The 112,276-nt window shown below is 71.3% G+C and carries 105 protein-coding genes and 6 tRNA genes (2 of these 111 only partly in view); 77 read left to right on the forward strand and 34 right to left on the reverse strand.

The features are described 5' to 3' along the window. Positions 1-106, forward strand: the 3' portion of a protein-coding gene (locus tag ACZ4TR_RS04645; RefSeq protein ID WP_465286296.1) for a Scr1 family TA system antitoxin-like transcriptional regulator. It extends 71 nt beyond the left edge of the window; only the last 106 of its 177 coding nucleotides appear in the window; its start codon lies off the left edge, out of view; it ends in the stop codon at positions 104-106. Between the two features lie 13 nt (positions 107-119). After that, positions 120-302: a DUF397 domain-containing protein gene (locus ACZ4TR_RS04650; RefSeq protein WP_465285740.1), complete on the forward strand. Its 183-nt coding sequence runs from the start codon at positions 120-122 to the stop codon at positions 300-302. On the opposite strand, the gene ACZ4TR_RS04655 is transcribed toward ACZ4TR_RS04650, so the two are convergent. The 4 genes from ACZ4TR_RS04655 to ACZ4TR_RS04670 all read right to left on the reverse strand — a co-directional run bounded on the left by ACZ4TR_RS04655 (position 280) and on the right by ACZ4TR_RS04670 (position 6,487). Next, positions 280-807, reverse strand: a complete 528-nt coding sequence (locus ACZ4TR_RS04655; RefSeq protein WP_465285741.1) for a hypothetical protein — start codon at positions 805-807, stop codon at positions 280-282. The two genes, ACZ4TR_RS04650 and ACZ4TR_RS04655, sit on opposite strands and share 23 nt — an antisense overlap. Positions 808-892: 85 nt before the next feature. Further along, complete coding sequence (gene otsB, locus ACZ4TR_RS04660; RefSeq protein WP_465285742.1) at positions 893-3,424, reverse strand: trehalose-phosphatase; 2,532 nt, start codon at positions 3,422-3,424, stop codon at positions 893-895. A 38-nt stretch (positions 3,425-3,462) separates the two neighbouring features. Then, the gene (locus ACZ4TR_RS04665; protein WP_364517158.1) at positions 3,463-4,905 is read right to left on the reverse strand and encodes an alpha,alpha-trehalose-phosphate synthase (UDP-forming); all 1,443 of its coding nucleotides are present in this window, start codon (positions 4,903-4,905) and stop codon (positions 3,463-3,465) included. Between the two features lie 82 nt (positions 4,906-4,987). Further along, on the reverse strand, positions 4,988-6,487 hold the full coding sequence (locus ACZ4TR_RS04670; RefSeq protein ID WP_465285743.1) for a threonine/serine exporter family protein: 1,500 nt from the start codon (positions 6,485-6,487) through the stop codon (positions 4,988-4,990). Positions 6,488-6,657: 170 nt separating this feature from the next. Between ACZ4TR_RS04670 and ACZ4TR_RS04675 the strand changes: the two genes are divergently transcribed. Continuing rightward, positions 6,658-6,730 (forward strand) — tRNA-Thr (locus tag ACZ4TR_RS04675). A 386-nt stretch (positions 6,731-7,116) separates the two neighbouring features. Here ACZ4TR_RS04675 and ACZ4TR_RS04680 read toward each other — a convergent pair. Then, positions 7,117-7,449, reverse strand: coding sequence for a hypothetical protein (locus ACZ4TR_RS04680; RefSeq protein WP_465285744.1), 333 nt, complete (start codon positions 7,447-7,449; stop codon positions 7,117-7,119). 415 nt (positions 7,450-7,864) lie between these two features. Here ACZ4TR_RS04680 and ACZ4TR_RS04685 point away from each other — a divergent pair, with 415 nt between their 5' ends. After that, complete coding sequence (locus ACZ4TR_RS04685; protein ID WP_465285745.1) at positions 7,865-8,653, forward strand: hypothetical protein; 789 nt, start codon at positions 7,865-7,867, stop codon at positions 8,651-8,653. A 177-nt stretch (positions 8,654-8,830) separates the two neighbouring features. Next, positions 8,831-9,706, forward strand: a complete 876-nt coding sequence (locus ACZ4TR_RS04690) for a hypothetical protein (protein ID WP_465285746.1) — start codon at positions 8,831-8,833, stop codon at positions 9,704-9,706. 218 nt (positions 9,707-9,924) lie between these two features. Here the strand turns inward: ACZ4TR_RS04690 and ACZ4TR_RS04695 are convergent, their stop codons facing one another. Beyond that, positions 9,925-10,473 carry a pentapeptide repeat-containing protein gene (locus ACZ4TR_RS04695; RefSeq protein ID WP_465285747.1) on the reverse strand — a complete coding sequence of 183 codons (549 nt, stop codon included), beginning with the start codon at positions 10,471-10,473 and terminating at the stop codon, positions 9,925-9,927. A gap of 101 nt (positions 10,474-10,574) precedes the next feature. Here ACZ4TR_RS04695 and ACZ4TR_RS04700 point away from each other — a divergent pair, with 101 nt between their 5' ends. From ACZ4TR_RS04700 to ACZ4TR_RS04760, 13 genes are all read left to right on the forward strand, one after another. Then, positions 10,575-11,345, forward strand: coding sequence for a hypothetical protein (locus tag ACZ4TR_RS04700; RefSeq protein WP_465285748.1), 771 nt, complete (start codon positions 10,575-10,577; stop codon positions 11,343-11,345). Beyond that, positions 11,321-12,142, forward strand: coding sequence for a lysostaphin resistance A-like protein (locus ACZ4TR_RS04705; protein WP_465285749.1), 822 nt, complete (start codon positions 11,321-11,323; stop codon positions 12,140-12,142). Before ACZ4TR_RS04700 ends, ACZ4TR_RS04705 begins: the two co-directional genes overlap by 25 nt. Then, positions 12,139-13,311, forward strand: a complete 1,173-nt coding sequence (locus tag ACZ4TR_RS04710; protein WP_465285750.1) for a sensor histidine kinase — start codon at positions 12,139-12,141, stop codon at positions 13,309-13,311. The genes ACZ4TR_RS04705 and ACZ4TR_RS04710 overlap by 4 nt, the downstream gene beginning before the upstream one ends. Beyond that, complete coding sequence (locus ACZ4TR_RS04715; protein WP_364517142.1) at positions 13,308-13,952, forward strand: response regulator transcription factor; 645 nt, start codon at positions 13,308-13,310, stop codon at positions 13,950-13,952. The genes ACZ4TR_RS04710 and ACZ4TR_RS04715 overlap by 4 nt, the downstream gene beginning before the upstream one ends. A gap of 199 nt (positions 13,953-14,151) precedes the next feature. Continuing rightward, positions 14,152-14,224, forward strand: a tRNA-Gly gene (locus ACZ4TR_RS04720). A gap of 17 nt (positions 14,225-14,241) precedes the next feature. After that, positions 14,242-14,313, forward strand: a tRNA-Glu gene (locus ACZ4TR_RS04725). Positions 14,314-14,324: 11 nt separating this feature from the next. Then, a tRNA-Thr gene (locus ACZ4TR_RS04730) sits at positions 14,325-14,397 on the forward strand. Between the two features lie 3 nt (positions 14,398-14,400). Continuing rightward, a tRNA-Lys gene (locus ACZ4TR_RS04735) sits at positions 14,401-14,473 on the forward strand. Between the two features lie 5 nt (positions 14,474-14,478). After that, positions 14,479-14,551, forward strand: a tRNA-Asn gene (locus ACZ4TR_RS04740). Positions 14,552-14,722: 171 nt separating this feature from the next. Then, positions 14,723-15,589, forward strand: a complete 867-nt coding sequence (locus ACZ4TR_RS04745; protein ID WP_465285751.1) for an alpha/beta fold hydrolase — start codon at positions 14,723-14,725, stop codon at positions 15,587-15,589. A gap of 105 nt (positions 15,590-15,694) precedes the next feature. Then, positions 15,695-17,098: an MFS transporter gene (locus ACZ4TR_RS04750; RefSeq protein ID WP_465285752.1), complete on the forward strand. Its 1,404-nt coding sequence runs from the start codon at positions 15,695-15,697 to the stop codon at positions 17,096-17,098. Positions 17,099-17,113: 15 nt separating this feature from the next. Then, on the forward strand, positions 17,114-17,749 hold the full coding sequence (locus tag ACZ4TR_RS04755; protein WP_465285753.1) for a TetR/AcrR family transcriptional regulator: 636 nt from the start codon (positions 17,114-17,116) through the stop codon (positions 17,747-17,749). A gap of 122 nt (positions 17,750-17,871) precedes the next feature. Beyond that, positions 17,872-18,891, forward strand: coding sequence for an SEFIR domain-containing protein (locus ACZ4TR_RS04760; protein WP_465285754.1), 1,020 nt, complete (start codon positions 17,872-17,874; stop codon positions 18,889-18,891). A gap of 17 nt (positions 18,892-18,908) precedes the next feature. Here ACZ4TR_RS04760 and ACZ4TR_RS04765 read toward each other — a convergent pair whose 3' ends face one another. Continuing rightward, complete coding sequence (locus ACZ4TR_RS04765) at positions 18,909-19,070, reverse strand: hypothetical protein (RefSeq protein WP_465285755.1); 162 nt, start codon at positions 19,068-19,070, stop codon at positions 18,909-18,911. A gap of 288 nt (positions 19,071-19,358) precedes the next feature. Here ACZ4TR_RS04765 and ACZ4TR_RS04770 point away from each other — a divergent pair, with 288 nt between their 5' ends. After that, positions 19,359-19,613 (forward strand): hypothetical protein, encoded by a 255-nt coding sequence (locus ACZ4TR_RS04770; RefSeq protein WP_465285756.1) that lies wholly within the window; start codon positions 19,359-19,361, stop codon positions 19,611-19,613. A gap of 7 nt (positions 19,614-19,620) precedes the next feature. Here ACZ4TR_RS04770 and ACZ4TR_RS04775 read toward each other — a convergent pair whose 3' ends face one another. Continuing rightward, positions 19,621-21,819 (reverse strand): helix-turn-helix domain-containing protein, encoded by a 2,199-nt coding sequence (locus tag ACZ4TR_RS04775; RefSeq protein WP_465285757.1) that lies wholly within the window; start codon positions 21,817-21,819, stop codon positions 19,621-19,623. Between the two features lie 369 nt (positions 21,820-22,188). Between ACZ4TR_RS04775 and ACZ4TR_RS04780 the strand changes: the two genes are divergently transcribed. The 12 genes from ACZ4TR_RS04780 to ACZ4TR_RS04835 all read left to right on the forward strand — a co-directional run bounded on the left by ACZ4TR_RS04780 (position 22,189) and on the right by ACZ4TR_RS04835 (position 36,139). Continuing rightward, a complete protein-coding gene (locus tag ACZ4TR_RS04780; protein ID WP_465285758.1) occupies positions 22,189-23,172 on the forward strand; it encodes a hypothetical protein in 984 nt (327 codons plus the stop codon). Between the two features lie 364 nt (positions 23,173-23,536). Next, a complete protein-coding gene (locus ACZ4TR_RS04785; protein WP_364517124.1) occupies positions 23,537-24,115 on the forward strand; it encodes a TerD family protein in 579 nt (192 codons plus the stop codon). A gap of 37 nt (positions 24,116-24,152) precedes the next feature. Continuing rightward, positions 24,153-25,196 carry a DUF475 domain-containing protein gene (locus tag ACZ4TR_RS04790; protein WP_465285759.1) on the forward strand — a complete coding sequence of 348 codons (1,044 nt, stop codon included), beginning with the start codon at positions 24,153-24,155 and terminating at the stop codon, positions 25,194-25,196. Positions 25,197-25,208: 12 nt separating this feature from the next. After that, the gene (locus ACZ4TR_RS04795; protein WP_364517120.1) at positions 25,209-25,784 is read left to right on the forward strand and encodes a TerD family protein; all 576 of its coding nucleotides are present in this window, start codon (positions 25,209-25,211) and stop codon (positions 25,782-25,784) included. A gap of 41 nt (positions 25,785-25,825) precedes the next feature. Continuing rightward, a complete protein-coding gene (locus ACZ4TR_RS04800) occupies positions 25,826-27,037 on the forward strand; it encodes a toxic anion resistance protein (protein WP_465285760.1) in 1,212 nt (403 codons plus the stop codon). A 4-nt stretch (positions 27,038-27,041) separates the two neighbouring features. Continuing rightward, positions 27,042-27,476, forward strand: a complete 435-nt coding sequence (locus tag ACZ4TR_RS04805; protein ID WP_465285761.1) for a hypothetical protein — start codon at positions 27,042-27,044, stop codon at positions 27,474-27,476. After that, complete coding sequence (locus tag ACZ4TR_RS04810) at positions 27,476-28,027, forward strand: TerD family protein (protein ID WP_465285762.1); 552 nt, start codon at positions 27,476-27,478, stop codon at positions 28,025-28,027. Before ACZ4TR_RS04805 ends, ACZ4TR_RS04810 begins: the two co-directional genes overlap by 1 nt. Before the next feature lie 272 nt (positions 28,028-28,299). Further along, positions 28,300-28,869, forward strand: coding sequence for a hypothetical protein (locus ACZ4TR_RS04815; RefSeq protein WP_465285763.1), 570 nt, complete (start codon positions 28,300-28,302; stop codon positions 28,867-28,869). Next, positions 28,866-31,538, forward strand: a complete 2,673-nt coding sequence (locus ACZ4TR_RS04820) for a tetratricopeptide repeat protein (RefSeq protein WP_465285764.1) — start codon at positions 28,866-28,868, stop codon at positions 31,536-31,538. Before ACZ4TR_RS04815 ends, ACZ4TR_RS04820 begins: the two co-directional genes overlap by 4 nt. A gap of 20 nt (positions 31,539-31,558) precedes the next feature. Then, positions 31,559-33,349 carry a protein kinase domain-containing protein gene (locus ACZ4TR_RS04825; RefSeq protein ID WP_465285765.1) on the forward strand — a complete coding sequence of 597 codons (1,791 nt, stop codon included), beginning with the start codon at positions 31,559-31,561 and terminating at the stop codon, positions 33,347-33,349. Positions 33,350-33,354: 5 nt separating this feature from the next. Further along, positions 33,355-35,235, forward strand: a complete 1,881-nt coding sequence (locus tag ACZ4TR_RS04830; protein WP_465285766.1) for an ATP-binding cassette domain-containing protein — start codon at positions 33,355-33,357, stop codon at positions 35,233-35,235. A gap of 49 nt (positions 35,236-35,284) precedes the next feature. Then, a complete protein-coding gene (locus ACZ4TR_RS04835) occupies positions 35,285-36,139 on the forward strand; it encodes an ion transporter (RefSeq protein WP_465285767.1) in 855 nt (284 codons plus the stop codon). Here ACZ4TR_RS04835 and ACZ4TR_RS04840 read toward each other — a convergent pair. Then, positions 36,128-36,829, reverse strand: a complete 702-nt coding sequence (locus ACZ4TR_RS04840) for a TioE family transcriptional regulator (protein ID WP_465285768.1) — start codon at positions 36,827-36,829, stop codon at positions 36,128-36,130. The two genes, ACZ4TR_RS04835 and ACZ4TR_RS04840, sit on opposite strands and share 12 nt — an antisense overlap. A 17-nt stretch (positions 36,830-36,846) precedes the next feature. Here ACZ4TR_RS04840 and ACZ4TR_RS04845 point away from each other — a divergent pair, with 17 nt between their 5' ends. Then, positions 36,847-37,812: an erythromycin esterase family protein gene (locus ACZ4TR_RS04845; protein ID WP_465285769.1), complete on the forward strand. Its 966-nt coding sequence runs from the start codon at positions 36,847-36,849 to the stop codon at positions 37,810-37,812. Positions 37,813-37,870: 58 nt separating this feature from the next. On the opposite strand, the gene ACZ4TR_RS04850 is transcribed toward ACZ4TR_RS04845, so the two are convergent. Next, positions 37,871-40,195 (reverse strand): chitobiase/beta-hexosaminidase C-terminal domain-containing protein, encoded by a 2,325-nt coding sequence (locus ACZ4TR_RS04850; RefSeq protein ID WP_465285770.1) that lies wholly within the window; start codon positions 40,193-40,195, stop codon positions 37,871-37,873. Positions 40,196-40,508: 313 nt separating this feature from the next. Between ACZ4TR_RS04850 and ACZ4TR_RS04855 the strand changes: the two genes are divergently transcribed. Both ACZ4TR_RS04855 and ACZ4TR_RS04860 read left to right on the forward strand, forming a co-directional pair. Next, on the forward strand, positions 40,509-41,132 hold the full coding sequence (locus ACZ4TR_RS04855; RefSeq protein WP_465285771.1) for a hypothetical protein: 624 nt from the start codon (positions 40,509-40,511) through the stop codon (positions 41,130-41,132). A gap of 223 nt (positions 41,133-41,355) precedes the next feature. Beyond that, positions 41,356-42,237 carry a sigma-70 family RNA polymerase sigma factor gene (locus tag ACZ4TR_RS04860; protein ID WP_465285772.1) on the forward strand — a complete coding sequence of 294 codons (882 nt, stop codon included), beginning with the start codon at positions 41,356-41,358 and terminating at the stop codon, positions 42,235-42,237. Between the two features lie 86 nt (positions 42,238-42,323). On the opposite strand, the gene ACZ4TR_RS04865 is transcribed toward ACZ4TR_RS04860, so the two are convergent. Continuing rightward, positions 42,324-45,458, reverse strand: coding sequence for an RHS repeat domain-containing protein (locus ACZ4TR_RS04865; protein ID WP_465285773.1), 3,135 nt, complete (start codon positions 45,456-45,458; stop codon positions 42,324-42,326). Positions 45,459-45,640: 182 nt separating this feature from the next. Here ACZ4TR_RS04865 and ACZ4TR_RS04870 point away from each other — a divergent pair, with 182 nt between their 5' ends. The 7 genes from ACZ4TR_RS04870 to ACZ4TR_RS04900 all read left to right on the forward strand — a co-directional run bounded on the left by ACZ4TR_RS04870 (position 45,641) and on the right by ACZ4TR_RS04900 (position 53,308). Next, on the forward strand, positions 45,641-47,272 hold the full coding sequence (locus ACZ4TR_RS04870) for a S8 family serine peptidase (protein ID WP_465285774.1): 1,632 nt from the start codon (positions 45,641-45,643) through the stop codon (positions 47,270-47,272). Beyond that, complete coding sequence (locus ACZ4TR_RS04875; RefSeq protein WP_364517088.1) at positions 47,269-47,844, forward strand: RNA polymerase sigma factor; 576 nt, start codon at positions 47,269-47,271, stop codon at positions 47,842-47,844. The genes ACZ4TR_RS04870 and ACZ4TR_RS04875 overlap by 4 nt, the downstream gene beginning before the upstream one ends. After that, complete coding sequence (locus ACZ4TR_RS04880) at positions 47,841-48,326, forward strand: hypothetical protein (RefSeq protein WP_465285775.1); 486 nt, start codon at positions 47,841-47,843, stop codon at positions 48,324-48,326. The genes ACZ4TR_RS04875 and ACZ4TR_RS04880 overlap by 4 nt, the downstream gene beginning before the upstream one ends. Positions 48,327-48,466: 140 nt before the next feature. Further along, positions 48,467-51,013, forward strand: coding sequence for a CHAT domain-containing protein (locus ACZ4TR_RS04885; protein ID WP_465285776.1), 2,547 nt, complete (start codon positions 48,467-48,469; stop codon positions 51,011-51,013). A gap of 131 nt (positions 51,014-51,144) precedes the next feature. Further along, complete coding sequence (locus ACZ4TR_RS04890) at positions 51,145-51,636, forward strand: DUF4232 domain-containing protein (protein WP_465285777.1); 492 nt, start codon at positions 51,145-51,147, stop codon at positions 51,634-51,636. Between the two features lie 26 nt (positions 51,637-51,662). Then, entirely contained in the window at positions 51,663-52,250 is a 588-nt protein-coding gene (locus tag ACZ4TR_RS04895) for a DUF4232 domain-containing protein (protein ID WP_465285778.1), read from the forward strand. A 221-nt stretch (positions 52,251-52,471) separates the two neighbouring features. Beyond that, the gene (locus ACZ4TR_RS04900) at positions 52,472-53,308 is read left to right on the forward strand and encodes a maleylpyruvate isomerase N-terminal domain-containing protein (RefSeq protein WP_465285779.1); all 837 of its coding nucleotides are present in this window, start codon (positions 52,472-52,474) and stop codon (positions 53,306-53,308) included. Positions 53,309-53,717: 409 nt separating this feature from the next. Here ACZ4TR_RS04900 and ACZ4TR_RS04905 read toward each other — a convergent pair whose 3' ends face one another. Then, on the reverse strand, positions 53,718-54,701 hold the full coding sequence (locus tag ACZ4TR_RS04905; protein WP_465285780.1) for a small ribosomal subunit Rsm22 family protein: 984 nt from the start codon (positions 54,699-54,701) through the stop codon (positions 53,718-53,720). Between the two features lie 21 nt (positions 54,702-54,722). Then, positions 54,723-54,992 carry a hypothetical protein gene (locus tag ACZ4TR_RS04910; protein ID WP_465285781.1) on the reverse strand — a complete coding sequence of 90 codons (270 nt, stop codon included), beginning with the start codon at positions 54,990-54,992 and terminating at the stop codon, positions 54,723-54,725. A gap of 176 nt (positions 54,993-55,168) precedes the next feature. Between ACZ4TR_RS04910 and ACZ4TR_RS04915 the strand changes: the two genes are divergently transcribed. From ACZ4TR_RS04915 to ACZ4TR_RS04925, 3 genes are read left to right on the forward strand one after another with little or no spacing between them, the layout of a single operon-like run. Continuing rightward, entirely contained in the window at positions 55,169-55,594 is a 426-nt protein-coding gene (locus ACZ4TR_RS04915; protein ID WP_364517072.1) for a YciI family protein, read from the forward strand. Beyond that, a complete protein-coding gene (locus ACZ4TR_RS04920; RefSeq protein ID WP_465285782.1) occupies positions 55,594-55,941 on the forward strand; it encodes a YciI family protein in 348 nt (115 codons plus the stop codon). The genes ACZ4TR_RS04915 and ACZ4TR_RS04920 overlap by 1 nt, the downstream gene beginning before the upstream one ends. Positions 55,942-55,980: 39 nt before the next feature. Continuing rightward, on the forward strand, positions 55,981-57,246 hold the full coding sequence (locus ACZ4TR_RS04925; RefSeq protein WP_465285783.1) for an RNA polymerase sigma factor: 1,266 nt from the start codon (positions 55,981-55,983) through the stop codon (positions 57,244-57,246). Here the strand turns inward: ACZ4TR_RS04925 and ACZ4TR_RS04930 are convergent, their stop codons facing one another. From ACZ4TR_RS04930 to ACZ4TR_RS04940, 3 genes are read right to left on the reverse strand one after another with little or no spacing between them, the layout of a single operon-like run. Next, entirely contained in the window at positions 57,247-57,801 is a 555-nt protein-coding gene (locus ACZ4TR_RS04930; protein ID WP_465285784.1) for an HD domain-containing protein, read from the reverse strand. It abuts the gene before it with no gap. A gap of 10 nt (positions 57,802-57,811) precedes the next feature. Beyond that, positions 57,812-59,497 carry an L-lactate permease gene (locus tag ACZ4TR_RS04935; RefSeq protein WP_465285785.1) on the reverse strand — a complete coding sequence of 562 codons (1,686 nt, stop codon included), beginning with the start codon at positions 59,495-59,497 and terminating at the stop codon, positions 57,812-57,814. Next, positions 59,494-60,276 (reverse strand): IclR family transcriptional regulator, encoded by a 783-nt coding sequence (locus tag ACZ4TR_RS04940; protein WP_286001464.1) that lies wholly within the window; start codon positions 60,274-60,276, stop codon positions 59,494-59,496. The genes ACZ4TR_RS04935 and ACZ4TR_RS04940 overlap by 4 nt, the downstream gene beginning before the upstream one ends. 461 nt (positions 60,277-60,737) lie before the next feature. Between ACZ4TR_RS04940 and ACZ4TR_RS04945 the strand changes: the two genes are divergently transcribed. From ACZ4TR_RS04945 to ACZ4TR_RS04970, 6 genes are all read left to right on the forward strand, one after another. Next, entirely contained in the window at positions 60,738-61,934 is a 1,197-nt protein-coding gene (locus ACZ4TR_RS04945) for a MurT ligase domain-containing protein (protein WP_465286297.1), read from the forward strand. Beyond that, positions 61,927-62,634: a type 1 glutamine amidotransferase gene (locus ACZ4TR_RS04950; protein WP_465285786.1), complete on the forward strand. Its 708-nt coding sequence runs from the start codon at positions 61,927-61,929 to the stop codon at positions 62,632-62,634. The genes ACZ4TR_RS04945 and ACZ4TR_RS04950 overlap by 8 nt, the downstream gene beginning before the upstream one ends. Before the next feature lie 20 nt (positions 62,635-62,654). Then, complete coding sequence (locus ACZ4TR_RS04955) at positions 62,655-64,043, forward strand: sensor histidine kinase (RefSeq protein WP_465285787.1); 1,389 nt, start codon at positions 62,655-62,657, stop codon at positions 64,041-64,043. Next, positions 64,043-64,723, forward strand: a complete 681-nt coding sequence (locus tag ACZ4TR_RS04960) for a response regulator transcription factor (protein WP_465285788.1) — start codon at positions 64,043-64,045, stop codon at positions 64,721-64,723. Before ACZ4TR_RS04955 ends, ACZ4TR_RS04960 begins: the two co-directional genes overlap by 1 nt. 358 nt (positions 64,724-65,081) lie before the next feature. Further along, on the forward strand, positions 65,082-65,642 hold the full coding sequence (locus ACZ4TR_RS04965; protein WP_465285789.1) for a GvpL/GvpF family gas vesicle protein: 561 nt from the start codon (positions 65,082-65,084) through the stop codon (positions 65,640-65,642). 74 nt (positions 65,643-65,716) lie between these two features. Continuing rightward, a complete protein-coding gene (locus ACZ4TR_RS04970) occupies positions 65,717-66,250 on the forward strand; it encodes an NHL repeat-containing protein (RefSeq protein WP_465285790.1) in 534 nt (177 codons plus the stop codon). Here the strand turns inward: ACZ4TR_RS04970 and ACZ4TR_RS04975 are convergent. The 3 genes from ACZ4TR_RS04975 to ACZ4TR_RS04985 are packed head-to-tail and all read right to left on the reverse strand — an operon-like array spanning position 66,247 to position 67,805. Beyond that, positions 66,247-66,648 (reverse strand): CoA-binding protein, encoded by a 402-nt coding sequence (locus tag ACZ4TR_RS04975; protein WP_284746852.1) that lies wholly within the window; start codon positions 66,646-66,648, stop codon positions 66,247-66,249. The genes ACZ4TR_RS04970 and ACZ4TR_RS04975 overlap by 4 nt on opposite strands. 23 nt (positions 66,649-66,671) lie before the next feature. Next, positions 66,672-67,244, reverse strand: coding sequence for a hypothetical protein (locus ACZ4TR_RS04980; protein WP_364517049.1), 573 nt, complete (start codon positions 67,242-67,244; stop codon positions 66,672-66,674). A 57-nt stretch (positions 67,245-67,301) separates the two neighbouring features. After that, complete coding sequence (locus ACZ4TR_RS04985; RefSeq protein ID WP_465285791.1) at positions 67,302-67,805, reverse strand: VOC family protein; 504 nt, start codon at positions 67,803-67,805, stop codon at positions 67,302-67,304. Between the two features lie 139 nt (positions 67,806-67,944). Here ACZ4TR_RS04985 and ACZ4TR_RS04990 point away from each other — a divergent pair, with 139 nt between their 5' ends. Continuing rightward, entirely contained in the window at positions 67,945-68,745 is an 801-nt protein-coding gene (locus ACZ4TR_RS04990) for a 2-keto-4-pentenoate hydratase (RefSeq protein WP_465285792.1), read from the forward strand. After that, positions 68,742-69,503 (forward strand): 2-keto-4-pentenoate hydratase, encoded by a 762-nt coding sequence (locus tag ACZ4TR_RS04995; RefSeq protein WP_465285793.1) that lies wholly within the window; start codon positions 68,742-68,744, stop codon positions 69,501-69,503. The genes ACZ4TR_RS04990 and ACZ4TR_RS04995 overlap by 4 nt, the downstream gene beginning before the upstream one ends. Before the next feature lie 77 nt (positions 69,504-69,580). Here ACZ4TR_RS04995 and ACZ4TR_RS05000 read toward each other — a convergent pair whose 3' ends face one another. From ACZ4TR_RS05000 to ACZ4TR_RS05010, 3 genes are all read right to left on the reverse strand, one after another. Further along, on the reverse strand, positions 69,581-70,465 hold the full coding sequence (locus ACZ4TR_RS05000; RefSeq protein WP_465285794.1) for an alpha/beta fold hydrolase: 885 nt from the start codon (positions 70,463-70,465) through the stop codon (positions 69,581-69,583). A 64-nt stretch (positions 70,466-70,529) separates the two neighbouring features. Then, entirely contained in the window at positions 70,530-72,449 is a 1,920-nt protein-coding gene (locus ACZ4TR_RS05005) for an ABC transporter ATP-binding protein (protein ID WP_465286298.1), read from the reverse strand. A gap of 142 nt (positions 72,450-72,591) precedes the next feature. Next, a complete protein-coding gene (locus ACZ4TR_RS05010; protein ID WP_465285795.1) occupies positions 72,592-73,059 on the reverse strand; it encodes a DUF1579 family protein in 468 nt (155 codons plus the stop codon). Between the two features lie 49 nt (positions 73,060-73,108). Here ACZ4TR_RS05010 and ACZ4TR_RS05015 point away from each other — a divergent pair, with 49 nt between their 5' ends. Then, positions 73,109-73,555, forward strand: coding sequence for a MarR family winged helix-turn-helix transcriptional regulator (locus ACZ4TR_RS05015; RefSeq protein ID WP_465285796.1), 447 nt, complete (start codon positions 73,109-73,111; stop codon positions 73,553-73,555). Between the two features lie 9 nt (positions 73,556-73,564). On the opposite strand, the gene ACZ4TR_RS05020 is transcribed toward ACZ4TR_RS05015, so the two are convergent. Then, positions 73,565-74,020, reverse strand: coding sequence for a winged helix-turn-helix transcriptional regulator (locus tag ACZ4TR_RS05020; RefSeq protein WP_364517035.1), 456 nt, complete (start codon positions 74,018-74,020; stop codon positions 73,565-73,567). A gap of 90 nt (positions 74,021-74,110) precedes the next feature. Between ACZ4TR_RS05020 and ACZ4TR_RS05025 the strand changes: the two genes are divergently transcribed. Then, positions 74,111-74,698 carry a dihydrofolate reductase family protein gene (locus ACZ4TR_RS05025; RefSeq protein ID WP_465285797.1) on the forward strand — a complete coding sequence of 196 codons (588 nt, stop codon included), beginning with the start codon at positions 74,111-74,113 and terminating at the stop codon, positions 74,696-74,698. Between the two features lie 47 nt (positions 74,699-74,745). Then, a complete protein-coding gene (locus ACZ4TR_RS05030) occupies positions 74,746-75,129 on the forward strand; it encodes a TIGR03618 family F420-dependent PPOX class oxidoreductase (RefSeq protein ID WP_465285798.1) in 384 nt (127 codons plus the stop codon). Positions 75,130-75,131: 2 nt separating this feature from the next. Here the strand turns inward: ACZ4TR_RS05030 and ACZ4TR_RS05035 are convergent, their stop codons facing one another. Next, the gene (locus ACZ4TR_RS05035) at positions 75,132-75,713 is read right to left on the reverse strand and encodes a TetR/AcrR family transcriptional regulator (protein WP_465285799.1); all 582 of its coding nucleotides are present in this window, start codon (positions 75,711-75,713) and stop codon (positions 75,132-75,134) included. A gap of 73 nt (positions 75,714-75,786) precedes the next feature. On the opposite strand from ACZ4TR_RS05035, the gene ACZ4TR_RS05040 reads away from it, so the two are divergent. From ACZ4TR_RS05040 to ACZ4TR_RS05070, 7 genes are all read left to right on the forward strand, one after another. Further along, positions 75,787-78,213: a beta-glucosidase H gene (locus ACZ4TR_RS05040; protein WP_465285800.1), complete on the forward strand. Its 2,427-nt coding sequence runs from the start codon at positions 75,787-75,789 to the stop codon at positions 78,211-78,213. Between the two features lie 154 nt (positions 78,214-78,367). Further along, positions 78,368-79,270, forward strand: coding sequence for a GNAT family N-acetyltransferase (locus tag ACZ4TR_RS05045; protein ID WP_465285801.1), 903 nt, complete (start codon positions 78,368-78,370; stop codon positions 79,268-79,270). A 102-nt stretch (positions 79,271-79,372) separates the two neighbouring features. Next, positions 79,373-79,810: a hypothetical protein gene (locus tag ACZ4TR_RS05050; RefSeq protein ID WP_465285802.1), complete on the forward strand. Its 438-nt coding sequence runs from the start codon at positions 79,373-79,375 to the stop codon at positions 79,808-79,810. Between the two features lie 32 nt (positions 79,811-79,842). Continuing rightward, on the forward strand, positions 79,843-81,462 hold the full coding sequence (gene boxC / locus ACZ4TR_RS05055) for a 2,3-epoxybenzoyl-CoA dihydrolase (protein WP_465285803.1): 1,620 nt from the start codon (positions 79,843-79,845) through the stop codon (positions 81,460-81,462). A 5-nt stretch (positions 81,463-81,467) separates the two neighbouring features. Continuing rightward, a complete protein-coding gene (gene boxB, locus ACZ4TR_RS05060) occupies positions 81,468-82,889 on the forward strand; it encodes a benzoyl-CoA 2,3-epoxidase subunit BoxB (protein ID WP_465285804.1) in 1,422 nt (473 codons plus the stop codon). Between the two features lie 8 nt (positions 82,890-82,897). Further along, positions 82,898-84,442: a benzoate-CoA ligase family protein gene (locus tag ACZ4TR_RS05065; protein ID WP_465285805.1), complete on the forward strand. Its 1,545-nt coding sequence runs from the start codon at positions 82,898-82,900 to the stop codon at positions 84,440-84,442. Continuing rightward, positions 84,439-85,293 carry an amidohydrolase family protein gene (locus ACZ4TR_RS05070; RefSeq protein WP_465285806.1) on the forward strand — a complete coding sequence of 285 codons (855 nt, stop codon included), beginning with the start codon at positions 84,439-84,441 and terminating at the stop codon, positions 85,291-85,293. The genes ACZ4TR_RS05065 and ACZ4TR_RS05070 overlap by 4 nt, the downstream gene beginning before the upstream one ends. A 3-nt stretch (positions 85,294-85,296) precedes the next feature. Here the strand turns inward: ACZ4TR_RS05070 and ACZ4TR_RS05075 are convergent, their stop codons facing one another. Next, positions 85,297-85,743 (reverse strand): MarR family winged helix-turn-helix transcriptional regulator, encoded by a 447-nt coding sequence (locus ACZ4TR_RS05075; RefSeq protein WP_364517011.1) that lies wholly within the window; start codon positions 85,741-85,743, stop codon positions 85,297-85,299. Between the two features lie 83 nt (positions 85,744-85,826). Between ACZ4TR_RS05075 and ACZ4TR_RS05080 the strand changes: the two genes are divergently transcribed. From ACZ4TR_RS05080 to ACZ4TR_RS05095, 4 genes are read left to right on the forward strand one after another with little or no spacing between them, the layout of a single operon-like run. Then, complete coding sequence (locus tag ACZ4TR_RS05080) at positions 85,827-86,792, forward strand: ring-cleaving dioxygenase (RefSeq protein WP_465285807.1); 966 nt, start codon at positions 85,827-85,829, stop codon at positions 86,790-86,792. Continuing rightward, positions 86,789-87,391, forward strand: a complete 603-nt coding sequence (locus ACZ4TR_RS05085) for an alpha/beta hydrolase (protein WP_465285808.1) — start codon at positions 86,789-86,791, stop codon at positions 87,389-87,391. Before ACZ4TR_RS05080 ends, ACZ4TR_RS05085 begins: the two co-directional genes overlap by 4 nt. Positions 87,392-87,433: 42 nt before the next feature. Further along, positions 87,434-88,573, forward strand: coding sequence for a dipeptidase (locus ACZ4TR_RS05090; protein ID WP_465285809.1), 1,140 nt, complete (start codon positions 87,434-87,436; stop codon positions 88,571-88,573). A 46-nt stretch (positions 88,574-88,619) separates the two neighbouring features. Beyond that, a complete protein-coding gene (locus ACZ4TR_RS05095) occupies positions 88,620-89,057 on the forward strand; it encodes a LapA family protein (protein WP_465285810.1) in 438 nt (145 codons plus the stop codon). A 159-nt stretch (positions 89,058-89,216) separates the two neighbouring features. Here ACZ4TR_RS05095 and ACZ4TR_RS05100 read toward each other — a convergent pair whose 3' ends face one another. After that, the gene (locus ACZ4TR_RS05100) at positions 89,217-90,038 is read right to left on the reverse strand and encodes a maleylpyruvate isomerase family mycothiol-dependent enzyme (protein ID WP_465285811.1); all 822 of its coding nucleotides are present in this window, start codon (positions 90,036-90,038) and stop codon (positions 89,217-89,219) included. An 82-nt stretch (positions 90,039-90,120) separates the two neighbouring features. Between ACZ4TR_RS05100 and ACZ4TR_RS05105 the strand changes: the two genes are divergently transcribed. From ACZ4TR_RS05105 to ACZ4TR_RS05140, 8 genes are all read left to right on the forward strand, one after another. Further along, entirely contained in the window at positions 90,121-90,927 is an 807-nt protein-coding gene (locus ACZ4TR_RS05105; protein WP_465285812.1) for an Abi-alpha family protein, read from the forward strand. A 5-nt stretch (positions 90,928-90,932) separates the two neighbouring features. After that, positions 90,933-92,168, forward strand: coding sequence for a DUF445 domain-containing protein (locus tag ACZ4TR_RS05110; protein ID WP_465285813.1), 1,236 nt, complete (start codon positions 90,933-90,935; stop codon positions 92,166-92,168). A 109-nt stretch (positions 92,169-92,277) separates the two neighbouring features. Continuing rightward, the gene (locus tag ACZ4TR_RS05115) at positions 92,278-95,232 is read left to right on the forward strand and encodes a patatin-like protein (protein WP_465285814.1); all 2,955 of its coding nucleotides are present in this window, start codon (positions 92,278-92,280) and stop codon (positions 95,230-95,232) included. Between the two features lie 297 nt (positions 95,233-95,529). Continuing rightward, positions 95,530-96,042, forward strand: coding sequence for a diaminobutyrate acetyltransferase (ectA, locus tag ACZ4TR_RS05120; protein ID WP_465285815.1), 513 nt, complete (start codon positions 95,530-95,532; stop codon positions 96,040-96,042). Positions 96,043-96,057: 15 nt separating this feature from the next. Continuing rightward, positions 96,058-97,311: a diaminobutyrate--2-oxoglutarate transaminase gene (gene ectB / locus ACZ4TR_RS05125; RefSeq protein ID WP_364516992.1), complete on the forward strand. Its 1,254-nt coding sequence runs from the start codon at positions 96,058-96,060 to the stop codon at positions 97,309-97,311. An 11-nt stretch (positions 97,312-97,322) separates the two neighbouring features. Then, positions 97,323-97,712, forward strand: a complete 390-nt coding sequence (locus ACZ4TR_RS05130) for an ectoine synthase (protein WP_465285816.1) — start codon at positions 97,323-97,325, stop codon at positions 97,710-97,712. Between the two features lie 31 nt (positions 97,713-97,743). Beyond that, positions 97,744-98,646 (forward strand): ectoine hydroxylase, encoded by a 903-nt coding sequence (gene thpD, locus ACZ4TR_RS05135; protein WP_465285817.1) that lies wholly within the window; start codon positions 97,744-97,746, stop codon positions 98,644-98,646. Positions 98,647-99,113: 467 nt separating this feature from the next. Then, a complete protein-coding gene (locus tag ACZ4TR_RS05140) occupies positions 99,114-101,861 on the forward strand; it encodes an AfsR/SARP family transcriptional regulator (RefSeq protein ID WP_465285818.1) in 2,748 nt (915 codons plus the stop codon). A gap of 305 nt (positions 101,862-102,166) precedes the next feature. Here the strand turns inward: ACZ4TR_RS05140 and ACZ4TR_RS05145 are convergent, their stop codons facing one another. From ACZ4TR_RS05145 to ACZ4TR_RS05170, 6 genes are all read right to left on the reverse strand, one after another. After that, on the reverse strand, positions 102,167-102,835 hold the full coding sequence (locus ACZ4TR_RS05145; protein WP_465285820.1) for a DUF4190 domain-containing protein: 669 nt from the start codon (positions 102,833-102,835) through the stop codon (positions 102,167-102,169). A gap of 306 nt (positions 102,836-103,141) precedes the next feature. Next, a complete protein-coding gene (locus tag ACZ4TR_RS05150; RefSeq protein WP_364516982.1) occupies positions 103,142-104,026 on the reverse strand; it encodes a hypothetical protein in 885 nt (294 codons plus the stop codon). Beyond that, the gene (locus ACZ4TR_RS05155; protein WP_465285821.1) at positions 104,023-104,499 is read right to left on the reverse strand and encodes a DUF6932 family protein; all 477 of its coding nucleotides are present in this window, start codon (positions 104,497-104,499) and stop codon (positions 104,023-104,025) included. Before ACZ4TR_RS05155 ends, ACZ4TR_RS05150 begins: the two co-directional genes overlap by 4 nt. A gap of 56 nt (positions 104,500-104,555) precedes the next feature. Continuing rightward, the gene (locus ACZ4TR_RS05160) at positions 104,556-104,954 is read right to left on the reverse strand and encodes a hypothetical protein (protein WP_465286299.1); all 399 of its coding nucleotides are present in this window, start codon (positions 104,952-104,954) and stop codon (positions 104,556-104,558) included. A gap of 15 nt (positions 104,955-104,969) precedes the next feature. Next, positions 104,970-105,710: an OmpA family protein gene (locus ACZ4TR_RS05165; protein ID WP_465285822.1), complete on the reverse strand. Its 741-nt coding sequence runs from the start codon at positions 105,708-105,710 to the stop codon at positions 104,970-104,972. 468 nt (positions 105,711-106,178) lie between these two features. After that, entirely contained in the window at positions 106,179-106,997 is an 819-nt protein-coding gene (locus tag ACZ4TR_RS05170) for an SGNH/GDSL hydrolase family protein (RefSeq protein WP_465285823.1), read from the reverse strand. Between the two features lie 252 nt (positions 106,998-107,249). On the opposite strand from ACZ4TR_RS05170, the gene ACZ4TR_RS05175 reads away from it, so the two are divergent. Beyond that, complete coding sequence (locus tag ACZ4TR_RS05175) at positions 107,250-107,912, forward strand: DUF3159 domain-containing protein (protein ID WP_364516974.1); 663 nt, start codon at positions 107,250-107,252, stop codon at positions 107,910-107,912. A gap of 109 nt (positions 107,913-108,021) precedes the next feature. On the opposite strand, the gene ACZ4TR_RS05180 is transcribed toward ACZ4TR_RS05175, so the two are convergent. Then, positions 108,022-108,978, reverse strand: coding sequence for an N-acetylglucosamine kinase (locus tag ACZ4TR_RS05180; RefSeq protein WP_465285824.1), 957 nt, complete (start codon positions 108,976-108,978; stop codon positions 108,022-108,024). Continuing rightward, positions 108,975-110,021, reverse strand: coding sequence for an SIS domain-containing protein (locus ACZ4TR_RS05185; RefSeq protein WP_364516970.1), 1,047 nt, complete (start codon positions 110,019-110,021; stop codon positions 108,975-108,977). The genes ACZ4TR_RS05180 and ACZ4TR_RS05185 overlap by 4 nt, the downstream gene beginning before the upstream one ends. Positions 110,022-110,169: 148 nt before the next feature. Here ACZ4TR_RS05185 and ACZ4TR_RS05190 point away from each other — a divergent pair, with 148 nt between their 5' ends. Continuing rightward, on the forward strand, positions 110,170-110,925 hold the full coding sequence (locus ACZ4TR_RS05190) for a GntR family transcriptional regulator (RefSeq protein ID WP_364516968.1): 756 nt from the start codon (positions 110,170-110,172) through the stop codon (positions 110,923-110,925). A 42-nt stretch (positions 110,926-110,967) separates the two neighbouring features. Further along, on the forward strand, positions 110,968-112,276 hold the 5' portion of the coding sequence (locus ACZ4TR_RS05195; RefSeq protein WP_465285825.1) for an MFS transporter. Its footprint extends 248 nt past the window's final position; 1,309 of the gene's 1,557 nt are visible here — the first part of the coding sequence; its start codon is at positions 110,968-110,970; its stop codon lies beyond the right edge, outside the window.

Below are 112,276 nucleotides of genomic sequence, written 5' to 3' on the forward strand. Positions count from 1 at the left end.
CGTTGAGAAGGAGGCAGAAGTCTCCGCTGCTAGGCTGGCCTTCAAGGATTTCGCCGATCGGGCCCTGGATGCGGAGGATTCGATCGCGCTGATCGAACGGCTCTGAGCGGAGGCTGCGAATGTCCACTGTAGACACACGGTGGTTCAAGAGCAGCTACAGCGGTGATGGTCAGGGCAGCGACTGCGTCGAGGTGTCCGTGAACGCGCAGGTGGCCGTTCGGGACTCCAAAGCGCCCGAGGGCGAACTCCACCTGAGCGCCGCCGCCTGGTCGGCTTTCCTCACCAAATCGGGTGATTGCTGAACTTCCGGAGCGTCTGCATCGACGGCCGCACGTAGAATATCCCCGCCAGGAACCCCACGGTGGCGAAGGCGAACGTCGAGAACGTCGTGAGCAGGTCCGGCGCTTGGACGTGCGGGCTGTCGCGCCACACCCGGAACACGATCGGGACCGCGAACGACCCGAGGATCAGCACGAGCGTCAGCACGTACGTGAACACGAGCGCGTTGCGGGCGGACGCGGCGATCGCGACCACCAGGTAGTCGCCGCGCAGGCAGCGGCGGGACGAGAGCACCAGCACCGCGATCGCCAGCACGCCCAGCGGCGGCAGGACCGTCGCGGCCTTGCCGACCAGCGCGTCCGGGAAGGCGTGGCCGTGGACCACGCCCTGCAGGAACGTCGTCAGCCCGAACAGCAGCACCATCCCGGCGATCATCGAGCAGCCGACGACCACCGAGCCCCAGCGCACCCGCTCCGCGAACCGGGGTGGCAGCGGCACGAACTCGACCTGTCCGAACGTTCCCTGCATCCACCACCTCCGAACGCCGTCAAGGCCACCTTACGGGCGTCTGACGCCTGCAAGGTGGCCTTGACGGCAGTTCGGACCGAAAGGGCTAGCCGGCCGCCAGCAAGTTGGCGCACCGGATCAGCCCGATGTGCGAATAAGCCTGCGGATGATTGCCGAGGGACCGCTCGGCGATGGGGTCGTACTGCTCGGGCAGCAGGCCCGTCGGGCCGGCGGCCGCGACGATCTGGTCGAACAGCTCCTGGGCCTCGGTGCGCCGCCCGGTGAGCAGGTACGCCTCGATCAGCCACGCCGCGCAGATGTGGAAGCCGCCCTCGCCGCCCGGGAGGCCGTCGTCGCGGCGGTAACGGTACACAGTGGACCCACTGCGCAGCTCCGCCTCGATCGCGGTCACCGTCTGCTGGAAGCGCTCGTCCGCCGGGTCGATCAGGCCGGTGAGCCCGACGAACAGCGAGGCCGCGTCGAGGTCCGTGCCGTCATAGGCCGTGGTGAAGGCCTGGACCTCGTCGTTCCAGCCGTGGGTGAGGACGTCGTCCTTGATCGCGTCACGCAGCGACGGCCACTGGCCCGGCACGTCGCGGCCGTACTGCTCGCCGAGCTTGATCGCGCGGTCGATGGTCACCCAGCACATGACGCGGGAGTAGACCCGGTGGCGCGGCACGTGCCGCTCCTCCCAGATCCCGTGGTCCGGCTCGTTCCAGCGCCGCGTGACGGCTTCCGCCATCGCGCGGACCATCTGCCAGTCCTCGTCACGCAGGTCACCGCGCGCGCCGGCGAGCGTGCCGACCAGCTCGACGACCGGGCCGAAGACGTCCAGCTGCACCTGGTGGTTCGCCAGGTTGCCGACGCGAACCGGGCGAGAACCGGCATAACCGGGCAGTGACTCGATCACGGCTTCGGCGCCGATGACACCCCCGGACAGGGTGTACAGCGGGTGGAGCCGCTCGGGGCCGGCCAGCGTCGCGAGCACGCCGTGCAGCCACTTGAGGTAGCCCTCGGCCTCCTCGAGCGAGCCCAGGTGCGCGAGCTCCCGCACGGTCATCGCGGCGTCGCGGATCCAGCAGTAGCGGTAGTCCCAGTTGCGGACGCCGCCGATCTCCTCCGGCAGCGACGACGTCGCCGCGGCCAGCACGCCGCCGGTGTCGGTGTTGACCAGGCCGCGCAGGGTCAGCGCCGAGCGCAGCACGAGGTCGGTCTGCACCTTCGGCAGCTGCAGCTTCGACGTCCACTCGCTCCAGTAGCGGCCCGCGCGGTCGCGGCGTTCCACTTCGGACAGTTCGTGGTCGCCGAGGTCGGTGGTGCCGCAGCGCAGCTCCAGCACGACCGGCTGGGTCGGCGTCGGCTGGACCAGCGCCGTCGCGGTGTCGTGGAGGCCGTCGGAGGTGAGGGTCCACTCGACGCCCGGCGAGTAGAGCACGAACGGCTCCGACGTGCCGAGCACCCGCAGGCCGCCCTCGACGATCTCCAGCTTCACCGGCACGCCGCCGAACTCGGGACGCGGCGCGAACTTGACGCTCGCCGCCGCCTCGCCCGAGATCACGCGGACCAGGTCCGTCCGGTGCTGCGGGCTCTCCGGCTCGAGGTAGTCGGTGACGAGCAGGCGCGACCAGCGCGTCTCGACCGTCATCGTGTTCGGCAGGTAGCGCTGGCCGAGCGGGAGGCCGTTGCGGTGGGGCTTGATGGAGAAGTGACCGGCCCCCTCGCCGCCGAGCAGGTCGGCGAACACCGCGGGCGCGTCCGGGCCCGGGTGGCAGAGCCAGGTCAGCTTGGCGTCCGGCGTCAGCAGCGCGACCGACCGCTCGTTGGCCAGCATTGACAGCCGCTCGATCGGCGGGGCCGACTCGCCGTAGAGCCAGTTGCGCCGCTCCTCCAGCAGGAAGCCGAGGACCAGCGCGACGTCGACGGTGTCGGGCACGCGGAAGCCGGCGAGCGTCTCGCCGTCACCGACCTTGATGCCCAGGTCGGGGCCGGAAAGGCGGGCGAAGGCCTTCTCGTCGGTGACGTCGTCGCCGAGGAAGATCGCCGCGGTGGCGCCGACCTGGTGGCGCAGGATGTCGAGCGCGCGGCCCTTGTCCGTCTGGACGACCGCGAGCTCGACCACCTCCTTGCCGTCGGTGGTCGACACGCCCTCCCAAGTGGACGGTCCGGAGTGGACGGCCGCCAGCACGCGGCGCCCGGCCTCGTGCTCGGCCCGGCGCACGTGCACCGCGATGCTCGCCGGCTTGACCTCCAGGGACACGCCCGGGACGTCCAGCACGAGCTCTTCGAGCTCGGACTCCAGCCGCCGGTGCAGCTCCCGCGCCTTCTCGTCGAGGGCGTGGATGAAGCCGATGTCGAACTCCGAGCCGTGGCTGCCCACGAGGTTCACCTCGGAGGGCAGCCGCGAGAGCGTCGCGAGGTCACGCAGGGCGCGGCCGGAGATGACCGCGGTGGTGGTCTCGTGCAGACCGGCGAGCGATCTGAGGGCCCCGACGGACTCCGGCAGCGGGCGTGCCTCGTCCGGGTTGAGCGTGATGGGTGCCAGCGTGCCGTCGTAATCGCAGGCAACCAGCAGACGCGGAGTACGGGCGATCTGGACGATCGCGCGCCGTAGCTCGGCGGGCAGGGCCTCGGCAGTCAACACTCCTCCTCAGGAGCTCGTGCATGGTCGGGACTATGTCAGTCGACCGCTTCGGCACCCAATGCTTGGAGGAACGAGCGCGCCCATCGATCGACGTCATGAGTGAGGACCTGGCGACGCATGGCGCGCATCCGGCGACGGCCCTCAGCCGGGTCGAGCGTAATGGCAGCTACCAAAGCGTCCTTCACCCCGTCCAGGTCGTGAGGGTTCACGAGGAATGCGCTAGAGAGCTCGGCGGCGGCGCCGGCGAACTCCGACAGCACCAGCGCGCCCCCGAGGTCGTGCCGGGCGGCGACGTACTCCTTGCAGACGAGGTTCATGCCGTCACGCAGGGGCGTCACGACCATGACGTCCGCGGCGGAGAAGAAGCCGGCCAGCTCGGTGCGATCGACCGATTGGTGCAGGTAGTGGACGACCGGGTGGCCGACGCGGGAGAACTCGCCGTTGATCCGCCCGACCATCTGCTCGATCTCGCCGCGCATCCGCTGGTAGTGCTCGACGCGTTCGCGGCTGGGGGTGGCGAGCTGGACGAACGTGACGTCGTCCGGCTGCAGCCTGCCCTCGTGCAGCAGCTCGTGCAGCGCCTGCAGGCGCAGGTCGATGCCCTTGGTGTAGTCGAGGCGGTCGACGCCGAGCAGGACCGTCTTGGGGTTGCCGAGGTCGCGCCGCAGCTGCGCGGCCCGCTCCTGGACGCCCTTCGTGCGGGCCAGGGTGTCGAGCCCGGCGGCGTCGATGGAAATGGGGAAGGCGCCGACCCGGACGGTCCGGTCGCCGACCTGCATGGTGCCGGGCCGCGACCGGACGCCGACCGCGCCGCGCGTCGACTCGAGGCCGATCAGCTGACGGCACAGCCAGAGGAAGTTCTGCGCCCCGCCGGGGCGGTGGAAGCCGACGAGGTCGGCGCCGGTGAGGCCGCGGATGATCGCGGCGCGCCACGGCATCTGCATGAACAGCTCGACCGGCGGGAAGGGGATGTGCAGGAAGAAGCCGATGCGCAGGTCGGGTCTGAGCTCGCGCAGCATCGCCGGCACCAGCTGCAGCTGGTAGTCCTGGATCCAGACGGTCGCGCCCGGGGCGGCGACCTCGGCGCTGGCCTGCGCAAAGCGGCGGTTGACCTTGACGTAGCTGTTCCACCACACGCGGTCGAACACCGGGCGCTCGACGACGTCGTGGTAGAGCGGCCAGAGCGTCGCGTTGGAGAAGCCCTCGTAGTAGTCGCGGACCTCGTCGGCGCTCAGGGAGACGGGGTGCAGCACGAGGCCGTCGTCGTCGAACTCGTCCACGTCGACGTCGGGGATGCCCGGCCAGCCGACCCAGGCGCCCTTCCGCGAGCGCAGGAACGGCTCGAGGGCGGACACCAGGCCGCCCGGGCTGGCCGTCCAGCGGCGTTCGCCGTCGTTGCTGCGTTCGAGGTCGACCGGTAGCCGGTTCGCCACCACGACGAAGTCGGCCTGGTTCCCGTTCTCCTTCTTGTCACTCACGTCTGCTGCTCCTCGCGTCCTGGGTCGCGGCCCCAGAGTGAAACCCTATCGCGTGAGCGATGAACAGCCGGTGACCGCCGGGTTACTCCAAGCTTCGCTCGGTCGGTTCGAGCGGACCAGCCATGCGTGGTCCGGCGAACCGCCGCTCGAGCCTGCCCAGACCGGTCCGTACCGGCTGGGCGAGCCATTCGCCGAGTACCACGCCCGCTGCCAGCGCAAGCCCGATCGCGACGGCCGTCATGAGCGTCGAGATGTCACCACTGGGCTCGACCCCGATCTGATACAGACCACGGTAGGTCGAAAGGCCCGGAAGCAGCGGAGTGATCCCGGACACGGCGACCACCAGTGGAGTAACGCCGAGTCGCCGAGCGAGCACGCCGCCGCAGAAACCGACGAGTGTCGCGGCGATCGCGGACGAGCTGACGCCGTCGAGCTGGGCCAGCATCAGGCTGCCGTAGACGGCGGCGCCGATGGCCCCGGCGGCCGCGGCGACCAGCATGGCCCGCATCTTGGAGTAGCTGGCGAGCGCGAAGCAGGCGGCGGCGCCGGCGCCGCCGAGCACGACGAGCGGCAGCTGCTGCGGCGTCGACCCGCTGACCTCGGGCAACGGCGTCCGCGGCAGGCCGAGCATGACGGCGATCCGCAGGGCCAGCACGACCCCGGCGATCAGGCCGGCCGACATCAGCGCGGTTTCCATGGTGCGGCCGGCGGCGGTGACGTTGTAGCCGGTGATCGCGTCCTGCACGGCGGAGACGGTGGAGAGCCCGGACAGCAGCACGGTGACCGCCGCGGCGACCACGAGCGTCGGCTTGTCGGTGGTCAGGAGGTTGCTGCTCACGATGGCCATCGCCGACAGCGTCGCGACGAGCCCGCCGATGACCTGCTGGAAGAAGAACGGCAGGCCGTACCGGTTGACGAGCCGCCCGATCCGGTCGATGACCCCGCTGATGACGAACGCGACGAGCGCGATGTCGAAGCCGCCCCCGAGCAGGATGGTGATGAAGGCGGCGACCCCGCCCCAGGACAGCGTCGCGACCCAGCGCGGGTAGGGGTGCGGCGCCTGCGTGATCCGTTCGAGCTCGGTCTGCGCCTGCTCGGCCCCCATGTGGCCGCGGACGATCTTCCGGATGAGCTTCTCGGTCTCGGTCAGCCGGGTGTAGTCGAGGCTCCGGCTCCGCACGACGCGCAGCGCGGTGACGGGCGAGAGGTCGCTGCCCCGGTGACAGGTGACCGTGATCGAGGTGAAGATGACGTCGACCTCGCAGTGCGGCAGCCCGAGCGCCCCGGCGATGGCGATGATGGTGGCGGTGACGTCGGAGGCGCCGGCCCCGCTCGACATCTGGACCTCACCGATCCGCAGGGAGAGGTCGAGGACGAAGTTGACGGTGGCCTCGTCGGGCAGCTGAGGCCCCATGGCCTCATCGGCGTCGACGGCGGGGAACTCACCGGTGGGAGCCTCGAGCACCTGCCACGGGCGGCGCTTGAGGAGGTTCGGTCGGTGGATCCGCGGTTTCTGCTGAGGAGGTTCGAGCAGGGGCCATCTGGTCGTGGTGCCCCCGTTGGTGCGCTCGTTGATCTTCAAGATCCACCTCCTCGCTCTTCTCTCTCCTCACGGCACATCGACCGGGGTGTGCCCACCGTTGCAGTGGCGTGCACCACGTTGCTCCATAGTGGCCTGGAGCTGGGGATCGTGCCTATCGAGAGGATCTTGGCGAGGGCCCGATACACTGGGGTCGGCGCCTCGGGCGCCAGGCCGCTATAGCTCAGCTGGTAGAGCATCTGTCTTGTAAACAGAAGGTCAGGGGTTCGAGCCCCCTTGGCGGCTCAGCTTCGACCGGGGAGTCTCCGTGTCGGGAGACTCCCCGGTCGTCTTCTGTCTCGGTTGCAGTCTCGTTCGGCGGTTTACGCCGGTGCCTGCTGAGAGCGGCGCTAACGTGCGCCTCGCGGCAGTGGAAAAGACGGGGGCCAGATCCAGCAGAACGCTCGGATCAACAAGCTTTCCGACCGGCTCTTCGATGACTACGTAGGTCGCTTACGCGCACTGCCATCGTGATCGCCAGTTCAGCAACCGGGGGTCCGGAAGTGGTTCCGAAGGTCTGTCCACCCGAAGGTCAAGGGTTCGAGCCCCCTCGGCGGCTCAAGTGAAGGGCACTGCGGAGTGTGCGGGGACGGGGCCCTGGGCGCCCGCCCCCGCACGAGGGTGCTGCCGAGTCAGTTGCCCTGGCTGGTGCCGCCGTCGGTGATCGCGCTCGCGGCGCAGTTGTACGGGCTCTCGCCGTCGGCTTCGTGCTCGCCCGGCGACAGGATCGGCACGCCGATGCCGTTGAGCGCGTCGCGGACCGGGACCTGGACACCGAGGACGTTGACGTCGTTGCCGCAGATGCCCGGGGCCACGTCGACGTTGTGCAGGACGTCGGTGTTGTTCAGGTTGACCAGGCCGGCCTGACCGGAGTCGTCGACCGGGGTGTCGGCGGAGGCGATCCCGCCGGTGAGGAACGCGCCGGCGGCGAGGGCGGCGGTGATCAGGCCGATCTTCTTGATCATGGGGATCTCCTCGGGTGAGAGCGAAACGGGATCGACGACGTCGGATGACTGTGGGAAAGCGTCGTCGGTGGGGAGGGTGCACGCCGCGGCCGCGATTCACGCACGGATCCCCCGATCGTGTTGCGGGAAATCGTCGAAATCTTATCGCGTTGTAGCTGCATCGGGTGAATCGACGCCGTCGCACTCGTTCTGTTCCCGTTTGCCCGCGCGGACGAGTTTCCGCTGGTCGGCGGTATGGACATGGGGCTCGAATGGGCTCCTTCCGGCTCTCGGAGTGGGGTAAAGCGGAAGTGGTGAATGGCGGCGGTTATGGTGGAACGGCCGAATCGGCGTGATTGATCGCCGAGGGCAGAAGAGCCGGTGAACGGACGGGATCGAGATCGTGACGAGTGCGGCGAAGCGGGGAGGCGACCGGGTGAATGCCCGTCGGATCCTCGCGCGTGCGCTGGTCGTGATCGGCGGCGCTGCCGCGGTCTCGGCGATCGCCTGGCTGAGCGCCACGGCGTCGGCCAGCACCGTCACCCAGGACGTGGACGGGCCGATCGGTTCCGTCGTGACCACCGTCGGCGATCCGCGGCCGCCCGTGCTTGCGCAGGTGGCCGGTGCCGTCCCCGTCGCACGGCACGCTGACGGCGCGGCGACGTCCGCTCTCGCCCAGGTGCGTGACTTGTCCGAAGCGGCCGCGCAGACCGAGGCGCTCGGCGCGGGCGCGTCCCACGCGGTGGCTTCGGTTCCCGCTGCCGTCCTCGCGGTCGGACGCGTCGCCGTGGCGGCGACCGACCTGACCGATTTCGTGGCGCAGGCCGACAAGCCGAGTGACCACAACGAAAACTCGCCCGCCGGTTCGGCCTCCGCAGGACCGGGCGACAGCACGCCCGCGCCGGCGGACAGTGGCCCGCGGGAACGATCGGCCGGTTTCTCCCCGGCGGCGATGCCGGTTCACGCGGCCACCGCACGGATCGCCGGTCAGCCGCACGCCGACTCCCGGTCCGAGCACGGCGCGGGCGGGCTCCCCGGACGATCGTGGCTGCCGTCCTGCGTGGTCCCGGCCAATGCCGGTTTCACCGCCGGCCACGACCACGGTTGCGGTGACGCGGTGCAGGCCCCGGCCGCGGACCACCCGCAGCCGGCGAAGTCCCGGAACGGCGTGCTGCGCCGAGCGGTGACGTCGACGGAAATCCAGCCCGGTACCACGCCGGACTGACGCGCCTTCGGGCCCGCAAAACCCGCGCCGGCGGTTCGCCGGCCCACATCGGGTGTTCGTCCCGGCGTCATTTCCTATGCATTCCCTCCGGGGAAGCCTCGATTACCGGCGCTTCTTTGATTGCGCCCAGTCAACCATTTGTCACTTTCCCTTGTATCGATCGAAGGAGTATTTGTCATGCGCATCCAGACGAAGCGGACCCTGCAGGTGGCGTTGGCCAGTGGCGGCCTGCTGATGGTGGGCGGCGGCAGCGCCTTCGCGGCGGAGACCGTCGCCCCCGAATCGTCCGTCTCGCCGCTGGACCAGGTCGTCACCAGCCCCGGGCTCCACGACGCCGTCGACACGGTGAACGGGTCCACCGACGGCCTTCAGCCGCTGCGGGAGGTGACCGGCGTGGACCCGCGGCACCCGGTCCAGGCCCTCAAGGCGGTGCTGCCGGTCACCCCGCAGGCCAACCCCGCGGCGGTGCTGCACGCGGTGCCGGTGCACCTGCTCCAGCGCGACCCGGCGCCGAGCGCCGAGGTCAGCGGCGAGCAGCCGGAACAGGACCTCAACGCGCCGCTGGGCAGTGAGCTGGCGGCCACCGACCTGCCGATGCTGCCGGTCGCCGTGCCGCTGACGGTCGTGGCGCCGGACCTGACCGCGCTCACGCCGGTCGACGGCCGGCTGCCGGTGCGGGGCACCGTCTCCACCCAGCCGCTCGACCCCGAGGCGGGCACCCGGGTCACGGGCCTGCAAGCCGCGGCCCCGGCCGAGTCGGTTCAGCCGGCGGCGCCGGTCCAGTCGCCCGCGATGCCGGTCGACGAGCAGCGCGCGGACACGCCCGCGGCGGGGCTTCCGCTGGTGGGCGGGCTGCTGTCGAGCGCCAATCTCCCGGCGCTGAACGGGGTCCCCGACGTGACCCGGCTGACCTCGCTCTCCGGCCTGACCCAGCTGGCCGGGAGCACGCCGCTGACCCGCGGCGGGCGCTACAACACCGCCGCGGTCACCGCACCGGTGACCCAGCACGGTCCGGCGACCCTCGAGTCGGTGACCAGGCTCTTGGGTAAGTAGTCACGCTGATTCACCTTCAGGGCCGGACGCACTTGGGCGTCCGGCCCTGATTCGTTTCCAGGCTGGTGACGACCGATCCCCGCGCCAGGCGGCCAAAGCGTCGTCGGGCTGGCCGGGGATGAACAACCCCGTACGGGTCCGCGGTCGGCGTCGCGTGACCACCGCCTTGCGGGCCCGCGGCGGAAGAGGCGAACCGCGGACTCAGGACGCCTTTTCGGTCAGCCAGCCGGCGCTTCCTCCTCGTTCACCGGCCGCAGCCGTTGCCAGCCACCGCCCGAGTCCGGCCACGGCTCGTCCGCCGTGTCGAGCGGTGCCCAGCCCGGTGGCCAGTGCGAGCGGCTCGCCGGGCGGACCCACGCGCGTCTGAACATCTTGAGACGTCGCCCGGCCGGTCCGGTGAACGTCGCGTCGTGGAAGCGGGCGTTGCCCGTGAACACGGCGCCGTCGAAGCGGACGTCCTGCTCGAACTGCGTCTGGGTGAACCAGACGTCGCCCCGGAAGGCGGCCTCGCCGAACCAGGCAGTGCCGCGGAACCGGGTTCCGGTGAAGCGGGCGTCCCCACGGAAGGTCGTGCCCCGGAACCGGACCCAGCCCTGGAATTCCGCGGCCCGGAACCGGGCGCCCTTGACGAAGGACGCGTCGCTGAACCTCGCGCTGCCGGTGAACTTCGTGCCGTCGAAGCCGGCTCGATCGAGGACGCCGTGCCGCCCAGGTTGGCGTCGCCCTCGAACTTCGCGTCGGTGAACAATGCCGACCGGACCCGGCAACGTACGAACTCGAACTCGAAGAGAGTCGCGCCCCGCAGGTCCAGTTCGGTGTCCGGCCAGAAAGCACCGGCGTCGGATCGCGAATCCGAGCCGGGGCGCAAGTGCCGGGCGAGGATGCGCTGCGCGGCGATGCGCACGTGCCTTTCCTGCGCCCCACCGGGCTCGGCGCCCGCTTCGAACGGCATCCGCAGGTAGGCGCACAGCACATCGACCACGGTGTGCCGCTGCGACAGCGTGTTCTGGGCGAGCCGTTCGAGGGCGTACAGGCCACCCAACCGGACCGGTGCCTTGTCCGAACCGGGCTGTTCGACCGCTTTCGCGTACAGCTCGGTGATCCGCCGTTCCGCGGCGTCGGCCTCGGTCACGGCGGAAATGCGCTGCTGGTGAGCGAGGGTGTCGGCGGCGACGGCCTCCGTGTGACGCTGGACGTGCTCCTTGTGCGCGAGATCGCGCCGTTTCTCGACCAGGTCCTGCTCGGCGGTCTGCTGCCGGCGCGCGGCGAGCAGCAGGCCGACCGCGCCACCCGCGCCGAGCACGATCGTGCCGACGGTCCGGATCGCCTCGAGGCCGAGGCCGTACACGGCGAGCAGCGGCCACCCGATCCCGGCGGCGACCACCACCAGACCGGCCGCGCACCAGGCGATCACCCGGTTGGACAGCACCTTGCCCGGCTTCACTTCGGGTCGATCGTCGCCCATGCCCCCATCTTCGCCGAATTCCGATGCCGCTGTCCCCCTCGCGAGCTACACCCGACTGTCCACTCCACGGTGACGTTTCCGGCGCGCCGAATTCCTAACGTTCTCCCTGACCGCAGCACCCCGCCGCGGGTTCTCACCAAGGAGTCGTCGTGCGACTGTTCTTGCAGCTCGTGACCGTGGCCGCCGTGGCCGTGGCGGGCAGCCTGGCCGCCAGTGCCGTGCAGTGGAACACCCCGCTCACCCTGGTCATCGGGCTCGCCACGGCGGTTCTCGCCGTGGTCGCGTACCGGTGGATCGTGCGCAAGACCGAGGACCGCGTGCCCGAGGAGATCGTCAAGAACAACGCGGCTCTCGGCCGGGGGCTGCTCCTCGGCGGCGGGTTGTTCGTCTTGGTCATCGCAAACATCGCCTTGGTCGGCGGCTACGAGGTGCTCGGCTGGGGCTCCCTCGCCGGCGCCATCGCGCTCTTCGGGTTCAGCGCGGCCGCCGCCGTCACCGAAGAACTCGTCTTCCGCGGCATTCTCTTCCGGATCATCGAAGGCCGCATCGGTACCTGGGCGGCGCTGACGTTGACCGGACTGGTCTTCGGCATCTCGCACCTCTTCAACGCCCACGCCACCGTCTGGGGCGCCTTCGCCATCGCCGTCGAAGCCGGGGGCATGCTCGCCGCCGCCTACGCCGCCACCCGAAACCTCTGGGTGCCGATCGGGCTGCACTTCGCGTGGAACTTCGCCGAGGGCGGGCTCTTCGGCACCCAGGTCTCCGGCACCGACGCGCCCCAGGGACTGCTGCACGGCGTCATGTCCGGCCCGGCCGCGATCAGCGGTGGTGAGTTCGGGCCCGAGGCGAGCCTCTACTCGCTGCTGGCCGGTGTCATCGTGACGGTCGTGTTCATGCGGCTGGCCCGCCGCCGCGGCCACATCGTGCCTCGCCGGGGACGCGCCGCCGCGGCCGTTACTGTCCTCCCGTGATCGACCTCTGGCGGCGGCTCGACGTCACGGTCCGCGACCTCGCGTTCGGGCTGGTGCTCGCCGGCCTGGCGCTGACCCCGGCGCTGGGCGGCTACGGGACCCAGGTCGGCGGCCTGCCGTCGCGGCCGATGGACGCCTGGGCCCTGCTGGTGGTCGCCGTCGAGTGCCTGCCGCTGGCCCTGCGGCGGCGGTGGCCGGCGGGGTGCCTCGCGCTCGTGTCGCTCGGCTTTGCCGTCGACCAGCTCGAGGGCTACCACACGGTGGCCGCCTGCGCGTTGCCGATCGCGCTGCTGAGCGCGGCCGCCCACCTCGAACGCTTCCGGTGGACGACCGTGGCCGTGGCGTCCGCGGCATACGTCCCGCTGGCGATCGCGCTCGCCCGGCAGGGGGCGCCCGAGGGCGTGACCGGCTTCGTCACGTTCTACCTGGCGCTGGCTCTTGCCTGGGGCATCGGCGCCTGGCTGCGGCAGTCCCGGGCCGCGGAGGCGAAGCACCGCCAGTTCGTCGCCGAAACCACCCGCACCACCGAACGGACGCGCATCGCCCGCGAACTCCACGACGTCGTCACCCACCACGTGACGGCGATGGTCGTGCAGACCGAGGCGGCGCGCTACCTGACCGCCGCGCCGGACAGGCTCGACCGGACGCTGACGGCGATCACCGACACCGGCCGGCTGGCCATCGCCGACCTGCGGCAGCTGCTCGACCTGCTCAACCCCGACCACGGCGCCTCGCTGCGGACGCCGTCCGCCGGTTCGCTGCGGGACCTGGTGGAGCAGACGCGGCGGGCCGGCCAGCCGGTCGAGTTCACCGAGGACGGCGAGCCGGCGGGCGCCGGTGGTGCCGAAGCCGCTGTCTACCGCGTCGTGCAGGAAGCGCTGACGAACGCGCTCAAGTACGCGCACGGCCACCACACCGAGGTCCGGGTGCGGCGCGGAGAGGGGGACATCTTCGTGGAGGTGGCCACCGACGGCCCGAAACTGTCGGTGCCCTCGGGTAGCGTGGAAAACGGGGGCGCCCCCGCGCGCGCGTCCGTCGGGGGAAGCGGGCGAGGGCTGGCCGGGCTCCACGCCCGGGTCGACGCGCTCGGCGGCGAATTCACCTCGGGCGGTCGAGCGGGCGGCGGTTTCGTCGTCCGGGCCCGGATTCCTTCGGAAAGGTCGTCGTGATCAAGGTTCTCGTCTGCGACGATCAAGCGCTGATCCGCACCGGATTCGCGACGATCATCGACGCCCAGCCCGACCTCGAGGTGGTCGCCGAGTGCGCCGACGGGCGCGCCGCCGTCGACCTCGCCGGGGAGCTGCGGCCCGACGTCGTCGTGATGGACGTCCGGATGCCGGTGCTGGACGGCATCGAGGCGACGCGCCTGCTCGCCGGCGCGGGGGTCGAGCGGCCGGCCAAGGTGCTCGTGGTGACGACGTTCAACCTCGACGAGTACGTGTACGAGGCGCTGCGCGCGGGGGCCAGCGGGTTCCTGCTCAAGGACGCGCCGCCGGCGCAGCTGCTGCACGGGATCCGGACCGTCGCGACCGGCGCCGCGCTGCTGGACCCGGAGGTGACGCGCCGGCTGGTCGGCAAGTACGCGGCGCGGATCCGCCCGGCCGCGGCCGGCGAAGTCGCTTTGGCACCAAGGGAACTCGAGGTGCTGCGGCTGATCGCGGACGGGCTGTCCAACAGCGAGATCGCCGCGGCGCTCGTGATCAGCCAGGAGACCGTGAAGACGTACGTGTCGCGCATCCTGACGAAGCTGGATCTGCGCGACCGCGTGCAGGCGGTGGTCTACGCGTATCGCACCGGGCTGGTGCGTTAACGCGTTGACGCTCCCGGCGGAGTGGGCGATCATGTTTTCCATGCGAGAAAACAATCTTCGAAGGCTCCTCGTCATGGCGTAGGACATCGTCGTGTCATGGAGCCGCCCGTCGAGGAATCGATCCGGGCGGCTTTTTTGTGGGTGCCTTCTTCCTGCGCTCGTCTTCGCCGTACCGATGCGGTGGACGCGAGTGCGCTTTGCGGCCGTGGTGAACTCGGCGGACACGCCGGTCTTCCAAACCGGAGCAGTGGGTTCGATGCCCACCGGCCGCTCTCGCAGCACCCCCCTCGGCGCGTTGGTCCAGCGGTACGGATCCCCGGCTCTCATCCGGGAGACCCGGGTTCGACTCCCGGACGCGCTACGCACAATTTCGCCGCACAAGCTCATCCGGCTGAGCACCCGTCTCGTAACCGGGAGGTGCTGGGTTCGATTCCCAGGTGTGGCTCGAGGATCGCTGGCTCAACGGTCAGAGCAGCCGGCTCTTACTCGGCGGGTTCGGGGTTCGAATCCCCGGCGATCCACTCATTCCCCCGAAGCGCAACAGGCTGCGCGCCCGACTGTTGATCGGGAGGTACCAGGTTCGAGTCCTGGCGGGGGAGCGATGTCCGCCACCCCACGCGCGCGGTTCGGCAACCAGCGGGGTCTCATACGCCCCGCCCCCGTGGATCGACACCACGGCGCGCGACCACCTGCTCCACTGTGGAGAACGCCGGAATTGTCGGTACCCCCGGCTACGCTTCCCCCGAGTCCCGAACCCGGGGGAGGAACCCATGACCACCACCCACGTACTGGAAACACCCGAAGCCGACGTCGTCTACGACGTGCACGGGCCCGCGCCCGCCGATAGCCCGAGGCCGCCGCTGCTCATGGTCGGGCAGCCCATGGAGGCCGGCGGGTTCAGCACCCTCGCCTCGTACTTCCCCGAGCGGACCGTCGTCACCTACGACCCGCGCGGGCTCGGGCGCAGCGTCCGCAAAGACGGCCGGGAAGACCACGTGCCCACCACCCAGGCCGAGGACCTCCACGGCGTCATCCAGGCCCTCGGCGCCGGTCCGGTCGAGGTGTTCGGGAGCAGCGGGGGCGCCGTCGCCGCGCTCGCGCTCGTCACCGCCCACCCCGAGGACGTCAGCACCCTCGTCGCCCACGAACCGCCGCTCGTCGGCGTGCTGCCCGATGCCGCCGCGGCCGAGCGGGCCGGGAAGGCCTTCCGGGACGTCTACCAGGCCCGGGGCTTCGGCGCCGGCATGGCGGCCTTCATCGCGATGACCTCGTGGAAGGGCGAATTCACCGACGACTACTTCGCGCAGCCCGCGCCGGACCCGGCCCAGTTCGGCATGCCGGCCGAGGACGACGGCCGCCGCGACGACCCGCTCATGAGCGACCGCTCCCTGGCCGTCACGGCGTACCGGCTGGACGTCGATGCGCTGAAGGCGGCGCCGACGCGGATCGTGATCGCGGTCGGCGAAGAGTCCGTCGACGTCATGACCGGACGCGCCGCGCTCGCCACCGCCGAGCTTCTCGGCCAGGAGGCGACGGTGTTCCCCAGCCACCACGGCGGCTTCCTCGGCGGCGAGTTCGGCTACGCCGGCCAGCCCGAAGCCTTCGCGCGCAAGCTCCGGGAGGTCCTCGAAGCCTGAAGCTTTCACCTCGCTGACCAACCCAATCAAACAACTGGTTGACAGAGCATGTCGACTGGCTGATGATTGCTGCGCCGGAGTCGCCGGCGGAGCAAGGGGGACGTCGTGGAGAAGCACGCACTCAGGTGGTGGGCGCTGGCGGTCGTGGTGCTGGCCGTCCTGGTGGACATGATCGACAACCAGATCGTGGCGGTCGCGCTGCCGACCATCCGGCGCGAACTCGGCACCGGAGACGCCGCGCTGCAGTGGATTTCGGCCGGGTACGCGCTGGGGTTCGCGCTGACGCTGATCACCGGCGGCCGCCTGGGCGACCGGCACGGCGCGAAGAAGCTCTTCGTGGCCGGGATGCTCGTGTTCACCGCCGCGTCGCTCGTCGCGGGTCTCGCCGGGCACGTCGGCGTGCTGATCGCCGCGCGCGGGGTGCAGGGTGTCGGCTCCGGGCTGATGGTGCCGCAGGTGCTTTCGTTCATCCACGCGGAGTTCGACGAGCGGGAGCGGCCGAAGGCGATGGCCTGGTACGCGGGCGCGTTCCCGGTCGGCGGGCTCGCCGGCCCGCTGCTCGGCGGCGCGCTGACCCAGGCCGATCTGTTCGGCACCGGCTGGCGCGCGATCTTCCTGGTGAACGTGCCGCTCGGCCTGCTCGCGCTGGCCGGGGCGGCGGTCACCATGCCGGGCCGGCCCGGATTCCTCCGGCACCGCCTGGACCTCGGCGGCCTCGCGCTGCTGACCGCCGCGCTGTTCGCGGTGTTCTTCCCGCTGGTGCAGGGGCGCGAGCTGGGCTGGCCGGCGTGGTCGATCGGGCTGCTGGTGGCCGCCGTCCCGCTGCTCGGTGCCTTCGCGCTGCACCAGCGGATCCAGGCCCGCCGCGGCGGCGAACCGCTGGTCCCGCCGGACCTGGTGAAGCGCCTCGCCGGGAGCCAGGCGGTGCTGTTCTGCGTCAACACCGGGATCGGCGTCTTCTTCGTCCTGACCCTGCACCTGCAGCTGGGCCTCGGGTTCTCGCCGTGGGAGGCGGCGTTGACGTTCGCGCCGTCGACGCTCGGCATCGTCGGGGGCAACGTCCTGGCGATGCGGCTCGCCCCGGCGCTCGGGCGGGCGTTCGCCGCGGGGGCCGTCACGGTGCTGCTGGCGAGCCTGGGCGCCGTCGCGATCCTGGTGGTGCAGCAGGGTGCGGCGTTGAGCGGATGGGCGTTGCTGGCGCCGGTGATCGGCGTCGGGCTCGGCATGGGCGCCGTGCTGAACGCGCTGTTCGGCACGGCGATGGCGGAGGTCCGGCCGGAGCAGGCCGGCGCGGCGTCCGGCGTCGTGAACACCACCGTCCAGCTGGGTACGGTGACCGGGATCGCGCTGTTCGGCACGGTGTTCTTCACCCGGCTCGACGGCGGGTACGAGTCCGCGACGGCCGGCGCGCTCGCGGTCAGCGCGGGTGTGCTGGTGCTGGCGCTCGCGCTGACGGCGGCGCTGCCCGCTCGTCACCCTTCCGTTCCGCAGAGTCAAGCGGTTGGTTGACGTATAGTCGCGGGCGTGACCGCCTCGAAGCCTCGCCGTTCGCCGAAACCCCAGGAGCGGCAACGGGATCCGGAGCGCACCCGCCGCCTGATCCTGGAGGCGGCGGGCGCGGAGTTCGCGGCGAAGGGCTACGCGGGCGCGCGGATCGCGTCGATCGCGGGCCGCGCGGGCGTGAACCAGCAGCTGATTTCCTACTACTTCGACGGCAAAGAGGGCCTGTACCGGGCGTTGTCGGAGCAGTGGACCGAGCGGCAGCGCGAGCTCGTCGCACCGGACATGCCCCTGTCGGAGCAGGTGCGGCAGCACGCGCTGGAAGGTGTGACGGGCCGCGACGGGATGCGGCTGGTGGCGTGGTCGGGCCTCGAGTACGAGAGCGCGGAGACGGATCCCGACAACGAGGCGAGGACCCGGCGCCTGGCCGGGACGGTGGAGCAGATCGAGGCCATGAAGGCCGGCGGCCGCCTGCCCGAGTGGGTCGACCCGGCCTGCCTGACGATCCTGCTGATGGCGGCGGCGATGGCACCGGTGACCCTCCCGCACATCACCGAGGGGCTGACGCGGTCCGCCCCGGATTCCCCGGACTTCGTGCGGCGGTACGCGGACCAGCTGGCCAGGCTGGTCGAGCACCTGGGAGCGGAACGGCCGGCCTGAGCCCGTCCGGCGGAAATCGGGACAATCGGCGGACAAAAAGCGGACAGTGCACCGCGGCGGCCTTCTCGGCTCACGGCCTGAGGTTCAATCGGCTGGACCACCCGTGGCCCGAGGGAAACGTCATGACGATGGAGCAGCAGGAAAGAACCACGCCGGACGCGGGAACGCCGCCCCGGGTTTTCATCACCTATTCCCACGACGACAAACGGCACTTCGATCTCGTCCGCGAATTCGCGACGTTCCTGCGAACAGGGGTGGGAATCGACGTCCGGCTCGACCAATGGGCTGATGACGGTCGCCGGGATTGGTCGCTGTGGGCGATCGAGCAGCTCGCCGAAGCGGACTTCGTGCTGGTGATCGCTTCGCCGGACTACAAGCGGCGGGCGGAGGGCACCGAGGTGCCGCATCTGGGGCGTGGTGCGCAGTTCGAGGCCGCGATGATCCGGGACAACCTCACGCAGGATCTGCCTCGGGCGACGCGGCGGATCCTGCCTGTCGTGTTGCCGGGTCGGCGGGTCGAGGAGATTCCGTCGTTCCTCAACGCGCATTCGACGACCCGGTACGAGATCAAGGAGTTCACCCCGGCCGGTGTCGCGGAACTGCTCGTCGCGTTCACCGGAGTGGCTCGCTTCACGCTGCCCGAGATCGGCACCTTCGTGGGCGTGCCGCCCGAAAGCCGTACGGCGAAGCCGATTCTGCTGACCTCCGCCCTGAGCCCGGCGAGCCGCGGTTCGGATATCCGCATGACCGGCGCGGAGATCGACGGGATGCATCGGGGCGACAGCATCGTGTACCGGCCTTCCCTGTTCGCGAACGAACCGCGCGCGGTCGTCGAGTACAACCTCGGCCGCCGCTACACGGGTTTCGAGGCCGTCGCCGGCGTGCTCGACGACGCGGCCGATGCCGACCAGGTCGGCTACTTCCAGGTCTTCCTCGACGGTGTTCCCCAGGACCAGGTCGAGGTCCGGCTGGGCCGGCCGGCCTGGCTGCGGTACGACGTCGTCAACGTGCTGCGCCTCAGGCTCGTCGCGTACCGGCCGGGTACCACCGCGAGCCCGCTGCTGGCGGGGGTGCTGGCCGCCGGCGGCCAGTCGAACAAGCTCCCCGCGCTGGCGTGGGGGAACCCGGTGCTCTTCGAGTAGCGGGTCCCACGACCGGGTCAGTGTTCGACGGGCTCGCTGGTGGTGGCGGCCGCCGGGCCCTGGCCGGGGGTGCTCGTCGGCGCGGTGGGGCCGGCCAGGACCACGCCGGCCACCAGCGCCAGCGTGACGAGGAACAGTGCGGTGCGGACCAGAGCGGAAAAAGAACAGACGACCATCATGGCAGGCTCCTCGTAATTTCCCGGATTTGCCGGGGGATTCCGACGGTTCCGTGGAATGCGGACTGCATCAATGGTGCGCGCCGGGACGGTGTTGCCACCAGGCGTTTCCGTTGCCGGAAAGGGTGTGCCCGGGAAACAGGATCCGGCGGTGAGAACCCCACCGGCCGGGGGTCCGGTGCCTGCCGGACGCGTCAGAATCCCGACAATGCGCGGTCCGTCGCAACGCGTTTCGCCCGCGCGGCGACTGGTGGGCAGGAATGCCGAAACCATCGTGCGGAGGAGAAGACCATGAGTTCGGAAACGCAGCCGGCCGCGGGCCCGGCGGCCCGAGTCCACCCCTACAGCGAGGGCCGCCGAGCCGGCTACGGTCTCTTGTGGACGGCCTGGACCATCGTCCTGACGATCGGCGGGTTCACCCTGCTCGGGCACGGCTCGGTCCTCAGCGGGCTCCTCGGCCTGGCCCTGGCCGCCCTGGCCCTCCGTTACGCCTGGCGGATCTGGACCTGGCAGGCGAAACGGCTCATCTTCTTCATCGTCTTCTGAGCCTTTATCAGTCCGTGCTCGCGAGGCGGTTCCGGTACGCGGCCTCGCCGAGCACGGTCGGATCGAGCGTGACCCGGTACGCGGCGGCCTCCGCCCACCAGCGCGCCGCCGCCTGACGGTCGCCGCGGGCGGCCGCCGTGTTGCCCAGGCCCGTCAACGCCCGGGCGCGTTCGTACTCGCTCCCCGCGTCGTCCGCCAGTTCGGCCGCGCCGCGATAACCGCGCTCCGCGTCGTCCCACTGCCCGGCGCGGAAGCGCACCCACGCTTCGCCGTTGGCCGACATCGCCCGGTCGACCGGCAGCTGGGCGAGCTCGAGCGCCTCGCGTGCGCTGGCGAGCGCTTCCGGAAACCGTTCCAGCACAGCCGAAGCGAGCGCGATACCGCGCAGCGCGATGACCACGTTCCGGGTCCGCCCAGTCCGGCGGTAGACGTCCAGCACCGTCGTCAGGTCCGTCAACGTCGCTTCGGCTTCGCCGCGGTACAGGCGCGCCCACGCCAGGCTGGACAGCGCGTCGATCGCGCCGCGGTCGTCGCGGGCCTGCGCGAAGCACTGCTGCGCCTGCTGGTGGAACCGGATGGCCTCGTCGACGCGACCCGACTCGATGTGGGCCATGCCCAGGTTGTTGAGGATCATCCCGGTCGCGCTCGGGTCGCCGATCGCCCGCGCCGCCTCGAGCGCGCGCTCGTGCGTCCGGATCCACGGCTCGAACAGCTTCTCCCGGAAGAAGAACGCGCGGAGCACGAAAGCCAGCTGCCAGCAACGGTCGTGGAACCCGTGCCGGAACGCCGAATCGACGATCTCGACCAGCATCGGCCACTGCGCGGTCAGCCAGGCGAGCGCGCCGACCGCGTCCGCGAACGGAACCGTGGACGACGTGGCCAGTCCCGTGTCCGGGCGGAACCGGTACGGCTCCGCGAGTTCGTCGGCCGCGAGCGTCGTCATCAGCGCGTGGTCGACCAGCCGGCGCACGGCGACTTCACGGTCGTCCGGCTCGACGTCGGGAAGCGCGTGCGTCGAGGCGAACATCCGCATCAGGTCGTGGAGGTCGACGTAACCCCGATCGTCGCGGACGACCAGGTGGGCGTCGTGCAGCCGGTCCACCAGCCGATCCGCTTCGCCGGGGCCGAGGCCCGCGAGCGCTTCGACGGCGGCCGCCTCGGCGGCGGTCGCGGGGTGGAGGGCGAGCAGGCCGAGCAGCCGCCGCTGGTCGCCGGGCAGGGAGTCGTAGGAGACGGTGAACGCGGTGGCGACACTGCGCTCGCCGTCGTCGAGGGTGCCGAGGCGGGTCCTCTCGTCGGCCAGCCGGTCGCGCAGCCTCGTCGCCGTCCAGCCGCCGGCGACGAGCCGGGCGGCCACGATGCGGATCGCGAGCGGAAGCCGGCCGCAGTGCCGGACGAGCTCGGTCGCCACGCCGTCGTCGCCCGGTCCGTGCTCGCCCGCGACGGACCGCAGGAGCCGCACGGCGTCCTCGAGCGGGAGCACGTCGACCGGGAAGTGCCAGGCGTCGTCGAGCGCGGGGAGCCTGCCCCGGCTGGTCACCAGGATCCGGGACGACGTCTCACCCGGGACGATCGCGCGGATCTGTTCGGCGGAACGCACGTTGTCGAGCACGAGGATCATCCGCCGGCCGCGCAGCTGGTCGCGGACCAGGTTGGCCCGGCCGTCCTCGTCGGCGGGCAGCTGGTCGGCCGAGACGTCCAGCAGCCGCAGCAGCCGGCCGAGGGCCTCACCGGGGGAGAGCTCGGCCGCGCCCGGCGTGTGCCCGCGGAGGTCGAAGAAGAGGCTGCCGTCCGGGAAGGCGCGCTCGACGCGGCGGGCCGCGGCGACGGCCAGCGCCGTCTTGCCGGCCCCCGCCATCCCGTGCACCACGCCGACCCGGCTGTCGTCCGGGTCCAGCAGCAACGCGGAAAGCGCGTCGAGCTCGGTTTCCCGTCCGACGAAGTACCGGCCGCCGTCCGGCAGGCCGACGATGCCGCCGGCGTTGCGGCGCGCGGGCATTCCCGGTTCCGCGGCGAGGGCGAGCAGTTCTCCCTTGGCGTCGAGTGCTCGGTCGCAGGCCTTGGCCAGGTCCCGGTTCACGCGGGCCTTGCCGTTCTCCACCTTGCTGAGATAGCCCTTGGTGAAATGCACGGCGGCCGCGAGTCCGGTCAGTGACATACCGACCGACGTCCGTCGACGTTTCAATTCCGCTCCAAAGTCCTGCATCGGTCAATCATCCTGTATTCGGCGATGGGAGGGAAGGACGGCCGGCGGCCCGGGCCCGCCGGCCTGTTCCTGGTCAGCCCAGCAGGGAGACCAGCTGGCCCAGCACGATGATGAGGTGCGTGTGCATCGATTTCACCTTTCCGGATCGAATTCCTGGTTTCACCGAATGATTTCGGTGATCCCAGCTTCGCCCGGTGAATTCGCCTGGAACAGGCGTTTCGCGTTGCCACTCGGGAGGAAACGGTGCTGACCGGTTCGACCTGCGCTGTTTCCCGCTTCCGGAAACAGGCCGGAAACGGGTGACGGCTCCGCGGCGCGCGGAGGACCATGAGTACACTTCCCCGCAGCGACCAACACGGAGGTGGCGGCTTGGCTCAGGAGGCGGCCGACGCGAAGATCAACGCTCTCTCAACGGAGCTGAAACTGCTTCGCAAAGGCCTGGGCGTCCAAGCGAAGAACCTGCCCGGTGTCGTCGGCGAAGAACTGCGCGCGGTGTGCGGGATCCACGAGGACGACAACCCGGGGACGGTCCGCGCGAGAGTGGTCGCCACGCTTCTGTCCTTGATCGAAAAGCTGCCCGAGCCGCAGCGGGAAACGGCACGGATCGTGCTGGGTTTCGGCACCGGCGCGAACGAGCGGTACACCGCGCGCCTCGAGCTGCTGGGCAGCGGAGCCGACCGCAACATCCGCACTATGCAGCGCCGCGCCGACGACGTCGTCTACCTCATCGCCGAGGCGGCCTACGGGGCGCCGGCGGCCTACGGGAGCTCGTCGGCGATCAGCAAGGGTCCGTGGCACACGTCCGCGCTGGCGGTCCGGCTGACCCTGACCGGTGCCGCCGCCGAAGTCTTCGAAACCCGGCGGATCGTCAGCCACGTCGCCGGGCTCGCGGAAATCGAGCACGGGGTCTCCCTCGCGCGCCCGGCCAGTCCGGCCGGCGAGCCCGAGCTCGCCGGCCTCGGCATCGACGTCCTCTCGGGCGGGGAGGTGCATTCCGTGCGCATGGTCTCTTCCACGCGGGTGGCGTTCCGCCTGCGGCCGCCGCGGGTGCTGGATGCCGGTGACCAGCACGAATTCTTCTTCCGCGTGCGGCTGGAAGAGATGCCGGCGCCGTTCTACTGCTGCACGCCGGAATTCCCGTGCGAGAGTTTCGACCTCAATGTCCGGTTCGATCGGCGTGAGCCGCCGCACCGGATCTGGCGCATCGACGGCGACCTCTCCAAGGACGCGGGAGACCCGGTGCCGGCGCGCAAGCCGCTTTTCCTCGACAACGCGGGCGAGGTGCACACCCGTTTCCAGGACCTCCAGCCCGCGAGGTCCTACGGAGTGGGCTGGCAGCCGGCCGCCCCCTGACCGGCCGTGCCCGGTGCGCGTCATGCTCCTCCTCGGCGTGAGCGTCTTCTTCCAGAATGCCCTATCCGGCGGGGTAAAGCCGCGTCGTAAACACGACAGAAGCGCGACACTTCCCCCGTGGCTGCCCCGGCGCCGGTGCACGCGCTGATTCGGAATCGGTGACGATCCGGTCAAGCACTCCGCTGCCGGTAACGTGCCGAGCGGATCCGGCGACTGGTCGTGGTATCCACTGCCGATCGGTGGCACCCGGAAAAGCGAAAACGCCATCCGGGGTGTAACGGAAACCATTCTTTTGCCGACCCCCGGCGGACACCGCGAATTTCCGCGGTGCCGCGGGTGAATTCTCGGCGACCGAGGAGGAAAAATGGGCGTGAGCCTGAGCAAGGGTGGCAATGTTTCGCTGACGAAGGAGGCGCCCGGCCTGAGCGCGGTCACCGTCGGCCTCGGCTGGGACGAGCGGACCACGAGCGGCGAGGAGTTCGACCTCGACGCCAGTGCGATCGCACTCGGTGCGGACGGGAACGCCTTGTCCGACAAGCACTTCGTCTTCTTCAACAACCTGGCCACGCCGGACGGCGCGGTGCGGCACACGGGCGACAACCTCACCGGCGGCGGGGACGGCGACGACGAGCAGATCACCGTCGACCTCGCGAACCTGCCGGCCGAGATCGACAAGATCGTGTTCCCCGTTTCCATCTACGAAGCCGAAGCCCGCGGCCAGGCCTTCGGCCAGGTGCGCAACGCGTTCATCCGCGTCGTGAACCAGGCGGACGGCGCCGAGCTGACCCGGTACGACCTTTCCGAAGACGCGTCCACGGAGACCGCGATGGTCTTCGGCGAGCTCTACCGCAACGGCGGCGACTGGAAGTTCCGGGCCGTCGGCCAGGGCTACACCGCGGGCCTGGCCGGAATCGCCAAGGACTACGGGATCAACGCCGCCTGACCGGCCGCGGCCGGTGACGCACGGACAGAGGAGGGAAATGGTGCTGAAGACATTCGGCGGATCGTTCGCGATCACGGTGGCCGGCCTGCTGCTGGCGTTCTGGTACGGCGGAACGCTCGGCCTCGCCGTCGTCGGCGTGCTCGCGGTGCTGGAGATCTCCCTGTCCTTCGACAACGCCGTCGTGAACGCCGGTGTGCTCGCGCGGATGAACCGGAAGTGGCAGCGGCTGTTCCTGACGGCCGGCATCCTGGTGGCGGTCGTCGGGATGCGGCTGCTGTTCCCGGTAGTGGTGGTCTGCCTGACCGCGAAGCTGTCGCCGGCCGAGGCCTACCACCTCGCGATGGCGGGCGGCGACCTCCACACCCCGGGCACGTACGCCTTCGTCCTGCACGAAGCGCACCCGGCCATCGCGGCCTTCGGCGGCGTGTTCCTGCTGATGCTCTTCCTCAACTACATCTTCGAGGAACGCGAGCTCACCTGGCTGTCGTGGCTGGAGCGCCCGCTCGCCCGGATCGGCCGCCTGAAGCAGATCTCGGTGATCGTCGCGGCCGGCGCGCTCCTGCTGACCGCGGACTTCCTGGCCCCGGCGGGAAAACCGGTGAGCGTCCTCGTCTCCGGTGCGCTCGGCCTCATCACCTACCTGCTCGTGAGCGGGCTGAGCGACCTGTTCGAACCGGCCGAGCCCGACGGGCACAGCGGACGTCCGATGGCCGTCGCCGGCAAAGCGGCCTTCGTCCTGTTCCTCTACCTCGAGGTGATGGACGCGAGCTTCAGCTTCGACGGCGTCGTCGGGGCGTTCGCCATCACGTCCGATCCGGTCCTCATCGCGATCGGGCTGGGCATCGGCGCCGCCTACATCCGCTCCCTGACGGTGTTCCTCGTCCGCAACGGGACGCTCAACGAATACGCCTACCTCGAACACGGCGCGCAGTGGGCGATCGGCGCGCTCGCCGTGCTCCTGCTCTGCACCATCCGCTACGCGGTGCCCGAGATCGTCACCGGGCTGATCGGTGTCGGGTTCATCGGCATGGCGCTGCTGTCGTCGGTGGTCCGCAACCGGCGGCTGGCCCTCACCCCCTGAAAGGACACGGAAATGACTGTGACACTGAGCAAGGGCGAGCGCGTCTCGCTGACCAAGGCCGACGGCCACACGCTCACGCGGGTCCGGATGGGCCTCGGCTGGGACGCGATGCCCAAGCGCGGCCTGTTCGGCAGCCGGGCGCAGACCATCGACCTCGACGCGTCCGCGCTGCTCTTCGACGCCGGCGACCGGCTCGTCGACCAGGTCTGGTTCAAGCAGCTGGCCAGCATCGAAGGCTCGGTGCGGCACACCGGCGACAACCTCACCGGCGAAGGCGAGGGCGACGACGAGTCGATCCGCGTCGACCTCGGCCGGGTCCCCGTCCAGATCACCACGATCGTCTTCACCGTCAACTCCTTCACCGGCCAGGACTTCTCGCAGATCGAAAATGCGTACTGCCGGCTCGTCGACGAGACGAACGAGAGCGAGACCGCCCGCTACGACCTCTCGGGATCCGGCCGGCACACCGCCCAGATCATGGCGAAGCTGACCCGCGAACCCGGCGGCTGGGCGATGACCGCCATCGGCGCGGCCGCCACCGGCCGGACGTTCCGCGACCTGCTGCCCGCCGTGTCGCGGCACCTCTGACCGCGAGCGGCGACCCAGACCCCAGACCAGGAGGTGTTCCGATGTCGGATCTCGAGCTCGGCGGGCCGCCGTCGGCCGCGGCGCAGTCCGGGAACGGGCTGTTCCTCGCGCCGCCGGCCCCGGTCCGGGTCGTCGAACAGCAGGAGGCGGCCGGCGCCGTGCCGATGGACCCCGCGAAACGCGCGGAGCTGCAGCGGAAGGCCCGCGCGTTCGTCGAGGAGCTGGCCGGGCTGGACTTCCATTCGCCGGTCTACGCCCAGAAGATCCAGGGCATCACGGCGATGGGCGACCGGGAGATGCGGGCGGCGGCGGGAATGTCGAACCGGATGCTCGACCGGCCCGCCGCCAAGCTGCCCGGCCGGGGCGCCCCCCGCGACGACGCGCAGACCCGCGTGTCCGCGACGCTGATCGACCTGCGCTCGACGATCACCGAGCTCGACCCCAACCGGGCCGATCTCAAGGGCGTCCGCAGGCTGCTGAAGTTCCTGCCCGGCGGCGACCGCGTCGACCGGTACTTCGCCAAGTACCAGACCGCGCAGTCGCACATCGACGCGATCATCCGGTCGCTCGACTCCGGGCAGGACGAGCTCCGCAAGGACAACGCGAGCATCGACACGGAGAAGGCCAACCTCTGGGCCACGATGGGCAAACTCACCGAGTACAACGAGCTCGCCGGCGCGCTCGACGCCGAGATCGAGCGGAAGGTCGCGGACCTCCAGGCCCTCGGCCGGACCGAGGAGGCGGACACGCTCAAGTCCGACGCGCTGTTCGGCGTCCGGCAGCGGCGGCAGGACATCCTGACCCAGATGGCGGTCGCCGTGCAGGGGTATCTGGCCCTCGACCTGGTGCGGCGCAACAACATCGAGCTCATCAAGGGCGTCGACCGGGCGCAGACGACCACCATCTCGGCGTTGCGCACCGCGGTCATCGTCTCCCAGGCGCTGGCCCGCCAGAAGCTCGTCCTGCAGCAGGTCACGGCGTTGAACGCGACGACGTCGGACCTGATCGAGGCGACGTCCCGCCAGCTCCAGCAGCAGGGCGCCGAGATCAACCAGCAGGCGGCGTCGTCGACGATCGAGATCGGGAAGCTGCAGGCCGCGTTCGACAACGTCTTCGCGACCATGGACGCGCTGGACACGTTCCGCGCCCAGGCGACGGACTCGATGGCGGACACGGTGGCGGCGTTGCAGGGCCAGCTCGACCGCGCCCAGCCCTACCTCGAGCGCACCCGGCGGCACGAAGGCACGAGGTGAGCCGATGGCCTGGCTGCGCAGGGAAACCGGGCTCGTCCCGGTGCCCGCCGAGGCGCCTCCGGACGACACGCCGGAGGCGCTGCGGGCCGGGCTCGCGTCGCTGATCCGCTCCGTCAACGCGCGTTCGGGCCGGCTGCCGCCCGCCGCCGTGGTCACCGCACGGGAGATCACCGACGTGCTGGCCGAGCTGGTCGGCGAAAGCGCGACGCCGGACATCCACACGCGGGTGACGGTGGCCGGGATCGTGACCGATCACCTGCCGACGACCCTGGAGGCGTTCCTCCGGGCCGGCGGCACCGCGAGCGGATCCCTGCTCGAATCGCTGCTGGACGAGGTGATCTCGCTCCAGGACGCCGAGCGCGGCCGGGCCGCGGACGCCCTGCGCACCCAGGAAGCGTTCCTCCGCACGAAGTTCTCGAACTCCGACCTGGACCTGTGATGGCTGCTCTCAGACGCGGCTCGAACGTCGAGCTGACCCGCGAAATCCCGGACCTGCCCGGCGTCGTCCTCGGCGTCCGGTGGGAAGCGGGCCCGGAACCGGCGCTGGCCGACAGCCTGGTCCTGGCCGCGATCCTCTGCGACGGCGCCCGCCGGGCCCGCTCGGCGGAGCACTTCGTCTTCTTCAACCAGCTGACCGAGCCGAGCCGGTCGGTGGCACTGACCGGGGACGACGCCGAGCAGGTCGAAGTCGTGTTCGGCGCGGTGCCCGACGAGGTTTCACGGATCGTCGCGGTGCTGTACGTCAACGAAGGCAACGGACTGCGCCGGGGACTCGGGCGGCTCCGGACGCTGACCGTGCGCGGGCTCGACCCGCGGGACGACCGGGAGCTGGTCCGGTCGGACAACCTCGCGCCCGCGCTCGACGGCGAAACGGCGTTGGCGCTGGGTGAGGTCTACCGGCACAACGGCGGCTGGAAGTTCAAGGTGCTCGGCGAGGGCTACCGGGCGGGGATCGCGGCGCTGGCCGAGGACTACGGGGTGCTGCGATGACCCTCGACTTCACGACCCCCGGCCACGCGGGACCCCGAGCCGATCTGCCGTTCCTCCGACGGCGAAGGCCAGCAGGCAGCGCCTCGCTGGATCTCGCCGGCGGCGAACCGCCCGCACTTTCACGTGAAAGTGCGGGGCTCGAGGGTGGTGCGCCGGCCGCACTTTCACGTGAAAGTGCGGGGCTTGGTGGCGCGTCGCTGGACCTTGGTGGTGGGGCGCCGGAGCGCGTTCCGGTTGCCGCGCGAGCGGTGTTGGCGGATACCCGGCCCGCGTTGCCGGCTCGGCGGGCCGGGCGGGCCGGGCGGCCGGTGGTGCGGCTCGGGGCCGGACGCCGGCTTCAGCTCGGGCCGAAGACGCCGGCCGTCACGCTGGACCGTCTGCAGAGCGCCATCGGCCTGCTGACCGTCGAGGCCGCGAGCGGTTCACCCGAACTCGGCTGCGCCTACGACCTGGCCGACGGCCGGTCCGCCTACCTCGGCTCCGGGACGACCGCGTCCCGCACGCCGTTGCTGGCGGTGCGCCGGCGTGCGGTGTCGGCCGATCTGCGGCAGGTCCGGCAGCTCGTACGGCTGGCCGTGCTCGCGGTGTTCCCGCCGGCCCGGACGCCACCCGGGCTGCTCGTCGTGTCCACTTGGGACGGCGGCAGGCTCGAGCTTCCGCTCGGGAGGCCCGCCGGTGGCCGGGTGACGGTGCCGCTCTCGATCCACAACGTCGGCGGAGAGCTGGTTCTCCGCGCGGAAGCGCCGGAAGCGTTTTCGACGCCGCACGCCGCCGTCGACGCGTTCGGTTTCCACCGGATCAGCTGGCTGGACGACTTCACGTGCGCGGGAGGTGTGGCGTGACCGGGCCCTACGACATCTTCCTCAGTTTCACCTGGGCGGACAGCGTCGAGGTGAACGCGCTCCAGGACGCCCTCGAAGCCGCCGGGCTGCGGGTCTTCCGGGACAAGGAAATCCGGCGGTTCGAGGGCATCACGGAACGGCTCGACGACGCGCTCGCCGCGTCGAAGGTGCTCCTCGCCTACTATTCGCGCCGGTTCCCGACGCGGTACGCCTGCCAATGGGAGCTGACGTCCGCCTTCCTCGCGGCCCAACGCCACGGCGACCCCCGGCGGCGGGTGCTCGTCGTCAATCCCGAGACCGACGGCAACCACATCGCCCCGATCGAACTGGAAGACGCCGCTTACGCCGGCCGGCCGAAGGACGACCGGGAACGCGCGGCCACCGTCCAGCGGATCGCCGAAATGGTGCGCGCCGCGGACACCCCGCTGGGCTCGGTGCGCAGCACGGCACCGGTGCTGCCCCGCCTGCTGCGGCCCCGGCGGTTCGTCGGGCGGTACCGCCGGCTCTGGGCGATCCACAGCGCCCTGCACGCCCGCGAGCTGCCGGCCACGACCCCGCGGACGTCGGCGGCGCTCGCCGTCGTGCGGGGATTCGCCGGGCTCGGGAAGACCAGCCTGGCCGAGCAGTACGCGTTCCTCTTCCGAGACGCCTTCTCCGGCGGGGTGCGGTGGCTGGGCCTGTTCGGCCAGGACGATCCCGTCGGCGCGCTCGCCCGGTTCCACGAGCACCTCCGCGCGATCGCGGCCGACCTCGGTGCCGACGTCGGCGACCTGCCGCCGGACCAGGTCCGGGCCGTCGTCGCCCGGCGCATCGAGGCCGCCCGGGAACCGCAGCTGTGGATCATCGACGACGTCCCGTCGGAGCTGCCGGCCGAGGTGCTCGACCAGCTCGTCATGCCGACGTCGTACGTCCGGACGGTGCTCACCACGCGGTCCGGAAACCCGGACTGGCCCGCTCCCGTCGTCGAGCTGACCGGCTTCTCCGAGGACGAAGGTTCCGCGCTGTACACGGAAATCGTCGGCTCCGACGATCCCGAAGAGCTCGCGGCCGTGCGGCGGCTCGTCGAACGGTGCGGCGGCCACCCGATCGTCCTGACGAGCGCGGTGACGGCGTTGCGTGACCGCCGGGGCGCGGTCGACGCGGCCGGTTTCGCCGAGGTCCTGGACGAGGTGACGGGCACCGGCGTGCTGGCGGACGCGGTGGCTGCCTGCCAGCCGACCGCACAACGGATCCTGCGCATCGCCGGGGCGATCTCCCGGGCACCCGTGCCGGCCGAGCTGGTGCGGCGCGTGCTGCCGGGCGAACCGGTCGAGAAGGCGGTGGCCGAGCTGGCCCGGCGCGCGCTGCTGATCCACCTCGGGACCGAATGGGACATCCACGCCCTGGTCCGCGACGCCGCCGGGCTCGACGACGACCTCACGCGCAGAACCGCGTCGGCCGTGCTCGAGCCGGACGGGGACCCCGGGCGCCTGCACCGGCACGCCGCGGCGCTCGCCGCGCACGACTGCGTGCCCGCCGACCAGCGGGCCCGGCTGCTGCGGATCGGGCTGGACTGGTTCCGCGGCCAGGGTGACGTCGTGGCCGCGCGGGAAGCGGCGAAGCGGATCCTGGCCGCGGACGCCGGCCCGGCCGACCGCGTCGCCGCGGCCGAGGCGCTGCTCGACGCCGGCGACTTCGCCGACGCGGTCGAGGTCTGCCGCCCGCTCGTGAATGACGCGTTCCGCGCCCGGCTCACCTGCGCCCGCGCGCTCGACCAGCTGGGCCGGTACGCGGAAGCGGACCCGATCTGGCCGGAGTCGGTGCCGGACGGCGAAGAGGCCGAGGCGCGGGTGTTCCTGGCGGTCGCGAAGCGAATGCGGGGCCGGTTCCGGGAAGCGCTCGCGTTCCTCGACGTCGACGACCCGGACCCCCGGGCCCGACTCGAGCTGGCTCGGCTGCGGATCATCTTCGGCGAGCTCAAGCTGGCGCGGAAGACCGCCGAAGCGATCATCCGCGAGCACGATGCGGCGGACCACGAGCGGCACCCGCTGCGGCTGGAGGCGATCGGCGTCCACGCCGAAGCCGAGATGTCGCTGGAACTCACCGAACTCAAGGTGCGCGACGAAAACTGGGACGCGCTGGAAGCACACCTGCGCTCCGCCCGCGACGAGCTGACCGGGCTGCTCGGGCCCGAAAGCCCGCTGGCCGTGGCCGCCGGGGTCCGGTGCGCGCGCACGTCCGTCACGCGCGGCCGCCCGAAACGAGCGTTGCGGGAGTTCGCGGAGCTGGAACCGCGCGTGGGCAAGGTCTTCGGCGCACACCACCCGCTGCACCACTGGCTCAGCTACTCCACTGCGCAGGCGCACGCCCAGCTCAAGCAGTACGACAAGGTCGCCGGGATCCTGCGGCCGTTGCTCGACCGGCAGCGGAACTCGATCGGCCCGCACCACCCGGACACCATGCGGACCCAGCTCGACCTCGGCATCGCGCTCATGCTCACCGGCGACAAGGCCGCCGCCGTACCGCTCGTCGCCGAGGCCGAGCGGCGGATCGGGGACGCCCTCGGCTGGCGGGCCGAACTCCGCAACCGCGCCTGGGTCACCGGGCTCCTGATGAACCTGCCGGTGCTCGTCTGGCAGCTCTTTCCCCACCTCGACAACCTCTTCGGGAAGAAAAGTCCCGAAGACTGAACGCTCTGGAGGTCTTCGACATGGAAAAGGCGCTGGGCAGCCGATATCGGCTGGGTGACCAGCTGGGCACGGGTGCGATGGGGCGGGTCTTCGCCGGCTCCGACGAACAAGGGAAGGCCTACGCCTTCAAGGTGCTGCGCGACGAGCTCGTCGAGGACCCCGAGCTGGTGGCGCGGTTCCTGCAGGAACGGTCCATCCTGGTCGGGCTGCGGCACCCGAACCTCGTCGGCGTGCACGACCTGGTCGTCGAGGGCGAGACCGTGGCGATCGTGATGGACCTGGTCGGCGGCGGTGACCTCCGGGCGCGGCTGACCGCGGAGAAGTCGTTGCTGCCGGCCGAAGTCGCGCGCATCGGAGCCGGGGTGGCGGCGGCGCTGGCGGCCGTGCACCGGGCCGGCGTCGTGCACCGCGACGTCAAGCCGGAGAACGTCCTGATGGACGGGACCGTGCCGCGCCTGACGGACTTCGGCATCTCCCGGCTCGCGACCGCCACCGACCTGGGCCGCCGGTCGCTGCTCGTCGGGACTCCGCAGTACCTCGCGCCGGAACTGGGCAAGGGCCTCGAGGCGACCCCCGCGTCGGACCTGTACTCACTCGGCATCCTGCTCTACGAACTCTGCTGCGGGGTGACGCCGTTCGCCGGGCAGTCGACGTTCGCCGTGATCCGGCTGCACGAGAGCGCGCTGCCGGGCCGGCCCGCCGGGGTGCCCGACCAGCTGTGGGACGTGCTCGCCTGGCTGCTGGCCAAGCGGCCGTCGGACCGGCCCGAATCGGCTCAGCAGGTCTCGACCGTCCTGGACGGGCTGGTGCTGGAGCTGATGAAGGAACCGCTCGTCCTCCCGCTCACCACGCCGCCGCCCCCGGTGGCCCTCAACGAAACCGGCCTGGGCACCGAGACCGTCTACGGCACTCCGCCGCCGCCGCCGCCGCGCCGTCCCGTCGCGACCACCTCGCCGAGCATGAGCACAGGAGTGACCGTGTCCCCTCCGAAACGCCGTCGCCGAGGCCGGGTCGTGCTGACCCTGTTCGTCGTGCTGGCCCTGCTGGCCGGTGGCTGGTTCGTGTTCCGGCCGTCGTCGAACGCCGGTCCGGCACCGACGATCGCGGCGCCGACGACCTCCCCGGCGGCCAGTGTCGCGCCCGCCGTCGACTCACCTTCGGTGACCACGACGGCGAAGCCGAGCGTGATGCCTCAGGTCGTGGGCAAGAAGCTCGCGGACGCGCAGGACGCGCTGCCGGGTATCCAACCGACCATTGTGGACAAGATCGACGCGACGGCCGGTGACGGCACGGTGATCGAGCAGGACCCGGCGGCCGGTGCGGCGATCGGCGACGCGGTGAAGCTGACGGTCGCGCGCCAGGCCCAGCTGGTCTACCTCGACTCGGTCCAGCCAGCCAGCGGACGCTGGGAGGCCAATCAGAACGCCAACATCGCAGGCAAGAACTACCTGCACTCGCTCGGGGACTCCGTGGAGGCCAGGACGAGCACCCAAGGAGTCGAGTACAACATCGCCAAGGGGTTCCGCCGGTTCACCGCCACGGCCGGGATCGACGACAACGCGGGCGACTCTTCGCTGAAGATGCAGCTGGAGATCTTCGCCGACGGCCGGGAGATCTTCAACAAGCCGGTGGCCTTCGGAACACCGACGCCGATCGACCTGGACGTCAGTGGTGTCCTGCGGCTGCGGTTCCAGTACGAAGGCGTGTCGGGCGACAGGGAATGCTGCAGCAATAACTACCTCGTGCTCGGTACCGCGGAGCTGCTGGGCCTGCCCGGCGAGGTGCCGACGTCCCCGACCACGACCGGCTGACCGGCGTGTGGATCGGCAACCGGGTGCGGATCACGATCGGCCGGGCCTCCGACAACGACATCGTGCTGAGCGATTTGCAGGTCTCCCGCCGGCACGCCCGGCTGGAACGCGTCGGCGGGGCGTGGCGGCTGACGGACCTGGGCAGCCGCAACCCGACGCTGGTCAACGGCGTTCCGGTCGCCGGGCGGTCGCCGATCGCCGATGGGGACCGGATCACCGTCGGGGCCACCGATCTGCGGGTCGACGGCGACAACCTCGTCGCCACCGGCGGGGAACGCACCCGGCTCGTGGCCGACGACGCCGGGTTCGCGGTCGGGGGCCGGTCGCTGGTGTCGGGCGTCTCGCTCGACCTGCGGCCGGGGCAGCTGGTCGCCGTCGTCGGGCCGTCGGGCGCGGGGAAGTCGACGCTGCTCAGGGTGCTCTCGGGCGAGGTCGCGCCGACCAGCGGGCGCATCACCTACGACGGCTACGACATGCACCGGCAGCGGGCGGCGGTGGCGGGGCGCGTCGGGGTCGTGCCGCAGGACGACGTCGTCCACACACGGCTGACCGCCCGCAGTGCCCTGTCCTACGCGGCGAAGCTGCGGTTGCCCGACGACACGGGCGCGGTGGCCCGCCGGCGCCGGGTGGCCGAGACGCTCGCCGAAGTCGAACTCACCGAGCACGCGCGCACGCCCATCCACCGGCTGTCCGGCGGGCAGCGCAAGCGCGTGTCGATCGCGCTCGAACTGCTGACCGCGCCGTCGCTGCTGATGCTGGACGAGCCGACCTCCGGCCTGGACCCGGCGCTCGACAAGCAGATCATGGGGCGGCTGCGCGAGCTGGCCGACGCCGGCCGGACGGTCGTGGTGGTGACGCACAACGTCACGCACCTCGACGAGTGCGACCTCGTGCTGCTGCTCGCACCCGGTGGGGTCCCGGTGTTCAGCGGGCGGCCCGCGGAGCTGCGGGCGCGGTTCGGCACCGCCGACTGGGCCGACATCTTCCACCGCGTGGTCGCCGGGACCGCGCCGCCGCACCAGCCGGCGCCGGTGGGGCCCGCGCCGCCGCCCGAGGCGACCGCCGAGCCGCCGGCCGTGCACGCCGGGCTGGGCCACCAGGTCGGCACGCTCGCCGCGCGGCACCTGCGGCTGATCCTCGCCGATCCCGGATATGCCCTGTTCCTGCTGCTCGTCCCGGTCGTCCTGGCTGTGCTCGCCTTGGCGGTGCCCGGGCACGAAGGGCTGCGGCGGTCGGTGCCCGAGCATCCGGCGGAAGCCGCGCAGATGCTCGTGCTGGTCTTCGTCGGCGCGGCGTTCATGGGAGCGGCGGCCTCGGCGCGGGAAGCGATCGCCGAGCGGGCGATCTTCCTGCGGGAACGGGCCGTCGGCCTGCGGCCCGGCGCGTACGCGCTCGCGAAGACGCTGGTCTTCACGCTGGTCGCGGCCGTGCAGTCCGCGGTGCTCGTGGGTGTCGTCACGACGGTCAAGCCGGGGCCGGCCGACGCCGTCGTGCTGTCGCGGCCGGTCGCCGAGCTCGCGGTCGCCGTCTGGCTGACCGCGCTGGCGTCCTGCCTGCTCAGCCTGCTCGGTTCGGCGCTGGTGCGCTCGCTCGAACAGACGACGCCCGTGCTGGTCGTGACGGTCATGGCCCAGCTCGTGCTGTGCGGCGGGATGATCCCGGTCGCCGGGCGGCCGGTGCTGGCCCAGCTGTCCTGGTTCGCGCCCGCGCGGTGGGGCTACGCCGCCGGAGCCTCCACAGTGGATCTCCCGCAGACCGGGCCGGCCGATCGCCTGTGGACCCACGACTGGCCGTGGTGGCTGGGCTCGACCGGCGCGTTGCTGCTTTCGGCGGCCGCCTGCACGGCGCTGTTCGCGGTCCGGGCGCGGCGGGTGCGCCGGGGCTGAGCCGGGGCGGCGAACCGGCTGTTCAGCACCCTGCGTGCCATCATCGGGCATGGCCACTCTGCGCGACGCGCGCGAGCCGGAGCTCAACAGCGGGATCCTGCCCGGGAACGTGCGGGCCGACGACTGGATCATGCTCGTCCTCGCCGCCGGCTCGGTCGGGCTGCTCGGGTTCATGCTGATCAGCCCGCCCGCGCGGGACGCCGCGCTGGTGATGTTCTACGTGGACTGCGGGATCTGCGGCGTGTTCCTCGCCGAGTTCCTGTGGCGGTGGCGCAAACGCGGCTGGTCCAAGAAGTTCCTCGTGCGCAACTGGTACGAGCTGTTCGCCATGATCCCGGTCGCGCACCCGGTGATCACCGGGCACAGGTTCATCGGCGTCGTGCTGCTGCTGATCCGGATCGGGCGGGCCGCGGACCGGGCCGTCGGGGAGCAGTTCACCTACCGGCTCGTCGACAAGCTGTCCGAGCCGATCGTCAAGGCCATCAAGAAGCCGGTGACCATCGCCGTGCTCGACGAGGTCGTCAAGGTGCTGGAAACCGGCAACTACCCCGAAAACCTCGCCAAGTCGCTCGAGGGGAACAAGGCCGAGCTGCGCACGATCATCGCCGAGAAGATCGCCGAGGACCCGCAGCTCGGGAAGCTCAAGCGGCTCCCGTTCCACGACGAGATCGTGCGGACCGTCGTCGACACGTCGTTCCGCGTGCTGCTCGAGGTGCTCGTCGACCCGCGGATCGACGACTTCTTCTCCGCCGTCGTGCGCGACAACCGCGAGCAGATCCGGCAGGCCGTGCAGCTCGGGCTGCACGAAACCGACGACGAGGAGCAGGAGAAGGCCCTGCGCGTGCGCACCCAGCACTCGGCCGCGCTCGAGTACGACCGGCTGCACCCGAGGTCACGGCCGTGACCGCAGGTACGCGCCGAGCAGGCCCGCCGCGTCGAGCATGGCCACGCCCCGGGCGGTGAGCCTTCCCTGCCAGGTTTCCAGGGCGTCGGCCAGTGACTCCGTGCCGCCGGCCGTGCGGACCTGGCCGACCACCGTCGCGATGTGCTCCAGGGGGTAGCCGCCGCGTCGCAGCAGGTGCGCCAGTTCGGCGTCCCGGATGTCAGCCGCCCGGAAGACCCGGTACCCCGTGGCGGGGTTGCGCTCCGGGACCAGGATGCCCGCGCGTTCCCACGCCCGGATCGTCGCCGCCGTGACGTCGAGGCGGTGGGCCAGCTCGCCGATGGACCAGTCGACCGCGGCGGGTTCGGGGGCCGGTTCGGTCGTCAGGTCGCCGATCGCCCGGCGCACCGCGTCGAGGGTTTCGCGGTCGCGGAGCAGCCGCAGGTGCCCGCGGTCGACGAGGGTCAGGGCGCGGCCGAGGTCGTCGTCGTGGACGGCGGTCATGATCCCGCCGGCCGTCGCGTGCCCGCACGCCGCCACCAGCGCGAGGAACGCGCGCAACGCCGCCGCGTGAGCCTCCGTGTAAACCCGGTAGCCGCTTGCGGTGCGCGCGGCCGGCGGGAGGAAGCCGTCCCGCTCGTAGTTGCGGACCGCCTGCGTGGAGATGCCGTGCTCACGGGCGAGGTCAGCAGGTCTCAACCGAGTCTTCAAGGATACGATTCAACCACATGGACCTCACGGACTTCACGGCCGAACTGCTCGCGTTCGGCGAGCCGACCCACTTCGAACCGGCCTTCGCGCGGCTCCGGAACGACTTCTTCGCCCAGCTCGTAGAGCACGGCTTCCGCTCGATCGCACTGGAAACGGACCGCGTGGCCGCGCTCGACGGCGAGTTCTCGCACGGCTTCGGCGAGGTAGCCGCGAACCGGCAGCTGCTCGATTGGCTGCGCGAGTACAACGAGACCGCCGGCGAACCGCTGACCTTCCACGGCTTCGACGCCCCGACGGAGATGTTCAGCGCGCCCAGTCCCCGTGCCTACCTCGAACACGCCCGCGACCACCTGGGCCTCGACGTCGACATCGCGGCGCTGACCGGCGACGACGAACGCTGGAGTCGCTCGGAAGCGATCCTCGACCCGGCGGCGTCGCCCGGCGCGTCACCCGAGGCCCGTGAGCTGCGGGTCATCGCGGACGACCTGCTCATGGCCCTCGACGCCCGCGTCGAGCCGGCCGCAAGCGCCGCGAGAATCCACGCGAGCGCCGGGCTCGATCTGCTGCGCTACCACGCGGCGTCGGCGTTGCCCGGGGACCGGGACACGAGGATCGCGCGGCTCGCGAGCGCCCGCGCGGTCATCATGGCCCGGAACCTCCTGGACATCCACGCTTCGCAGCCCGGCCGGACCCTGGTGTTCGCGCACAACGCCCACCTGGGGTCCGGTGCGGGGGCGATCGTCGCGTCGCGGCTCGGCGACCGGTACGCCTTCATCGCCGGCAGCCTCGGCCACAGCGAAGCCCTCGGCCTCGGCGAGCCGGCCGCGGACACCTACGAAGGCCGCCTGCAGCGCGACACCGGTACCTGGAAGCTGACCACGGAAATCCCGGCCGGCCGCACCCGGGACGACGCCGACCACCGGTACGCGCCGCTCACCCGGGAACTGCTCGAAAACGCCGACGCGATCCTGCACGTCGCCTGAAGACACAGCAGCCCCCGCACCGGGGTCGGGTCCGGTGCGGGGGCCGCCGTTCACCCGGTCACGGGTAGCTCACCACGTTCACCGGCACCGTGCCCGAAGGCGTGACGCCGCCGGTGTCGTTGATGACGTGGGTGATCGTGCCGCGGTAGTTGAGCGACACCGTCAGCAGGCTGTGGAACCGGACGCCGCTGGTGTTCGGCACCTCGAACGCGTGGTAGCTGGACACCGCCGGGTTCGTGTCGAAGAAGCAGTAGCTCCCGAGACCCCACGCCTCATGGGACGTCACGTTCGCCGCGACCTTGTAGGCCGCGTACCCGGCGACTCCCGATGGCGCGTTCCACGACGCCTGGTTCGGCACGTCGTAGGGCATCTCGTTCTGGAAGAAGATCGTCTTCCCGCCCTGGCCGTTCCAGATCACCTGGTACTTCTGGTAGTGCTCGACGAACAGGCCGGTCGCCAGCACGTTCGCGCCGTTCACCACGAGCCCGGTGTCGGCCGTGTTCGTGTTCCAGCCGACCGTGCCGGCGTTGCCGTGGTCGGCCCGCCACGCCCAGATGTGGTCGATGATCGTGTCGGAGCTGTTGACGATCAGGCTGTTCGTCGCCTTGCCGGCGATCGCGCCGCCGATCCGGAAGAACACGTCCTGGACCGTCGTCGGGTTCGCCGCGTGGTTCGCCGACGAACCCGACTGACCCACGGTGAGCAGCGCCTGCGAGTTCGTCGTGCCCGCGTCGAAGAGCAGGCCCTTGAGCCGCACGCCGTCCACATCGGACACCTGCATCGCGTTGACGCCGTTGTCCGGCACCAGCGTCGGGTAGCCGATGCCGAGGATCGTCGTGTTCGCCTTGGTCACGTTGAGCGTCTGGTTGAGGTGGTAGATGCCCGGCGTGAAGAACAGGTTGCAGCCCGCGGCGAGCGCGTTGTTGATCGTCGCGGCCGTGTCACCGGACTTGACGACGTAGAACTGGCTCATCGGCGCCGACGTGCCCGGGGTGCTGCCGTTCGCCCAGCTCGGGCCGGACGCGTTGGTGCGCAGGGAAGGCAGGAACACGCGGTACTTGCCGGTGCCGTCGACGTAGAGGTAGGGCACGTCGCGTGAGACCGGGGTCGTGGCCAGCGTCGTCTCCGGCGGGTTCGGGAACGTGTTCGCCGGCGCGCCGCTCGTACCGGAGAAGACCATGTTCCAGACGCCGCCGTTCCAGCTGCCGAGCTGCGAATCGCGGGTGTACCACTGCTGCTGCGACACCGACGCGGCCTGGCCGGCCACCTTCGAGTCGGCGATGTAGCCGCCGCTGGCGAAGCCGTAGCTCGCCGGGTACAGCTGCAGCCCACCGCGGACGTCCATCCGGCGGAACGGCGCGGCCTGCGCGACCGCCCAGCGCTCCTGGCCCCCGGAGGGCACGACGGCCAGGTTCTCCGCGGAGCGCCAGAAGTTCTGCAGCGCGACGCCGTTGTCGGAGGCGTTGAAGGCGTCCACCGTGACGTCACCGTTGATCACGACGTCACCGGGGTTCTGCCCGAGACCGGCGACCGAGGTGTAGAAGCCGACGTTGTCGTGCACGTTGTTGTACGTGCCCGGCTTGAACAGGTGGGCGACGCGCCGGTCCGCGAACTGCGCGGTCAGCGTGTCCTTCTGGTTGTTGAAGTCGGTGTCGAGCTGCGCCTGGATCGTCGCCGCGGACATGCCGGGGTCGAAGATCCGCACGTTCGGCCCGAAGTTCGGGGTGTCGGACTGCGTCGGGCAGCCCGCCTGGGTGCCGATCGTGTAGCTCGCGCTGGACACCGGGGACGTCGTCGATCCGGACTTGAGCGCGATCGCGTTGACCGTGCGGGAGTTCGGGACGCTGATGGGTCCACTGTAGAGCGGCGAGGATGCGGTCGGCGTCGAGCCGTCCACTGTGTACCGGATGGTCGCGCCGGAGGTGGCGCTGCTGATGGTCACCGTCTGGGCGGACGAGTACGTGCCGCCGGGCGGGCTGAACGTCGGCGCGGCGACCGTCGTCGAGCCGCCGCCGACGGTGTAGGAGAAGTGCGGGGTGTCGTACTGCGGGCCGCTCTTCTCGTAGGTGAACCAGTAGTCGAGCGTGTTCCCGGTGCTCAGGCCGTTGACGGTGGTCCGCCAGGTGCCGGAGCCGTTGGTCATCCGCACGTTCTGCTGGCCGACGCCCGGCACGCCGGTGTAGTGGACGTCCACGTACACCGCGGGGGTCGTCGGGGTGAAGTTGAGCTGCAGCTGCGTCGAGCTGAGCTGGGTGACGCTCTGTGTGTAGTCGTCCGCTGCGAGCGCGGCGGGGGCGCTGAGCCCGGCCGCCACGAGCAGTGCCGATGCGACGAGCGCGAGCCTGGGGCCGCGTCGTCGAAGCTTGTCCAGGGTCCGGTTCACGCCGTGACACCTCCGCCGTTGGGGATCCACGAGCATTCGTTGTGAGTCACAACAAATTAGCTCCCGCTCAGCGGTGCTTCGGTCTCTTTTTGGTAACACTTGTCTGGACCAATGCCTCGGCCGGTGCAACAGGACGCGCCGGGCCCTTGCGGCGGTGGAGCCGGCCGCGGCGGCGGTCGAACTGTGCCTCCCGGCGTAGGCGGGAGCTACCGCGGTCAGAGCTCAGCGCGCCGTCCACGAAAACGGCTCCACGGACGGGTGACGTTCGCGCACGGCATTTTCGCGGGTCACGGCACCGGGTAAGGATGTTTGCATGCTGGACACGGAAGTCCTGTCGCGGACGCCGCCGCGAGCGCTCGACGTCGTCACGCCGCTCGGTGACGTGCGGTTCGCCGTCCGCGTCGGGGGCTGGGACGTGCCCGCGAAACCCGACCACACCTGGGGGCTCGGCTCCGGGGCGGCGCGGCTGTGCCGGTGGCGGCACCGGTCCGTGCGGCTCGACGTGGTCTCCGGGGCCACCGCACCCGAGCAGCCCGGTGTCACCCGGGAGACGCTGATCTTCCGAGTACTGGCCCGGGAACCGCTCAGCGAGTTCGCCGTGCAGGCCGAGCTCACCGACCCGCCGGCGGAGGCCCGCGGTGGTGATGGCGCCTTCACGGTGGAGACCGCTGACGCCGCGGTGAGCGTCGGCGGTCCCGGCGCCGAGATGCTGCGGTACTGCTCGCGGATCGGGCAGCACGTGCCGCCGTACTGGTCGGCGCAGCTGGCCGGCGCCGTCGAGCTCGACGGCGCACGGCTCACCTGGCAGCTGCCCGCCGTCGACCGCGGGGACTACGCCGAGCTGTGGGTGTCCGCCGCCTGGAGTGCGGCGGGCGGGGACCCGAGCCGCGCCGTCGACATCGACCCGGCCCGGATCCTGCGCGAGCTGACCCAGTGACACCCGGTCCGGATCCGGAGCCGCCGGCCGGTCGTTGCCGAGCCGGATCGAGTTGGCGCCCGCGTTCAGCGTCAGCGGGACCGAAGTGGTGTACGGCGTGCTGTTGCCGACGCCGCGACACGCGGTAGTCGCTGCCGCACAGGCGGACCAGGTAGCCGTCCGATCTGTCACATCGTGGCCTTGGGATACGTCAGGGTGGTGACGTACGCGAAAGGACGAGCCCGTGAACGACGATCTCTTGGCCCGCAGCTTCGAGACCCATCGAGACCATCTCCGGTCGGTCGCCTACCGGATGCTGGGTTCGCTGACCGAAGCCGAGGACGCCGTCCAGGAGTCGTGGCTGCGGCTGAGCCGGAGCGACTCGGCCGCCGTCGAGAACCTGGGCGGCTGGCTGACGACGGTCGTCGGACGCGTCTGCCTCGACATGCTGCGCTCGCGCAAGGCCCGGCGCGAGGAGCCGTGGGACGGCCTGGTGCCCGACCCGATCGTCAGCCGCGACGAAGCCGGGCCTGAGCACGAGGCGCTGATGGCGGACTCGGTCGGCCTCGCGCTGCTGGTCGTGCTCGACACGCTCACCCCGGGCGAGCGGCTGGCGTTCGTGCTGCGGGACATGTTCGCGATGCCGTTCGAGGAGATCGCCCCGATCGTCGGCCGCTCCGAAGCGGCGACCCGGCAGCTGGCGAGCCGCGCCCGGCGGCGGGTCCAGGGCGCCCCGGTCGCGCCGGACCCGGACCTGTCCCGGCAGCGCGAAGTCGTCGACGCGTTCCTGGCAGCGGCCCGCGGCGGCGACTTCGACGCGCTGGTCTCGGTCCTCGACCCGGAGGTCGTGCTGCGCGCCGACCGCGGAGCGGCCCTGGGCGGCTCGATCGAGGTCCGCGGCCCGTCGGCCGTGGCGAACCAGGCGCTGACGTTCTCACGGCTCGGCGCGGGCGGCGGCGTGGTCCACCGGGCCCTGGTCAACGGAGCGGCGGGCGTGGTCGGAACCCGGGACGGCCGGCCGTTCTCGGTGCTGGGCTTCACGGTGGCCGGCGGGCGGATCGTGGAGATCGACATCCTCGCCGACCCCGACCGCCTCAGCCGGCTGGACCTGGCGGTGCTCGACTGACCCCGGCGCGGTGAATGACTCATTCCTGGCGTTGGGTGCGAGGAATGAGTCATTCACCGCGTGCGAACCCCCGCCGGCGGAACCGTTCATGGCGTTTCCGGGACCACCGCACCCCGCTCGTCGGTCACCAAAGCGACGCCGTCGGCCGAGTCGAAGTGCAGGTACTGGCGCCGGCCGTCCGGGTAGCTGCGGACCGTGCCCGCCACCACGACCACCAGCTCGCCGTCCTCGACCGCGTACAGGTCGTCCGGGCTCAGGACCTCGCGGATGCGCGTGCCGTTGGTGACCAGCGTGCGGACCCGGCGGCCCGTGTGGTCGTAGCCGTACAGCGTGTTCACCCCGTCGTCGCCGTGGACTCCGCGCAGGCGGCCGAACGCGTCGTGGATTTCGCTGCCCGCCCGCGGTTCCGCGGGGGCGCGGAGCGCGACTTCGTGCAGCAAGCCGCCCGGGCCCGTGATGACGTGCTTCGGCGAGAAGTGCTCGCTGACGCCGCTCGCGTAGTGCACCGCCGTGCGACGTCCGTGCAGGTCGTACTGGACGGCGTCGACGAACCCGGGCACGCACACCAGCCGCCCGACCTCGTCGTACTGGTGGTGGACGGTCAGCCGCCCGTCGCCCGCGTCGGGGTAGACCACTTCGGACAGTCGCCCGTCCGCGCGGCGCACGACGTCCAGCCGGTACTCGACGGCCACGTGCGCGGGCCGCCAGCGCCGTTCGACCGGGTGGCCGAGCGCGTCGTAGCCGAACAGCGTCACGCCGGATTCGTCGGCGACGCGCACCAGCCGCCCGCAGCTGTGCGGCCCCGCCTCGAGCGGCACCGGGAGCCCGCCGTCGTGGTAGGTGAACGTCGTGACCGGGGTGCCGCCCGGATCGTCGACCAGCACCGCGACCACCCGATCGGCCGCGTCGTGCACGCGGTACACCGTGTGGCCGCCCGCGGTCCGCGTCTCGACCGGGTTGCCGGCCGCGTCCCGCGCGTGCACGACGCCGTCCGCGTCGCGGATCTCCCGGCCGAGCAGGTCACGGACACTCCCGGTCGCCGCGCTGTCCGATGTGGACGCCCCGAGTGGACGGCCGAGCGCGTCGTAGCGGAACTCCTCCGGCGCGACCGGAGGGTGGCCGTCGCGGAACGCGCGGCTCGTCCGGCACACCAGGCCGCGCGCGCAGTAGTCGTGGTGTTCGTCGACGACGTCGCCGAGCAGCTCGGCGTGCCGGCGCCGCAGCAGCCGGCCCGCGCCGTCGCGCAGCTCCGACGTCACGATCACCTCCGCCTCGCCGGAGACCGCCCGCTGCTCGGTGGTGATCCGCGTCCCCTCGTAGCGGTACCGGACGGTCGGCAGCTCCGCCGAGTCGCCCGGCCGCACCACGGTTTCGGGGCGCCCCAGCGGATCGAGGGTCACCGTGGTCACCGCGCCCGCCGGATCGGTCACTTCGCACACGCGTGCCGTGCGGATGTCGTAGCGCGTCGACGTCACGTTCCCGAGCGGGTCGACGGCGACCTCGGGGAAGCACCGGTCGGCGGAGTAGCGCACCTCGTGGGTGTGGCCGTGCGGCCCGGTCGTCGTGGTGCGCAGCCCGGCGACCGTGTCGAGCCGCCCGTGGAACGTCGTCGTCCACCAGCCGTCCTCGCCGGGGCGGCGGTGGTAACCGTGGTGGCGGAAGTCCGGCAGGACCGGGCCGTAGACGTCGGCGACGAGCGCGTCGGTGAGCACCAGCTCCTCCTGCGCGGTCAGCAGGCCGTGGGTTCCGGCGCTGCCGTCGGGCCGCTCGTCGTAGCGGAACACTCTGTCCGACAACACTTTTCCGTCGCCGTCCAGCTCGCGCACGCGGGCGGGCAGGGCGACGAACCGGCGCTCGGGGGCGGTCGCGTAGGTCGTGCGCGTCTGGCGGACCACCGGTTCGCGCCCGGGCCGCTTGGTGGTCTCCACCTCCCGGGTCGGGTTGCCGTCGGTGTCGAAGGCCGTCTCCGTCGTGGTGACCGACACCGGCCGCTCCCGGCGCTCGAACACGGTCACCACCGAGCGCGTCCACTTGGGACGGCGAGCGTGCTCCACCCGGCGGTAGGGCCGGTCCTGCTCGGGGGAGCCGTCGAGGCCGTAGGTCTCTTCCTTGTCGAGCAGGCCGCCGTCGCCGAACCAGCGGACGGTCCGCAGCGTGGGCGCGTACTCGTCGCCGAGCTCGTCCTGGACGACGCGGCCGAACCCGGTGGTGCGCCGGTCGTGGTATTCGAGCTCGGTCACGCCCGTCTGCCCGGTGGCCGTTTCGCGCCGCGTGACGCGCCGGACGACCGGGACCGACTCGACGGTCGCGTACTCGACCGACGTGTGCAGCCCGATCCCGTTGTCGATCTCGCTCAGCCACCCGGTGCGCGGGAAGTCGGCGGGCTCCGGGGAGAAGTAGGAGACGACGTCGTCGAGCAGCAGCACACCGCCGCCGCCGGTCCGGGCCTTCGCGGCGACCTGGACCCGCTGCGGGGCCGGCGGTTCCGTGCGGGCGTAGGCCAGCCGCAGCGCCGGCGCGGCCGCCTCGGCGCCGTGCACGTCGAACCCGGTGAGCCCGATCGACGTCAGCAGGGAGGCGCCGGTGACTTCGTCTTCGTCGTAGCCGAAGCGCCACCGCCGGACCAGCGGCCGCGCGTCCCCGGGCACCCGCAGGTCGGCCCGGGCGCACCGCAGCGCCGTCGTCACGAGGGTGCCGCCGCGGCCCCAGCGCAGGACGTCCGGCCGCGGTTCGTAGGTGAAATCCACTTCGTACGGTCCGTAGGCCGCGCGCGCGAGGTACGCCTGGCCGCTGTGGTGGACCCAGTCGAACGCCGCGGTGTTGCCGAACGCGTCCTCGGTCCGTTCGAGGTACCAGGCGGACCCCGCGGACCGGCCGCCGTCGGTCGTCCCGAGGACGTGGCGGATTCCCGATCGGGTGGTCAGCACGAAGCCGTCGCCCCGGCGGCTGAGCCGGCCCTCGGCGCCGGAACGCGCCTGGCCGCCGGTCAGCCGGACGTGCGGCAGCGGCAACGCGAACCCGCCGCCGAAAGCCCCGTTCGCCGCGGCGGTGGTGTAGCGCAGCGCCAGCGCGGGTGCGAGGCCACCGGGACCCGGCGGCAGGTCGAGCGGCACCGTGAAGCTGCCCCCGCCGGTCGCGGGTTCCGGGGTGAACGCGCCGCCCAGCGCCCGCACCGGCGCGGGCCGGCTTGCCTCCTGCGCGCTCACCCGGAGCGGAACCATGCTGATCTCCCCGACTCGATTCGTGACTTCGGACGGCCAAGTGGGTGAGGCGGGGGTGCCAGATACGTCGTCACCCGTTTGCTTCGTCCGTTACCCATTCGTGACGTCCGTGTCGTATCCCGGTGGCGGCTCACCGGTCTTTCCCGGGTGCCATCAGTGATCAATGGCGGAGGGTGGACCCGATGGTCGTCAAGTTCGTGCGGGACGAGACCGCGGAAGCTGAAGTCTTTTCGGAGGACGCGAGCACGCTCAACGAGCTCCCGACCCCGCCCAGACAATTGCTCGACCGGCACGGCGCGCGAGTGCTCGACCCGGCGACGGCGGTCGTCGCCGCCGGGCAGCCGGTCCCGCGCACCACCGTCTACCGGCCGGGCACCTTCCTGCTTCCCCACCGGTACCTGCGCGACCAGGAGGCCCTGGCCGCGATCAACCGCGTGCTCGGCCGCATCGGCATCTACGCCGAACCGGCCGACCGCGGCGGCGACAGCAAGGCCTACGCCCGCGCCCGGCAGCTCGACGACGTGCCGGTCCGCGCGCTGCTGCACGTCCGCGAGGACTCCGACCCCGTCGTCGTCGACTGCTGGAAGGCCCTGCAGCTGCTGCGGTCGGCCGCTGCCGGCGAGAAGCCCGAGATCGACCCGGAGATCGTCCGGCACGTCTCCGTCGAGCACCTGCTGTTCACCTCGCCGGTGTTCGGCGGGGTGCCCTGGGAGACCAGCGGTCTCGGCGGCACGCCGTGGGAGACCAGCGGGTTCGGCGCGGGCAGCTCGTACGGGCGCACCCACGGGGCCAACCGGATCCCGGTGACGCTCGCCGCGGACCCGCCGTTCCGCAGCGAGAAGCCGGCGCACCGGCGGCCGGTCGTCGCCGTGCTCGACACCGGCATCGGCCCGCACCGCTGGTTCGGGCTGGCCGACCGCAGCGGCCCGCCGCCCGCCGGCTCCGGCCTCACCGTCGCCCCCGACATCCAGGCGGCGATCCTGCAGGCCCAGCAGGACGCGGGCACCACGCTGCCGACCCAGCTGCTCACCGACTACTGGGACGCGCCGACGACCGGCCAGCCGCTGATCGGCGACGTCGACACCGACACCGGGCACGGCCTGTTCATCGCCGGCATCATCCGGCAGGCCTGCCCCGAAGCCGACACCCTGGCGATCCGCGTCGTGCACAGCGACGGCGTCGCGTACGAGGCCGACGTGCTGCTGGCGCTGCACCTGCTGGCCGACCGCGTCCGGAACGCGCAGGCGAACAACCGGCCCGAGGACATGGTCGACGTCGTCTCCCTCTCGATGGGCTACTACGTCGAAGACCCGGCGGACGTCGCCTTCACCGGCCAGTTCGGCGCGGCGATCGCGGACCTGCTCGGCCTCGGCGTGCTCGTCGTCGCGGCCGCCGGCAACGACGCGACCACCCGCCGCTTCTACCCGGCGGCCTTCGCCGACCAGCCGCTCGGCGGCGGCTGCGGCCCGCAGGTGATCAGCGTCGGTGCGCTCAACCCCGACGTCGGCACGAGCAAGGCGCTGTTCTCCAACGAAGGCCCGTGGGTGACGTGCTGGGCGACCGGCGCCGGCGTCGTCAGCACCTACCCGGCCGACGTCCGCGGCAGCGCGGCCGCCGACCACGAGCTGCCCGGCCGCAACTCCTTCGACCCGGACGACTACAGCGCCGGCTTCGCGGTCTGGGACGGGACGTCGTTCGCGGCGCCGCTCGCCGCCGCCGAGATCGCCAAGGCCCTGTTCCAGTCCGGCGACCTGGCCACGGTCGACCGCGACACCGTCGTCAAGCGCGCTTGGAGCGCGCTGGGCTCGCTGTGACCGTGGCCAAGACCGACCACAGCCGGGTAGCGGCCCTGTTCGACGCCGCGCGGGAGGGCGACCGCGCGGCGCTGGACGAACTGGTTTCCCTGCTCACGCCGCTGCTCTGGCAGGTCGCGCGGGATCAGGGGCTGGACGCCGACCAGGCCGCCGACGTCGTGCAGACGACGTGGCTGCGCCTGCTCGGTTCGTTCGCGGAGATCCGCTCGCCGGTCGCGCTGACCGGCTGGCTGATCACCGTGACCAAGCGGGAAGCCTGGCGCACGGGGGAAAAGCGCCAGGTGGAACGGCCGCTGCCGGAGCTTCCGGAGCGGCTGTCCGAAGCGTCACCGGCACCCGAGGAGGGGGTGCTGCGCGATGACCAGCGCGCGAGGTTGTGGCGCGCGGTCGACGCACTGCCCGAACGCTGCCGCAGCCTGCTGCGGATCGTGGCGTTCGTGCACCGGCCGGACTACGCCGAAGTGGGCGCCCGGCTGGGAATGCCGAGGGGGAGTATCGGCCCGACCAGGGGACGTTGCCTCGCGCGCCTGCGCGAGCAGCTACTCGCCAACGGCGAAGGAGATTGGCTGTGACCACCGTCGAACCACCCGGCGCTGACGAGCCCTTGGACGAGCTCGACTTCCGGTTGCTGACCGGACTGCGCGAGCTGTGGGAAGACGCCGACCCGATGCCCGAAACGCTGGTGGAGCAGATCCGCTTCGCGATCCAGCTGGAGGACGTCGACCTCGAAGTGATGCGGATCCGGGAACAGGAGGGGCTCGCCGTCACGCGCAGTGCGGCCGAGCAGGGCCGGCTCATCACGTTCGACAGCGAAAGCCTGACGATCATGGTGAACGTGAGCCACGAGCCAAGTGGGACGATCCGCCTGGACGGCTGGCTCACGCCACCGGCCGAGCACCCGATCGAGGTCCGCACCGCGAACGGCCCCTTGACGACCACTTCGGACGCCGAGGGGCGGTTCGCGGTGAACGGGGTGCCGCACGGGATGGTGCAGGTGCTGGTGCGGACCCTGGGCCGCTCGAGGACGGTGAGCACCCCGGCCATCGAACTCTGACGCGGTTGCTCACCGGATACCGCGCCCCGGCGTGAAAAACCGCCCACCCGGCAAGAACTCCCGGACCGACCGGACCCGGAGGTACGATCCGGGACGTCCTTCTCGGCCGAGGGGGACGGCCCCGGCCGGGAGGGCAGCCTGTGGTCGCGTCGCCGAGGGCGGAAGACCGGGTACGCGACCTGCATCGGCGTGCGGTCGCGGCGACCAACAACGGCCAGCCCGTCGTGGGCGGCCGCCTGATCCGGTCCGCCGCGCGGCTTCTCGGCCTGCCCGCCACCGAACCGCCGCCGGACTGGCCGTCGTGGCCCGACCTCGCCACGCGCGTGCTCGGCACGTACGCCGCCGTCGAAACCGCGCTGGGCAACAGCACCCGGGGGCTCGCGCTGCTCGACGAAGCCGACGTCCTCGTGTCCGACGCCGGGCGCGGGATCCTGCGCCAGCAACGGGGTCTCGTCCTCATCCTGATCGGCCGGATGGACGAAGCCCTGACGTGCTTCGACGAGGCGGTCCCCTTGCTGCGGCAGGCCGGCGAGTTCGTCGTGCTCGCCCGCACGCTGCTCAACCGCGCCATGCTGCACCAGTACGCCGGGCGCGTCCGGCTCGCGCTCGCCGACCTCGACCAGTGCGAGCAGATCGGCGCCGGCCAGGCTTCGGAAGAAGGCCTGGAGCGGATCTTCGCCAAAGCGGCGCACGGACGCGGCCAGGCGCGCGTGCTCACCGGCGACATCCCGGGCGCCCTGCGGGACTTCGACGCGGCCAGCGGGTTCTACGCCGAACAGAGCGTCGGGATGCTGCCGGTGCTGGCCGTCGACAAGGCCCGCGCGCTGCTCGCCGCCGGGGTGCCGCAGGAAGCCGCCGCCGAACTCGACGCGGCGCTGGAACAGTTCCCGCGCCTGCGGATGAACCAGGAACACGCCGAAGCCGAGCTGACGCGCGCCTTGGCCGCGCTCGCGAGCGGCGATCCGGCGGCCGCGCGGAGCTGGGCCGGCCGCGCCGAACGCCGCTTTCGCCGCCGCGGCAACGAAACCTGGGCGGCGGTCGCCCAGCTGACCGTGCTGCGCGCGGACTTCGCGGCCGGACGGCGGATCGCCCGCGTCGCCGCCGAGGCGACCGCGCTGGCCGGCCGGCTCACCGGGCTGGGCCTGCGCAACGACGCCGAAATCGCCGCGCTGCTCGCCGCCCGCGCGCGCATCACCCTGGGCGATCTCGACGACGCCCGCACCGGCATCGCCCCGCGCGACCGCCGGGCCGCGCCGCTGGAAAACCGCCTGGTCCGGCGGCTCGCGCTGGCCGAACTCGGTGCCGCGAGCGGCAATCGGCGCATCACCTTCGCCAACGCGCGCGCCGGGCTGACGCAGCTGGAACGGCACCGCGGCCGCTTCGGCAGCATCGACCTGCAGACCGCGACGACGTCACTCGGCAAGGAGCTCGCCGACGCCGGCCTCGCCGCCGCGCTGGCCCAGCGCTCGCCCGGCGTCGTCTTCCGGTGGCTCGACCGCTCGCGCGCGCAGGCGTTCCGGTTCCGGCCGGTGCGGCCGCCCGCGCACCCGGAGACCGTCGACGCCGTCGCCGAGCTGCGGTACCTCTCGATGCAGATCCGCGCGGGCGAGCTGTCCGGGAAGCCGGACACCCAGGCCGTGAAGCGGTGTGCCGCCCTGGAACGCGAGATCCGCGCCAAGGGCTGGCAGGCCGAGGGCACCGACGTCGACCACCCGGAGGCGCGGCTGCGCGAGGTCGGCGACGAGCTCGCCGAAACCGGCAGCGCGCTGGTCTGCTTCCTCGCCGACCACGGTGCGCTGTGCGCACAGGTGATCGCGAACCACCGGGTCGCGCTGATCGAGCTCGGCCCGGCGTCGGCCGTCGCCGAACCGGTCGCGCGGCTGCACAGCGACCTCGACGCCTTGTGCGGGCGCCAGCTCCCCGCCCAGCTCGACCGGGTCATCCGCCGTTCGGTGCGGACGCAGGTCACCGCGCTGGACGGGATCCTGCTGGCGCCACTGGCTTCCCGGCTCGGCGACCTCGACGTCGTCGTCGTGCCGACGGGCGCGCTTTCGGCAATCCCGTGGGGGCTGCTGCCCACGGTGCGCGGCCGGCCGGTGACAGTCACGCCGTCGTCGTCGGCCTGGCTCGACGCGGGCCGCCGTCCGCGCCGCGCGGCCGGGGCACCGTTGCTGGTGGCGGGCTCGGACCTGACGCACGCGGAAACCGAGGTCTCCCTGCTGGCGCCGCTCTACCCGGAGGCCGAGGTGCTGACCGGGCCGGACGCGACGGTCGCGGCGACGCTCAAGGCGTTCGACGGCTGCCGCCTCGCGCACTTCGCCGCGCACGGCCACCACGAACAGGAAAACGTGTTGTTCTCCCGGCTGAACCTGGCCGACGGGCCGCTGATGGCGTACGACGTCCAGCAGCTTTCGACGGCGCCGGAGCAGGTGGTGCTGTCGTCGTGCGACGTCGGCCAGGCGGTGGTCCGCGACGGCGACGAGGTCCTCGGCTTCACGGCGGCGTTGCTCTACGGCGGGAGCCGGACGGTCGTCTCGAGCGTGGCGCGGGTCGACGACCGGACGGCCGGCGGCGTGATGCTGGCCTACCACCGGGCGCTCTCGTCGGGGACACCGCCGGCGCGTGCCCTGGCCGACGCGGCCCAGGCGGAACCGCTGATGCCGTTCGTGTGCTTCGGCCGTGGTTGACAATTGTCTGGACGTCTGACGTCGCCGTGGGTTGCTTTCTGGTGATCGACCCCATCGCGGCGCATCCCCGGAGGGCCGCCGGGCATCTTTCCCAGTGAGTCCAGTTGATCACGTCACGAGGGAGGATGACCATGAAGCGAACTGGTATCGCGCTGATCGTCGGGGGTCTGGCAGCGGGCGGGGTGTTCCTGACGGCCGGGGCCGCGAACGCCATGCCGAGCGACACGCCGTGCGCGGCGTCGGACGTCCACGTGACGGTGGCGCCTGACCCGTCTCACGCCGCCGGGCACGAGGCCTACGTCCTCACCTACACCGCGGCTTCGCCGACGACGAACTGCAAGCTCGAGGGCGCGCCGACGGCGTTGACCTTCATCGCCGGCGGGCAGCGGCTGCCGGTCACCGCGACGCCGGACGGTTCGGAGGCGGTCCCGGTGAACCTGCGTTCCGGGCACCCGGCCGTGTCGCGGATCGTGCAGCGCTCGGCGGCGGCGCCTTCGGCCGCGCCGAACTTCGTGACGTTCGACCTGCCGACCGGGCCGTACGGCCAGCCGGTGAGTGTCGCGTGGCCGGCGGGGGCGCCGCTGAAGGGCGACACCGTGCGGGTCACGCCGGTCAGCAGCTGAGCTTTTCCGACACCGGGAGGAATGTCATGAAGCGCATCTTGATGGGGATCGGCACGATGGCGGGGGCCTTCGCGCTGGCGGCGTGCGGGACTTCGACGGCTGCTCAGGCGCCGGCCGCGGCTCCCGCGCCGGCGGCCGGCGGGTCCGGGGGCGGGGTGGCCCCGGCGGCGGTGAGCACGCCGCGGTGCACGACGGCGGACCTGGAGGTCCTGCTGGGCAAGCCGGCCGAGAAGACCGACGCGCCGGGTCAGGTCGACATCCCGCTGACCTACCGCAACACCTCGGACCACACGTGTGGCCTGTACGGCGTGCCGGGCGTCGACCTGGCCGGCCCGGACGACGCGACGTTCGGCCCGGTGTACCACCTGCCGCGCGTCGACAACGGCGTGAAGTACAACGAGGTGCCCGCGGGGACGACGGCGTCGGCGACGATCACGGTGCTGACCCCGGCCGAGGGCGGCGCGTCGTGGACGCCGGCGAAGCTGAACACGATCCCGCCGGGCCAGACTTCGCCGCTGACCGCGGAGTGGCCGGCCGACCTCCCGGTGCTGCGCCAGGACGCGGCGACTCACCCGGGTTCGTACGTGAACGGCATCCTCGCCGACCCCGCCTAGGTCGTCACTCGATCGGGTGAAGCGGCGGGCCGCGCGTCATTCCTGGCGTGGGGGTCCCTCTTCCTCCATGCGGTGGTAACCGGCCGGCACGCCCCCCGACCGGCCGGTTACCGCTGCGATGTCTTCTACTCACGGTGGAGCAGCAGGAGCCGGATCATGAGCAGAAGACAACCGCACCTTCGGAGACCCGGGACGCCGTCCGGCCTTCTACCGTCGACTGCGTGACGCTCGAAAAGTGGGACGCGGTGCGCGCCGCGCTGCCGGAGACCGGCGCCCGGTTCGCGGACCTGGTGGCCGGCGTGCGGCACGGGGACGTGACGTCGCTCGGCGGGTGGACGATCGCCGAAACGGCGGCGCACGTCGGGATGATCGCGCTGATGTACACGTCGATGATCCGCGGCGACGGCGGCCCGCTGCCGCTGCCGGGCCTGAAGGAGCCGATCGGCACGGCCAGCGTCGACACGATCTCGGACATGAACGCGCTCGCGCTCGAGCTGTACCCGGAACGAGACCCGGCCCGGCTGGCCGAGCGGCTGCGCGCGGACATCGCCGAGGTGCTGCTGATCAGCGCGGACCTGGATCCGGAGAAGCCGGTGTGGTGGCTGGGCGGCTCGCGCGTGCCGGTCGCCGGCGTGCTCGCCCACCTGGTCAACGAAATGCTGCTGCACGGCCTCGACATCGCCCGCGCGACCCGGCGGCCATGGCCCATCCCAGCGGCCCACGAGGCATTGTTCCTGGAGCTGTTCCTGTTCGGCATGGTGCGCAACGACATGGGCCGCCTGCTCGACGACGCGACACCGTCCCCACGCCGGATCGCGGTCGAGTTCCGGTCGGCGCACACCCACCCGGCGGTGCTGGCACTGCGGCACGGGCAGTTGCGTCTCGAGGAACCGGACGGGACAGCGGACGTACGGCTGCGGTTCGACCCGGCGGTGCTGGTGCCGATGATGTTCGGCCGGATTTCCCGGATCCGTGCGGTGGTGAGCGGTGGCGTGCGGATCGGCGGGCCGCGGCCGTGGCTGCTCCCGGCGTTCCTGCGGACCGTGCGGATGCCCTAGTTCAGCACCCGGTAGGTCAGGTGCGTCAGTGTGGTGACGAGGTCCCGCTAGTGCAGTGAATGACCCATTCACCTCGTCCGATGACATGAATGACTCATTCATGTCATCACGAACCGTCAACGAACTCCGTACGCGCGGCGCTAGTTCGGCACCCGGTAGGTCAGGTGCGGTCTACTCGGCCGGACTGCTCGAACATGCTTGGGTGGCCTACGAACCAGCCGGCGCCGTCGGAAACCGGCCGTAGGCGCGCTGTCGGGTTCAGGTGCGTCTCAACACTCACTGGTGCAGCAGATCGCCGTCCTTGCCGAGGCGGTGCTCGGCGCTGGTGTCCGGGCCGGCGACGATTCCGTCCGCCGACATGCTGATCTCCGCGATGACTTTCCCCATGGGCCCACACCCTGCCACCGGGTCAGGCGGAGAACCAGCCGTCGCCCCATTCGGCGTCGCGGGCGGCGCGGTATCTCGGGCCCTGCTTCTTCGAGACCGCCACGCCCGGCTTGAGCCCCTCCGAAGACGTGCACAGGTCCAGCGCGACCCAGCCCTTGTGCTTCTTCGGGTGCCGGATGACCCGCGCGTCCGGACGCTCCGGCGCCGTCCGCGACGCGACGACGTACGCGAACTTCTCGTCTTCGAACCCGAGGGTTGCCGCCTTGAGCCGCCGGTGCAGGCCCGACCGCGGCAGCCGCGCGGAGAAGTGGCACCAGTCCTCGCCGGGCACGATCGGGCAGGCGGCGTCGTGCGGGCACGGCGCGACGACGTGCAGGCCCAGCTCGATCAGCCGCGCGCGGGCGGCGCGGATCCGTTCGTAGCCCGCGGGGGTGCCCGGCTCGATCAGCGCGACCGCGCCGGCTTTCGCCGCCAGCCAGCGCACGACGTCGTCGCGGGTGGCGTCCGGCAGTTCGCCGAGCACGTAGGACAGCGTGACGAGGTCGGCCTCCGGCGCGGGCGCGGCCGGGTCGACGAGCCCGCGCCGCCATTCCGCGTCCCGGACCGCCGCGTTCTTGGCCCCCGCGGCGAGCCGCTTGCCGAGCCCGATGGCCCCGGCGACCTGCTCCAGGACCGTGCAGCGAACCAGCGACGGCCACACGGTCGCGGCCGCCCAGACCGCGGCCCCGGTGCCACCACCGACGTCGACCTGCGTACGCGGCTCGAAACCGGGCGCGCGCGAAGCGGCTTCGGCCAGCACAGCGTGTACGGCGGCGTAGGTGGCCGGCATCCGGTAGCCGGCGTACGCGGCGACGTCGGCTTCGGAGCTGAGGATGGGCGAGGTCGCCGCGTCACCCTGGCGGTAGCGCGTGCTGAGCCGGTCGACCGACTGCGCGAGCCGCGGCACGGGGTGCCGGGCCAGCTCGTCGTCGAGCGCGGAGGAGAGGTCGTCGGGGAGTACCGCCACGACGGCAGGTTAGCCGGGCGCTCACCACGGTTTGGCGTCGCGGTTGCGGGTCCAGCGCCACGCGGACGCCGCGCCCCGCCGCACCAGCCGGCCGGTCCGCACCAGCCGGGGCGGGATTCGAGGCCGGTCTTCGGTGGCGCGCCAGATGGCCTCCGCGCGCGGGAACCGCTTCCGGACCCGCCGCAGGGACGTGTCCCACACCGGGAAGCCGGGCTCGTGTGCTCGGCCGCCCCGGCCGGACGGAAGCCGGACGATGTATCGCCGCACTCCCTGGCGCGTGCTCTGGTCCACTGGGCCCTCTCGCCGCGGGCCGCCAGCCTACTGTCCCGGCGCCCCGCCTGTCCGAATTGCCCCACCCGCATGACCCTGAGCTGCTAGTTTTCCGGCGCGAAAACTTTTCGCCGGAGCTGTCGATCCGGGGCGGGGCCGTTCGACGCGTAGGCAGGACCGACCGAGAGGAGACCGCGATGCGGTTCATGGTGATCGTCAAGAGCAACGAAGAGTCCGAGGCGGGACAGGGCCCGAGCGCCGAACTGCTGGCCGAGATGGCGAGCTTCAACGAAGAGCTGGTCAAGGCCGGTGTCCTGCTCGCCGGGGAAGGCCTGACGCCGAGTTCGCAGGGCGCGCGTGTCGTGTTCTCCGGGAGTGAGGAACCGAAGGTCGTCGACGGGCCGTTCGCCGAGACCAAGGAGCTCGTCGGCGGCTTCTGGATCCTCCAGTGCCGCGACCGCGACGAGTGCGTCGAGTGGGTCAAGCGGATGCCGAACCCCGAGGGGCAGGCCGGCGTCGTCGAGATCCGGCGGGTCGCCGAGGCGTCCGACTTCGAGAACATGACCCCCGAGGTCGAGGAGCTGGAGGGCCGGCTTCGCGCGCAGAGCGCCCAGGAGTCCTGATGCGGTTCCTGGTGATGGTGAAGGCCTCTCCGGAGTCGGAGGCCGGCATCGGACCCAGCACCGAAGAGCTGGAAACGATGGCGAGGTTCAACGAGGAACTGGCGAACGACGGCCGGATCGTGTTCGCCGAGGGCCTCACCCCGAGCTCGGAGGGCGTGCGCGTCCTCTTCGAAGGCGACGCCGAACCGAAGGTCATCGACGGGCCCTTCGCCGAGTCGAAGGAGCTCGTCGCCGGGATCTGGGTGCTCAACGGCGAATCCCTCGAGGACGTCGTCGCGCTCATGCGGCGCGCACCGAACCCCGAAGCCAAGGGCGGCGTCATCGAGATCCGGGCCATCGCCGAGTAGTGGGTTGCACCGCGCCCGATCACCCTGTCTGATGACCGGGTGACGGTTGCGGACACCCGGAGCACGGTCGAGACGGTGTGGCGGATCGAGTCGCCGCGGCTCATCGCGGGGCTGGCCCGCATGGCCCGCGGCGACGTCGGTCTCGCCGAAGAGCTGGCCCAGGACGCGCTCGTCGCGGCGCTGGAGCAGTGGCCGGAGTCCGGCGTGCCGCGCAACCCCGGCGCGTGGCTGATGACCATCGCCAAGCGCCGCGCGGTCGACCAGTTCCGCCGCAACGAGCGGTACGCCGAGAAGCTCGAAGAGGTCGGCCGCGACCAGCAGCTCGGCGAGGGCGTGCTGCCCGACTTCGACGCCGCCCTCGACGACCACATCGAGGACGACGTCCTGCGCCTGCTGTTCGTCGCGTGCCACCCGGTGCTGAACACGCAGGCCCGGGTCGCGCTGACGCTGCGGATGCTCGGCGGGCTGACCACCGACGAGATCGCGCGCGCCTTCCTCGTCCGCGAGTCGACGATCGCCCAGCGGATCGTCCGGGCGAAGAAGGCCCTCGCCGCGGCGAAGGTCCCGTTCGAGGTGCCCGAGGGCGAAGAGCGCGTCGCCCGGCTGTCTTCGGTGCTCGAGGTCGTCTACCTCGTGTTCAACGAGGGCTATTCGGCGACCCGCGGCGACGACTGGATGCGCCCGGCGCTCTGCGAAGAGGCGATGCGCCTCGGCCGCGTCCTCGCCGCGCTGATGCCGGGCGAGTCCGAGGTGCACGGCCTGGTCGCGCTGATGGAACTGCAGTCTTCGCGCGCGAAGGCCCGCACCGGCCCGAAGGGCGAACCGGTGCTCCTGCTCGACCAGGACCGCACCCGCTGGGACCGCTTCCTGATCCAGCACGGCCTGGCGGCGCTGAGCCTGTCCGAGCAGATCGCCGAGGGCGCGTACGGCCCGTATTCCGCCCAGGCGGCGATCGCGGCGTGCCACGCCCGCGCCCGGACGGCGGACGAGACGGACTGGGCCCGCATCGCGGCGCTGTACGAGGGGCTCGGCAAGCTCCAGCCGTCCCCGGTGATCGAGCTGAACCGCGGCGTGGCAGTGGCGATGGCGTACGGCCCGGCGGCGGGCCTCCAGGTGGTCGACGCGGTGGCCGACGAGCCGGCGCTGAAGGACTACCACCTCCTCCCGAGCGTCCGCGGCGACCTGCTGCAGAAGCTGGGCCGGCTCGAGGAGGCGGAGCAGGAGTTCAGACGGGCGGCGGAGATGACCGAGAACGCCCGGGAGCGAGCGTTGCTCCTGGACCGCGCGACGGCGGTGGGTCGCTAGCTAGCGGTCCCGCCAGGCCATCGGGGACAGCGTCAACGCCGCTTCCGCGATCTTCTTCGCCGTCTCCGTCGTAAGCCCCTTCTGCGCCGACTCGATCCATTCGTCGACCGGCCGCACGCCGATGTCCCGGTACTCCAGCGCCTGCAGCAGCATCTCCAGCTTGTCGGCATCCTTGGCGCACAACGCCTCGGCCGACGAGCGGGTCTCGTACTCGTCCACCGCCTCGCGCACGAGCGAGCGCGACCGGTCGGGCAGGGACGCCGTCTGGTCGGCCGTGATCTCCCGCGGCTCGGGCTTGCGCAGGTAGTCCGCGGCCGTCAGCGGAAGATCACCCGTCCGGGTCTCCTGCGTGTCGTGCCAGACGGCCAGGAACGCCGCCCGCTCCGGCGACGCCCCTTCCTCCGCCGCGATCAGCGCCGCCAGCTGGGCTGCTCGCAGGCTGTGCTCGCCGACCGACTCCGGGTCGCGCACCCCCGCGTGCCACCAGCCCGACCGCCGGACGCGCTTCAGCAGACCCAGCTCGTACCCGAAGGACGCCAGACCATCAGAACTCATGCCGCCCAGCCTAGGGCGACGGGATCATCGCCGTCAGGATCGTCGCCTGCAGCAGGGAAATCACGCCGACCACCGCGGTCAGCAACAGCGACCACAGGAACGTCTGCCGCAACAGTGACCCCTCCTTGCCGCTCTGCCCGATCGCCGTCGCGCCGATCGAGAGGTTCTGCGGCGAGATCATCTTGCCCATCACGCCGCCCGACGTGTTCGTCGCGCCCGCCAGGATCGGGTTCAGGTCCAGCTGCTGCGCCGAAATCACCTGCATCGGGCCGAACAGGCTGTTCGTCGACGCGTCCGACCCCGTCAGGAACACGCCCAGCCAGCCGATGTACGCCGAGAACAGCGGGAAGACCGCGCCCGTCGTCGCCAGGGCCAGGCCCAGCGTCTGCGTCGCGCCCGAGTAGTTCATCACGAACGCGATCGCCAGGATCATGAAGATCGTCGCGAGCGCCCAGCGCATCTGGTGCAGCGTCTTGCGGTACGTCTTGACCAGCAACCCCGCCCGGCCGCCCATCGCGAACCCGGCGATCACCGCCGCGATCAGGGCGATCGTGCCGGGCGAGAACAGGAAGTCCACCGTGAGCGTCGCCGCGTACGGCGCGTCCTTCGCGGTGATCGGCGGGTGCTGGACGACGTGGTTGTGCAGCCCCGGCCAGGCGAAGATCCAGTCCGCCTTGTGCAGCAGCTTCGTCAGGTCCAGCCAGGCGGGGAGGTTCTTGAAGATCGTGCCGATCCGCGACAGGAAGATCGCCAGGATCAGGATGATGTAGGGCATCCACGCGTAGAGCGCGCCGCGCTCGGGTTTCGCGGCGCCCAGGCTCTTCGGCGCGGCTTCCTCGTTTTCGAAGCGCCACACCGACGCCGGCTGCCAGAACCGCGTCAGGATCCACAGCGCGGCCATCGCGGTGAGCGCGGCGACGACGTCGACCAGGCTGGCGCTGATGTAGTTGGACACGACGAACTGCATGACCGCGAACGCGAGCCCGGCGGTCAGCACCGCCGGCCACACCTCGAGCATGCGCTTCCAGCCGGCCAGGACGACGACCAGGAACGCCGGGATGATCAACGCCAGCACCGGGACCTGACGGCCGACGGCCGCCGAGAACAGCTCGGTCGCCTGGTCCGGCTTGAGGTGCATGATCGGCGCGGTCAGCCGGCCGAGCACGATCAGCGGGTTGCCCAGCCCGCCGAACGCGACCGGCGCGGTGTTCGCGAGCAGCGCCAGCACGACGGCCTTGACCGGCGGGAACCCGAGCGCGGCCATCATCGCCGCCGTGATCGCGATCGGCGACCCGCCGCCCGCGACGCCTTCGAGGAGCGCGCCGAAGCCGAACGCGATCAGCAGCGCCTGCAGCCGCCGGTCCTCGCTGAACCCGGCGAGCACGCGCTTGATCGCGTCGAACCGGCCGGTGGCGACCGTGACGTTGTGGAAGTAGACGGCGTGGAACGCGATCCAGGCCACCGACCACACGCCGAAGACCACGCCCATCGCCGCGGAGTCGAACGCCAGCGCGGCCGGCATCCGGTACAGCAGCAGGGCGACACCGAGCGCGGTGACGAGCGCGAGCGCCGCCGAAAGGTGCGCGGAGAAGCGGACCACGCCGAGCGCGACCAGCAGCACGATGATCGGGAGCGCGGCGAGCAGCGCGGAGACCCACAACCCGCCCGCCGGCTGGTAGTCCTGTGTCCAGGTCATCCCCGCTGCCCCCGGACGTATCCGAGCCGCAGCGACAGGGCGGCGGCGGTTCCGGCGACGGAGGCCCCGAGCTCGTCGAGCCGGCGCAGCACGCGCGGCGCCGGCCCGGCGATGCTGATGGCGGCGATCGGCCGGCCCGAGTGATCGCGCACGGCGGCGGCCACGCACCCGACGTCCGGCTCGTTCTCGACCTCGTCGACCGCCCAGCCGCGGCGGCTGGTCCGCGCGAGGTCGTCGAGCAGCCGGAGCGGGTCGTTGATCGTCTTGAGCGTGAGGGAGTCGAGCTTCATCCGCCGGACGCGCTCGGCCCGGTCGGCTTCGGGCAGCGCGGCGAGCCAGGCTTTCCCGAGCGACGTGGCGTGCTGTGGCCGGCGCGTGCCCAGCCGGCAGGCGAGGGTGACGGCGCTGGCACTGCGTTCGGTGGCGACGTAGACCATGGTGTCGTTGTCGGGCACGGCGAGGTAGGTGGTCTCCCCGGACCGTTCGGCGAGCGACGCGAGGTACCGCGGCGCGCACCGGTGCAGATCGGTGGCGGCCATGGCCCGGGCCCCGAGTTCGACGAGCCGGGTCCCGAGCCGCACCCGGCCGGTGACCTGGTCGGCTTCGAGGTATTCGAGACTCTTCAGGGTGCCGACGATGCGGTAGGCGGCACTGCGGGAAAGCCCCAGTTGCCGCGCGATCGCGTTGGTGGAAATCTCCTGGTGCCGACCCACGTGCTCGAGCACCGCGAGGCCGCGTTCGAGAGTTCCGCTGTTCTCCAGTGCGCGCTCCGGTCCCACGTTGCCCTCCGTTGGACGTTCCCGGTTTCCGCTCAGCGGTACGCATTTCCGCTGGGTGGGGTTGGACGGTAACACCTCCGATGTATGTGTGGAAGATCTTGAAACGTCTCAGAGCAAGACGCGGAGAATGCGGTTACTTGCGCGAGCTAATTGGTACAACCTCCGATGGTTAAGTTTCCTACCTATGGCGGTTGCGGAGCTTGTGACGGCCTCGTTCGACAAGTTCGACTGCGAGTGATTCAGATTCGTGAATGGGTTGTGAAGGGAGTAGAGACCGTCGCCGAACGTCTTGAATGAGTCATTCAGGACCCGCGAAGACCTGAATGACTCATTCAGGACGTCCCGCCCGGCACCGCCGGCGGGGCTCGGTGGCCCGGGTCACGGACTCAGCGAACTCACAGCGCCCACCGAGCACCATCCAGCCGGTGACCGCCCGCAGCCCCCTTCGTACCCGCGCGTCCGTGACCGCCGGCCGGATCACCGCCTGGCTCTCCCGCCACGCCGGACTCGGCCAAGGTGGCGTCATCGGCGGGCGCGTCACTCTCGCGCTCGATCCGAAAGCCCTTCGCGCGCTCGGGCGGGACCGCACGGTCGTGCTCGTCACCGGTACCAACGGCAAGACCACCACCGCCCTGATGATCACGCGGAGCCTCGAAGCGCTCGCCGAAGTCGCCGCCAACAGCGATGGTGCCAACATGCCCGACGGCGTCCTCGCCGCCCTCGCCGCGAACCCCGACGCGCCCTACGCCGTTCTCGAAGTCGACGAGACCTACCTGCCCTGGGTTGCCGAGCAGCTGGAGCCGGCGGTGCTTGTGCTGCTCAACCTCAGCCGCGACCAGCTCGACCGCGTCGGCGAGGTCCGCTCGACCGAGCGCGATCTGCGCGCCGCGATCGCCGGACATCCCGGAACCACGATTGTCGCCAATTGCGACGACGTTCTCGTCACCTCTGCGGCGACCGCGGCCGCCAAGCCGCCGCTCTGGGTCGGTACCGGTCGCCGCTGGACCGGCGACTCGACCGCCTGCCCGCGCTGCGACGGCCTGATCGAACACGCCAATGACCACTGGAGCTGCGCCTGCGGGCTCGCCCGCCCCGAACCCACCTGGACCCTCGGCGGCGATCTCGTCCGCACGCCCGGCGGCCGCCAAGTCGACCTGGACCTGCGGCTGCCCGGCGACGCGAACCGCGCGAACGCCGCCTTCGCGCTCGCCGCCGCGCACCGGCTCGGCGTGCCGCCGCACACCGCCGCCGCCCGGCTGCGGACCATCACCGACATCGGCGGCCGCTACCGGACGATCCGCCGGTCGCGGCACTCCGTGCGGCTGATGCTCGCCAAGAACCCGGCCGGCTGGGTCGAAACGCTGCGCGTGCTCGACGAGGACACGCCGGTCGTCGTCGCGGTCAACGCCCAGGAAGCCGACGGCCGCGACCTGTCCTGGCTGTGGGACGTGCACTTCGAACGGCTGCGCGGCCGCCAGGTCGTCGTCACCGGCGAGCGTGGCGCCGACCTCGCCGTGCGGCTCTGCTACGCCGAGGTCGCGCACTGGGCCGAGCCCGACCCGGTCGCCGCGATCGACGCGCTGCCGCCCGGCGGCGTCGAGGTCGTCGCCAACTACACCGCCTTCCGCGAGCTGGTCGGCAGGCTGCCCGGTGCGTGACTCGATCGTCCACATCGGACTCCTGCTGCCCGAGGTGCTCGGTACCTACGGCGACACCGGCAACGCGCAGGTCCTGTGCCAGCGGCTGCGCTGGCGCGGGATCGAGGCCGAGGTCGTGCCGGTCGGGCTCGGCGTGCCGGTGCCGTCCACTTTGGACCTCTACCTGCTCGGTGGCGGCGAGGACGGCGCCCAGGCCCTGGCCGCGGCCCACCTGCGGAAGCACCGGCGGGCCCTGACCCCCGAGGCGGTGGTCTTCGGCGTCTGCGCCGGCCTGCAGGTGCTCGGCACCCGCTTCCGCGGCCTCGACGGCGTCGACCACGACGGCCTCGGCCTGCTGGACGTCACCACCGAACCCGGCGAGCGCCGCGCGGTCTCCGAGCTGGTCGCGACGTCGTCGGAAATCCTGGACGACGCCCCGCTCACCGGCTTCGAGAACCACCTCGGCGTCAGCAAGCTCGGCGCCGGCAGCGACCCGCTCGGCCAGGTCGTGCGCGGCACCGGCAACGGCGACGGCACCGAAGGCGCGGTGACCGGCCACATCGTCGGCACCTACCTGCACGGCCCGGCGCTCGCCCGCAACCCGGCGCTGGCGGACCTCCTGCTGACCTGGACGGCCGGGCACCCGCTGCCGCCCCTCGAACTGCCCGAAGTCGACCGCCTGCGCGGTGAGCGCCTCGCGCGCCGCCGCCGGACGTCGTGATGGCCGGTTACGCTGAGTTGGTGAAACTGGGCAGCGTGATCGCCGCGACCGGCGTCCGGATGCGGACCACCGCGGTGGCCGTCTTCGCGCTCGCGCTGGCCATCGCCGCGGCGCTCGCCGTGGTCGTCGTGCTGCTCGAAGAGTCGCTCGACCGCAGCGTCACCGAGAGTGCGCGCAGCACCGGCCGCCAGGTCGCCATCCAGCTCGTCCGCGAGGGCGCGCGCGACCTCAGCGCGTCCGACGTCGCCAGCACCGGCGACACCGAAGCCGTCACCCAGGTGCTCAACGCGCGCGGCGTGCCGATCGCGAGCGACCCGGCGATCGTCGGGCGCCCGCCGCTGACCGCCGCCCGCCCGGCCGTCGGGCAGGAGACCATCGAAACCCTCCCGCTCGGGCTCAACGGCGACAGTGACGACTACCGCGTCGTGTCACAGCAGGTCAACGGGCCGGGCGGGCCGTACACGGTGGTCTCCGCGCGTTCGCTGGAGCCGGTGACCGAGGCGTCGACCCGGCTGACGCTGCTGCTCGGGCTGATCGCGATCCCCCTGCTGGCGATCTCCGGGCTCGCGGTCTACCGCGCGGTCGGCTCGGCGCTGCGGCCGGTGGAGCGGATGCGCCGGACCGTCGCCGAGATCTCGACGCGCGACCTCGCCGCCCGCGTCGCGCTGCCGCCGGGCGGTGACGAGGTGCACCGGCTGGCAGTGACGCTCAACGAGATGCTCGGCCGGCTCGCGTCGGCGCAGGCGGCGCAACGGCGGTTCGTCGCGGACGCCAGCCACGAGCTGCGCTCGCCGCTGTCCACGATCAGCACCGCGCTCGACGTCTCCGGGCGGCACCCGGAGAGCACCGGGGACCTGGTGCCGGTGATCGGCCGGGAGACCGCGCGGCTGCGCGAACTCGTCGACGACCTGCTCATGCTGGCCCGCACGGACGACACGACCGACCGGCCGTCGCGCACCGAGGTCGACCTCGACGACATCGTCCGCGCGGAGGCCGAGCGGGTCCGCGGCGAGTGCGCGCTGGAGGTCGAGGTCCGTGCCGGGCCGGCGAAGGTGCGCGGCAGCGAGACCCAGCTGCGGCGGGCGGTGCGGAACCTGGTCGACAACGCCCGCGGGCACGCGCGCTCGCGCATCCGCGTTGCCAGTTCGGTGCGCGGCGACGTCGCCGTCGTCGAGGTGAGCGACGACGGCCCGGGCGTCGCGGAAGCCGACCGCGAACGGATTTTCGAGCGGTTCGTCCGCCTCGACGCGTCGCGCCAGCGCGGGCACGGCGGCACCGGGCTGGGCCTGCCGATCGTGGCGGGCATCGCGGCGCGGCACGGCGGCCGGGCGTGCTACCGCACGTCGGACGAGCCGGGCGCGCGGTTCGTGCTCGAGCTGCCGGTGCTGGAACTGCCGGAGGAGGAGTAGTGCGCCTGCTGATCGTGGAGGACGAGCGAGAGTTCGCGGAGACGCTGCGGCGCGGCCTGGTCGCCGAGGGGTTCACCGTCGACGTCGCGCACACCGGTCGCGAGGGCCTCTGGCGGGCCACCGAGCAGGAGTACGACGTCGTCGTGCTCGACATCATGCTGCCCGAGCTGTCCGGCTACGAAGTGCTCAAACGCCTGCGGGCGGCCGAAAACTGGACGCCGGTGCTGATGCTCACCGCGAAGGACGGCGAGTACGACGAAGCCGACGCGTTCGACCTCGGCGCCGACGACTATCTGTCGAAGCCGTTCTCCTTCGTCGTCCTCATCGCCCGGTTGCGCGCGCTGCTGCGCCGCGGGGCGCCGGCCCGGCCCGCCGTGCTGGAGGCGGGCGACCTGCGGCTCGACCCGTCCGCCCGAACCGTCCACAGAGGACAAGAGCGGATCGAGCTGACCGCGCGGGAGTTCGGGTTGCTGGAGTTCCTGCTGCGGCGGCCGGGCACCGCGCTGACGAAGAACGAGATCCTGAGCCACGTCTGGGACGCGCACTACGACGGCGACGAGAACGTCGTCGAGGTCTACATCGGCTACCTCCGGCGCAAAATCGACGTGCCGTTCGGCACCCGCACCATCGAGACGGTCCGGGGCGTGGGGTACCGGCTGGTGGACGTTACCCGATCGTGATTTGCCGGGCGAAATCGGCGAAGGGGGTCCGCACGGTGTCCGGCGCTGGTCCGTTTGCCGCCGCCGGTTGCCGCGGATCGCCCAGCCGTTCCCGCGAACCGGTGAAATTCCAAGTGTCGTGGATCATCCACCGGCGGTTGTGCGCGTTGCTACGGTGGGCAATCGGCCGGAGGGGAAAAGCGATGACGGAATCGCCGAAACCGTCTCTCGCCCGAAGTGAAAGGTGAACCGGAATTTCGGAGTAATCCGTTTCCCGGGTTCACGCCACCGATTCCCGAGAGGCTGCGAGAATGGGCATGGACACCTGCGTCCGGTACGCCGAGGCGATGCGGCGGCCGCTGAACACGCCCGGACAGCCGTGACGCTGCAGCTCTACGGCGTCGTGCGCGCCGGGCACCCGCGGGCGCCGCGGACGGTGTGCTGGGAGGACCTGGCGATGGTCGTCGGCGAGCCCGAACCCGATCCGGCGGTGCACCTGGCGGTGGTGTCCGCGCTCGTCGAAGGCGGCCCGGTGCTGCCGGTCCGGTTCGGCACCGTCGCCGACGACGAGGAAGCCGTCCGGGACGAGGTGCTGGCCCCCGCGGCCGCTGGCTACCGCGCCGACCTCGACCGCCTCGACGGCCTGGCCGAGGTGCACGTCTGCCTGCGGTTCACCGAGCCGGGCTCGGCGTCGCGGGCGGCTCGTTCCGACGTGCTGCTCAGCGAGGTCGCCGAACGCGCCCGCGATTCGGTGTCGCTGCCGGCGGGCGAGTCCGCCGACGAGCGGTGGGCGTTCCTGGTCGGGATGGGCGACCTGCTCGTCGTCCGCGACGCGGTCACCGGGCTGGCCCGCGGCGACGGCGTCCAGGCCGACTGGATCGGGCCGCTGCCCGCGTACAGCTTCCTGGAGCGGCGGGCCTGCCCGCGGTGGAGCTGGTGAGCGACGGCGAAACAGTCGCTGAACACTCTTTTCGGTACTGGCCGCCGTGGCTCGCGGTCGGCGATCCTGGCGTCGTGGTCACCAGTGAACTCGCGGCGCTGCCCCGCGCTTTCGGCGGGCCCGGCTCGGGGCCGGGCCAGTTCCGCGCGCCGTCCGGAATCGCCGTCGACGTCCGCGGACGCGTGTGGGTGGCGGACACCGGCAACGACCGCGTGCAGGCGTTCACCCGCGACGGCGCGCTCGTGCGCGTGCTGTCCGGGCGGCTCAAGGCGCCGGAAGGGGTCGCGGTCGACGCGGCGGGCAACGTCTACGTCGCCGACACCGGCAACCGCCGGGTGGTGCAGTTCTCGTGGTGGGGCGGGTTCGTGCGGGAGTTCGGCGGCTTCGGCCGGCCCCGCGCGGTCGCGCTGGACCCGGCCGGCCACCTGCTGGTCGACGACGCCGGGCAGCGGCGCTTCGCGCGGTTCGACACCCGCACGGGCGCGGCGCTGGCCGACACGGCCGAGCCGATCAGCTCACCCCGCGACGTCGCGGACGACGGCCTGGGCGGAGTGTGGGTCGCCGAGACCGGCAACCACCGCATCGTCCACTTCGGAGCTTCCGCCTAGTTCTTCGAGATCGCGGCCGTCGCGCGGACGACGGCGGTGCAGCGGTTCTCGACGTACTCGAGCCCGCCTTCCTCGGCGATGCGGCGCGCTTCCGCCGAGACGATGCCCTGCTGCAGCCACAGCGCCTTCGCGCCGATCTCGACGGCGTCGCGGGCGATGCCGGGCGCCTCGGGGGACGGCCGGAAGACGTCTACGAGGTCGACGGGCTCCGGGATGTCCTTCAGCGACCGGTAGACCTTCTCGCCGAGCAATTCGGTCGCGGTCGGGTGCACCGGGATGATCCGGAAGCCGTGCGCCTGCAGGACCGCCGGCACGCCGTGCGCGGCCTTGGCCGGATCGCGGCTCAGGCCGACGACCGCGATGGTCTTCGCGTCCGCCAGGATTTCTTCTGCCTTCATGTGGGTGGAACGCGCGGCGGGCGTCAAAGCTTCCAGAGCCGCAGGCCCCGGACGCGGTAGACGGGCCAGATCACGTGCCACGGCTTGCGGCGGGCGAAGGTCGCGGCGCACGTCAGGATGTTGCGGGCGGACGTCGTCGTGACCTCGTGGCGGTCCGGCCAGACCTCGCCCTTGGCGCCGACGGCGATGCGGAACACCGTCAGCAGGCCGCGGCCCTGGAGGTCGTACTTCGCGCCGGTGTCGCCCGAGTGGGGGGCCAGTTCGGCGATCTCGGCGCCGAACGCGCGGGCCGCTTGCGGCGCGACCTCGGCGGGAACGACGCCGACACTGCGGGTGATCGCCTTGCCGTGCAGGCGCCGCGCGTACCGGTGCAGCAGCGAGCGCTCCCACCACGGCAGCAGCCGCTGGTGGGCCAGCAGCGCGGCGCATTCGCCGTGCCCGATCGCGAAGATGCTCGTGAGCTCGTCGTAGGCGCCGTTCGTCGCCGGCTCGTTGAGGTGCAGCCGGACCTCGAACCGGGTGCGGGCGGTCAGTTCGTCGAGCCGCTCGCGGTGATCGAGCCGCGCTTTCGCGCGGGAGAGGGACCAGTCGCTCATCGGACCTCCAGGCGTCGGGCACAGGCTAAACGGCGCGCGCCGCCCGGAACAGGAGTTTCAGCCGATCTTCTCGCCGTACATCTCGCCGAGCGGGTCGGAGATCAGCTCGACGCGGGCACCGTCCGGATCGGACAGGTAGATGGAGGTCTCGCTTTCCAGCAGGTACTGCACGCCGGCTTCGTCGAGCTTGTCCTTGATCACGCTCCACCGTTCGGGCGTGACGGAGAGGGCCAGGTGGTGCAGTCCACCGAGGACTTCCGCGTAGGGGCCGAGGTCCAGACCGGGCAGGTCGAAGAAGGCGACGGCGTTGCCGTTGCCGACGTCGAAGAAGAAGTGGCTGGAGCCGGGGTAGTCGCGGTTCTCGATCAGCTCGGTGAGCGGGAAGCCGAGGATGTCCTGGTAGAACTCGATCGTCCGCTCGACGTCGCTGGAGATCAGCGCGGTGTGGTGGATGCCGCGCCCGTTCGTCGCCGGGCGGTCGGCGGCCGGGCGCAGGTGGCGCTCGCGCAGCTCGTCGCGGATCTCGGCGAGCTTGGTGACCTCGGCCTGGGTCGGTGCCATGTCCCTCACGTCCCTTCTTGCTGGTGCCCCGAACGGTACGCGTCATTTATCTTGCGCGCAAGAGATTGACTGGCGAGAGGTCCGCTGGGCGGAACATCGAGGCTTGTGTGCGGGATGCGCGCACGGCAGAGTTCCGGGAGTGGACGTCAGCAACGTGCAGGAGGCCGCCGCCGCACTGGCGCGGGCCTACGCGACGCGCGAACCGATCGAGCCGCTGATCAAGACCTACCCGGAAGCCGGGGTCGAAGACGCGTACCGGATCCAGCAGGAGCAGGTGCGGCAGTGGGTCGAAGGCGGCGACGCCGTCCGCGGGCACAAGGTCGGGCTCGCGTCCGCCGCGATGCAGCGGCAGATGGGCGTCGACCAGCCCGACTACGGGCACCTCACCGGCAGCATGTTCCACCTCGAGCACCAGCCGATCCCGACGGCGGCGTTCCTGCAGCCGCGGATCGAGCCGGAGATCGCGTTCGTGCTCGGCTCGGCGTTGCGCGGCCCCGGCGTCACGGTCGCCGACGCGGTGGGGGCTGTGTCATTTGTGCTGCCGTCGCTGGAGATCGTCGACTCGCGGATCCAGGACTGGAAGATCTCGCTGTTCGACACGATCGCCGACAACGCGTCGTCCGGCGGCGTGGTGCTGGGCAGCAGCCCGACGGCGTTGGGTTCGGTGGATCTGCGGCTGGCCGGCTGTGTGCTGTACCAGAACGGCGCGGTGGCGGCGACGGGGGCGGGCGGCGCGGTGCTCGGCTCGCCGCTCAACTCGCTGGTGTGGCTGGCGAACACGGTCGGACCGCTGGGCGTCACCCTGGAACCCGGGCACGTCGTGCTGCCGGGATCGATGACCCGGGCGATCCCGGTGTCGCCGGGCGACACGATCGTCGCGACCATCGCCGGCCTCGGCAGCGTCACCGCGGTCTTCGCTCCTGCTTTGGAGGAATCATGAACGTGCGCGAGGCGGCCGCCGCGCTGTTGGGGACGGTTTCTGAGCGGGCTCCGCTCTCGGAAGACTGGCCCGGACTCGACGTCGACACGGCGTACGCGATCCAGGACGAGGCCCTGCGGCTGCGGCGGGCCCGCGGCGAGACGCTGGTCGGGCTCAAGCTGGGCCTGACGTCCCGGGCCAAGCAGCAGCGGATGGGCATCGACTCGCCGCTGCTGGCCTGGCTGACGGACGCGATGGTCCTGCCGGCGGGCGCGCCGCTGCCGCACGACTCGCTGATCCACCCGCGGGCCGAGCCGGAGCTGGTCTTCGTGCTGGGCCGCTCTTTGGCGGGGCCGGGGGTCACCGCGGCGACCGCGCTGGCCGCCGTCGACCGCGTGTACGGCGGCATGGAGGTCATCGACAGCCGGTACGCCGACTACCGCTTCACGCTCCCGGACGCCGTCGCGGACAACGGCTCGTCGGCGTACTTCGGCGTCGGCCCGGTGGGGCTGCCGCCTTCGGCGTTGGACTTGTCCCTGGAAGCGGCGCTGCTGGAGGTCGACGGCCAGATCGTCGACACGGCCACCGGCGCGGCGGTCCAGGGGCACCCGGCGGAAGCGCTGGCCCTGGCGGCGAACGCCCTGGGCGCTCGGGGCCTGGCGTTGGAGCCGGGCTGGCTGGTCCTGACCGGCGGCATGACGGACGCGGTCCCGGTCCGCCGTGGCTCCCGCGTCGCGGCCCACTTCTCCCACCTGGGCTCGATCACCCTCTCCACCTGACCCGTGTCGCCCTTCCAATCACGCGTGATGCCCTTCCAATCACGCGAGATGCCCTTCCAATCACGCGAGTTACGTGCTCAATCACGCGAGATCGGCGTTTCCGCCCGGTCCGCGATGCGCGTGATGCCCCTGATCACCCGCGGCCAGACCGCGCGGGGCAGGTCGTGGCCCATGCCGGGGACGATGTCGAGGTCCGCGCCGGGGATCGCGCGGGCCGTCGCGCGGCCGCCGGAGACGTGGACCAGCGGGTCGCGGGCGCCGTGCACCACCAGGGCCGGCACCCGCACCCGGCGCAGCCGGGGCCCGCGGTCGCGGTCGGCCATGACCGCCGCGAGCTGGCGCGCCGTGCCGCCCGGGTCGACGCCGCGGTCGAACGTGCGCTCGGCGCGGTCACGCATGCGCGCCTCGTCGAAGGGGTAGCCCGGCGAGCCGATCAGCCGGAACGTCCGCACGAGCATCTCGACGTAGGCCGCCCGATCGCGCGGTGGGGCGCCGAGCAGCAGCGACATCGCCCGGCCGCTCGGCCGCCCGACGAGCCGCCCGCCGGTGCTGGACATGATCGACGTCAGCGACAGCACCCGCGCGGGATTCCGGATGGCGAGGGTCTGCGCGATCATCCCGCCCATCGACGCCCCCACGACGTGCGCGGCCGGGATGCCCAGCACGTCGAGCAGGCCCGCCGCGTCGGCGGCCATGTCCGCGAGCGAGTACGGCGCGCGGCGCAGCAGGTACGCCTGCGCGAGGTTGGCCCGGCCGTGCATCCGGCTCGACCGTCCCGCGTCCCGGTTGTCGAACCGGATGCCACGAAATCCTTGCGCGGCAAGGTTTTCGCAGAACTCTTCGTCCCACCAGATCATCGGCGCGCCGAGGCCCATGACGAGCAGTAGCGGTCGGCCGCCCGTGTCGCCGAACGTCTCGTAGCAGAGTTCGACGCCGTTGACTTCCGCCAGCTGTTCCGCCATCAGGCCTCCCGGGTGTGCTCGGCAGGCAACGAGCCCGAACTCCAGTTTGCCACCGTCCCGCTGTTCACGGTGCGCGCCCCGGGGCTCCCGGTGCCGGGCGGCGCGCGGCTCGGGGCGCCGGGACCTCCGTGCCGTTGCGGTACGCGCGCGCCTGGATTTCGTACAGCTCGTGGTACAGCCCGCCCTCGCGGATCAGCTCGTCGTGGGTGCCCTGCTCGATCAGCCTTCCCTTCTCCAGTACCAGGATCCGGTCCGCCGAGCGGATGTTGGCCAGCCGGTGGGTCACCAGGACCGTCGTGCGGCGGCCGTCGTGGGATGCGGTCGCGTGCTGGAGACCCGCGAACACCCGGGCCTCCGCGCGGGCGTCCAGCGCCGCCGTCGGTTCGTCGGCCACCAGGATCGAGGCGTCGCGGTAGATGCCGCGGGCGATGCCCATGCGCTGCCACTGGCCGCCGGACAGGTCGTGGCCCTCGTCGAACTTCTTCGACAGCACCGTGTTCTCCTTGGCGGGCAACGACTCGATCACCTCGTCCGCGCCCGAGTAGCCCACCGCCTCACGCCAGGCCCGGCCGTCCGGGTCGGCACGGCCGAGGCGGCCCACCGTGATGTTGTTCGCCGCCGTCATCGGCCACTCCGCCGGTTCCTGCGCGATCACCGCGATGTTCGCGTGCACCGATGCCGGGTCGGCGTGCGCGAGGTCGACGTCGTCCCAGCGCACCACGCCTTCGTCCGGCGGGTAGAGCCCGGTCAGCAGCTTGCCGAGAGTGGTCTTGCCCGAGCCGTTCTCGCCGACGAGCGCGACCACCTCGCCGCGCCGGATCGTCAGCGAGATGTCCTTCAGTGCCGGGCTTTCCCGGCCCGGATAGGTGAACGTGACGCCCTCCAGCCGGATCTCGGCCGGGTCGGCGGGCGCGGCCAGCGCGGCCGGCGGCGGCTGCAGCTTGACCGACTCCGCCAGCAGCTCGTTGTAGAACCCGATGTAGAACGAGTCCTCGTACAGCGAGTTGACCGCGCGCATGGTGTTGGACAGCGCCGTCGACGCCGTGCGCATCGCCAGCACCGCCGTGCCGGCCAGCGCCAGCTCCATCCCGCCGGAGTAGAGCAGCCAGCCCAGCACCAGGTACGCGACGGCGGTGCCGAACCCGGCCGCCGCCCGGCCGGTGGTGCGCACCAGGTTGCTGCGGTGCGCGAGCCGGACCTCCTCCCGCGTCAGGCTGCGCGAGATGCGCCGGTACTCGCCGAGCAGCGGCTCCTGCAGCGTCAGCGCGTGCCGTTCGAGGGCCATCGACCGCCAGGTGGCGACCTCCTCGACGACCGACTTGCGGATGTTGCGCCCGACCGTGTCGAGGAAGTGGCGGTAGTTCAGCTTCGCGACACGGGCGGCGGCCCAGCCGTCGGCCGCCGCGGCGAGCAGCAGCACCGGGGCCAGCCACGGGTTGAGCAGGCCCGCGGTGAGCATCGCCGCCGCGAGCGAGATCGCCGACGACGTCAGGTCGGCCACCCGGCGCAGGCTCGTCTCGATCGCCCGGACGCCGAACCGCGCGCCCTGCCTGGCCAGCTCCCGGAAGTCCGCGTCCTCGAACGCGATCAGCCCGACGCGCACGACCGAGGCGGTCACCGCGTCGTCGGCCGCCGCCGTGACGCGGGGCCGCAGCGCTCCCTCGACGGCCGCGACAGCGGCGTCCAGCAACGCGCGCGCCGCGTACGAACCCATGACGACCGCGATCGCCGGCAGCGACTGCAGCACCCGTTCCGGGGTGGGGCCCTGTTCGAGCAGCGCGGTGAAGACGTTCGCGGTGGCGAGCAGCCCGAACGCCGTGACGCAGCCCGAGACGACGTGCACCAGGCCGGCCAGCAGCGTCAGCCGCGGCGACGTCCGCCAGGCCAGCCGCAGCACGACGGCGATCGCGGCCGGCAACGCGCGCACGGCTTGACCGAACCCGGCGTCGGCCACGCGTTCGTCGACGCGCGCCCACTCGGGCATCTTGAGGTTCTCGACCCCGATCAGCGGGGGCGATTCCGTGGTGTCCTGGGGTGTTCCGGCGGATCCGCGCACACCTGCAGTTGTACTCCGGGGGTCCGACAATTCCGGGCGATCGCGTCCTCGTGCCGGAGAAAGGAGCCCGCTACTTGTCTTCCCGCGTGTACCGCGCGCGCAGGAACGGGCTGAATTCGCAGTCCTCGCCCAGCTTGACGTCGATTTCGTGCGTCAGCGTGTCTCCGTCCGGGGTGAGCCGGTGCCGGGCCACTCCGCGAGGGGTCTGCTTGTCCAGGACGAGGGTGGCGCCGTCCCAGCCGCCGCGGGCGGGCGACTCGGGCGGGAAGCCGTAGCTGTCGAAGCCGTACCAGAGCGTTTCGCCGGTCTGCGGGTCGACGGTGAAGACGTTGTGCCCCAGGAACTCCGAGCCGTCTTCGCGGTGCTGGCGATACTGCTGGACCAGGGCGAAACCGTTGAGCGACACGCGGTATTCGCAGACGGCGCGCGCCGTCGAAGCCGGCGCCCACGGCGAAGCGGCGAGATCTTCGGTGCCGGTCCAGTCGCCGGCGAAGGCCTTCAGGGCGTCGTGCGCGGGACCGAGAGTGGGCATGTCCATGGTCGTCTCCATTTCGACAGGTACCTGTCGATGTGCGAGACTAGCACGCATGCGGTCCCTCCGAGCCGAAACTTTCACCCGGGTGATCGACGCGGTCTTCGCGTGCAACGGCGGCTTCCTGGCCGCGGGCGACGCGCTGACGGAGCCGGTCGGGCTGACGGCGGCGCAGTGGCAGGTCCTCGGCTTCCTCGAGGACGGCCCGGCGACCGCGGCGGAGGTGGCGCGCCGCCGCGGGCTGCGCCGGCAGAGCGTGCAGGAGACGGTGAACCGATTGCTGCGCAACGGAATGCTCGACCGCCTGCCGAATCCGGCCGACGCGCGGGCGCCGCTGTTGTCGGTGACCCGGCGGGCGAAGGAGGCGCTGCGCGAGCTGGGGGTGGCGCAGGTCGAGTGGGCGGAGGACGTGGCGGAATCGGTGTCCCAGGAAGATCTGGAGACGACGCTGCGCACGTTGCGGCGGCTGCGGGAGGCCGCGGCCCAGCCGAGGTTGCTCTGAGGATGCGGATCAGTTCGCCGCGCCGGGGCCGGGGAGCGGGTCGATGTCGCGGGCGTGCATCGGCTCGCCGCAGTGGGTGCAACGGAGGTCGACGGTGGTGATCTCACCGCACGCGTGGTGCCGGTAGAGCACCGGCGGACCGGCCTCGCCGGCGAGCCACTTGTCGCCCCAGCGGGTCATGACCATGAGCATGTCGACGAGTTCGGTGCCCTTTTCGGTCAGGACGTACTCGTAACGCGGCCGCCGGTCGTACGGCCGCCGCTCGACGATGCCCTGCTCGACCAGGTGGTTGAGGCGCTCGGTGAGGACCTTGCGCGAGATGCCGAGGTCGTCCTGGATCTGCTCGAACCGGCTGATCCCGACCCACACGTCCCGCAGGATCAGTGGCGACCAGGGCTCGCCGATGACGTCGAGCGTGCGCGCGATCGAGCACGCGGCCAGTTCGCTGAAGTTCGTCCGCTGCATGAGGCCACTTTAGCACTTGGGGTTCCCTTAAGGAACTTCAACTGCTACGGTTTTGGAGTCTCCTCAAGGAACTCCGAAAGGATCGCGGCGATGAGCAAGGTCTTCAGTGCCCACGCGGTGTCGGTGGACGGGTACATCACCGGCCGCGGCGCCGGCCCCGGGCACGGCCTCGGCGACGGCGGAACGCTGTTCGACTGGTACACCGACGGCGACACGCAGAGCCGGGTGTTCGACTTCTTCAAGCTCAGCGAATCGAGCGCCCGCGTCTTCGACAGCCTCGCCGGCCGCGTCGGCGCGATCGTGGCGGGCCGCAACACCTACGAGGACTCGGACCACTTCGGCGGCGGCAGCCCGCACCCCAACGCCCCGCTCTTCCTCGTCAGCCACCGGCCGGCGCCCGAGCTGACCTCGCGGCAGACCCTGTTCGGCGACGTCGGGGAAGCCATCGAGGCCGCGAAGGAGGCGGCCGGAGGCAAGGATGTCGGCCTCATGGGCGGCGGTGTCCTGACCGCGGCGCTCGCGGCGGGGCTCGTCGACGAGTTCGTCCTCCACCAGGTGCCGGTCCTGCTCGGCGGAGGGCGGTCGTTCTTCCGGGAGCTGCCCTCGCACGTGCGGCTGCGGCTCGTCGAAGCCGTCGCCGCACCCGGCGTCACCCACCTCCACTACGCAGTCGACTGAACAGCGGTCACCTGAGCAGCAGTCACCTCAACTCGAAGGAGAACACCATGATCGACGCCGACATCCGCCGCATCCTCGAAACCACCGTGGTCGCCCACCTCGCCACCGTCCTGCCCGACGGCGCCCCGCACTCGATCCCGCTCTGGGTCGACCCCGAAGGCGACCACATCGCGATCATGACCGGCCCGGATTCCCGCAAGGCCCGCAACCTGCGCCGCGACCCGCGGGTGGCGCTCTCCCTGACCCCGGCGGACAACCCGTTCGAGCCGGTGATCATCCGCGGCCGCGTGGTCGAGTGGATCGAGGGCGACGCCGCTTGGGAGATCGTCGACCGGATCGCGGTGAAGTACATCGGACAGCCCTACTCGCGCGACCAGCTGCGCGTCGTCGGCCTGATCGAGGTCGACCGGCAGAGCATCGGCATGGGCTGACGTCAGTCCGGTTTGATGCCCAGCAGCGTCAGGAACGTGCGGAACCCGGCCGGCATGTCGACCCGCTCCGGGTCGAGGAGCCACTGCAGCTGCAAGCCGTCCAGGACCGCGATCGCGACCGGCGCCAGCTGTTCCGGCGTCGCCCCCGGGGGAAGCTCGTCGCGGTGGCGTTCGAGCATCTGGGTCATGCCCGCCCGCACGCGCTCGTAGCGATCGCGGAAGTATTCGCGCGCCGGGTGGTCCTCCGTGACGCTGTCCGCCGACAGCACCGTGTACGTCTGGACGATCCCCGGCCGGGTCGCGTTGTAGTCGACCAGCTCGGCCAGCTGGTTGACCGTCATCGACGACTCGTCGCCCGGCGGGGCGTGCCCGAAGTGCAGCAGGTCCCACTCGTCGCGGGTCTCCAGCACTGCCGTCAGCAGGTCCTCCTTCGTGGGGAAGTAGTGCATCAACCCCTGCTGGGTCAGCCCGACGCGGTCGGCCACCGCCGCCAGCGAAGTGCCGCGATAGCCGCGTTCGGCGATCACTTCGAACGCCGCTCGGACGATGCTCGCTCGGCGGTCGGCGCCCCTGGCCCAGGTCATGATCCCGAGCCTACGGGACAAGTCGTCACGGAACCATAACGTTCACTACCCATCGCCAGGTAGAGTACGTCTCATGAGCTTCGACGTCGACGCCCTGCTGGCCGAGCTCGACCTGGACGCCAAGGCGAGCCTGCTCGCCGGCCAGGACGTCTGGAGCCTGCCCGCGCTCCTGCGGATCGGCCTGGGCTCCCTGGTGCTCTCGGACGGCCCGGTCGGCGTCCGCGGGGTGCGGTGGAGCCCGGACGACCCCTCGGTGACGCTCCCCAGCCCGACGGCCCTCGCCGCGAGCTGGGACCCGCGCCTGGCCGTGCGCGCCGGCCGGCTGCTCGCACAGGAGGCACGCCGCAAGGGGGTGCACGTCCTGCTCGCCCCGACCGTCAACCTCCAGCGCTCGCCCCTGGGCGGCCGCCACTTCGAGTGCTACTCGGAAGATCCCCTCCTCACCGGGATGATCGGCGCCGGCTACGTCACCGGCGTGCAGGACGGCGGGGTGGCCGTCACGGTCAAGCACTTCGTCGCCAACGACTTCGAGACCGAACGCTTCACCGCCGACGTCCACGTCGGCGAACGCGCGCTGCGCGAGCTCTACCTGGCGCCGTTCGAACTCATCGTCCGGCGGGCCAAGCCGTGGGGGATCATGGCGGCCTACAACAGCGTCAACGGCACCACGATGACCCAGCACGCCGAGCTGCTCAACGGCGTGCTGCGCGACGAATGGGGCTTCGACGGCTTCGTCGTCTCCGACTGGCTGGCCGCGCGCGACACCGTCGCCTCCGCCAACGGCGGCCTCGACGTCGCGATGCCCGGCCCCCGCACGGTTTTCGGGGAACAGCTCGCGGAAGCCGTGCGCGGCGGCGAAGTCGACGAAGACGTCGTCGACGAGATGGTGCGCCGCGTGCTCCTGCTGGCCCACCGGACCGGCGCGCTCGGCGGCAGCCCCGTCGGAGTCCAGTCCACTGTGGATGGCGACGCGATCGCGCGCGAGGTCGCGCACCGGTCGTTCGTGCTGCTCAGCAACGAAACCGGTGTTCTCCCGCTCAAGCAGCCGCAGAGCATCGCCCTGATCGGCGCGCTGGCCGAGGACCCCAAGATTCTCGGCGGTGGCAGCGCCACCGTGTTCCCCGAACACATCGTCTCCCCTCTCGACGGCCTCCGGAAGGCCGTTCCCCCGGGCACCGACCTGGCGTTCGCCATCGGTGCCGATCCGCGAACGACGCTACCTCCGGCCACCGACAATTTCCGGCTCCGCGCGACCGCCAAGGCGGCCGACGGCACCCGATTGGCTGAATTTCCGCTCAGGGAAGCGAAAATAAACTGGATCGGCGAGCTCCCGAAGGGACTCGACATCGCCACGCTCGCGTCGGTCGAGATCGAGGGCACCTACCTGCCGGAGCGGAGCGGCACGCACACCTTCGCGGTCACCGGCCCCGGCGACCTCCGCCTCGACGTCGCCGGCCAAACCCTCTTCGACGGCGTCAACCTGCCCGAAGGCGGCGACGTCTTCACGTCGATCATGCAGGTGATCGAGCAGCGCCGGGAGGTCGAGCTGACGGCGGGCGAGCTCGTCGACGTCAGCCTGACGTACTGGATCCCGTCGGAGATGGCGGAGTTCGCCCGCGGCACCTTCGCCTGGATCACCTTCGCGCTCGGCCACCGCGGCCCGGTCCTCGACCCGGAAGCCGCCCTCGACGAAGCCGTTGCCCTGGCAGGGAAGTCGGACGTCGCGGTCGTCGTGGTCGGCACCACCGCCGAAGTCGAGAGCGAAGGCTTCGACCGGACTTCCCTGGCCCTGCCGGGAAGGCAGGACGAACTCGTCACCCGGGTCGCGGCGGCCAACCCGAACACCGTGGTCGTCGTCAACGCCGGCTCCCCGGTCGAACTGCCGTGGCGGGACGACGTCGCCGCGGTGCTGCTCACCTGGTTCCCCGGCCAGGCCGGCGGCGACGCGCTCGCCGACGTCCTCTTCGGTCGCGAAGAGCCCGGTGGCCGGTTGCCGACGACCTGGCCGGCGCGGCTCGAAGACGCACCGGTCACCGACGTGACCCCCGAAGAAGGCGTCCTCGAGTACGGCGAAGGCGTGTACATCGGTTACAGCGCCTGGGCGCGCACAGACGCACAACCCGCGTACTGGTTCGGCCACGGCCTCGGCTACACGACCTGGGTGTACGAGGAACTCGACGTCTACCCGGACGACGAAGGCGGCGCGCGCGTCCGGGTCCGCGTACGCAATTCGGGGACGCGCAAGGGCCGCGAAGTCGTCCAGCTCTACCTGGCCCCGACCGAGCGCGGTGACCGGCCGCCCCGCTGGCTCGTGGGCTTCGCGAGCGTCGAAGCGGGACCCGGCGAGGCCGTCGAGACCGACGTCGTCGTCACGCCCAGGTCCGCCGAAGTCTGGCGCGACGGCTGGCGGCACATCGCCGGCGAGTACGTCCTGGAGGCTTCGCACTCCTACGCGCAGCCGCGGTTGAGCACGCGCGTCGTCCTCCAGAAAATCCGTTGACGGCCGCAGCGGGAAGCCGCTAGCTTCGGCCGCGCACCCCGCAACGAGCGAAAGGGAGGTGGGTCCGATGATCACGCAACCGATCACGCGCTCCCACCTCGCCTCGAGGGTGCCGGGTTTCTGACCGGGAGCGCGTACTCCCGGAAGGACTTCCATGACCGATCTGGTCGTGCGCCCGCTCGAAGCGGGCGAAGAAGCACTGTTCACCTCCCTGCCCGACCGCGGCCTCGTCGGCCGCAAGCTGTTCGGCAACGACTTCGCCGAGATGGCGGCCAAGGGCGAATACCGGCCCGGGTGGGTCTGGGTCGCGCTGCGCGACGACGTCGTCGTGGCGCGAGCCGCGTGGTGGGGCACGCCCAAGGACGAGACGCCGATCGCGCTCGACTGGTTCGACTTCACCGACTTCGACGCGGGCGTCGAACTGCTGAAAAGGGTGCCGCTGCGCGCGGAGTACGCCTTGACCACGCCGCCCGGCTGGCAGGACGACCCGGACGTCGCGCACGAGGTCACCGTGCGCGTCGAGGCGGCCGAGAAGGCGGGTTACCGCAAGCTCGTCGAGCGCTACCGGTTCTGCTGGACGCCGGAAAACGGCCTGCCGGAGCGCCCCGGCAGGCTCGAGTTCCGGCCCGAACCGGACGACGACGTGCTCCTCGACGTCTTCAAGCGGGTGCACGTCGGCAGCCTCGACGCGCACGTGCGGAAGACAGTCGAAGAGCACGGGCTCGACGCGGCCGCGCGCGAGGACCTCGACATCATGCGGTGGATGCCGGCGCCGCGGGACTGGTGGCGGCTGGCGTACACGCCCGAGGGTGAGCTCGTCGGGCTCACGCTGCCGAGCCGCAACGCCTACGACCCGGTGGTCGGCTACGTCGCCGTCGTGCCGGAACAGCGTGGCCACGGGTACGCGTACGACCTGCTGGTCGAGGCCACGCACGACCTCGTCGCGTACGGCGCGGAGAAGGTCGTCGCGGGCACCGACGTCGGCAACATCCCGATGGCCAAGGCGTTCGCCAAGGCGGGCTACCCGGTGACGCACCACCGCATCGACCTGGTGTGACCGGAGCTTTCACGTGAAAGTGCCACTCGGCACTTTCACGTGAAAGTGCGGCGCGGTACCTTCGCTAGAGCGATCTATCAAATCGTCGACAGGGGGCCCGCGATGGACGTTCTGCAGGACAAAGGCCTGACGCCGCTCCGCTTGATCCTCGGCTTTTCGCTGCTCAGCACGACGATCCACTACGCGCACAACGCCATCCGCGTCGCCGACTACCCGCAGCTGCCGGGTGTCCCGGCGACGGTGGCGGGGATCGTGGTCGCCTTCGGCTGGGTGCTGTTCACGATGTTCGGCTGGCTCGGTTACCGCGCGTACCGAGAGGGCCGGTACCCGCGGGCGCTGGCGCTCCTGCTGGTCTATTCGCTGGCCGGGATGATCACGCTCGGCCACTTCCTGACCGGCGTGCCGCGGATCCCCGGGTTCTTCTTCGCGACGATCTTCACGGATGCCGCAGCGGGGCTCGCGCTCTGGGTTTTCCTCACCTGGGCCTGGGCGACCCTCAACCGGGTGACCTCGCGAGATCAAGTTTCTACACAACATTGACGTTCGTCGGAACTATGTAGACACTCGGACGAGTGACCACCACCACACCGGTGACCTTCGACCGCCGTCCGGACGAGTACCGCCACTGGCGCCTCCAGCTCGACGGGGAGGTGGCGTGGCTGGAAATGGACGTCGACGAACAAGGCGGGCTGGTGCCGGGGTACGAGCTCAAGCTCAACTCCTACGACCTCGGCGTCGACATCGAGCTGTACGACGCCACCCAGCGGCTGCGGTTCGAGCACCCCGAGGTCCGCGTGGTGGTGGTGACCAGCGCGAAGGACAAGGTCTTCTGCGCCGGCGCGAACATCCGGATGCTCGCCGCGTCCGAGCACCACTGGAAGGTGAACTTCTGCAAGTTCACCAACGAGACCCGAAACGGCATGGAGGACGCCACGGCGCACTCCGGCCAGACCTACGTCGCCGCGGTGAACGGCACCTGCGCCGGCGGCGGCTACGAGATCGCGCTGGCCTGCGAAAAGATCCTGCTGATCGACGACAACTCCTCGACCGTCGCGCTGCCCGAGGTGCCGCTGCTGGGCGTGCTGCCGGGTACCGGTGGCCTGACCCGGGTCGTCGACAAGCGGCGGGTGCGCAAGGACCTCGCCGACGTCTTCGCGACGCGCTCCGACGGCGTCAAGGGCAAGACCGCGGTCGACTGGCGGCTGGTCGACGAACTGGTGCCGCGACAAGGGTTCCGCGAGGCCGTGGCGAAGCGGGCCCGGGAGATCGCGCGCGAGTCCGACCGGACCGGCGAGGGCGGCATCGAGCTGACCCCGCTCGAACATCGCTATGTCGACACGGAAGTGACCAAGGACCAGGTCACCATCACCGTCAAGGGACCCGAGAACAATCCCGGTGACCTGCACGAAGAGGGCGCGAACGGCTGGTTCCTCGCGATGACCCGCGAGCTGGACGACGCGATCCTGCGGCTGCGCACCAACGAGGTCGAAGCCGGTACGTGGATCCTGAAGACCCAGGGCGACCCGGAGAAGGTGCTCGCGCACGAGCAGGCCGTGTTCGGCGCGAAGGACTGGCTGGGCAACGAGATCACGCAGTACTTCAAGCGCACGCTCAAGCGGCTCGACGTCACCAGCCGCACGCTGATCGCGCTGATCGAGCCCGGCAGCTGCTTCGCCGGATCGCTGCTGGAACTCGCGCTCGCCGCCGACCGCCAGTACCTCCTCGACGGCCCGCCGATCGACGACGAAGAGTCCGGCGAACGCGCGACGATCAGGTTGTCCGAAGCCAACTTCGGCCCCTTCCCGATGGGCAACGGCCTGACGCGCCTGCAGACGCGCTTCTACGGCGACGACGACCACCTCGCGTGGCTCGCGCGGGAGAAGAACCACGAGCTGAGCGCGGCCGAAGCCGTCGAACTCGGCCTGGTCACCGACGCCCCGGACGACCTCGACTGGGAGGACGAGATCCGGATCGCGCTGGAAGGCCGGGCGTCGCTGTCCCCGGACGCGCTGACCGGCATGGAGGCCAACCACCGGTTCGTCGGTCCCGAGACCATCGAGACCAAGATCTTCGGCCGGCTGGCGGCTTGGCAGAACTGGATTTTCACCCGGCCGAACGCATCCGGGCCCGAAGGCGCGCTGCGCCGATACGGTACGGGGCAGAAGGCCGTCTTCGACAGGAAGCGGGTCTAGCGCAGATGCCCGAGAAGATCGACTACGACGCCAAGATCCCCAACAACGTCAACCTCTCCGAAGACCGGCGGCTGCAGCGCGCGCTGGAGGGCTGGCAGCCGAAGTTCATGCACTGGTGGGGCGAGATGGGCCCGACGCTGGAGACCCAGGGCGTCTACCTGCGCACCGCCGTGAGCGTCGGCCGGGAGGGGTGGGCGCACTTCGACCACGTCAACGTCCCGGACTACCGGTGGGGCATCTTCCTCGCCGAGCGCGACCCGGACCGGCGGATCGCCTTCGGGGAGCACAAGGGCGAGGAAGTGTGGCAGCAGGTCCCGGGCGAATACCGCGCCGACCTGCAGCGGCTGATCGTCATCCAGGGCGACACCGAGCCGGCGTCCGTCGAGCAGCAGAAGCTCCTCGGGCTCACCGCGCCGAGCCTCTACGACCTGCGGAACCTGTTCCAGGTCAACGTCGAAGAGGGCCGGCACCTGTGGGCGATGGTGTACCTGCTGCACGCGTACTTCGGCCGCGAAGGCCGTGACGAGGCCGAGGGGCTCCTGCTGCGCAACTCGGGCAGCCCCGACGCGCCCCGCATCCTCGGCGCGTTCAACGAGGAGACCGCCGACTGGCTGGCCTTCTACATGTTCACCTACTTCACCGACCGCGACGGGAAGTACCAGCTCGGCACCCTCAAGGAGAGCTCCTTCGACCCGCTCTCGCGCACCTGCGAGTTCATGCTGAAGGAGGAGGCGCACCACATGATGGTCGGCACCACCGGCGTCGACCGCGTGGTGACCCGTAGCGCCGAGCTGATCCGCGAGCACGACACGCACGACATCGGCCCGCACGGCGGGATCCCGCTGACCGTCATCCAGAAGTACATCAACTTCCACTACACCGTCTCACTCGACCTGTTCGGCAGCGAGACCTCGACGAACGCGGCGAACTACTACACCGCCGGGCTCAAGGGCCGCTGGCAGGAGACCCGCCGCCGGGACGACCACAAGCTCACCGACGACGCCCGCACGCTGGAGAAACCGGCCGCCGACGGCACCTGGACGTCGGAGGAGATGCAGGCGATCCTGCTGCTGAACCTCGACCTGCGCAGCGAGTACGTGACCGACTGCCAGACCGGCGTGAAGCGCTGGAACAAGATCCTCGCCGACGCCGGGATCGACTTCACGTTCCGCCTGCCGCACCCTGGCTTCAACCGCGAAGTCGGCATAAACTCCGGCCACCACGTCACTCCCGACGGCACCATCGTCGACGAGGCGACCTGGCAGGCGGGCAAGAGCAAGTGGCTGCCCACCACCGAGGACCTGACGTTCGTCCGCTCGCTGATGCACCCGGTCTACGAGCGGGGGAAGATCGCGAGCTGGGTGGCGCCGCCGCGGCAGGGCATCAACGGGAAGCCCTTCGACTACGAGTACGTCCACCTCACGTAGGAGGTCCGGTGCCGACAGGGTTCAACGCCGCGGAGTACCTGCTTTCGGCCGGGCACCCGGACGCGACCGCGGTCGTGTCGCCCCGCCGCACGCTCACCTACGCCGAGCTGGCGGCCGAGGCGCGCCGGGTCGCGGGCGGGCTCGTGGAGCTCGGCGTGCGGCCCGAAGAGCGCGTCATGTTCTGCATGGTCGACGACGTCGAGCTGCTCACCGGCATCCTCGGCGCGATGCTGGCCGGCGCGGTCGCCGTGCCGGTGTCGACGATGGTCACCGGGCTCGAGCTGGGCAAGATGCTGGCCGACTCGCGGGCGCGCCTGCTGTGCGTGTCCGGCGAGTTCGCCGAGCAGGCGGTGATCGCGCTCGGCTTCGCGCCCGAGGTCACCGACGTCCTGCTCGACCGGTCGGACGCGGCCGGCTTCGGGGTCCGGACGCACGAGTGGTCGTCATTGGGCGGGACGTTCCGAAGTGGACAGACGTGGGAGGACTCGCCCGCGCTGTGGCTGTACACGTCCGGGACGACGGGAAAGCCGAAGGGCGCGATGCACCGGCACGCGAGCATCCGCGCGGTGTGCGAGACGTACGCGCGCGGCGTGCTGGCGACCACCTCGGCCGACCGTTTCCTGTCGGTCCCGAAGCTCTTCTTCGCCTACGGCCTGGGGAATTCGTGCTTCTTCCCGCTCGGGGCGGGCGGGACGACGCTGCTCGAACCCGCACGTCCGGCACCGGCGCTGTTCGCCAGACGGGCTCGTGAAGAAAAGCCTTCGCTCTTCTTCGCCGTCCCGACGTTCTACGCGGCGTTGCTCGCGAGCGACGTCCCGGACGACTCGTTCGCTTCGGTGCGGCACGCGGTTTCGGCCGGGGAGCCGCTGCCGGCGTCGCTGTTCGAACGGTTCCGCGCCCGCTTCGGCCTGGAGATCCTCGACGGCATCGGGTCCACCGAGGCGCTGCACATCTTCCTGTCGAACCAGCCCGGCGCGGTGCGGCCGGGCACCACCGGCGTCGCGGTGCCGGGGTACTCCGTCCAGATTCGCGACGAGGCGGGCGCGGTGATCGACGCCGCGGGCCGGCCGGGCGAGCTGTTCGTGGCCGGGCCGTCGACGGCGACCGGCTACTGGGCCCGGTACGACGCGACGAAGCTCGTGTTCCAGGGCGAGTGGCTGCGGACCGGCGACAGTTACGTCCGCAACGAGGACGGCACGTATTCCTGCCTGGGCCGCTTCGGGGACATGCTGAAGGCGGGCGGGATCTGGGTGTCACCGTCCGAAGTGGAGGAACGGCTGCGCCGGCACCCGGCGGTGGCGGAGGTGGCGGTGGTCGCCGCGCCGGACGCCGACGGCCTCGACAAGCCGGTGGCGTGCGTGGTGGCCGCGCCCGGGTTCGCGGTGGACCCGGACGAGCTGATCGAGTTCTGCCGCGAAGGCCTCGCGGCGTTCAAGCGCCCGCGAGGAGTGGTCGAACTGGCGGAACTGCCGAAGACGGCGACGGGCAAGATCCGCCGGAACGTGATCCGCGAGCAGGTCCGGGACGTCCTGCGGGTGGTGCCCAGCACGTGATCGACGGCTACTTCGTGGTGGACGCGCACGTCCACACACCTCGCCTGCCCACGCTCAAACCCGCCTGGACGCAGTGGGCGCACGACTTCGCGGGGTCGTACCCGTGGCGTTCGGTGTACTCCTCTTCGGGGGAGGTGATCCCGTCGGCGATGGACGAGCTGATGGAGTCCGAGGGCGTCGACCGCGTGCTGCTGTTCTGCGAATACAGCCCACGGGCGACGGGGATTCAGCCGATCGAAGACAACTTGCCTTTGGTTTCTCACAACCCCACGCGGTTCCGGCTGGTGGCGAACGTCAATCCCCATCTGCACCACCCGGCGGCTTCCGAAGTCGCGCGGCAGCTGGACCTGGGGGCGGTGGCGTTGAAGATCCACCCGGTGCACGGCGCGTTTTCGCCGGCGGACAAGGAGCTGTACCCGGTCTACGCATTGTGTGCCGAGCGTGGGGTGCCGGTGATCCTCCACTCGGGAACGTCGAGTTTTCCGGGGTCCCGCACGAGTTTCGGGAATCCCGAGCTGATGTCCGATGTGGTCGAGGACTTTCCTTCACTGCAGTTCGTCTTCGCCCACGGTGGCCGCGGGTGGTGGTACGACGTGGCGGCTTTCCTCGCGCTGGCGCGGGACAACGTGTGGCTGGATCTCGCCGGCCTGCCGCCGAAGAAGCTGCCGGAGTACTACCAGCGCTTCGATCTGGCTCGGCTGGCGGGGAAGTTCGTGTTCGGGACGGACTGGCCGGGGGTGCCTTCAGTGGCCAAGAATGTGCGGACGCTGGCCTCGCTCGGGCTGCCCGAGGACGTCTTGACCGGCGTCCTCGGGGGCAACGCGGTGAAGCTGATGCCGGGCCTGGCCTAGAACTCAGGCGTTGAACGCGCGCAGGGTCCGCATGGCTTCCGCGAGTGCCGATGCGTCGTCACCCAGCGGAGTCAAAACGATGCGGCGCAGGATCTCCGCCGCCGCGGTCCGGGCCTTCTCCGCCATCTCCAGCCCGTGGTCGGTCAGCGCCGCGAACGTGACGCGGCGGTCGTCCGGGCTCGGGACGCGGCAGATCAGGTCCGCCGCCACCAGGCGGTCGGCCACCTTCGTGAAGCCGCCGCTGGAGAGGGCCGCCTCCGTGGCCAGCTTGGTCATCGGCATCCGGTGGTCGGGCGAGCGGACCAGGCGCAGCAGGATGTCGAACGAGGCGGGCGCGAGCCCGAGGCGGTCGGCGATCTCGCCCATCAGCTTGTCCTGCGTGGCCAGGTAGCCCTCGATGACCAGGCCCCACCACGTGACGATCTCGTCGTCGTCGGTCTTCGGATCCACCCGGTCAGCCTACCGGAAAGTCTGTACGGAATATATCTTGCCCGCGAGAGGTTCTGTGGTTACCTTGAATCCAGGAGGCAACCATGGCGATCAAGACGTCCGGCCTGCACCACGTCACCGCGATCGGCGGCGACCCGCAGCGCAACGCCGACTTCTACCTGCGGACCCTGGGCCTGCGGCTGGTGAAGACCACCGTGAACTTCGACGACCCGGGCACCTACCATCTCTACTACGGCGACAGCGCCGGCAAGCCGGGCTCGCTGATGACCTTCTTCCCCTGGCCCGACGCGCCGAGCGGCCGCCACGGCACCGGCCAGGCGACGACCACGTCGTTCTCCGTCCCGGAAGCCTCCATCGGCTGGTGGAAGCAGCACCTGGCCGCGCAGAAGATCGAAACCGGCGAAGTCCGCAACGCCGACGACGAGGACACGCTGACCTTCCGTGACCCCGACGGCCTGAAGCTCGCCCTCGTCGCGCACCCGCAGGGCGACCCGCGCGACCCGTGGGACACCGAGCTGGTCCCGGCCGAGCACGCGATCCGCGGCCTGCACTCCGTGACGCTCTCGGTGACCAAGGAGGACGCGACCGCCGGCATGCTCACCGACGGCCTGGGCCTCAGCTTCGCCACCCAGGAAGGCAACCGCCTGCGGTTCGCCGCCGGTGAAGGGGGGCCGGGCGCGCTCGTCGACGTCCTCGTGACGCCGGACGCGCCGCGCGGGCTGGTCGCCGCAGGCACCGTGCACCACGTTGCCTGGCGCGCGCCCGACGAGCCGACCCAGAAGGCCTGGCGCGAGGAGCTCGTCGACCAAGGCGTGCACGTCACGTCCATCCTGGACCGCCAGTACTTCCGCTCGATCTACTTCCGCGAGCCGGGTGGCACGCTCCTGGAGGTCGCGACCGACGAGCCCGGGTTCGCCATCGACGAGCCGCTGCTGGAGCTGGGCCGCGCGCTCAAGCTGCCGCCGTGGCTGGAGCCGCGCCGCGAAGAGATCCAGCACATGCTGCCCCAGCTGAACCTCCCCGCCGAGAACAACCCGGAGCTGTCATGACGCTCGAGCACAAGTACGTCGAGGGCTCGCCGGACGCGCCGCTGCTGCTCCTGCTGCACGGCACCGGCGGCAGCCCCGACGACCTGCTCGGCCTGGCGCGCGAGCTGAGCCCGGACTCCGCGGTGCTCGCCCCGGCCGGCCCGGTGACCGAGCACGGCGCCGCGCGCTGGTTCCGGCGGCTCGCCGAGGGCGTGTTCGACCACGAAGACGTCGTGAAGCGCGCGCACCAGCTCGCGGACTTCGTCGTCGAGGCGCGGGAGAAGTACGGGCTGGGCGACCGGCGGCTGGTCGCCGTCGGCTTTTCGAACGGTGCCAACATCGCGGCCGCGGTGACGCTGCTGCGGCCGGAGGTCGTGCGCGAAGCCGCGCTGTTCGCGGCGATGTCGCCGGTCCCGGCACCGCCTGACCTGGACTTGTCGGGTTCCCGTGTCTTCCTGGCCAACGGCGAACGCGACCCGATGGCGCCCCTGGCGTCCACCGAGGACTTGATCGGGCTGCTGCGCGAGCGCGGTGCCGACGTCGTCACGCAGCGCCACCCCGGCGGGCACCAGATCACGGCGGACGGCGTCCGCGCGGCCGCGAAGTGGATCACGCCCTGACGTTTGTACGGACCGTATATCGGCTCGCCCTACGATCAGGTGATGACTAACGAGGCACTGCAGCGTGCTACGAAACTGCTGGACGCCGTCATCCTGGCCGACGGGCACAACGACCTGCCGTGGGAGCTGCGGCAGCACGGCGGCCCGAACCCGGTCGAGGCGGTCGCGTCGCTCGACCTGACCGTCCGGCAGCCGGCGCTGCACACCGACTTCCCGAAGCTCGCCGACGGGAAGCTCGGGATGCAGTTCTGGTCGGTGTACGTGCCTTGCGAGTTCGAAGGCCACAGTGCCGTCACCGCCGTCCTCGAGCAGATCGAGGTCGTCCACCAGCTGGCCGAGCGCTACCCCGACCGGCTCCGGCTGGTCGACACGGCGGACGAGGCCGAGGCCGCGTTCGCCGACGGCCGGATCGCGTCGCTGCTGGGTGCCGAGGGCGGGCACAGCATCGCCGAGTCGCTGGGCGTGCTGCGGATCCTGCGCCGGCTCGGCGTCCGCTACATGACGCTGACGCACAACTTCAACACCACCTGGGCCGACTCGGGCACCGACGAGCCGGTCCACGGCGGGCTCACCGAGTTCGGCCGCGACGTCGTGCGCGAGATGAACAAGATCGGCATGATGGTCGACCTCTCGCACGTCGCGCCGTCGACGATGCGGGCGGCGATCGAGGTCAGCTCGGCGCCGGTGATCTTCAGCCACTCCTCCTGCCTCGCGGTGAACGACCACCCGCGCAACATCCCGGACGACGTCCTGGCGCTGCTGCCCGGCAACGGCGGCGTCGCGATGACCACGTTCGTGCCGGCGTTCATCTCGCCGAAGGTCACCGCGTGGGACCACGAGCTGAAGGCCGCGATGGAGGCCGCCGGGCAGGAGTACCGGAACCTGGCCCAGCGCGGGGAGTTCGTGAAGCAGTGGGACGGCCCGGTCAAGCCGAAGGCGACCGTCGACGACGTCGTCGCGCACGTCGAGCACGCCCGCGAGGTCGCCGGGATCGACCACATCGGCCTCGGCGGCGACTACGACGGCGTCGGCACGCTGCCGGAGGGCCTGGAGGACACGTCCAAGTACCCGGTGCTGTTCGCGGCGCTGCTCGAACGCGGGTGGAGCGACGAGGACTGCGCGAAGCTGGCCGGGAAGAACACGCTCCGCGTACTGCGCGAGGTCGACGGCTTCGCCCGTTAGGGGGTTTGACAGAGCGCTCCCCGCGTGCCGGACGGACACTGGGTACATGACGCACGCGCGCGGGGACGCGGCCGGCCGCCCCACCGGCCCGACCAACCACGACCTGCCCGGGAACGAGGTGCCCGAGGGTGCCCTCGAACCCGCCGAACTGCGTGCCGGTGACGTCCGGCCCGGCGCCGAGGAGGTCACGCCGGTACGTCCGGCGCCGGCCAGGACCGGCGCGGCCGCGAAGAAGCGGACGCGGCCGACGCGGATCAGCGGCACGTGGGTCGCGGTCATCGCCGGCCTGGTCGTGCTGGTGGTGCTGCTGGTCTTCATCCTGCAGAACCTCGACCCGGCGACGGTGCACTTCTTCGGCGCGGAAGGCAGCCTGCCGCTGGCCATCGCGATGCTGTTCTCGGCCATCGGCGGCGCGGTGCTGGTCGCGCTGATCGGCGGCGCCCGCATCCTGCAGCTGCGCAAGCAAGCCCGCCGCCCGCGCTGAAGCGCCACTTTCGCCGAGAAAGTGACGCTCTGAAGGTCCCAAGGCGTCACTTTCCCTAGGAAAGATGCGTCCGAAGGCCCTCCGGACGCATCTTTCCTAGGGAAAGTGATCCGGAGATCGCTCCTCCGTTGCACTTTCACGTGAAAGTGCGCTCCGGGGTCAGGCGATGATCGAGGTCATGCCGAGGATGACCTCGCAAACGTTTTCGTCGCCCGAAGTCTTCACGCGGCCGAGGTCGGGGGCGTTGCGGGTGCAGAGCCGCCAGAACGTGTCCAGGTCCGTCGTCACCGTGGCCAGCGGTGTGCGGGACGGCGGTGCGCCCCGGTCCAGGACCCAGCCGTCGCGCTCGCGGCGGGCGTGCCACTTGCCGGCGCCGGTGACCGTGTATCCCACTTGCTTGCCGACGCGCGCCTCGACGTCGCGCAGCGTGTGCGGCAGCGCGCGGACGAACGTGTCGGCGATCGGCTCCGCGTACTCGGCCTCCAGCGGCGTGTGCTCGAGCGCTTCGCGGATCTGCACGTGGTGGACCCAGAACTCCGAATAGTCGCGGGCCGCGTCGAGCCAGCGCGGCGCCGGCTCGTCGCCCGCCCACGTCACGGGCTCGCCGTCGGCGTCGAGGTCCACCTTCGCCCAGTACTCGGTGGTCTGGCCCATGAACTCGTACATCATCGTGAGCAGGACGTCGGTCGAGAGCCGCCGGCAGGCGATGACCCACTCCTCGTTGATCCGGTCGATGAAGCGGGGGAAGGACTCCCCCAGGCGGGGGGCTTCGGAGGCGTGCCCGTCGCGGCTCCGGGACAGCCGGCCGACCTTGCCGCCCAGCAGGTGAGCGGCGAGGTCCTTGACCGTCCAGCCCGCGCACCCGGTCGGGCGCTGCCAATCCTCCTCGGTCAGCGCGCCGAGCAGCGTCATCAGCGCCTGCTCCTCTTTCGAGAAGTACGGAAGGACGTCGATCGGCGGGCCCCAGCGCGTCGGACTCATGCCTGCATCCAACACGCACATCACACCACCGTTCGGCCTACCCGCAGGTAGCATCACCGCGTAAGCAGAGGGGAGCCGACCCGTGAACGCAGAGCGACCGAACGGCCGGGGCACCGGTGACGAGGTGGCCGACCTGGCGCGGCGTGCCGGGCAGCTGGCGGGCTGGGCCGCGCGCACCGGCTTCGCGCTCGGCCGCAAGCTCCCCGGCGTCGAGACGGCCGAACGCACGGTCCGGCAGGTGGAACACCAGCTGCTGGCCGAACTGCGCCGTCGCCTCGACGAGGTCGACGACCCCTACCACGCGGCGCTGACGGCGGCGTCCGCGATGAACCGACCGGCGGTGCCCGGGAAGGTCGAAGCGACCGTGACGCTCGTGCCGGCGCGCGACAACCACACCGAGCCGCTGCGCGCCGCGATGGCCGAACTGCTCAACCACTCCATCGGCTTCGGCCGCGACCGGGCCCGCGAGTACTTCTACGCGATCATCCTGCGCCAGCTGACCCCGGACGAGGCCCGCCTCCTGTCCGCGCTGTCGGACGGGTCGCCGTTCCCCGTGGTCGACGTCGTCGAGCGCACCGGCCTCGGCAGCAGCGGGCGCGTCGCGCTGCGCAACGCGTCGACGGTCGGCAAGGCGGCCGGAGTGTCCCTGCCCGACCAGGTGCCCGGGTACGTCACGCGGCTGATCGCGCTGGGCCTGGTCGACCTCGACGAAGAGGTGCCGTCGCTGGAGACGCAGTACGAGATCCTGTTGACCGACGAAACCGTGCGCGACGCGGAGAAGCACGTCAAACGCGCGAAGTACGTCCGGCGGACGATCCACATTTCGCGCCTGGGCGCGCAGTTCTGGCTCGCCTGCGACCCTGCTGCCGATCCACGCAGCTTCGGCTGACCCGGATGGGGTCGTTCCTCGCCGGCATCGTCGCCGACTTCGCGCAGCACTGGCCCCTCTACGTCTCGATCCCCGTCGTCGCCGCGCTGATCGGCTACGGCACCAAGCTCGTCGCGATCCGGATGATGTTCCACCCGGTGGAGTTCATCGGCGTCAAGCCGTTCCTCGGCTGGCAGGGCATCGTGCCCAAGCGCGCGGCGCGGATGGCGAGCATCGCCTGCGACACGATGACCGAGCAGCTGATCGAGCCGGCCGAGGTCGTCGCGCGGCTGGACGCTTCCCGGATCGCGAAGGAGATCGAAAAACCGCTGCTCGCGGGGGTCGAGGACATCGTCCGCGAGGTGGCGGGGCACTACCGGCCGGGGCTGTGGGAGTCGCTGCCGGTGCGGGTTCAGCGGCTGGTGATCGAGCGCGTCCAGCACGAGTCGCCGCGGATGGTCGCGGCCGTGCTCGACCTGATCAAGTCCGATGTGGACAATGTGTTCGACCTCAAGGGCATGGTGGTCACCAGCCTGGTCAAGGACAAGCGCCTGCTGAACCGCATCTTCCAGGAGGCGGGCGCGAAGGAGTTCAAGTTCATCGCCCGCTCGGGTCTGGTGTTCGGCGGCGCGATCGGCGTGATCCAGATGGTGGCCTGGGTGCTGTTCAAGTTCCCGCTGATCATGCCGCTGTTCGGCCTGTTCACCGGCTGGTTCACCGACTGGCTGGCGCTGCGGATGATCTTCTTCCCGATCGAGCCGCGCAAGTACTTCGGGGTCACGTGGCAGGGGCTGTTCCTCAAGCGGCGCGCGGAGGTCGCGGAGGCGTACGGGGCGCTGATCGCGCAGGAGATCATCACGCCGCACAACGTCATCGAGGCGATCCTGCACGGGCCGCTGTCCGACCGGGTCCTGGCGTTGATCCAGCGTCAGCTCGACCGGGAGCTCGGGAGCGTCGCGAAGCCGCTGCTGGTGTTCGCGGTCGGCAGCCGGAAGTACCAGGACGTCAAGCTGGCGATCGCGGGGCAGATCATGTCCCGGCTGCCGGAGACGATGCGCTACATCGAGGACTACGCGACGGACGCGATGGACATCCGCAACGTGCTGGTGTCGAAGATGAAGGAGCTGTCCCCGCACGAGTTCGAGCGGCTGCTCCGGCCGGCTTTCGAGCAGGACGAGTGGATCCTGATCGCCACGGGCGCGGTGCTGGGCTTCGCGGTCGGTGAAGGTCAGGTCCTCCTGCTGGAGCACCTGGCGGCCTGAGCACGGCCGGGCGAGCAAATCCACCCGAACGGCCGTACACCCGGACGTATCCCCGCGCTCACCTTGCGCCTCTACTCTGCGTCAGGACGACGACGGGCGGGGGAGCCCCATGCCTCAACCAGCCGAACCGTGGCAGCAGGAGATCCGCCTGGCGATGACGATGGTGGGTGGCGCCAGCCTCGCCATCTGGATGGGCGGGGTCGCCACCGAGACGTCGCAGCTGCTGCGCGAGTCCAGGGGTGACGCCGAGCCCGGGCTCTATCGCAAGCTGCTCGATCTCCTGCGCGCGACGGTGTCGATCGACGTCCTCACCGGGACCAGCGCCGGCGGGGTCAACGCCGCCTGCCTCGGCCTGGCCGAGGCCTTCGGCTCCACGCCGCAGGTGCTGCGGGACACCTGGATCGAGGTCGGCTCGCTGGAGAACCTCGTCCGCGACCCGGACGAAGCGCAGCCGCGGTCGATCCTCGACGGCGATCGCGTGCTGCTCGCCGACTTCGAGCGGGCGCTGCACCGGATCACCGACGCCGGCTCCGCGCCCGTCGAGCCACCGGACGTCACCGTGCTGCTCACCGGCACCATGATCGACGGCGAGACCACCCGGTTCGACGACGCGCTCGGAAACCTCGTGCGGGACACCGAGCACCGGATGCTCTTCCGCTTCGACGGTCCACTGTGGACGCAAGGCGTGCAGGGCCCGCTGGCGCTGGCCGCGCGCTCCACGGCGTCGTTCCCGGGCGCCTTCGAGCTGTCGCGGCTGCCGATCGGCGACGCCGCCGCCGACGAGCTGCACCCCGACATGACCGCCTACACCGACCTGACCCGCTCGCACTGGCTGACCGACGGCGGGGTGCTGCTCAACAAGCCGCTGCGGCCGGCGCTGCGGGAGATCTTCGAACGCACGTCACACGCCGATGTCCGGCGGCTGCTGCTCTACGTCGTGCCGACCGGCGAGCGGGAGGCGACCGAAGTCCCTTGCGACGCCGCGAACCCGCCGTTGCTGTCGAACGCGATGAGCAAGGTCGTCGCGACGGTGATGAGCCAGTCGATCAGCGCCGAGCTGGAGGACCTGACCCGGCACAACGACGCCGTCGTTCGGACCCGAGACACCCGAGTCTCGCTGGCGGCGCTGGGCCTGCGCGGCGGTCCGGAGTGCCTGATCGACCAGGGAATTGCCACGTCCTACCTGGAGCGGCGGACGGCCGAGGACGCGGCCGAGCTGGTCGGCGTCGCCACCCGCCGGTACGCACTGTCCGGTGTGGACACCGAGGACCGGGAGTGGGCCTCGGGAATGTCGCAGCAGCTGCGCGCGGTCGCCGTGGCCGGGCTGAGCAGCGGCATCCCGCCCGAGCCGCCGTCGGCGAGCATGACCGTGGCGGACCTCGTCGCGTACCGCACGAGCGCGCTCGACGACGCCGTGGCGACCGGGCTGCAGCTGATCAACGCCGGGTTCCGGCTGGGCCCCGATCCCGCGCAGGCGAAGGAGCTCAACAACGCGCGAACGGGGCTGCACGCGGCGCGGAAGAAGTCCGCGCGGGGCACGCGGCTCGCGCAGTGGGTCGCCGGGCACGACGAACCCGGCGCGAGCAGCACCCTCGAAACCTGGATCCGCGAGCTCGCCGAGGAGTGGGCCGGGCTCGGCCGCTCGGACGTCGTCGCGCAGGCCTGGCCGATGGTCGTGACGGCGCTGCGGGCGGCGGCGCCCACGTTGCGGACCCTGAGCGACGAGTCCCCCGGGACGGTCAAGACACTGCTCGACTGGCTGGCGCTGCCCGACGGCGGTGACGACGTCGTCCAAGCGCGGCTGCTCGGCCTGCACGTCGCGACGCGGGGGCTGCTCGCACAGGCGCCGTCGGTCGACCAGAGGGTCGAGCTCGTGCAGGTCAGCGCCGATTCGCGGACGCTGCTGGACCTGAAGCGCCGCCGGTCGGGAGACAAGCTGACCGGGATGCAGGCCGACTACTTCGGCGCGTTCTACAAGTCGTCGTGGCGGGCCAGCGACTGGATGTGGGGCCGGGTCGACGGCGCCGGCTGGCTGGTGCAGTGCCTGCTCGACCCGCGGCGGCTGGAGACCCTGCGCGACCTCGTCGGGGCGGACACCTTCCGCGACGAGCTGGTCGCCGCGCTGAAGCCGCTCTGGCGAGGGCCCGGTCGCGACGACAACGCCGAGCCCGCCGAGGTGGCGGAGCTGACCGGCCAGCTCGACGCCGAGCTGGCGTTCCTCGGGCTGGACTCGGCGCTGAACGCCGTGGACTTCGCCACCGGGCGGCCGGTCAGCATGCCGGTGACGGCGATGGTGCTGGCCCGCGGCCGCCAGGCGGAGATCGCCGCGGAGGAGTTGCCGGTCGTCGCGAAGCAGGCGGCCGCCGACGTGAAGGTGAGCGGCTGCAGCGGCGCGGCGTCGGCCGGGTTCCGCGCGCGGGCCGCGCAGCCGATCGCCGACGCGGCCGCCACCCAGCGCGTGTTCCAGACGTGCCGGGTGTCGGCGGAGAAGCTCGCGGGCGAGCAGGGCACGGCCCAGCTCACGCGGACGCTGGTGAAGCTCGGCGCCGCGACGGTCAACGCGGGGACGGTGGCGTTCCGCCTGCCCGGCGGCTGGCCGAAGACGGTCGCGGGCATCCTGCGGACGGTCGCGCGCAGCACGGCGAAGGTCACCCGGAGCGCGTCCAAGCTGGGCACGCCGGGTTCGCTGGCGGCGGGTGTGCTGGCGCTGCTGGCCGGCCTGGTGATCGGCGACAGCGGCGGCGCGATCCTGCAGTGGATCGGCCTCCCGGTCCTGGCGGGCGCGGTCATCTACCTCGCGACGGCGCTGCTGACGATGGGCCGCACCGCGCGCCGGCTGTTCGCGGTCCTGGGGGTGCTGGTCGTGGCGGCGCTGCTGCTGGCCGCGTTCCTGCCGCCGATCGCGCGGCCGTTCTTCGGCTGGCTGGGGAACGTGGTGGCGGGCTGGCGGCGCGGGGACGGCGCGGTGTGGTGGCTCGTGGTGTCCGGGCTGCTGATCCTGCCGGCGGTGGTGATGCCGGTGAGCGGGATCCGGCGCCGGCTCCGGAGCCGGCGCCGCGCCTGACCGGACGAATCCGCGGTCCGCGGGCCGCTGGGAGAGAAGCGTCCGGTGGCGGGCGCGCTCGTGCGGACCCGTGCGGAATACGGCCCGTCGTCTTGCGATCACGGCTTCGAAGGTTCATGGTTCGGGTAGGTCGCGAACCACGGGTGTGCGACTGAGGCAGGCCTGTGCCCTGCTCGCGTCCGCGTCAAACATGTTTGTGGGACTCCTCACCGGGTACCCCGCGTCGTCCCAGGTCATTGCGGGGGTCGTGAGCTGCGTCGCTGGCAGGTCGAAAATTCTCTGTTACGTTTCCTGAGTATGTCCGTAACGCACTTGATCGAATCGCCGACCAAGGCGGACGGCGCGGAGCTGTGGCGAATCGCGCGCGATTCCGCCAAGCTCGATCTCAACTCGCCGTACGCATACATGCTGTGGTGCCGCGATTTCGCCGAGACATCGGTGGTCGCGCGCGAGGACGGCAAGGCGGTCGGGTTCGTGACCGGCTACCGCCGGGCGGAAGAACCCGACGTCGGGTTCGTCTGGCAGGTCGCGGTCGACGCGTCGCAGCGGGGAAAGGGCCTGGCCGGCCAGCTGCTGGACGCCCTGTACACGCGGCTCGTCGCCACCGGGGTGCGTTACCTCGAGACCACCATCACCCCGGACAACGAAGCGTCCATCCGGCTGTTCACCTCCTTCGCGAAGCGCTGGGAGGCGTCGGTGGAAACCACGGAGCTGTTCGCCGGCGCGGATTTCCCCGGCGATGGTGAACATCTGCCGGAAGAGCTTTACCGCATCGGTCCGCTCTCAGTACGCAAAGATCCGGGCGAGTAGGAGAAAAGAACCGTCATGAGCATCTTCGAAGAGCTCGAATCCGAGGTCCGCAGCTACAGCCGCGGCTGGCCGGTCGTGTTCGACCGCGCCCAGGGCAGCCACCTCTACGACGAGAGCGGAAAGCCCTATCTGGACTTCTTCGCCGGGGCCGGCGCGCTGAACTACGGGCACAACAACCCGCACCTGAAGCAGGCGCTGATCGACTACATCCAGCGTGACGGCGTCACCCACGCGCTCGACATGTTCACCGTGGCCAAGCGCGACTTCCTGCAGACCTTCCGCGACAAGATCCTCGATCCGCGCGACCTGAACTACAAGGTCGTGTTCCCCGGTCCGGGTGGCGCGAACGCCGTCGAGGCCGCGCTGAAGCTGGCGCGCAAGGTGACCGGCAAGGAATCGGTCATCAACTTCACCAACGCGTTCCACGGCATGACGCTGGGCGCGCTGTCGGTCACCGGCAACTCGATGAAGCGCGGCGGCGCCGGCGTCCCGCTGGTGCACGCCACGCCGATGCCGTACGACGCCTACTTCGACGGCGCCATGCCGGACTTCCTGTACTTCGAGAAGCTCCTCGAAGACTCCGGCAGCGGGCTCAACGAGCCGGCCGCCGTGATCGTCGAAGGCGTGCAGGGCGAGGGCGGCATCAACGCCGCGCGCCTGGAGTGGCTGAAGGGGCTCGACGACCTCTGCAAACGCCACAACATCCTGCTGATCCTCGACGACGTCCAGATGGGCTGCGGCCGCACCGGGCCGTTCTTCAGCTTCGAGGACGCCGGGATCAAGCCGGACATCGTCTGCCTGTCGAAGTCCATCGGCGGCTACGGCATCCCGATGGCGCTCACGCTGATCAAGCCGGAGCTCGACGTCTGGGAGCCGGGCGAGCACAACGGCACCTTCCGCGGCATCAGCCCCGCGTTCGTCACCGCGACCGAGGCGATCAACGTCTACTGGAGCGACGACGAGCTCGAGAAGTCGACCAAGGCGAAGGGCGAGCGCATCGCCGCCGCGTTCTCGGGCATCGTCGAGGCCTACCCGGACGCGAACCTCGTCGCCAAGGGCCGCGGCCTCGCGCGCGGCCTGGAGTTCGGGGACGGCGAGCTGGCCGGCCGCGTCTGCGCGGAAGCGTTCGCGCGCGGCCTGCTGATGGAGACCTCCGGCCCCGACGGCGAAGTCATGAAGCTGCTGCCGCCGCTGACCCTGACCGACGACGAGCTCACCCAGGGCCTGTCGATCATCGACGAGTCCATCAAGGCCGTCCTGAAGAAGTAAAGGAGTACGACGTGCTCGTCCGCACCCTCGACGAGGTGACCGACACCGACGCCGACATCAAGACCCCGAACTGGCGCAGCAAACGCATCATCCTGGCCAAGGAGGGTGTCGGCTTCTCGGTGCACGAGACCACGCTCTACGCCGGGACGGTCAACGACTTCTGGTACGCCAACCACATCGAGGCGGTGTTCATCACCTCCGGCGAAGGCGAGATCGAAGACCTCGCCACCGGTAAGGTGTACGAGCTCAAGCCCGGCACGCTGTACCTGCTCAACGACCACGACAAGCACCAGGTCCGGCCGAAGACCGAGATCAAGTGCGTGTGCGTGTTCAACCCGCCGGTGACCGGCCGCGAGGTCCACGACGAAAACGGTGTGTACCCGCTGATCACCGAGGGATGAGTACCGGAAAGGAAAACAGGAGGCGAAGCCCGTGACGCTGATGGACACCCGGGTCGACGACGGTTACCCGACCCGGATCACCGGTACGCCGGCGCAGCTGCCGCGCGTGCACCCCACCGTGTGGGGTACCGAAAGCGACGGTCCGATCGACGCCGCCACCCTGGCGAACCACGAGACCAAGGGCTACACCGTGGTCGAGGACATGCTTTCCGTCGGGGAGGTCCAGACGTACTGGCAGGAGCTGGTGCGGCTGTCCTCCGACGAGGAGCTGGCCCGGGACGAGCGCGTCATCACCGAGGCGAAGACCGGTGAAGTCCGGTCGATCTTCGACGTCCACGAGATCTCGGACCTGATCGCCGAGCTGGTGCGCGACCCGCGCGTGCTGGACCGGGCCCGGCAGCTGCTCGGCTCCGAGGTGTACATCCACCAGAGCCGCGTCAACTACATGCCGGGGTTCAAGGGCACCGGGTTCTACTGGCACTCGGACTTCGAAACCTGGCACGCGGAGGACGGCATGCCGGCCCCGCGCGCGGTCAGCTGTTCCATCGCGCTCACGGACAACTACCCGTTCAACGGCGGCCTGATGATCATGCCGGGCTCGCACCGGACGTTCGTCCAGTGCGCCGGCGAGACGCCGGACGACAACTACAAGTCGTCGCTCAAGGACCAGCGGGTGGGCGTGCCGAGCGAGGACGACATCACGAAGATGGCGGCCGAGCACGGCATCGACCAGTTCACCGGCCAGGCCGGCTCGGCGCTGTGGTTCGACTCGAACATCATGCACGGCTCCGGCAACAACATCACCCCGTACCCGCGCTCGAACATCTTCCTGGTGTTCAACAGCGTGGAGAACGCGTTGCAGGAGCCGTTCGCGGCGAGCGCCCCGCGGCCCGCGTTCATCGCCGGCCGCGACTCGACCCCGATCTCGCGTTGAGCCGGTCTGCCGCGGCTGGTCGTGAGTGGGAAACAGGGTTGGAACTCTGTTTCCCGCTCACGAGCCGGTGGCCCGGCGGTGACCGGCCCGATGCGCTTTGTTACCGTGTCGCCACCGCGCGGGCGTGTGGCTCGCGCAACAAACGTCTTCGCTGACGACCGGCGGGTGCTTCGCTCGGGGTGAGCCCACCCGCCCGGTCGCCGGTGGTGACGGACGGGCGGACCGCGCCCCCTGGCGGCCCGGCCGGGAGTTCCACCACGACCCCGTACCAGCGGCTCGGGACCGCCGGTACGGGGTCGTGGCATGTCCGGGGTGACGGATCGCCGGTGGATGTCGCACCGCGTCCCACTCGGCGCTGCGGAATCCGCAGAACCGCCAAAACTCCTGGTACCGGCCCTGCTCGACAACCGGTCACCACGGTAGGTTGATTTCGCGGCGAGGGAGACCCCGGGGAGGTGGGCGCGAGCATGGCCGAAACCCGGTTGCAGCTGCTCGGGCCCGTCCAGCTCTTCGACGGCGACGTCGCCGTCCCGATCGGCGGTCCCGGCGTCCGCGGCCTGCTCGCCCTGCTCGCGCTCAAGGCCGGCAAGGTCGTCGGGCTCGACGAGATCATCGACGCCCTCTGGGGCCACGATCCGCCCGCCACCGCCCGGACCATCGTCCACGGCAACGTCTCCCACCTGCGGCGGATCCTCCGGGACATCGACGGCCCGAGCATCCTGACCACCCCGCCGGGCTACCGCCTGGCGATCGAACCCGACCGGATCGACGTCCACCGGGCGCGCAGCCTGCTGGACCGCGCGTCGCAGGCCACCCCCGACGTTGCCGCCGCGCTGCTGGCCGAGGCGCTCGCGCTCTGGCAGGGCCCGGCGCTGGGCGGGGTGCCCGACTCGCTGCGGGCGCCCGAGCTGGAGGACCTGCGTCTCGCCGTGCACGGCGCCCGCGTCGACGCCGACCTCGGCCTCGGCCGGCACGCCGAGCTGATCGTCGAGCTGAGCCCGATCGTCCGCGCCGACCCCCTCGCCGAGCGGACCGCCGGCCAGCTCATGCGGGCGCTGTACCACGCCGGGCGCCGCGGGGACGCGCTCGAGCTGTACCGGACCGTCTCGCGCGCCACCCTCCGCACCCTGGGTGTCGAACCCGGCGCCGAGCTGCGCTGGCTGCACGAGCGCGTGCTCAACGACGACCTCCCGGCGCGCACCTCCGCCGTCCCGGCCACCGCCGAGGAGCCGGGCAAGCCGATCTCGCAGCTGCCCGCCGCGGTGCCGAGCCTCGCCGGGCGCGCCGACGAGCTGGCCTGGCTCGACAGCCTGGTCACCCGCGCCGAGGCCGGCGAAACGACGATCGCGATCGTCACCGGGACCGCCGGGGTCGGCAAGAGCTCCCTGGTCGTGTGGTGGGCGCACCGGGTCGCGCCGCGGTTCCCGGACGGCGTTCTGTTCGCCTCGCTGCGCGGCTTCGACCCGCACCACCCGCCGCTGGAGCCCGCCGAGCTGCTGACGCAGTTCCTGCTCGGCCTCGGCGTCGAGACCGCGAAGATCCCGGAGCTGCTGCACGAACGCGTCGCGCTGTACCGGTCGCTGATCGCCCAGCGGCGGATGCTCGTGCTGCTCGACGACGCCCGCACCGCCGAGCAGGTGCGCCCGCTGCTGCCGCCGAGCGCGCGGACGATGACCGTGGTGACCAGCCGGTCGCGCCTCGACGGGCTGGCCGTGTCGAACGCGGCCAAGCAGCGCGTGCTCGGCACGCTCGCGCCGGACGACGCCGTCCGGCTCATCGAGGAGCTCGCCGGTCCGGCCGACCTCAACCACGCCCTCGCGCGGCTCTGCGGCTACCTCCCGCTCGCGCTCCGGATCGCCGGCGCGCGGCTTTCGGCGAGCGCCCAGCGCACGGCCGAAGAGCTGGTCGACGAGCTGGGCAACGAGCGCACCCGGCTGGCCGGGTTGCAGGTCGACGGCGCCGAAGAGGGTGTGCGCGCCGCCTTCGACGTCTCGTTCCGCGGTCTGCCCGGTGAGATCGCCGAGACGTTCCTGCAGCTCGGCGCGGTGCCCGGCGTGCTGGTCGGGCCGCACCTGATGGCCGCGGTGGCGCAGATCCCGGTCGTCGAGGCCCGGCGGCGGCTGCGGGTGCTGGCCGCGCACAACCTGATCGCCGAGACCGCCCGGGACGTCTTCGTGCCGCACGACCTCGTCTGGCTCTACCTGCGGGAGCTCGCGGAGCAGGAGCTCGGCGAGAAGGAACGCGACGAGGCGTTCGGCTGGACGGTCCGCTACTACCAGGCGGTGGCCGACCGGGCGCGGCGCCGGCTGGGCCACGTCGCCGACCCGCTGGACTTCACCGGCGTGCTCGCCGACGAGGCGATGCCGCCGCTGACCGGCTTCGACGAGGCGCAGGACTGGTTCGCGGCCGAGTGGCCGAACCTGCTCGCGGTCCTCGACGCCGCCTACGCGGCCGGTCGCCACGACGACGCCTGGCGGCTGGCACTGCTGGGCCACACGTACCGCGTCGCGTGCCCGCTGCCGGACGAGTGGTCGCGGATGGCCGACCTCGGCGTGGCCGCCGCCGAAGCCGCGGGCGACGTCGCCGGCCAGTGCTGGCTGCGGCTCGCGCGGTGCGAGATCGCGTTGACGTTCGAGCTGCCGGGCGCGGGTCTGGCCGACGCCGAGCGGGCGCTGGAGCTGTCCGCGCGCGTGCCGGACGCGGCGCTGAGCACGTCGGCCGGCCTGCAGCTCGGCCGCGCCCTGAGCCGGCGCGGCGAGCACGAGAAGGCCATCGACCGGCTGACGCGGGCGATCGCGGAGGCCCCGGACGTCACGCTGCGCGGGCAGGCGCTCAGCAGCTGCGCGCAGGCGGAGAAGCGGGCCGGCCGCCTCGCCGACGCGCTCGCCCACCAGCTCGCGGGGCTGGCGATCGACCGCTCGCTCGGCGACGACGACCGGGTGGTCGTCTCGCTGGACAAGCTGGCCGGGCTCAGCCTCCGGATCGGTGACCTGGAGGCGGCGGAGCGGTACGTCTGGGAGGCGATCGACCTGGCGATCAGCCGCGAGTTCGCGGCCCGCGAGGGCGCGCTGCGGCTGACGCTGGGCCGGGTACTGCGGGCGCGCGGTGATCTCGACGGTGCGCGGGAGCAGTTGGCGTTGTCGGTCCGCATTTACGAGCGGGTGCATCCGAAGCTGGTCGGTGAGGTGCGGACCGAACTCGCCGAACTGCAGTGAAGATTTCGCGCGACAACTTTCCGGCGGTGATCCACATTCGTGGCGAGAATGCCGGTTGCGAATGGATCACGACGCGGCTCCGGCGGTGAATCCTCAGTGGATTCTTAGTGCCCCCGGACGGCGTCCGCGTAGGTTCGGCAGTGCCGGCTGAGCCCTAGGGGAGGGGCAGGCTGAGACGCCGGCGCCGGGCCCCGTGCGGGAAACCCCCGCCGGGGCCGGGAGCCGCCAGGAGCGGCTCGTGGCGGCCCGGCCGGCCGACGTGGGGGTGGGCCGGCCGGTCGCCAGGCTCGGCGGAAACCCGCGGCTCAGCCCACGTTCGCCGTGCAGAGCGCGATCGTCGTCCCGCTGTTTTCCGCGACCTTCTTGCCGTCGACCAGAATGGCGCAGCTGATTATGTTGTTGAGCTGCGCATTGCGGGTGTCCGCGGTCAGCGTCAACAGGTAGGAACCATTGTTGAAGGACGCCGCGCCCTGCCACGCGTCGGTGCTGGCGGGCGCGTTTTCCGTCCGCTGGTCCGACAGGCTGCCGTACCGCACGGTCGCGCCGCCGGCGGAGGTCACCTGGAACGTCACGGAGTGCTTGTCGCCGGCCACCGCGGGCAGGTGCAGCCCGGACTCGCCGCCGCCGAGGAAGGTCGAGTACAGCAGCATCCCCGCCGTCGTGAGCAGCGCCGCGACCGAGACCGCCGCGGCGGTGATCGCCAGCCCGCGGTCGCCCGCCGTGCCCTTCTTGACCTGGACCAGCCCGATGACCGCCAGAACCAGCCCGATTCCGGCCAGCGGCCACGCGACGAACTCGATATCCGGGACGAACGCGACAACCAGGGCGGCCACGCCGAGCAGCAGGCCGACGATCGCGAGGATGTTCCGCCCGGGCTTCGCGTTGGCCTGACGACGCTCCGTGGCCGTCACCGGTGGCGCGGGCCGTCCGTGGCGCGCGGTGGCCGGCGGCGGGTACTGCGGGTCGGTCATCATGCGAACCCCTTCGGGTGGGAGTGCGACGACGTTAACCCATAAGAGTGCCCGCGAGCGAAATTGTTACATTCTGGAAAAAGTCATTGTCCCACCGTTTTGCGCCGGGTATCGGTATTTCCTGACAACGCGCGCAGGGTGTGGCCCGGTGATCAATGGGAAGAATATCGGAGTTCCCACTGTTCGAGGGTCGGTTTGCCGACCTCACGGCAGGTAGCGTAAATACCGCACGAGCGTCCGGGCACCGCCGTGAGGCCTACGACGACCGTCGGTATCGGCGTTCAAGACGAAGGTCGTATATCGGACTTCTCAGTCGAAAAGGCTGACCTCGGGAGTGATTTCGAGGAGTTCGAAAACGGGCCGGCCGCGGCGGCCGTCGATCGTCGTCGTCCGCACGACGCGCAGCCGGGCCGTCACCGGGCGGTCGAGGTTCTCCTTGATCTCGTCGAGCAGGTCCGGCGCCACCGCGCCCTGGATGGTCCCGCCCGACTCGCGGTCGAGGTAGAAGATCCGGCGGCGGGTGCGGACGCCGTCGAGCCGCCCGCGCACCGTCTCGTAGCCGACGGCCTCACGTGACTCCCGGAGGCTGCCCTGGAGGATCCGGGCCTGTTCGGTGGTCATGCTGCGGGTGACCTGCTCGCCCGCGGTCGGGGTCAGCGCCATGCCGATGCCGGCGTTCTTCGCGACGGCGTTGACGATGTCGCTCACGGCGTTGCGGACGGTGTCGCGCTGCAGCAGCACGGCGTCGAGCGCGCCGTCGTCCGAACCGTTCGCCGGCAGGAAGTCGCAGAGCTCCTTGACTGCTCGTTCCGACAGCGTCTCGATGCCGTCGACGATCAGCGCGTCGTCGGAGACGTCGAGCTCCGGGAAGCCGAAGAAGATCGCGTTGCCCGCCTGGCCGCGCTGGATCAGGGGCGCCTTGTCGCGGTCGGCCTGCTGGACCTGGGTGACCTCGCCGGACGGGTTCCGGATGATGTGCCCGATCTTCGCCGTCGCGTCCTGCAGCGCCCGGCTGATGTCGGAGAAGGTGTACGCGTCGATCGTCTGCTCGCCGATCACCGAGACGTGCAGCAGCGGCGACCGCGAAGTCCGCTCGAACTTGGCGTTGGCCGCCATCGCCGAGGCGCGCGCGAGGTCGTCGAGCCACGTGCCGCCGGGGATCTCGTCGGCGATGCGCCGGAACTCGTTCCTCACCAGATCATCTCCGGGTAGCCCTTGCCGCCTTCGGCCCAGACCTCGGCCCAGACGTCTTCGTCGCCGGGACGGCACAGGAAGCCGTCCAGCATGCCCCCGACCGGCTGCACCTGGTCCAGGTACATCGCGGGCTGCCCGACGATCACGCCGCGCAGGGTGAGCAGGCCGTACAGCGCCGACCGGCCGGCGTCGTCGAGCCGCTTCAGCGCGCCCCACTCGTCCGGGATGAGGACGACGTCGAGGCCCTGCGGCGGGTGCGCGGTGCGCGTGACGAGCTCGCCGCCGATCCAGGCGCGGCCGGACGAAATGATCCGGCGGGCCACGCCGAGGTAGCTGTTGAGCGCGCTGAACAGGATTTCGCGGTCGTTCTGGTGCGGGGCGTCGAAGACCAGGCGTTCGTAGACGTCGGCGAGGTCACAGGGGTGGCGGCCCGGCGGCAGTACCTGCTGGGGCGTCCAATGGGGGAGCGCCACGCCACCCCTCCTCAGGCCTCGCTCACAGTGCGTAGCCGAACTTACCAGGATGGGTGTCAGCCACCGCGTCCAGGCTGGTGCGGCCACTGCGGGGTGACCTCGTCGGCCTCCGGCCAGGCGGGTTCCTCCTCGGTGGGCCAGTCCTCGTCCTGCGCGCCGCGCTGCGGCGGCAACGGGAGCCGGCCTTCGCGGTGGCCCACGGGCTCGGGTTCTTCGTCGTCGTGGACGCTTTCCGGCCGGTCGGTCCCGGGCTGCATCCAGGCCGCGGGGATGAACTGCGTCTGCTCGGTGGCCAGCGGTTCGGGCTCGGGCTCGTACGGTGCCGGCTCGTACGGCTCGGGTGCGGGGTCGGCCTTGGGGCGTTGGGCGGTGCGCAGGACGAGCCACGAGGTGAGCGCACCGAGGGCGAAGGCGATGATCAGCCACAGCCAGATCTGCCCGAACAGCCACACCATCTGCTCACTCACCCCTCAAACGACTGTGATCTCGACGCGCCGGTCCTCTTCGCCGCCGGTGGCGGGCCGGGCGTCGCCCAGCCCCCGGTAGGTCACGCGCTTGGCCGTCAGCCCGTTGGTGGTGAGGATCCGCGTGACGGCCCTGGCACGGTCCCGGGAAAGCTTCAGCGCGCCGCTCGCGCTGCCGGACCCGCGGGCGGCGTGGCCGGTGACGCGGTACCGGAAGGTGCCGGGCGACTTCGTGAGGGCGATCGCGACGGCGCGGGCGGCCTGTTCGCCTTCGGGGGTGAGCCGGGCGGTGTCCGGCACGAAGGTGATCGGCGCCTCGACGAGCATCCGGTCGATCTCGGCTTGCACGCCGGCCTTGTCGGTGGGCGGCGGCGGAGCGGTGGCGCTGGTGGTCGGAGGTGGGCTGCTGGTGCTCGAGCTGGGGGCGGGGGTGGTGGGTGCCGGGCTGCTCGGGGCCACGGGGGTGACATCGCCTTGGAGCTGGGCGGCCCGCACGCCGTCGACGTTCTGGACGACTTCGAGGGCCCTCAAGGCCTGGTCGGGCGCGAAGCCGCTGAGGGTGGCGTCCCGGCCGTCGAAGGTGACGTTGCCGTTGCCGAGGCCGGCTTCAACGAGCGCGGCCTGGGTGTCGGCGGTGAGGTCACGCTGGATGTTCCCGCCCTGAGCCCAGGTGACGACCCCCGCCAGCAAAGCGGTGACCAGCACCGCGATCGGGACCACGAGGATCCAGCGACGACCACCGGACATAAGGGGACTGTAAGCCGGGCGACGCGGGTTGGCGAGCTGGGGAAGAGTGGTCGTCCACAAGTTGTCCCCAGGGGAGTCGACATGTGGACAACTGACGGGCCGGTGATCGTTTCAGCACTTTGCGTCGGGGGTGGCCGATACGATGGACTCGGGGCAGCCCCCTTGGGAGCGGCGGGGGATGCTTGGGGGCGGGGCTTGGTGGGCGGCAAAGTCACGGGGTGCGGTCGGCTCGGTGGTGGCGGCCTGGGTGTCTTGAATGACTCATTCATGGCGTCGGACGCCGTGAATGAGTCATTCACGGCGTCGCGGCGGGCGGCCACGGAGCGGCGGGGGACTCAGCCCGGCCTGGTCACGGAGGTCATGAACGACCCGCTCACCTCGTCCGGCGACGGGAAAGAGTCGTTCATGACGTCCGCCGCCCGGCCCGTGAACGGCAGTGGATCCAGGGCCCAGGAGACCCGGCGGACCTCAGCTGGCCTGCTGCCGGGCCTGGGCGTTGTCCGGCACCTCGAGAACTTCCAGCGGAACGAACGGCGCGAGCTCGGGCCGCTTCGGTGACAGCCCGTCCCCCATGGACTGCCCCCGCAGCTGCCGCCGGATCCACGGCAGCAGGTGCATCTTCGTCCACGTCAAATCCGATCGCCGCGAGTCGATCCAGCGGCTCGGGACCAGCTCCGGGGGCCACGGCTCACGCCAGTCGCCCTCGATCGGCATCCCCAGGACCTCCGCCGCCTTCAGGGCGATGCGCCGGTGGGCCTCCGGGGAGAAGTGCAGCCGGTCGTCGCTCCACGCGCGGCGGTCGTGGAGGGGCGCCATCGTCCACAGGTCGACCACGCGGGCGCCGTGGCGTTCCGCGATCGCCCACAGATGAGTGTTGTAGATCCCCACCTTGCCGCGCAGAACCGACATCACGGACAGCACCTTCGTGTCCGGGCCGTTGAAGATGAGCACCGGGATCCCCGCCGCGCGCAGCTTCGCGACGCCCTCCTCCAGGCGCTCCGCCACCGCGTCCACGTCCGCCCCCGGGACGATGATGTCGTTGCCGCCCGCGCACAGCGTGACCAGGTCGGGCTTCAGCTCCAGGGCGATCGGCAGCTGTTCGTCCATGATCTCGTCGAGCATCTTGCCCCGCAGGGCCAAGTTCGCGTACTGGAAACCGGGCCGGCCGGCCGCCAGGATCTCGGCGAGCCGGTCGGCCCAGCCGCGGAACGAGCCGTCCGGCAGCCCGTCGTTGAGCCCCTCGGTGAAGCTGTCCCCGATCGCCACATAGCTGTCGAATCCGTACACGTTGGGTCCCCTTCCCGTCCTGCGACCGACTCCCCGACATGTAGTTGTACACCACAACTAACCATCCGGGCCCCACCGGTGTTCAGCCTGCGGTAACAGTGTCTTATCTTGTCGGCCTTCTCCGCCTCTCTATTACGTAGTCTTCACCTTCTCCATGCCGTGAGACAGCACACTCGAAGGCAATCACCAGACTCTTGTGGCGAACATCTCCCTGCTTGGAGCCTGCGCGGCCGGATCCGGCACGCTGGACACGTGTCCGCAGAACCCCGCGAGTCGCTCGCGCAGATCCTCGGTGGCCGCCGGGGCGCGCTCGACGCCAGCATCCCGCCCGCCGGCTTCGTCGTCGGCTGGCTCGCGGCCGGGCAGTCCATCGCCTGGGGGGCCGGCGTCGCCATCGCGGTCGCCGTGGGCCTCGGGGTCTACCGCATGGTCCGCGGCGGGAAGATCCGCGCGCTGGTCGTCAGCCTCGCCGCCGTCGTCGCGGCCGCGCTGATCGCTCTGCACACCGGCCGGGCCCAGGACTTCTTCCTGCTGCAGCTGATGTCCAATGTGGCCAGCGCGCTGCTCTGGGCGGCCAGCATCGTGATCCGCTGGCCGCTGCTCGGCGTCGTCGTCGGCCTGGTGCTCGGCCAGAAGACGCGCTGGCGCCGCGACCCCGTGCTGCTGAAGGCGTACTCGCGCGCCAGCTGGGTGTGGGTGTTCGGCCAGTACACGCTGCGGGTGGTCGTCTACGGCCTGCTGTGGTGGTCCGGCCAGGTGATCGCGCTCGGCGTGGCCCGCACGGTGCTGTCGTGGCCGCTGGTCGCGCTGACTGTCGCGGTGAGCGGCTGGGTGCTCTACCGGGCGTTGCCCCCGGAACACCCCGGTCTGCGATTGGCCCCGGAAACCGCTCCGGACGACGTACCCAGGACATAAGGCGGCCCCCGGCGAGGGGGGAGGGTCCGGGGGCCGATGACTACGTTACCCGGCCGACCGGGGTTCAGTCGACGTTTTGGCGTCTTCCCGTCGTGTTTTACTCAATTTTTTAGGGAAATACTGGTCTAGCCACCCCTTCGCCGAAGGCGTCCAAGGCCGCGAGCCAGGCTGCCCCGAGCACCCCATCGGAGCTGGTCAGCACCTCGAGCCCGGCCAGTCCGCGGCGCACGAGAGCGCCGACCGGGCTGGTTCCGGTGAGCACGGAACCCACGAGCACGACCGGGGTCGACTCGCCGGGTTCGCGCGCGGCGAGGGCGTTCTCGACCAGAAGTTCAGCCGCCCGGGTGACGATTTCGCGTGCCGCGGGCTCACCCGCGTCGTGCGCCGCGCTCACCAAAGGGGCGAATCGGGCGAGCCGCACTGGCGCTTCGGCGTTGGCCGTCGTGATCAACGCGCGTGACGCCGCGAGCCGCTCCGCGTCCGTCCGGACGTCCAAACCGGACAGTCCGAGCGCGGCGGCGAGCACCGCCGACGGCAACCCGTCGAGGGGCCGGTCGCGCCCGAGAGCCTCCAAAGTGGATCGGACGGCTTCGCGGCCGAGCCAGAAGGCGGATCCTTCGTCGCCGAGCAGCCAGCCGTAGCCGCCCGCGGTGCCGGCCAGCCGGCGCTTGCGGATCCGGCCCGCGATGGAACCGGTGCCGGCGACGAGCACGGTCCCGTCCGGCGCCGAGGTCGCGGACGCGTACGCCACTTCGGCGTCGGCCACGACCCGGACGCCGGTGAGCCCGATCCGCGCCCACGCCGCGTCGAACACCGCCGCCACGCGCACGTCGCTGAGCTTGCTGACCCCGGCCATGCCGACGACGGAAGCGCGCACGTCGCCCGGATCGCGCGTGCCCAGCGCCGCGGTGATCGCGTCGGCGATCCGGCCGGCCGCGACTTCCGGCGTGTGCGCGTTGGGGTTGGCGCCTTCGCCGCGCCCGGTGCCCAGCACCGCGCCGGCGGCGTCGACCAGTGCGGCCCTGGTCGACGTTCCGCCGGCGTCGACGCCGATCGCGTAGCTCACCTCGTCTTGGTCACCTTCAGCAGGCCGCGCGGGCTGTCCGGGTCGCCGCCGCGGGCGAGCGACAGGCCGAGCGCGATCCGCTGGATGGGCAGGATCTCCAGGATCGGCGCCAGCTCCTCGGCCGTCGGGGCGACGTCGATGCGCAGCGCCGCCGGCACCTCCGAGGCGGCCGAACCGACCGCGAGGACGTCCGCGCCGCGCTTGCCGACGGCGTCGAGGACCTCGTGCATCGCCAGGCCGCCCTGGCCCTTGCTGGTCACCGCGAGCACGGCGGTCTCGCCGTCCACCGCCGCGACCGGGCCGTGCAGCAGGTCCGCGCCGCTGTACGCGCGGGCGGCGAGGTAGCTGGTCTCCGCGAGCTTGAGCGAGCCTTCGAGCGCGGTGGCGTAGGAGTAGCCGCGGCCGGTGGTGAGGACCCGGTCCACGAAGCGGTACCGGTCGACCGCGCGCTGGACGCCCTCGGCGGCGCCGTCCAGGGTCTGCCGCGCCAGCTCGCCGATCTTCTCGGCGTCGGCGGCCTTGCCGCCGCGCACCGCGTCGATCAGGAGGTAGAGCGCCATCAGCGTCGCCGAGTACGTCTTGGTCGCGGCGACGGCCTTCTCGACGCCGGCGCCGATGTCGACACCGAGCTCGGACGCCGCCCGCAGCGGCGAGTCCGGCGTGTTGGTGACGGACACCGTCAGCGCGCCCTGGCGGCGCGCCGTTTCGGTGACCTCGATCAAGTCAGGGGAGCCGCCGCTCTGGCTGACCGTGACGAACAGCACGTCCCGCAGATCGGGCCGCGCGCCGTACAGCGTCGCCGTGGACGGGGAGACAAGACCAGCCGGAAGGCCGAGCAGTACCTCGATCAGGTACTTCGCGTACAACGCTGCGTGGTCGCTCGATCCACGCGCGGCGAGCAAAGCGAAGCGCGGAGGCCGTTGTGAGATCTTTTCCGCCACCTCGGCGATTTCCGCCTGACGCCCCACCAGTCCGGCCAGGACGTCCGGTTGCTGGTCGATCTCCGCGGCCATGTGCTCGCCGGGCCGTTGTTCGGTCATCATTTTCCTCTCCACCTCCGGCATTATGTACCGGACTCAGGCGGCGTCGGTCAGGTCTAGACCAATCTTAGTGGGGCGGCGCGTTTGGGGAAAAGGGTACGTTTCTTACGGGGACGTGGCGCGCAATGAGGGAAGACATAGGGAGTCGGGCATGTTGGAGACCACCACCACGGGCGAGGCGGGCGCCGTCGCCGGGATGCGCGGGCAGCGCGAGCCCAAGTACTGGGCGCTGAAACAGCACCTGCTCGACCTCTTGGACGTACTGCCGCCCGGTTCGCCGATCCCGACCGAACGCGCGCTCGCCGGGGAGTTCACGGTTTCCCGCACCACCGTGCGCCAGGCGCTGGCCGACCTCACGGCCGAGGGCCGGCTGCACCGTGTGCAGGGCAAAGGCACTTTCGCGGCCGAACCGAAGCTCGCGCAGCGGCTGCAGTTGTCGTCCTACACGGAGGACATGCGCCGCCAGGGTCTGAAGCCGTCTTCGAAGCTGCTGGAGCTCGAGGAGCTGCCGGCCGAAGGCGACCTCGCGAAACTGCTCGGAATCCGCACGGGCGCGAAAATTCTTCGCCTTCGACGGCTTCGACTGGCGGACTCGCAGCCGATGGCGCTGGAGACTTCGCACCTGCCGGCCGGCCGATTCCGCGGGCTGCGCAAGCACGTCTCGGCGGGCGGTTCGTTGTACGCCGTTCTACGCGAGTATTACGGAGTGGAACTGGAGCGCGCCGAAGAGTCGATCGAGACCTCGCTCGCCGGTCCCGAAGAGGCGGAGATGCTCGGCGCGGACGTCGGCATGCCGGTGCTCCGGCTGACCCGGCACTCGTTCGCCACGGACGGCAAGCCGGTCGAGTACGCGCGCTCGGTCTACCGCGGCGACCGGTACAAGTTCGTCACCACGCTGATGCCGTGACCCGGTGTTGACGGCGATCACCCCGCACTGTGAAGTGGCGGGGTGACTGCCACCGAAGACACCGGGATCCAGTGGGGGACGCACGCCGCCCGCGGCGTGCTCGCCACCACCATCCTCGGATCGGGCATGGCGATGCTCGACGGCACCATCGTCAACGTCGCCCTGCCCCGCATCGGCGCCGAGCTGAACGCCTCCGTCGCCGGGCTCCAGTGGATCCTCGACGGCTACCTGCTGGCGCTCGCCGCGCTCATCCTGGTCGCCGGCTCGCTCGGCGACCGGTACGGCCGGCGCCGCGTGTACCTGATCGGCGTCGTCTGGTTCGGCGTCGCGTCCGGCCTGTGCGCCGCCGCCACGTCGACCGAGATGCTGGTCGCGATGCGGATCCTGCAGGGCATCGGTGGCGCGCTGCTGACCCCGGGGTCGCTCGCGATCCTCCAGTCGTCCTTCGCGCACGACGCCCGCGCCCGCGCGATCGGCGCCTGGTCGGGCCTCGGCGGCATCGCGGCGGCCGCCGGGCCGCTGCTCGGCGGCTTCCTCGTCCAGGTCTGGTCGTGGCGGCTCGCGTTCCTCATCAACGTGCCGATCGCGATCGCGGTCGTGCTGATGGCCCGGAAGTTCGTCCCGGAGTCCCGCGACCCGGAGGCGACCGGGCACCCGGACTTCGGCGCCGCCGCGCTCGGCGCCATCGGCCTCGCCGGGGTCACCGGCGCGCTGGTGGAGGCGCCGGCGCGCGGCATCGGCGACCCGATCGTGCTGGTCGCGGGCGTGCTGGGGATCGCCGGGCTGACCGCGTTCGTCGTCGTCCAGCACCGCTCGCGCGAGCCGCTGGTGCCGCCGTCGCTGTTCCGCGACCGGACGTTCACCCTGGCCAACGCGCTGACCTTCGCGATGTACGCGGCGCTCGGCGGTGTGATGATGCTGCTGGTCATGCAGCTGCAGGTGTCGCTGCACTACTCGCCGACGGCGTCCGGGCTGGCCGGGCTGCCGCTCACGGTGATCATGCTGCTGCTCTCGGGCCGTTCGGGCGCGCTGGCCCAGCGCATCGGGCCACGGGTGCAGCTGGTGGTCGGCCCGATCGTCGTCGGCATCGGGATGCTGCTGATGCTGCGCATCGCGCCCGGCGCGTCCTACCTCGGCACGGTGCTGCCCGCGGTCGTCGTGTTCGGGCTCGGCCTGGCGACGGTGGTGGCCCCGGTGACGGCGACGGTGCTCGCCGCGGCCCCGGACCGCTACGCCGGCGTCGCTTCGGGGGTCAACAACGCGATCGCGCGGTCCGGTGGGCTCTTGGCTGTCGCGGTGCTGCCGGCGGCGGCCGGGTTGACGGGCGAGGCGTACGCCGACCCGGTGGCGC

Source organism: Amycolatopsis sp. NPDC028719 (assembly GCF_055565395.1).

Excerpts from the sequence above, each read along its gene's own strand:
- ACZ4TR_RS04775 (WP_465285757.1), bottom strand. The coding sequence starts at position 21,819 with ATGCAGGACTTTGGAGCGGAATTGAAACGTCGACGGACGTCGGTCGGT.
- ACZ4TR_RS04690 (WP_465285746.1), top strand. The coding sequence starts at position 8,831 with ATGCGCATCCAGACGAAGCGGACCCTGCAGGTGGCGTTGGCCAGTGGC.
- ACZ4TR_RS05100 (WP_465285811.1), bottom strand. The coding sequence starts at position 90,038 with ATGAGTCCGACGCGCTGGGGCCCGCCGATCGACGTCCTTCCGTACTTC.
- ACZ4TR_RS05185 (WP_364516970.1), bottom strand. The coding sequence starts at position 110,021 with ATGATGACCGAACAACGGCCCGGCGAGCACATGGCCGCGGAGATCGAC.
- ACZ4TR_RS05165 (WP_465285822.1), bottom strand. The coding sequence starts at position 105,710 with ATGTCCGGTGGTCGTCGCTGGATCCTCGTGGTCCCGATCGCGGTGCTG.
- ACZ4TR_RS04890 (WP_465285777.1), top strand. The coding sequence starts at position 51,145 with ATGAAGCGAACTGGTATCGCGCTGATCGTCGGGGGTCTGGCAGCGGGC.
- ACZ4TR_RS05000 (WP_465285794.1), bottom strand. The coding sequence starts at position 70,465 with ATGGCGGAACAGCTGGCGGAAGTCAACGGCGTCGAACTCTGCTACGAG.
- ACZ4TR_RS04835 (WP_465285767.1), top strand. The coding sequence starts at position 35,285 with ATGGCCACTCTGCGCGACGCGCGCGAGCCGGAGCTCAACAGCGGGATC.
- ACZ4TR_RS04810 (WP_465285762.1), top strand. The coding sequence starts at position 27,476 with ATGGCTGCTCTCAGACGCGGCTCGAACGTCGAGCTGACCCGCGAAATC.
- ACZ4TR_RS05015 (WP_465285796.1), top strand. The coding sequence starts at position 73,109 with ATGCGGTCCCTCCGAGCCGAAACTTTCACCCGGGTGATCGACGCGGTC.
- ACZ4TR_RS05145 (WP_465285820.1), bottom strand. The coding sequence starts at position 102,835 with ATGATGACCGACCCGCAGTACCCGCCGCCGGCCACCGCGCGCCACGGA.
- ACZ4TR_RS04770 (WP_465285756.1), top strand. The coding sequence starts at position 19,359 with ATGAGTTCGGAAACGCAGCCGGCCGCGGGCCCGGCGGCCCGAGTCCAC.
- ACZ4TR_RS04845 (WP_465285769.1), top strand. The coding sequence starts at position 36,847 with ATGGACCTCACGGACTTCACGGCCGAACTGCTCGCGTTCGGCGAGCCG.
- ACZ4TR_RS04985 (WP_465285791.1), bottom strand. The coding sequence starts at position 67,805 with ATGGCACCGACCCAGGCCGAGGTCACCAAGCTCGCCGAGATCCGCGAC.
- ACZ4TR_RS05040 (WP_465285800.1), top strand. The coding sequence starts at position 75,787 with ATGAGCTTCGACGTCGACGCCCTGCTGGCCGAGCTCGACCTGGACGCC.
- ACZ4TR_RS05045 (WP_465285801.1), top strand. The coding sequence starts at position 78,368 with ATGACCGATCTGGTCGTGCGCCCGCTCGAAGCGGGCGAAGAAGCACTG.
- ACZ4TR_RS04915 (WP_364517072.1), top strand. The coding sequence starts at position 55,169 with ATGCGGTTCATGGTGATCGTCAAGAGCAACGAAGAGTCCGAGGCGGGA.
- ACZ4TR_RS05090 (WP_465285809.1), top strand. The coding sequence starts at position 87,434 with ATGACTAACGAGGCACTGCAGCGTGCTACGAAACTGCTGGACGCCGTC.
- ACZ4TR_RS04765 (WP_465285755.1), bottom strand. The coding sequence starts at position 19,070 with ATGATGGTCGTCTGTTCTTTTTCCGCTCTGGTCCGCACCGCACTGTTC.
- ACZ4TR_RS04855 (WP_465285771.1), top strand. The coding sequence starts at position 40,509 with ATGCTGGACACGGAAGTCCTGTCGCGGACGCCGCCGCGAGCGCTCGAC.
- ACZ4TR_RS05140 (WP_465285818.1), top strand. The coding sequence starts at position 99,114 with ATGGCCGAAACCCGGTTGCAGCTGCTCGGGCCCGTCCAGCTCTTCGAC.
- ACZ4TR_RS04895 (WP_465285778.1), top strand. The coding sequence starts at position 51,663 with ATGAAGCGCATCTTGATGGGGATCGGCACGATGGCGGGGGCCTTCGCG.
- ACZ4TR_RS05020 (WP_364517035.1), bottom strand. The coding sequence starts at position 74,020 with ATGCAGCGGACGAACTTCAGCGAACTGGCCGCGTGCTCGATCGCGCGC.
- ACZ4TR_RS04800 (WP_465285760.1), top strand. The coding sequence starts at position 25,826 with ATGTCGGATCTCGAGCTCGGCGGGCCGCCGTCGGCCGCGGCGCAGTCC.
- ACZ4TR_RS04980 (WP_364517049.1), bottom strand. The coding sequence starts at position 67,244 with ATGAGCGACTGGTCCCTCTCCCGCGCGAAAGCGCGGCTCGATCACCGC.
- ACZ4TR_RS05030 (WP_465285798.1), top strand. The coding sequence starts at position 74,746 with ATGATCGACGCCGACATCCGCCGCATCCTCGAAACCACCGTGGTCGCC.
- ectA (WP_465285815.1), top strand. The coding sequence starts at position 95,530 with ATGTCCGTAACGCACTTGATCGAATCGCCGACCAAGGCGGACGGCGCG.
- ACZ4TR_RS05010 (WP_465285795.1), bottom strand. The coding sequence starts at position 73,059 with ATGGACATGCCCACTCTCGGTCCCGCGCACGACGCCCTGAAGGCCTTC.
- ACZ4TR_RS04650 (WP_465285740.1), top strand. The coding sequence starts at position 120 with ATGTCCACTGTAGACACACGGTGGTTCAAGAGCAGCTACAGCGGTGAT.
- ACZ4TR_RS04870 (WP_465285774.1), top strand. The coding sequence starts at position 45,641 with ATGGTCGTCAAGTTCGTGCGGGACGAGACCGCGGAAGCTGAAGTCTTT.
- ACZ4TR_RS04975 (WP_284746852.1), bottom strand. The coding sequence starts at position 66,648 with ATGAAGGCAGAAGAAATCCTGGCGGACGCGAAGACCATCGCGGTCGTC.
- ACZ4TR_RS05085 (WP_465285808.1), top strand. The coding sequence starts at position 86,789 with ATGACGCTCGAGCACAAGTACGTCGAGGGCTCGCCGGACGCGCCGCTG.
- ACZ4TR_RS04935 (WP_465285785.1), bottom strand. The coding sequence starts at position 59,497 with ATGACCTGGACACAGGACTACCAGCCGGCGGGCGGGTTGTGGGTCTCC.
- ectB (WP_364516992.1), top strand. The coding sequence starts at position 96,058 with ATGAGCATCTTCGAAGAGCTCGAATCCGAGGTCCGCAGCTACAGCCGC.
- ACZ4TR_RS04930 (WP_465285784.1), bottom strand. The coding sequence starts at position 57,801 with ATGAGTTCTGATGGTCTGGCGTCCTTCGGGTACGAGCTGGGTCTGCTG.
- ACZ4TR_RS05035 (WP_465285799.1), bottom strand. The coding sequence starts at position 75,713 with ATGACCTGGGCCAGGGGCGCCGACCGCCGAGCGAGCATCGTCCGAGCG.
- ACZ4TR_RS05190 (WP_364516968.1), top strand. The coding sequence starts at position 110,170 with ATGTTGGAGACCACCACCACGGGCGAGGCGGGCGCCGTCGCCGGGATG.
- ACZ4TR_RS04785 (WP_364517124.1), top strand. The coding sequence starts at position 23,537 with ATGGGCGTGAGCCTGAGCAAGGGTGGCAATGTTTCGCTGACGAAGGAG.
- ACZ4TR_RS04805 (WP_465285761.1), top strand. The coding sequence starts at position 27,042 with ATGGCCTGGCTGCGCAGGGAAACCGGGCTCGTCCCGGTGCCCGCCGAG.
- ACZ4TR_RS04920 (WP_465285782.1), top strand. The coding sequence starts at position 55,594 with ATGCGGTTCCTGGTGATGGTGAAGGCCTCTCCGGAGTCGGAGGCCGGC.
- ACZ4TR_RS05115 (WP_465285814.1), top strand. The coding sequence starts at position 92,278 with ATGCCTCAACCAGCCGAACCGTGGCAGCAGGAGATCCGCCTGGCGATG.
- ACZ4TR_RS05050 (WP_465285802.1), top strand. The coding sequence starts at position 79,373 with ATGGACGTTCTGCAGGACAAAGGCCTGACGCCGCTCCGCTTGATCCTC.
- ACZ4TR_RS04865 (WP_465285773.1), bottom strand. The coding sequence starts at position 45,458 with ATGGTTCCGCTCCGGGTGAGCGCGCAGGAGGCAAGCCGGCCCGCGCCG.
- ACZ4TR_RS04995 (WP_465285793.1), top strand. The coding sequence starts at position 68,742 with ATGAACGTGCGCGAGGCGGCCGCCGCGCTGTTGGGGACGGTTTCTGAG.
- ACZ4TR_RS05080 (WP_465285807.1), top strand. The coding sequence starts at position 85,827 with ATGGCGATCAAGACGTCCGGCCTGCACCACGTCACCGCGATCGGCGGC.
- boxB (WP_465285804.1), top strand. The coding sequence starts at position 81,468 with ATGCCCGAGAAGATCGACTACGACGCCAAGATCCCCAACAACGTCAAC.
- ACZ4TR_RS05095 (WP_465285810.1), top strand. The coding sequence starts at position 88,620 with ATGACGCACGCGCGCGGGGACGCGGCCGGCCGCCCCACCGGCCCGACC.
- ACZ4TR_RS04795 (WP_364517120.1), top strand. The coding sequence starts at position 25,209 with ATGACTGTGACACTGAGCAAGGGCGAGCGCGTCTCGCTGACCAAGGCC.
- ACZ4TR_RS04790 (WP_465285759.1), top strand. The coding sequence starts at position 24,153 with ATGGTGCTGAAGACATTCGGCGGATCGTTCGCGATCACGGTGGCCGGC.
- ACZ4TR_RS05005 (WP_465286298.1), bottom strand. The coding sequence starts at position 72,449 with ATGCCCGAGTGGGCGCGCGTCGACGAACGCGTGGCCGACGCCGGGTTC.
- ACZ4TR_RS04760 (WP_465285754.1), top strand. The coding sequence starts at position 17,872 with ATGACGATGGAGCAGCAGGAAAGAACCACGCCGGACGCGGGAACGCCG.
- ACZ4TR_RS04825 (WP_465285765.1), top strand. The coding sequence starts at position 31,559 with ATGGAAAAGGCGCTGGGCAGCCGATATCGGCTGGGTGACCAGCTGGGC.
- ACZ4TR_RS05110 (WP_465285813.1), top strand. The coding sequence starts at position 90,933 with ATGGGGTCGTTCCTCGCCGGCATCGTCGCCGACTTCGCGCAGCACTGG.
- ACZ4TR_RS05025 (WP_465285797.1), top strand. The coding sequence starts at position 74,111 with ATGAGCAAGGTCTTCAGTGCCCACGCGGTGTCGGTGGACGGGTACATC.
- ACZ4TR_RS04745 (WP_465285751.1), top strand. The coding sequence starts at position 14,723 with ATGACCACCACCCACGTACTGGAAACACCCGAAGCCGACGTCGTCTAC.
- ACZ4TR_RS04680 (WP_465285744.1), bottom strand. The coding sequence starts at position 7,449 with ATGATCAAGAAGATCGGCCTGATCACCGCCGCCCTCGCCGCCGGCGCG.
- ACZ4TR_RS05160 (WP_465286299.1), bottom strand. The coding sequence starts at position 104,954 with ATGGTGTGGCTGTTCGGGCAGATCTGGCTGTGGCTGATCATCGCCTTC.
- ACZ4TR_RS04655 (WP_465285741.1), bottom strand. The coding sequence starts at position 807 with ATGCAGGGAACGTTCGGACAGGTCGAGTTCGTGCCGCTGCCACCCCGG.